We start from the raw sequence: 114621 nt of genomic DNA, 5'->3' as shown, positions 1-114621 counted from the left end.
CTTCGGGGAACGGAGTATCAGCGGTAGGGCCATCAAACGGCTCTACGGGGAGCGGAAGAATGGGCTCTTTCTGTTGATCAGAAGACATAACTCAATAGTGTACAAAGCTTATGCCTCCCGCCCCCTTCATTGGGGCACATTTCCCCCATGTGCGCAGCATAATGCGTCTGAACTGGGGGCAATCGTCCGGTGGAATTGCCCCCACTTCCCTTCGCCAGAAGTTAACAACTAACCCTGCCACCGGTCACGGTTAGCGCCTTCGCGGGTGATCTCTTCCTCATCTCCGTAGTCGAGCTCATCGACCAAGCCACGCCGGGCTTGGGAGGCACGCTTGCGCTCCGCTGCCGACACGCGGTTGGTGCCCTTCAGGCGGGCATCCTCGCCGCGGCTGGCCATAGTTGGATCGCCGCCGGTCATCGGCTCCCATTCGAATGTAATGCCGCCGATGGTCACGGGACAGCCTTCCACCGCGCCCTGCTTGTGCAGCTCGTCTTCCACGCCGGCCTTGGCCAGGCGGTCCGCCAAGTAACCCACGGCCTCATCGTTTTCAAAGTCGGTCTGGGTAATCCAGCGCTCGATCTTTTCGCCTTCCACAATGAATCCGCCCTGCACTTCTGGGTCCGGTCGCACGCTAAAGTCTGCGAAGCTGCCGGTGTTTTTCTTATGCGCTTGGGCCTTGGGGTGAAAAACGGTATGGGAAGGATCCCGCTTCGGCTTAGGCTGTGCCTTGTGATGCTCGGTGACCATTTCCATGAGCTTGAATTTCAGCGGGTCCAAGCCCTTGCGTGCTGCCGCAGAAATGATGAACACCGGCCAGCCAAACTTTTCCTTCAGGTCATCCTTGACGAACTCCGCAAGCTCTTCCGCCTCCGGCACATCGGCCTTATTCAAAATAATGACGCGCGGGCGCTCGCGCAGGTCACCCAAACCGGTATCGCTTTCTAGCGCCTCCTGGTACTTAGCCAGCTCATTTTCCAGCGCCTCAATATCGGATTCCGGATCGCGGCCAGGCTCGATGGATGCGGTATCAACGACGTGGGCCAGCACGGCCGTGCGCTCGATGTGGCGCAGGAAGTCTAGGCCTAGGCCCTTGCCATCGGCGGCGCCAGGGATAAGGCCAGGGACATCGGCAATGGTAAAGGAGCTATCGCCCATATCCACCACACCCAAGTTGGGCTGCAGGGTGGTAAACGGGTAGTCACCAATCTTCGGCTTGGCTGCAGAGAGCACAGAGATCAACGAGGACTTACCCGCCGAAGGAAAGCCCACAAGCCCCACATCCGCCATGGATTTCAGCTCGAGCACCAAATCATGAGCTTGGCCCGGCTCGCCCTGCAGCGCAAAGCCCGGTGCCTTCCGGTTCTTAGACGCAAGCGCCGCGTTGCCCAGGCCACCGAAACCGCCCTCGGCCGCAACAAAACGCGTGCCCGGCACGGTGAGATCAGCCAAGGTCTCACCTTTTTCCGTGCGCACAACCGTACCCGCGGGAACCTCCAGAATCAGGTCCTCACCGCGCGCGCCATTGCGCATATCGCCGGCGCCGTTGCCACCGCGCTCGGCCTTAATATGCGGGCGGTAGTGGAAGTCCATCAAGGTATGGATCTGCTCCGAGACTTCCAAGATGATGTCGCCACCGTGGCCACCATTGCCGCCATCTGGTCCACCCAATGGCTTGAATTTCTCGCGGTGGACAGACACACAGCCATGCCCACCGTCGCCAGCCTGCAAGTGCAAGACGACGCGGTCAATAAATCGTGCCATGATGTGCCACACCCTTCTTATTTAAATCTATTGTCTTAGCCAGTGTAATGCGTAGCCAAGCTCGGACTCCAACCCATGCCCTGCCAGCACAGTGGGAGGTAAAACGAGAAAATCCTCGAGCCGCCCTCACCCGTAGTGAAAGCTGCCCGAGGATTGACCGCTGCGGTCGTGCTTAAGCAGTAGCTTCTGCAGCAACCTCTTCAGCCGGGATGATGTTGACCATCCGGCGGCCGCGCTTGATGCCGAACTTCACGGAGCCAGCAGCAAGTGCGAACAAGGTGTCGTCGCCGCCGCGACCAACGTTCTCACCTGGGTGGAACTTGGTGCCGCGCTGACGCACGATGATCTCGCCGGCGTTAACCTGCTGACCACCGAAGCGCTTGACGCCGAGGCGCTTGGACTCGGAATCGCGACCGTTGCTGGAGCTGGAAGCACCCTTCTTGTGTGCCATGTCGTTTCCCTCCTTCGGGGATGATTTGCAGCCCGGTTAAGGCTTACTTGATACCGGTGATCTTCAAGGTGGTCTGAGGCTGGCGGTGACCCAAACGCCTCTTGTAACCAGTCTTGTTCTTGTACTTCAGGATATCAATCTTTGGACCTTTACCCTGTTCAACGATTTCCGCAGCGACGGAAACCTTCTCCAAGTCGGAAGCCTTGGACTTCACAGCGGCGCCATCGACGAGCAGAACCGGGGTGAGAGCCACGGCAGAGCCTGGCTCACCCTCGATCTTCTCGACCTTGACGAGGTCACCTTCAGCAACCTTGTACTGCTTGCCGCCGGTCTTGACGATCGCGTACATAGAGGGTTACCCCTTATCTAAACTCGCTCGGACACGGCATCCAGGCCGTCATCCGAATGGACACTTACATATTGCGTTCAGACCCCGCGCGAACATATCCGCAATCACCGGGCGGCAATTGTGGGCTGATCCAGCGCCGAGTGTTCTAAACAGCGACTGTCAAAGACTACCCCGCCGCGGGTACAAAATACAAACCACGCACTTCGCACCCGCGTGGCGATGCCCTAGGAAGTAGCCCGCCGTGTTACGCGGCGCCGCCGCCGACCCGCGTCCTTAGCACCAGTTTGCGGGGTCTCAGGCACTTTAGTGGGCACCTTTTCCCCAGCACGTTCCTGTCGCGCAGCTGCTGCCGGCGCCCCGGTCTTTTTCACCGCGCGCTTCTTCCCGCGGCGAATAACCTTCGTTTCGGCCTGCGGAGCACTAGCCTTCTGGGAATCCTTCTCCCCTTGAACAGGTGTAGCTGTAGGCGTACCCGCGTTGTGCGAGGTGGCCTTATCCCTTGGGTTGGTGCGTACCACGCGGCGCTTGCCGCGACGACCTCCCTGTACCGAGGAATTCTTCTTCCCGCCACTGATATTCTCGTGGCGTTGCTCCGCCGTCCGCGAGGTGTCCCCGCGCTTGTTGTTCTGCTTTACATCTTGCACGTTAGCCCGGTGCGAGGCCTGCACATTTGCCCGGCGGGAGTTCGGCTGGGTGCGAACGCTACGACGCCTACCGCGCCCGCGCGACTTGCTACGGGGATTTTGCTGCTCGCCTTCCTGCTGGGTCGCATCGTCACGCCGTGCCTCATCCGAGGACTCCGCAGATTCCGCCTGTTGCTGCTGGGCAAAATCCTCTGGGCGCGGGCGATTATCGGAACGCGAATTCCCGCGCGTGCGGCGCTTGCGGCGCGGAGAAGCCTCATACTCGGCGACTGCCTCCTCGTAAGAAGTCTTCTCCGGGGCATCGGAAGCTTCTGCCTTCTTCTCTTCAGCCTTTTCTTCAGCGGCCTGCTGGCGCTGGTTCGGCTGCTCCTGCGTGCGACGGGACGCGGGCGAGGTCCGCGTTGCCCGGCGCGGCTTCTTGCCCCGCTGGGTGCGCTTTTTCTCCTTCGCCGGTGCTTCTTGGCCATCGGGTACATAGGAATTAAATTCCTGGACCTCATCGCTTTCGGCGGCGTTGTCCGCCGCGGCATAGGCGATGGCCTCGATTTCAGAGACCTCAGACTTCTTCTGCACTCGGCGGCGCTTCTTCTGCTTGTCTTCGCTGCGGCCACGGCTGCGCTCGTCACGGTGTCCGCGCGCGTCGTCGCCGCGCTTCTGTGGGGCCTTCTGCGTGGAGTCGGCGGACTCATCGTCTACGACGACATTGGCCACGAGCTCCTCCAGGGACGGTGACTGCTCATCCTCGTTGCCGTAGAGCGGGGCATCCGTCTTCCGGTACTTTTGCGGCTGGGACGTGGCATTCCTGCGGCCCTTGCGGCCCTTCTGCCCCTTCTTCTCCGCGCGCTCGTCCTCATCGTCGTGTTCGTGCATGGCCACGGCAGCTGGGTGCTGCTGGGGATCGTGCTCAGGCTTCTTGTGCGGCTTAGAGGAACCGTGCGAATGGTGGCCGGAGTGGTTGTCTTCAGCTTCATCGACCGGGTACTCGTGGATGATGATGCCGCGGCCATGGCAGTGCTCACACTCGGTAGAAAAGGTCTCTACCAGGCCGGTGCCTAAACGCTTGCGCGTCATTTGCACCAAGCCCAGGGAAGTGACCTCGGATACTTGGTGGCGCGTGCGATCGCGGCCCAAGGCCTCCTTCAGGCGGCGCAAAACCAGATCCTGGTTTTCCGGCAGGACCATGTCAATAAAGTCCACCACGATCATGCCGCCCAGATCGCGCAGGCGCATCTGGCGCACGATTTCTTCGGCCGCCTCCAGGTTATTGCGGGTCACGGTCTCTTCCAGGTTGCCGCCGGAGCCGGTGAACTTGCCGGTGTTGACGTCGATGACGGTCATGGCCTCGGTGCGGTCGATGACCAAGGTGCCGCCAGAGGGCAGCCACACCTTGCGCGAGAGCGCCTTATGCAGCTGCTCATCAATGCGGTAGGCGGCAAAGGCGTCCTGGCCACCGTGGTCCTTCGGCTTATAGCGCACCACGCGGTCTGCAAGATCCGGGGCCATGGATTCCACGTAGGCATTGACCGTATTAAAGGACCGCTTCCCATCCACGATCAGGCGGTGGAAGTCTTCATTGAAGAGATCGCGGACAACCTTGATGAGCATATTCGGCTCTTCATACAGCGTGACCGGCTTAGCACCCTTGGAGGATTTTTCCTTCTTGGCCTGGGCGGAAATATCTTCCCACCGGTTATGCAGGCGCTGCACATCGGTTGCGATGGCCTCTTCGGGAACGTTTTCGGCAGCGGTGCGAATGATGGCGCCGCCATCGCCTGGCACCACGCGGCCCAGGATGTCCTTTAAGCGCTTGCGCTCTGGTGCCGGCAGCTTGCGCGAAATTCCGGCGCTGCGCCCACCTGGAACGTAGACGAGGTAGCGGCCGGCCAAGGAGATCCGGGTGGTCAGGCGCGCGCCCTTGTGGCCAATCGGGTCCTTTGCCACCTGCACCAAAATTTGGTCGCCGGATTTCAGGGTATTTTCTACCTTCCGGGAGCGCCCATGCAATTTGGTCTTGCGCCAATCAATCTCGCCGGCGTAGAGCACGCCATTGCGGCCCTGGCCGATGTCCACGAACGCCGCCTCCATGGACGGCAAGACGTTTTGCACGCGGCCCAAGTAGATATTGCCGATGAGGGAAGCCTGGGCCTCGGTGGTAACGAAGTGCTCGACCAAGAGGTCATCTTCAAGCACGCCCACCTGCGTGACGATGCCCGCGCCGTCCTCGCGCTGCTTATCGCGCACTACCATGGTGCGTTCCACGGCCTCGCGCCGCGCCAAAAATTCCGCCTGGGACACGATGTGCTGGCGCTCGCGGCCCTTTTCGCGCAATTCTGCGCGGCGGCGCTTCTGCGCCTCGATGCGGGTGGAGCCGCGGATGGCCTTGGGCTCATCGATAAGCTCCGGCTCCTTATCCGCCGCATCCTTCTTGGAATTCTCGTTCCCGCCGCGCCCGCGGGAGGTACCGCGGCGGCCGCGGCGGCGCTTGTCAGAACCCCCGCGCGCTGCCTTATTGCCTGCCTCGGCCTCGTCGGCCTCAGCGGCCTCAGCATCTTCGGCAGGATCCGCGGCATCAGCGGCTTCAGCGATCGCCGCCATGTCCGCGGCATCGTCCTCACCAAGATCTGCGGCGTCCTGCTGCTGCGGTGGCATAAATAGCGGCGCGAAGTCATACGCGGCGGAATCGTCGTCGGTCTCCGCGCGCGGGACTATGCGCGGTGCATAGTAATCATCGTCAAAGTCCTCGCCGGCCTCTGCCAGCACCTCATGCAGCTTCGCTGGATCCACGGTCCCCGTCGTCTCGTCCGCACCAGCAGCGTCAGCGTCGGCAGGGGCATCATCTTCAGCGCGCGCGGGCGCGTTCGCCGGCTCAGGATCCGGCAGACGGTCCGGCGCCTGCTTTATATCCGGCAATGCGCTTTTAACCAGCGATGCATCGACCTTTTCTTCAATCTGGGAGATTTCATTGTCCACATTCTTGCGCACGCGGTAGCGCAGGTTCTTTTCCTCTTCCGCATTGGCTGCGGTGTTGTCAGCCGGGGTGCCAGCTTCTTCCCCGGCATCGGCCTGCGCCGGTTCTTTCTTTGCCGCGGGCGCGGACTTCTTCGTGGCCTTGCGGGTGCGGCGAGCGCGCTTGGTGGCCTTGGCCTTGCCCTCGGGCTTTGCTTCTGCTGGGCTCTCGTCCGCGGTCGCAGGTTGCTCCGCATCCGCGCCCCTAGCATGGCGAGCTAAAGCGGCGAAGAGGTCGCCGGCTTCCGCGCGGGTAATAGAGCTCTGCGCGGTCTTGTTTAGACCCATGTCCTTAAGCTGCGCCACCAGCTGGCGTGATGATAGGCCGAGCTTTTTGGCCATGGCATATACGCGGGTTTTATCTTTTAGCTCGCTCGGGTCTATCCGCTGGGCCAAAGCCGCAGCTGCCTGCAGGTTTTCAGTTGTTTCTTGAGAGTTCTGTGCCGCCATCAGTTGGGCTTACTCCTGTACTTCGATTGTATGGTGCGCCGGCTACTCGGGCGCAGGCACAGCCCATAGAGGAACTGTGCCGCTGCCGCACGAATAGCCACGATAAACGCACTGCGTTAAAGCTTGTGGGGTTATGAAATTATGCGCGCGCTGCGCGTGAGTTCCATTGTGTCACAGAATCTTGGCGGGGCGAGCAGGCTGTGGGCGATGATACGCTTGAACTTATGGCAGAACTGGCACCACGTCCCGCCCGAACATTATCGCAGTACCGGCAGCGCAATGAGATTACGCCGAAAGAGGCGTGCTTATTCGGCGTTCCGGCCGGCTTTGCCCTCGGTTTTGCACAGACGGAGGCCAGCTACATGCTGATGGGTGCCGGCGTTTTTGCGGTCTTTGCGGTCATCGGATTAGTGCCCCTCATCCGCCACTATCCCCGCTCCATTGGGGCTAGCCAGGATGTCTACCTCGAAGGCGATTACCCCACCATTGCTTATTGGGCGCCAGTAATTCCACTTGCTCTACCGCTGGCCATGGCCCCGCTATCCGCGGCTGGCTGGTTGCCGGACATTTCCCTGGCCCCACCCGTGGAAGGTATCTTAACCGGCGCGGTGTCGGCGTTCGCATTTCCACTGGGATTGTGGGCCATGTTTTCCCAGTCCTTTCGCATTGGCCGCCGCCGCATGCAGCGCATCGTGGCTGAAGATCCACTAGAAGGGGTCACAGATAGTGCCATGCAGCTTGCCGATGCCCACCTCGATATCCTCACCGCCCTCGTCACCGCCGGGGCCGTCCAGGGCAATACAACCACCACCAAGGCCTTGTCCCGACTGTTGCAGGTGGAGCTAAATACCCTGTCCGATGCGATCCAGGAACTAAAAAAGCATGGGCTAGTGAAGGTAGAAAATATTGGGCTGCGCTCCAAAGTAGAAAGCTGGCGCATCACCCTCACCCCTACTGGCGTGCGGTGCTTATATCAATTTGGCAGGCGCTAATTCGGCAGAGTCCGGTCTCCAGGAAATAACTTGGGACCAATCCAGAGCATTACGTATACCAGGCCAACCAAAACCGGAATTTCGACAAGGGGTCCGATAGTACCGGCCAATGCTTGAGCAGAGGTAGCTCCAAAGGTACCAATGGAAACCGCGATTGCTAACTCAAAATTATTTCCCGCTGCGGTAAAGGCCACTGAAGCAGATTGTGCATAGTTCATTCCGACAGCCTTAGCTACGCCCAAAGCCAAAAAGAACATCCCGACAAAGTACAGCATCAGAGGCACCGCTACCCTAACTACCGCTATCGGCTGCTCCACGAGCTGTTCTCCCTGCAGGGAGAACAGTAAGACAATTGTGTACAGCAAACCGATCATTGCCAAAGGAGACACGGCAGGAAGGTAACGGCTTTCAAACCACTCACGCCCTTTAGTCTTCTCTGCCCATACTCGGGAGATGATCCCAAGCAAAAGCGGAATACCTAAGAATACGAGCACTGAAGTAACAATGGACCAGAAAGAAAATTCGACAGAGGTGGTATCAAGGCCCAGCCACCCTGGCAGTATCTGCAAATAGAACCAACCCAAGACTCCGAACATCGCAACTTGGAAAACGGAGTTGATTGCTACTAGTACTGCCGTGGCTTCCCGGTCACCGCAGGATAGGTCTGACCATACCAAGACCATAGCGATGCAGCGGGCAAGGCCGACAATAATAAGACCCGTGCGCAACTCAGGTTGATCCGCCAAGAATAGCCAGGCCAGTACGAACATGAATGCTGGCCCCACAAGCCAATTTAAAACGATCGACACGGTCATCAGCCGTCTGTCAGTGGCAATCTCCCGAGTCTTTTCATAGCGCACTTTAGCAAGCGGTGGATACATCATCACCAGCAGCCCTAAAGCGATTGGGAGGGAAATACCTCCAATTTCCAAAGCTGAGAGCGCGTTCCCTATTCCTGGAAGGAAATGACCTATGAGCAGGCCAAGGACCATAGCTAGAATGATCCACAGGGGTAGAAAGCGATCGAGAAAAGCTAAACGCGGCTGCTGTGAGGTAGCCATACTTGTCTCCTTCATTGACCCAAGTCGCACCGTACCGTGCAGCACTGTAGCCATTCATATCGATACCTGTCAATATGAAAGGGTGTGTCAAACGCCCATATACTAAAGGCATGGTTTCTTCGCACGGCATGACCAAAGATCCCCACATCAACGAATGTTGTTCACTCAGCAACGGCCCCCTAGACCAGGCCGATTCCGTGCATCTTGCCCAGCAATTCAAGGTACTTGCAGATCCCGCCCGACTTCGTCTTTTATCCATCTTGTGCGATAAAGGCTGCGGCCCGATGAGCGTTTCCGAACTGACCACATTATCCGGTCTCAGCCAGCCAACGGTATCTCACCATCTTGCAAAATTGCGGGATGCTGGCCTCCTAGCCAAACGACAGACTGGCCGCACCGTCACCCACGAAGTGCAAAAGCAAGCTTTCACCGCACTGTGCAAGCTACTCTCCTTCGACTAAAAAGCCGCCAACCTTAAAATCTTGGCCTAATATGTCTGCAACACTGTGAATCAAGCAAAGTTTTTAGCCCCTCAATAAATCCCCTTATAAATGAAAAGGCCCGAGCTTAATGCTCGGGCCTCCTTGAAATCTAGGTAACGTCAGTACTTAGAGGTTGGGGAACCAAATTCCGATCTCGCGCTCTGCGGACTCTGGGGAGTCGGAGCCGTGCACGATGTTCTCGCCCACGCTGAGTGCAAAGTCACCGCGGATGGAACCGGGCGCGGCCTTGGAGACTGGGTCGGTGCCACCGGCCAGCTGGCGCCATGCCTCGATGGCGCGCTCGCCTTCAACGACGCCGGCAATCAATGGTGCGGAGGTGATGAAGTCCACCAGCTCGCCGAAGAATGGCTTATCCTTGTGCTCTTCGTAGTGCTTTTCTGCGGTCTCGCGGTCAGCTACTCGCAGGTCCAGCTCGGCCAGCTTGAGGCCCTTGCGCTCGATGCGGGCAATAATCTCGCCCACGTGGCCGTTCTTTACGCCGTCCGGCTTAATAAGGATCAATGTACGTTCAGTCATGCCCCATACTGTACCGAATACCCACAATTCTTCCACGACCGAGGGCTATATGCGGGGGCAGCGCAGTGGGCGGCACTAAGTAAGCTGCTGGACTATCTCCGTCGCGCGCTCGTGGGAGGTCCCCCTAAACCAGAGGCGCACTTGGTTAACCGCCGTGCCGAACTGGCCGTTGCCCAGCAAGCGCTTAATCTCTGCGCGCTGCTTTTCATCCAAATCATCAAGGGTGGCTTCTTCCGCCCGTTGAAAATTAGTACGCAGGGCCAAGACCAAAAATACGGCGGCAATGATTAGCGCCACCGCCGGCAGCCACGGCGCTCCCGTGGCCGCGCGGGCAGCTACCGCGGCAATGCAGGCTAGGGCCGCGAGGACGAGATAGACGGTGCGCATGGACACTACTTCTGATTGAGGTGCTGGGTAGTTAAGTAACCGCGCTTCATGCGGGCGATGAGGTTGCTGCGCAAATACACCGCGAGGAGCCACTCCATGCCAAAGATGATGAAGATCGCGGCGATGGACCAGTGCGCCATAAAGCCAAGGATAAGGCCCAATAGCTGCGCCCATACGATGACGGTCAGCGCCCACTTCTTATTCATAAACGCGATCATTCCCAAGTGGAATATCAGGGCACCTATCACCAGGCCGTAGTTAAAGGGCGTCCACAGCGTTCCGTCATACAGCTTGTACAGAAGCGGCAGGGCCAAAACGAGGGTGATCGACTCCATGATGAGCGAGCTGGCGATGACCATGCCATTAAAGCTCTTAAGGGGATCCTTGACGGGGTCTTGCCCCAGACCCAACGGGCCGATTTCATTATCCGCGACTTCGTCGCCGCGGCGAGGCGGGCGGGACCTGGGGTGAGGGCTGGTCATGCGGGCTCCTTTCCAAACATCGCGCGGGCTTCGCCGGCGGTGATCACCGAACCGGTAATCACAATACCGGAGCCGGATTGCACTTCGGATTCCTCGGCCAGCTCCACGGCTTGCGCATAGGCACCGGGCAGATCATCGGCCACATAGACGCGCTCTTCGCCATAAATATCGCGGGCCGTTTCCGCTAGCTCATAGGCATCGATCGCGCGCGGCGAGGAGTTTTGGGTGATGACCACCTCGCTCAAGTACGGCTCCAGCGCGGCGAGGATTCCCTGGGCGTCCTTATCGGCAAAGATGGAGACTACGCCGATAATCCGCGCGAAGTCGAAATCACGGTCAAGCGCTGCGCCGAGCGCCTTGGCCCCGTGGGGGTTATGGGCGGCATCGATAAACGTCGTGGGCGAGGTGCGCACGCGCTCGAGGCGGCCGGGCGAAATCGTCTTCGCAAAACCCGTGCGCACCGAGGCAATATCCAAGGGATGCCCAGAAGAGGCACCGAAAAAAGCTTCCACCGCGGCAAGGGCAACGGCCGCGTTCTTGGCCTGGTGCTCGCCGTGTAGTGGCAAGAAAATGTCCTCATACATGCCGCCAAGGCCCTGAATATTGACCTGCTGGCCACCGACCGCGATGCGGGATTCTAATGCCGCAAACTCCGCGCCGGAACGCGCCACGCCCGCATCCATATCCACCGCGCGCTGCAGGATGACCTGCATGGCCTCGGGGTCTTGCTCGGCGATGATGGCGATGTTCTCGTTCGGGGTCAGCGGATCTTCGGCATCGGCGCGGCGCTTGATGATGCCTGCCTTCTCCCCCGCAATCTCCCGAATATCGCTGCCCAGGTAATCCGTGTGGTCAAGACCCACCGGGGTGATTACGGAGACGTCCGCATTGACCACGTTCGTGGCGTCCCACAGCCCACCGAGGCCAACCTCGACGACGGCGACGTCAACGGGGGCATCGGCAAACGCTGCATAGGACAGGCCCACCAGGACCTCGAACTTGGACATGGGGACATCGGAACGCGCATCCACCATCTCCACATACGGCTTGATTTCGTGCCACAGGCGCACGTAGTCGCGCGGGTGGATGGGCCGGCCATCGATGCCGATGCGCTCGGTGACCCGCTGCAGGTGCGGGCTGGTGACCAGGCCCACGCGGCGGTGGAAGGAACGCAGCAGCGAATCGACCATGCGCGCGGTAGAAGACTTGCCGTTGGTGCCCGCGATGTGGATGACATCAAAGGATTGCTCGGGGTGGCCGAGCAAATCCATGAGCATCTCGATGCGCTCCAGGGTGGGCTCGATCTTGGTCTCCGGCCAGCGCTGGTTGAGCTCGTCTTCCACCTCACCGAGCGCCTGCAGCTCCTCCGGGGATACCTCTTGGGGCGCGGCGTCATTATATTCTTCGTCCTCGCCCATGCCCAGGTTCAGGGTCAGGCCCGATTCCGTGATCTCCACCGGGGTGCCCTCGGTACCCTCCTTGAGGGCGTCGACGATCTCAAAATCGTCCTCTCCCCCGGCGGCCTCGCCATTGCCGTTGGCGTCGTGATTGAAGCGCTGATCTGACACTACTTAAGGCCCTCCAAACGGCTGGTAATGCGCTCGACTTCCTCGCGCGCGATGTCTTGGCGCGCCCGAATCTTATTGACCACGTCTTCCGGCGCCTTGGCCAGGAAGTTCTCATTGCCCAGCTTTTTGCCTGTCTGTTCCAGTTCCTTATTGGCCTTGGCCAGATCCTTTTCCAGGCGCTTGCGCTCGGCTTCAACGTCGACCGCACCGTGGGTATCCAGCGTGACCTCCACGGTGGCCTGGGACAGACGCACCTCAATGGAGGCCGAGGGGTTAAAGTCCTCGTCCGGCGCGGTGGTATTGGCCAGGTTGCGGACCAATTCCTCTTGGCCCTGCAGGTCTGCCGCGGCGAAGTCGAGGCGGCCCGGTACCTTCTGCGATGGCTTGACGCCCTGATCGGAGCGGAAGCGGCGCAGCTCGGTGATGAGCTTATCGGCATCGTCAATGCGGCGGGCGGCCACCGCGTCCTTGGTGGCGCCACCGTTGGTATCGGCCACCGTGGGCCATGGGGCGATGACGATGGATTCCCCGCCGGTCAATGCCTTCCACAGCACCTCGGTCACATACGGCATGGTGGGGTGCAAAAGGCGCAGCACGACGTCGATGACGCGGCCCAAAACGATCTGGGTATTGCGGCCTTCTACCGTTTCGCCATCGCGAGGGATCTGCGTCTTGGCAATCTCCAGGTACCAGTCACAGAGCTCGTCCCAGGTGAAGTGGTAGAGCAGCTCGTTGGCCTTGGCAAATTGATAATCGTCCAAGTAGGCATCGACCTGGGTGCGCACCTCTTCAGCGCGGTCGAGGATCCAGCGGTCGGCATCGGAAAGCTCCGTGCGGCTGGGCAAAGGTGCCACGCCGGCGCCGTTCATCAGCGCAAACTTAGTGGCGTTAAAGAGCTTGGTCGCAAAGTTACGCGATGCCGCGGCGGCATCGGAACCCAGCGGCAAATCCACGCCCGGGTTAGCGCCGCGGGCAAGGGTAAAGCGCAAGGCATCCGCACCGTAATCGCGCACCCAGTCCATGGGGTCAATACCGTTGCCCAGGGACTTGGACATCTTACGGCCCTGCTCATCGCGAACCAGACCGTGCAGGTAGAGGTCCTTGAAAGGAATCTGCGGGCGACCATCGGTGCCCTGACCCAAAAGCTCTGGGGTTTTGGCGCCGGCGAAGGTGCCAAACATCATCATGCGCGCGACCCAGAAGAACAGGATGTCATAGGCGGTGACCAGCACATTCGTGGGATAGAACTTCTCCAGATCTGGAGTCTTATCGGGCCATCCCAGGGTGGAAAATGGCCACAGCGCCGAAGAGAACCAGGTATCAAGGACATCAGGATCCTGCTTGTAGCCTGCCGGCGGCTCCTCATCCGGGCCGACACAAACGATATCCCGTTCCACCTCGCCGGACTCGTTCGTGCGTTCTGGGCCGTACCAAATGGGGATGCGGTGGCCCCACCACAGCTGGCGGGAAATACACCAATCATGCATGTCATCGACCCACTCGAAATAGCGCGGCTCCAGCGACTTCGGGTGCAAGACGGTATCGCCCTCGCGCACGGCATCACCAGAAGCCTTCGCCATCTGCGAAACATCGACGAACCACTGCAGCGACAAGCGCGGCTCGATGGGCTCACCGGAACGCTCCGAGTGGCCCACGGAGTGGACATAGGGGCGAATTTCTTTGACTACGCGCCCCTGTTCCCGCAGCGCCTCGCGGATCTCCACGCGCGCTTCTTCTCGCGTCATGCCATCAAAACGGGTGCCGGTATGCGCGATGTGGCCGGTGGTATCCATGACCGTCGGCATATCCAAGTCATGGCGGGTACCCATGGCGTAGTCATTGGGATCGTGGGCCGGGGTGATCTTTACCGCACCAGTACCAAAATCCATGTCCACGTAATCATCGGCGATGATCTTCAGCTTCAGATCATCGCGGAAAGGGTGATCCAATTCCTGACCCACGAGGTGGGCGTAGCGCTCATCGTCGGGGTGGACGGCAATGGCGACATCGCCAAGCATGGTTTCCACGCGAGTGGTGGCAACAATAAGGTGCGGCTCATCGTCATTGAGCGAGCCATAGCGGATGGAGACCAGCTCGCCCTCGACGTCCTTGTAGACGACCTCGATATCAGAAACGGCGGTCTCCAGCACCGGCGACCAATTGACTAGGCGGTTGGCCCGGTAAATCATGCCCTCATCATAGAGGTTCTTAAAGATGGTCTGCACCGCGCGGGACAGCCCCTCATCCAGGGTGAAGCGCTCGCGGGTCCAGTCCACGGAGTCACCAATGGCGCGCATCTGGTTCTGGATGGTGCCACCGTATTGCTCTTTCCATTCCCAGACCTTGTCGATGAACTCCTCGCGCTCATAGTCCCAGCGCTTCTTTCCCTCCTGCTCACGCAGACGGGCCTCCACCTTGGTCTGGGTGGCGATGCCTGCGTGGTCAGCGCCCGGCAGCCACAGGGTGGCATAGCCCTGCATGCGCTTGCGGCGAATGATGGAGTCGATCAGAGTGTGGTCCAAGGCGTGGCCCATGTGCAGCTGGCCGGTGACGTTCGGCGGCGGCAGCACGATGGAATAGGGCTCCGCCTCCGAGGATGCATCCGGGGTGAAGTAACCGGCGCTTACCCAGCCTTCGTAGAGGTCTTTTTCTACTGCCTGCGGCTCCCAGGACTTGGGAAGCTGGTCCGCGCGGTTGGTGCCAACGAGTTGCTCTTTATTCTGATCAGTCACCTGGCCAACTCTACCCTGTGCGTCAACTGGCACCACCGGCCTGTCTAGAGTAAGGGCATGTCTCACAACCCTGGCCACCGCGCCCGCCTCCGCACCCGTTACTTCACCCAAGCCAAAGACAACTCTCAGGCCTTCGCGTGCCTGACGAGCTACGACTGCTTGACCGCCGAAATCTTCGATGAAGCCGGGGTCGATCTCCTGCTCGTCGGCGATTCCCTGGCCAACGTGGTGCTGGGCCGCGAAACCACGCTCTCGCTCACCCTCGATGAGATGATCCCGCTGGCCCGCGCGGTGGTTGCTTCGACCTCCCGCGCCTTCGTGGTGGTGGACCTTCCCTTCGGCTCCTATGAGGACGGCCCCTCCCAGGCGCTGGAGACCGCGGTGCGCGTCATGAAGGAAACCGGCGCGCAGGCCGTGAAGCTGGAGGGCGGTGCGGAGCGCGCTCCCATTGTTGCCGCGCTTGTCGCCGCCGGCATCCCGGTCTGCGCCCACATTGGCTTTACACCCCAGCAGGTCCACGCCTTGGGCGGCTTCGTGGTCCAAGGCCGGGGTGCCGGTGCGGAGAAGCTTCACGACGACGCCCGCGCCCTCGCCGAGGCCGGCGCCTTCGCCGTGGTGCTGGAGATGGTCCCGGCAGCCCTTGCTGAGCAGGTGACCAAGGAGCTGCCCATCCCCACCATCGGCATCGGCGCCGGCGCGCAGACCGACGGTCAGATTCTGGTGTGGACCGATGCCTTCGGCCTGGGAGGTCCCAAGGCGCCGCGTTTTGTGCGCCGCTACGCGAATCTGCGCGGCGCGCTGCTGGAAGGAGCGAAGGACTATGTCGCAGATGTGGGTGAACGTTCCTTCCCCAACGCCGAGGAGTCTTTCGAGGACTAAGGTCTTAAGCCATGCAGATCCTCACAACTAAATCCGAACTCCGTGCCTTCCGCGCGGCAGCGTCCGGTTCCGTGGGTTTGGTGCCCACGATGGGCGCGCTTCACGACGGCCACGCTTCCCTCATTCGCCGCGCCCGCGAAGACAACGACACCGTGGTGTGCTCGGTCTTTGTCAATCCCCTCCAGTTCACGGACCTGGGCGACTGCGAAGACTACCGCGCCTACCCGCGCACCCTCGACGCGGATGCCGCACTGCTGGACTCGTTGGGAGTCGATGCGGTCTTCGCCCCCAGCGTGGAGGAAATGTACCCGGGTGGCACCCCGCGGGTGTGGGTGCGCACGGGTGAGATGGGCTCGGTCTTGGAAGGTGCCTCGCGCCCCGGCCACTTTGACGGCGTGGCCACCGTGGTGAGCAAGCTGTTTCACCTTGTCACACCAGACCGCGCTTATTTTGGGCAAAAGGATGCGCAGCAAGTAGCGATCATCCGCCGCCTGGTGGCGGACCTCGACCTGCCGCTGGACATCATCAGCGTGCCCATCGTGCGCGCAACGGACGGCGTGGCCGAGTCCAGCCGCAATGCGCGCCTCAGTGCCGCCGAGCGTGAGCAGGCGGTCGCCTTATCCCAGGCACTCTTCGCGCTGCAGGATGGCGCCTCACGTGAAAAAGCTGAGGCCCAGCTCGCTTCCTCCCCCGGCGTGACGGTGGATTACCTCACCGTGGTGGACCCGGCCACGCTCGAGCCCGTAGATGCACAACACCGGCCCGCCTTGGCGCTGGTAGCAGCGCATGTGGGGCCGGTGCGGCTCATCGATAACTTGGTGCTGGAGGCTTAACCTTTCAGCAGGTGGGCTACGGCCTCGCGCTCCTCACGCAGCTCCTGCACGGAGGCTTCGATGCGCTCCTTCTGGAAATCGCTCAACTCTAAGCCTTGGACGATTTCCCACTTGCCGTCGCGGCAGACGGTGGGGAAACCGCAGATGAGGCCTTCATCGACGCCGTAGGAGCCATCCGAAGGCACGGCGGCAGTGCGCCAATCCTCGGTGCCGTGGACCCAATCGTGCATGTGGTCCACAGCGGCGGAAGCTGCCGACGCAGCAGACGAGCTGCCGCGCACCTCAATGATCTCCGCGCCGCGCTTGGCCACCTTGGGGATCATCTCCTCGCGGTACCACTGCTCATCTACCTCGGCGTTGGAGAAGGCAATATCCGGGAACTGGGTCGCGGAGTGATTGCCCCACACCGCGATCTTGGAAAAGTCCTTGGTGGCCTGGCCCGTCTTGGCCGCCAGCTGGCCCAAGGTGCGGTTGTGATCCAGGCGCATGAGCGCATTGAACTGGGAGTTATCCAGATCTGGAGCGCTATGCGCAGCGATGAGCGCGTTGGTATTCGCCGGGTTGCCCACCACCAGCACGCGAATATCGCGCGCCGCATAGTCATTGATGGCCTTGCCTTGCTCGGTAAAGATGGCGCCGTTGGCCTCGAGCAGGTCTGCGCGCTCCATGCCCTTGCTGCGTGGGCGAGAGCCAACGAGGAATGCGGCAGACGCATCGTCGAAGGCTACCTTGAGGTCATCAGTAACTGTGATCGAGTTGACCAGTGGCAGGGCGGAATCGCGCAGCTCCATAGCCACGCCCTCTGCCTTTTCTACTACCGCCGGGATTTCCAAGAGAGCAAGGTCCACTGGGGTGTCCTTGCCAAATACGTCGCCTGCGGCGATCCGCCACAGCAGGGAGTAGGCGATATTTCCAGCGGCGCCGGTGACGGTTACTTTTACTGGTTGGGTCATGCTAATTCCTCCTCGTATGTCGTGGAGTTGTAAGCGCCCCTCATGCGCGCCACCCTCCACGGGATGTATCCACCCCCGAGCTTAGCGCCATCCGGAGGTAATGTGTTGTGAAATTAATCCCCCTCTTTCGGAGGGAAAACGCCGCCAAATTTCCGGATATTACCCCCATTTACCTCCAAATTAACGCCCCCAATGGGCACATTGCTCCCGCGGGGTGGGATTAATCGGGCATGATGGAGGCGGCACAGCCCCACCGGCGGGTGCGCTTGCAGGGATGCATTCACTGCCTTTGGGCGGGCTGCACGTTGGTCAACCGCTACCACATCGGACCCAATAGTACGGCCGCCCAAGCAGCACTCGAGACACTACCGACTATCGCCACATCGGCGCCGCGAAGCAGAGATAGGACACATGCTATGAGCACTGAGCACACCGAACCGCTGCACGCTGCGGAGCAGGCGGAGGACTCCGACGCTCACGCTGCGGATTCCATCAGCACCGATGCCGTGGTGGATATCGCCATTTCCCAGTTTTCCGCGTGGGGGTTTACTGAAACCAAGCTGGACACCATCGCCGCGGAATCCGGCATGTCCAAGCGCATGATCCACTACCACTTTGGCGATAAGCAGGGCCTGTACTTGAGGGCCTTGAGCACCGCCGCCGAGCGCCTCCGCCCCGACGAAGAGGATCTGGAACTCGATTCCGCAGTCCCGGTCGAGGGCGTGCGCAAGCTGGTGGACTGGATTTTTTGGCAATACGTCAACCACCCCGAAGCCATTCGCATGATGACCTGGGAAACCGCGCAGTCCATCGTGGGGTCTTCCACCAATCCCGTGGCGGATTTCAGCGGCGTCGCCCTGCACCTCGATCGCCTGCTCATGCTGGGCCAGGACGCCGGTGCCTTCCGGCCAGGCATTTCCACCAATGATATTTTCACCATCATTGCCTCGCTCACCTCGTACCGCGTGACCAACCGGGCGATGATGGACAACCTGTTGGGCGTGGATATGTCCAGCCAGGCAAATACCGACGGCATGCACCGGCTTACCGTCGATGCCGTGCTGGCATTCCTCACCGCCAATATCCCCGATTCCGGCCACGAGTCTTATTTGGTGCCTTCTGATGCCGACGAGGGCGATGAAGCCTCCCCGCAAGATATCTACGGCGAGGCATAAAAGTAGGGGCACCGGCTGCTTGCCGGTGCCCCCTTCTCACTAAGCCGATTCCTTCGCCTCATCCTTGTAGGTGAATTCGGGCTCTGCGCCCTGGGTGACGCAGTCTGCGGTGATGTGCACGGCGGAAATATCTTCTCTGTCTGGCAGCTCAAACATCACTGGAACGAGCAGCTCTTCCAGGATCGCGCGCAGGCCGCGCGCGCCGGTTTTGCGCTCGAGGGCGAGCTCAGCGATAGCATCCAGCGCCCCGTCCTCCATGTGCAGCTCGCAGTCATCCATCTCAAATAGGCGGCTGTACTGCTTGAGTAGCGAGTTCTTGGGCTCAGTAAGCACCTTGACCAGGGCCTCGCGGTCCAAGTTATCCACCGTCGCCACCACGGGCAGGCGGCCGATAAATTCTGGGATCAAGCCGAACTTCACGAGGTCTTCCGGGCGCACCTGGGAGAATAGGTCCACCTTTTCCCGCTCGTCTTCGGTGCCCAGCTTCGCGCCAAAGCCAACGCCCTTCTTGCCCACGCGATCCGCGATCACCTGGTCGAGGCCCGCAAACGCGCCAGCGACAATGAAGAGGATATTGGAGGTATCTAGCTGGATAAATTCCTGGTTCGGGTGCTTGCGCCCGCCCTGTGGCGGGATGGCGGCCACGGTTCCCTCCAGGATCTTCAGCAGCGCCTGCTGCACGCCCTCGCCGGAGACATCGCGGGTAATGGAGGGGTTTTCAGACTTGCGGGAAATCTTATCCACCTCGTCGACGTAGATGATGCCGCGCTGGGCACGCTCCACGTCAAAGTCCGCTGCCTGCAGCAGCTTCAAGAGGATATTTTCTACGTCTTCGCCCACATAACCGGCCTCGGTCAAGCTGGTGGCATCCGCGATGGCGAAAGGCACATCCAGCAGGCGCGCCAAGGTCTGCGCCAGGTAGGTCTTACCGGAACCGGTAGGCCCCAGCATCAAAATATTGGACTTAGAGATCTCTACCTCTTCGCCCTCGGCCTTCTTCCGGCGCGCATCCAACGCGGCGGATTCTTCGGCCTTAATGCGCTTGTAGTGGTTATACACCGCTACCGACAGCACGCGCTTGGCCTTGTCCTGGCCAATGACGTACTTATCCAAAAAGGAAGAAATCTGCGAAGGCTTGGGCAGGCGCACCTCCGCCTCGGAAGACTCCTCGGCCTGCTCGTGGCCGAGCTCTTCTTCAATAATCTCATTGCAGAGCTCGATGCACTCATCGCAGATGTAGACCCCGCCACCGGCAATGAGCTTTTTCACCTGCTTTTGGCTCTTTCCGCAGAAGGAACACTTCAGGAGATCAGCGCTTTCTTGCATACGTGCCATTCAGTACTTTCACACTCGCTCTTGTTTACCGCTTCTAAAGGTGGGGCGGGAAGGCTCGCTTACTTCCATCCCCGCGGTTCGTTGTTCAAAAATCTACCTTAGTAAATCAACCCGACGCGGCTCCTATTCATTCCCTCCGCGTGGCGAAATTCGCAGATCTTTCTCCGCCCGCACAACTAAACTTGGAAAGTGGATCCTCCACCACCCCACCACCAACGAAGGAGCCATTTTATGTTCGACCTCACGGACCGTACCGCGATTGTCACGGGCGGGGCAGCGGGCATCGGCAAGGGCATCGTTGCCTCCCTGCGCGAAGCCGGCGCTAACGTTGTCATCGCCGATATTGACATCGACAAGGCCGAAGCCACCGCCGCGGAACTCGGCGCCACCGCTTATCCCGTCGATGTCACCGATAGGGCCTCCATTAAAGAAAATGTTTGCGAAGGTCCACGCCACGCACGGTGCAATTGACATTGTCTGTTCCAATGCCGGTGTCTTTCCCAACTGCCCACTGGAAGAGATGACGGATAAGCAGTGGGAAACCATGTTTGATATCAATACCCACGGCACGTTCAAGGTTGTACAGGAAGCCTTGCCGTATATGAAAGAACGCGGCTACGGGCGCATCGTCATCACTACTTCCATTACCGGCTCGCACACCGGCTTTCCCGGCTGGGCGCATTACGGCGCCTCCAAGGCGGCCCAACAGGGCTTTATCCGTTCCGCTGCCTTAGAAATCGCCCGCGATGGCATCACCATCAATGGCGTTTTGCCCGGCAATATCCTCACCGAGGGACTGGAAGCACAGGGCCAAGACTACCTCGATGAGATGACTCGCTCCATCCCGCTGCACCGACTCGGCAGCCCCCGCGATATTGGCAACGCCGCAGCCTTCCTTGCGTCCACCGAGGCCGGATATATCACCGGCCAAACGCTGATCATTGACGGCGGCCAGCTCCTGCCCGAAACCCCTGAGGCCATCCTGCCGCCGCGCTAGCGCTTGCCGATGCCCAGCCCTATAACGCAGATAACCCCGCCGACACCGAGGATGGTGCCTGGCGGGGTTATCTAGTGCGGCTTTTATTGCAGCCAGCCGAATTCGAGCAAGAATGCCTCGACATCGAGCATTTCCAACTCATCTGGCGCGTGGCCGGCAACGAATGCGAAGGACTCAGCGACGTCCTTGGTCGTCGCGGGGGTCAGCCCCGCGTCAACGAGATTTTCCGCTACGCGGGCAGAAACCGGCGTCTGCGACACCGTATCCAAACCCGTACCCGTGGTGGAGTCCTTGAACATATCGCTAATGCCACCAAAGAAGGTCCGCATTGTGTTCATCTCTCACCTCTCAATGTTGCGTTGTTGATAGGCATCAATATACTTGGTACTTACCCACTAAGCAACCCCAAAGCCACTTAAAGTTAACCTTTTGTTAACTTTAAGTGGCTGTGAGGCATATTACATGGTCACGGGCCTGCCCCTGGCCCGCGGGTTATTTTAGAGTTCGCCAAATGGGGTGAAGCCAAAGTAGTGGTCTAGGCTATCGCGCGCGATCCACGCGATTGCTACTACGATGACGGCACCCAATACGGCATAAACGGTCCATCCCAGCACCTTCATCTGCCGGCTAGCGGGAGTATCTCCTACCACCACGCCGTTATCATCACGGATGGGATCTCCCGTCATGGAACGCATGCCCAGAGCGAAGAGCAGGGGAATGCCGGCGCCGAAGACAAGGGCCAAGCCAGCGACTCGGAGTATAGATTCAAAGATTTCTGCAACAGTCATGTTCTAGCGCTCCTCGTGCGGAGTAGATGAGGTGGAGTTAGTGTCCCCGTCGACCGCCGCTACTGGGGTCATGCCCCCTGCGGCTGCGACGGACTCTTTCGCACCAACGCGCGGCTCCAAGGAAGAATCCACGGACTCAGCATTTTCCTCCCAGTCATTATTGACGTTGGAAGCATCGACTGGGTTCATGCGGGAGCGGATGACGATAAGTGCGGCCATGGCCAAGAGCAGGACGAAGTCCACGATGGCGCCGGTAGCTACTGTCGTGGCAGAGGACACGCCGTGGGCCAGCCACCAAGAGGCGAAGCCAACGAAGGCGGCGCAGGGCAGCGTAATAAGCCAAGCCGCCACCATGCGCATCGCTACGCCCCAACGCACTTCCGCGCCGCGGCGTCCCAAACCAGTACCAAGGATGGAACCGGTGGACACGTGGGTCGTAGACAGCGCCATGCCGCCGGAAGCGGAGGTCAAGATGATGGCTGCAGATGTAGCCTCGGCTGCCATACCTTGCGGGGATTCGATCTCCACCAAGCCCTTACCCAGGGTGCGGATAACGCGCCAGCCACCGGACAAGGTACCGGCCGCAATGGCAATCGCACAAGCGACAATGACCCAGGTTGGAATGCGAGCATCGGCAGCCGCGTGGCCCGAAGCCACGAGCGCGAGGAAGATAACGCCCATGGTCTTCTGAGCGTCACCGGCACCGTGTGCCAGCGATACCAAGCAGGCGGTCACAATCTGGCCATGGCGGAAGTGCTCGTTCTTTTCCTTATTTGGAATGGTGTTGGTCACCCAATAAACGAGGAAGGTGGCGCAGGCGGACACCAACGCGGCGATAATCGGGGACGCCACCGCCGGAATGATGATCTTGGCCATAATAGAGGTCCACTCCACTCCCCCAGTGCCCATCGCTGCAAAGCCTGCACCGATAAGGCCGCCGAAAAGGGCGTGGGAAGAGCTGGACGGCAGCCCGAGCAACCAGGTGAAAAGGTTCCACAGAATACCGCCGATAAGGCCAGTAAAGACCACCATCAACAGGGCCTGGCCGTCCGAGTCAGCGGCTGCACCCGAAAGGTCATAGGAATCGAGGTTGACGATTCCTTTGGCCACCGTTGCCGCGACATTCACGGACAAGAATGCGCCAACGAGGTTAAGTACGGCAGAAATCGCCACCGCAGTAAATGGCTTCAACGCGCCAGTAGCAATGGAGGTTGCCATCGCATTGGCGGTGTCGTGAAAACCATTGGTGAAGTCGAAGGCTAAGGCGGTAAACACCACAATGCCCAAGATAATCAGAGTCGCTGTCACAGCATTGGCCCCTTGTAAGCAATTAACAAATGAGAAGAAAGTGCAATTACGGCGCCGTCACGCGTCGCGTACGAAGTGCAGCGTACTCCGCAATAATAAGCTGAGCCAATAGTGTTTCTAAGAAGTAAACTGCACTTTGCCTAGTGTTAACTTTCCGCACCTACCTCCGCGTTAGTCGCTTGTCGAAAATATACGGTTTACCAGCAATTTTTAGGAAACCTAATCTATTTTCTGCCTTTAATACCGTGGCAGAAAACACTAAGAGAGGTGCGCCGGCTTAACACCAACGCACCTCTCGAAATACAGGCTTTAGTTTCCCTTTTTAGCGGAAGGTAGCAAACTTCTTGACCACCCAGCGGCTCAGCACGAGCAGAACGATGCCCAGTGCGATGGAGACGACACCCAAGGAAATAAAGAAGGTGTTTTCTGCACCCGCATCCTCTGGGTTGTAGAAGCTAGCCAGCGAACCGGCAAGCGCGGTACCCATGGCCACGGCCATCATCCACACGGCCATCATGCGCGACGGGAACGCCTCTGGCGCCACCTTGGTGGCCAGGGAGTTACCCACTGGTGACAGCATCAGCTCACCCATGGTGAACAGGAAGAGGATCCAGATAATGACATACATTGGCGTGGAGTTTGCGCCCGAGCCAGAGAACGGCAGGAAGAAAAAGAGCGAAATACCGATGATGATATTGGCCACGCCGAACTTCACCGGCGTGGACCACTGACGGTCACCAAGCTTCGTCCACATAGCTGCGAAGATTGCAGAGAAGATAACGATGAAAATCGGGTTAATGGACTGCACCAATGACGGCGGGATCTCGATACCAAAGATGTGGCGGTCTAGGCGCACATCGGCGTAAATGGTCATCACGGTGAATTGCTGCTGGAAGATACCGAAGAACAGCACACCGGAGATGAACATCGGAATAAAGCCCAAGAGGCGGTTCTTTTCTTTCCGGCTCACCAAATCAGAGGTGTACATCTGAATCCAGAAGTAGACGGCGGCGATCAGGGCAACAGCAGTGACGATATTGGACAGCCACTCCACCTTGATGATTCCGGTACCCAGGCCGATGACCATGACGAGGATGGCGACGACAATCGCACCAAGGCCCATCAGGCGCTGCTTGGAGTCCGCCGGGTTCGGAATGTCATGGCCGGCATCCTTAATGGTGGTCTTACGCATGGCGGTGTACTGGATAAGGCCTAGCGCCATACCGACGGCAGCGATGCCGAAGCCCCAGTGGAAGCCCTTCCAGCCCCACATTGCGGTGGTAAGAAGCGGACCAAAGAGGGCACCAATATTAACGCCCATATAAAAGACGGAAAAGCCGCCGTCACGGCGAGGATCGTCGCGACTATACAGCGAGCCCAGCACCACCGAAGCGGTGGTCTTCACACCACCGGAACCAACGGCGATGAGGATCAGGCCGATAGCCAGGCCTGTTACGGCAGGGATGAAGGCCAAGACGAGGTGTCCAGCCATCACCATGACTGCAGAGTAGAACAGGGTGCGTTCCGCACCGAGGATGCGGTCAGCTACCAACGATGCCAGCAGGCACGCCATGTACACCAAACCGCCGTAGGCACCGACGATCGACGTCGCATCGCCGCGGTCGAGGCCCAAGCCGCCATCGGTAGTTGCGTAGTACATGTACAGCAGCACGATGGACTGCATGCCGTAGAAGCTGAATCGCTCCCACATTTCCACACCGAACAGGTTAGCCAGCCCCCACGGGTGGCCGAAAAATGTACGCTCCCCGCTCGAAGCAGCGGGTGCGGAGGTTCGATCCTCCGCCTCTGGTTCCTTATTTGTCATAACATAATACGACCACTCAGAGGCCTAATTCACAAATCGGCCATTATACGTGAAACATCGCACTATATTAATCTGCCTAACGACCTGCAGATATTTCTCTGAAAGATTCACCCCGTTTGGGGTAGATGTTCGCCCTCCGTTGCTCCCCTGACATACCCCTCATAGGAATATACTGCAGTCACTTATGCGCAAATAATAAAAGCCCTGCGAGCGCTCCTCTCGAAGCGGCCTCGCAGGGCCTCCACTGATGGATTCAGTCCATCAGGACCGTATTAAGAATTGAGCTTGCGGTACTCAAAGACGGTATCGATGATTCCGTATTCCACGGCATCTTCCGCGGTCAGGATCTTATCGCGGTCGGTGTCGATGCGGATTTGCTCGGCCGTACGGCCGGTGTGCTCCGCCAGGGTGTTTTCCATCAAGGTGCGCATACGCTCAATCTCTGCGGCCTGGATTTCCAAGTCCGAGACCTGACCCTGGGTGCCCTGGGTTGCAGGCTGGTGGATCAATACGCGGGAGTTCGGCAGCGCCGCACGCTTGCCCGGAGCACCAGCAGCCAACAGCACTGCGGCAGCAGAAGCCGCCTGGCCCAGGCACACGGTCTGCACGTCTGGGCGCACGTAGCGCATAGTGTCATAAATTGCCATCAAGGCAGTAAAGGAACCACCAGGCGAGTTGATGTACATGGTGATGTCACGGTCCGGATCTTGGCTTTCAAGAACCAACAACTGGGCCATGATGTCATTGGCGGAGGTGTCATCGACCTGTGTACCCAGGAAGATGATGCGCTCTTCAAAGAGCTTGGAGTACGGGTTGGTTTCCTTCGTCCCCTGAGCGGACTGCTCAATAAAGGAAGGCAGTACGTAACGGGAACTTGGCATCTGCGACTTATTCATAATGATTTTCTCCTTATTCCCTAGTTGCTCAGTGGGCCGTTCACGGACTCGATAACGTGGTCAACAATGCCGTAGTCCTTGGCTTGCTGCGCAGTCATCCAGCGGTCGCGGTCAGAGTCCTTGGTGATCTGCTCGAAGGTTTGGCCGGTGTGCTCTGCAATGAGCTCAGCCATCTCGCGCTTGGTCTGGGCGAATTGCTCCGCTTGGATGGCGATATCGGCAGCGGTACCGCCCACACCAGCGGAAGGCTGGTGCATCATGATGCGAGCGTGCGGCAGCGCATAGCGCTTGCCCTTCGTACCACCGGAAAGCAGGAACTGACCCATGGAAGCAGCCAAGCCCATGCCGTAGGTGGAGATATCGCAGGGCGAGTACTTCATCGTGTCATAAATGGCCATGCCCGCGGTCACGGAGCCACCCGGGGAGTTGATGTAGAGCGAAATATCGCGCGTGGGATCCTCTGCGGAAAGCAGCAGGATCTGTGCGCACAACTTATTGGCAATTTCATCGTCTACCTGGGTGCCCAAAAAGATAATGCGCTCGTGCAACAGGCGCTCGTAGACGCTGTCACCCAAGTTCAGGCCGGAGCCTGCCGGGGTGGTCATCTGAAGCTGGTCAGATTTCTTAGACATTCGAAAAGTCTCCTTGAGGACGGTTAATCTCTAATGCCACCACACTACTTAATGTGGCGATAATTGTGGGGTCTGTTCGCTATCAGCGTTTGCACCGATCTTTGTCTGCGTTTTCGACCCGGCGATGAGAAAAGCCCAGCCAGACTTCCTCGTGTATGCGAGGAGTCAAGCTGGGCTTTAAGAAGAGGATTTACTCCGCGTCGGTAGCTTCGTTTTCGTCTTCTTCTACTTCACCGAAGTACTGCTCAACGTCAACGTCGTTGCCCTCTTCATCCTTGACGGTGGTGCGGCAAATGGCGGCAGCCAGTGCCTTGCCGCGGCGTACGTCAGAGAACAGGTTGGCAATCTGGCCGTTGGACTGCAGCTGCTGGATGAACTGGTTCGGGTCCATGCCGTAGGACTGAGCGGTAAACAGGATGTGATCCGAGAGTTCCTGCTGGGAAACTTCCGGCTCTTCCTTTTCTGCCACAGCATCCAAGAAGATCTGCGTGCGCACGGACTCTTCAGCCTGCTCGCGGGTCTGCTTATCAAACTCTTCGCGGGAGGTGCCCTGTGCCTCGAGCAGCTGTGCCAGTGCCTTCTCATCGTGTGCCAGCTGGCCCAAGATCTGGTGCAGCTGGGCGTGAGCCTGCTCGTCGACGACGGACTGGGGCAGTTCAAAGTCGACATCGGCAAGCGCAGCCTTCAGAACCTCATCGCGGATCTGGCCGGCCTGCTCAGCCTTCTTGGACTCCTCGACCTCGGTCTTGGTAGCTTCACGCAGCTCCTCGATGGTGTCGTACTCGGAGGCCATCTGGGCGAACTCATCGTCCATGTCCGGCAGCTTGCGCTCCTTGGTCTGCTGCACGTGAACCTTGAAGGTAGCTTCTTCGTCCTTGTGCTCACCAGACTGGATGGTGGAGGTGAACTCGTTATCCTCGCCAGTCTTCATGCCGCGCAGTGCGGTGTCTAGACCCTTGATGAGGTTGTCATCACCAATGGAGTAGGACAGGCCTTCGGTGGAAGCATCCTCGATCTTCTCACCGTCTACCTCGGCAGTGATGTCGATGATGGCGTAGTCACCGGTCTTCATCTTGCGCTTGGTGTCCTTCAGCTCACCGAAGCGCTCTGCGAGATCCTCGAGGGCTTTGTCCACGTCTTCTTCGCCAGCTTTGATGGCGGGGACGGTGACGGAGATTTCGGAGAAGTCCGGAACCTCGAACTCAGGGCGAACATCAACCTCGGCGGTGAACTCGACGAAGTCCTTGTCCTCGATCTTGGAAATGTCCACGTCCGGCTGGCCGATGACCTTCAGGTCCTCGGACTGAACGGCCTGCTCGTAGCGGGAAGGCAGCATGTCATTGACGACCTGCTCCAGAATCGGTCCACGGCCGAAGCGAGCGTCGATCAACTGGCGCGGGGCCTTGCCCTTACGGAAACCTGGAATAGAAACCTGCTGCGCGATTGCCGCGTAAGCTTGATCGATTTCCTGGTCTAGCTCCGCAAACGGAACGTTGACGGTGAGCTTAACGCGGGTATCGCTCAGCTTGTCTACGGTGGTCTTCACGAGTGAATCTCCCTGGCTTCATTGTTTTCTACGTACATAAAAATTAAAGGGGGTCTGAAAAACCTTATTAGGGCATTTTCAGACCCCCATACGTCGGGGCGACAGGATTTGAACCTGCGACCCCCTGCTCCCAAAGCAGGTGCGCTACCAAACTGCGCCACGCCCCGTATGTAGGCCACCAAGTTGCCTTGGCTGCGTTGCATACCTGAGCCAGTTTAGCGTGTTGGTTTTAAATCTCCTAAATCAGCCCCTTGTTAATGGCGTATACGCAGGTTAGCGGCATAATTTCTGGCAGCTTGACTTAGAAATCGAAATCAAACATGCCGTCAAAGAATCCGCCGCCATCACCGTCAGATAATCCGTCGAAGAAGCCGCCACCGTCACCGGCGTCTCCCCCTCCGGCATCGCCGCCCATATCGCCGGCGTCCCCGGCGTCTCCGGCATCTCCGCCGCCGTCGGCTCCGTCCATTCCTTCGCCACCCTCGGCGCCGCCCCAGTCGCCGTTTTCTGCGGCGGCTGCGGAATAGCCCACGCCGGACATGCCGGCAAACATGGCGTTAAACATCATGGAATAACCCATCATCCACACGCCCGTTTGCAGGGCATCCGCCCACCAAGGGCAGGAGTACCAACCGGCCGGGACAGGGCGGCCGGCCACGGTTCCGCCTGGGTAATAGTTCGGGGTTTCCTCGGAGGCGTACGGTGAGGCAGTCAGCTGCTCGCCATTGGCATCCACCGTGCGTTTTTCGGTGACCTTACCGGCGGCGCGCTGCCCCTCCAGCGGCGGCAATTCCGGCCCCGGGTTCATGTCCATAATCTCGCGGGCAGCATTGACGTAATGCATACCCTCAAGCGCCGATTCGCGGGCCAAGTTGGCCTGCTTGACCGTGGTGGCCTGCGAAATTGCGGAATTGGCCGCGGTAAAGCGCTCCGATGCATCCGCCATTGCCTGCTGCGAGGCGGTATCCGTGCCGGAGATCTGCATGACCTGACCGCCCAGGCGCTCAATCCAGCGACGCGCATCCGCTTGGGCATCCGCTAACTGCTGCGCCTCTCGCTCCTCCCGATTCTTTTTTGAGCTGCGCGAGGATAGATACCACGCGCCACCACCGAGTACGACTACAAGAAGTAGGAGTTCCACAACAATCATCGCTTTCTTTGCCGGAATTGGTTCTATCTATTTTAACGGCCTATCCACTGCGTGTGTTCCCTATTTTCGTTTTGGGGCGCTCATGCGCTAAAGTAGCCGACAGCGTTCAAGGTAACGCTGTGGGAATGTCGTATAGTGGCTAATACCTCAGCCTTCCAAGCTGAAGACGCGGGTTCGATTCCCGTCATTCCCTCGCTTTAACCCACCTTGCGGTGGGTTTTTCCATATCTACAGCTTGGAATTCCTCTGCCCTAACGAGGCACTGCTTGCCGATGCCCCTCCTCCATCCCGCTCCCCGGCTCCCCGCTAAGTGCGGTCATAAATACATCACATTGGGGCGGTGGCCAGATAAGCGTAATCTGGTGTGCATGACCGTACCTAATATTACTTTGAACGATGGAAATACTATCCCTCAACTGGGCTTTGGTGTCTTCCAGATGGACCCGGAAAAGACCGAGGAATACGTAGCTGAGGCTCTGCGCGTGGGCTACCGCCACATCGATACCGCAGCCATTTACGGCAATGAAGAAGGCGTAGGCAAGGCCATCGCCAACTCCGGCATCCCGCGCGAGGAGCTTTTCATTACCACCAAGCTGTGGAATGACCGCCACACCGATGCCGCTGCGGCGCTGGATGAATCCCTGCAGAAGCTGGGCCTTGACTACGTTGATCTGTACCTCATCCACTGGCCTACCCCGGCTAAGGGCACGTACGTTGAAGCTTGGAAGCAGCTCATTGAACTGCGCAAAGAGGGCAAGGCGAAGTCCATCGGCGTGTCCAACTTTGAGCCGGAGCACTTAGATCAGCTGGAGGCACACACAGACGTCGTCCCCGCGATTAACCAGGTGGAGCTGCACCCTTACCTGCAGCGCTGGCGCGAACTGGACGCTGGCCGCGCCCACGGCATTGCCATCGAGGCATGGGGCCCGCTGGGTCAGGGCAAGAGCGATATCTTGGAGGCACCAGAGGTTACTGAAGCCGCCGAGGCGCACGGTGTTTCTCCAGCCCAGGCCATTATTCGCTGGCACCTGCAAAATGGGGTCATCCTCTTCCCTAAGTCTTCGACGCCATCGCGCATTGCAGAAAACTTCGACGTCTTCGGCTTCGAGCTCACGGATGCGGAAATGGCCGCCATTACCTCTTTGGAGGAAGGCGAAGACGGCCGCGGTGGGCATCACCCCAATGACATGAACGACGCCTAATGCGTTTGGTGTAACCACCACATAGAAACGCCGCGTGGCCCAAAGGCCCGCGGCGTTCATTTATGTCTATTCAAGGAACCTGGCGGTTTTAGCGCGGGTCCTTAGGCAGCTCGGGTGGGATATTGGTGCGCTCGTATTCTGCGAGGATATCGATGCGACGCTGGTGGCGCTCGGCGCGGGACCATTCTTGATCCAAGAAGGCATCCACGATTTCTAGGGCCTCTTCTTGCGAGTGCATGCGCCCGCCGATGCCGATGAGCTGCGCATTATTGTGCTCGCGGGCCAGGCGCGCGGTTTCTGGCGACCATGCCAGCGCGCAACGTGCGCCCTTGACCTTATTGGCGGCAATCTGCTCGCCATTTCCGGATCCGCCCAGCACGATTCCCAGGGAACCTGGATCGTTGACGGTGCACAGGGCCGCTTCAATGCAGAATGCGGGGTAGTCATCCTCGGCGTCATAGGTATGAGCGCCGCAGTCGATAACGTCATGGCCTTGTTTGGTGAGGTGTTCAGAAATCAGGTTTTTGGTCTCAAAACCTGCGTGGTCAGCTCCAAGATATACGCGCATAACCCCCACAATACCGGCACCGCCGCCTTCTAGGCACCACTTTGCATAACCTATTTCGCTCATAGCCCGGCGCTGTTAAGCTAAAGCGCAGACTACGTGCTGCAACGAAAGGCGATAAAAATGAGCCCTCGCGTCCTCGCCCTCTACGGCAGCATCCTTGCTATCGCGGTGCTGTTATTTGCGGCGAATATTTTCTTAATCAATAAAAACTACCTCGTGCCGCTTATTCATTCCGTACTTTTCACACTCGCCCACCTTGTTCTGGGGCTGTGGTGGCTGAATCAGCGGGTAATAAAGAAAAATCGCCTCGGCGGTTTGGCCGCGGTGATTGGGATTTTATCCCTGCTCACCGCGGCCTCATGGGCTACGTGGGTGGCCGCCGCTTGGTCAGAATTCCAAGCGCAAACGGCCCTGCCCATTATTAATATCGCCGGGGTACCGGCGTTTTTACTCACGCCGGTCATCGCGGTGTGCTGCCTAGCCGCCGCGGTGCGCCGCAAGCAAGACCAGCAGCGCTTATAACTAGTCCTCTTCCACCTGCGGCATCTCCGTGCGGGAGCGCTTGAGCTCGAAGAAGTAAGGGAACTGGGCTAGGCGCACGGAGGCATCGAAAAGCTCACCAGCTTCCTCACCCTTGGGAACGCGGGTAATAACCGGGCCAAAGAAGGCGGTATCGCCCAGCTTAATAACCGGGGTGCCTACCTCATCGCCCACGGAAGAAATGCCGTTGTGGTGGTATTCGCGCAGCTTCTCATCGTATTCCTCGGTGTGGGCCACCTCCGCAAAGTCTGCGGGGAGGCCAACCTGCTCTAATGCCTGGGCGATGAACTCGTCATAGCCGCCATCGCCCTTCTTACCGCCGTTGCCCTTGGCATGAATCAGGGTGCCCATGGCGGTATAGAGCTCATCTACCTTTTCTGGCTGCTCGGTCTTAACCTTGGCGAATACGCGGGCAGGGCCCCAGTTGGCCTCCATCATTTCCATGTATTCGGGATCAAGATCGCGGCCATCGTTAAGCACCGACAGGGACATCGGCTCGAATTCCACCGTAATATCGCGGACCTTTTCTACCTCTTTGATCCAGCGGGACGTTGCCCATGCGAAGGGGCAAGAAGCATCGAACCAAAACTTAACTGGGGTAGTCATTATTCCTCCTTGAAATAAGTGCAGTTTGCCCCACCACTGTAAACGCGCTGCTAACCTTGATGCATCACTATTTTCGTTAGCAAAGGAGAATCTAGGCAATGACCTCTGTAAACCTCACGTGGGAGGAAGCAAAAAATCGCTCCCAGATGCTCAAGGTTGACCACTACGATGTCGCTTTAGACCTTAAGCATTCTGATACCCACTTCCTGTCCACCACCACGGTGCGCTTTAGCACCCAGGATGCCGGTTCTACCTTCATCGATCTGCGCGCGGACAAGCTGCACGAGGTACGCCTGAATGGAAACCCGCTGCCCACGCAGTCCTATGACCCCACCTACGGCATTCCCCTCTCCGGGCTGCAGGTAGCGGACTACACGCTCGAGGTCACCGCGGAAATCCCCTTCTCCCGTACCGGCGAGGGCCTGCACCGCTTCGTGGATCCCGCCGATAACGAGGTCTACCTCTACACCCAGTTTGAAACTGCCGATGCCAAGCGCGTCTTTGCCTGCTTCGACCAGCCGGATCTGAAGGCCACCTACTCCCTGCACTTTAAGGCCCCAGAGGAGTGGACCATTATCACCAATGGCCCGGTCACCCGCGAGGGAGATACCTCCCATTCTGAGATCGACTACCCGCTATCGACATACCTGGTCGCCCTGTGCGCAGGCCCGTACCACGAGGTCACCGATACCTGGCACGGCGAGCTGACCGAGCACCCCGAGGGCAAGCCGGCCCAGCAGCTCGAGGTTCCACTCGGTATCTATTGCCGCGCCTCGCTGGCAGATTCCCTCGATGCCGAGCGCCTCTTTACTGAGACCAAGCAGGGCTTCGACTTCTACCACCGCAACTTCGGCTTCCCCTACCCCTTTGGCAAGTACGACCAGATTTTCGTCCCCGAGTTCAACGCAGGTGCGATGGAAAACGCCGGTTGCGTGACCCTCCGCGATGAATACGTCTTTACCTCGCAGGCCACGCACTACAAGTACGAGCGCCGCGCCGATACCATTCTGCACGAGCTCGCCCACATGTGGTTCGGTGACCTCGTGACCATGCAGTGGTGGAATGACCTGTGGCTCAACGAGTCCTTCGCCACCTGGTCCGCTGCCATCTCGCAGGCGGAAGAAACCGAATACGATACCGCCTGGGTCACCTTCGCCAACGTGGAAAAGTCCTGGGCCTACCAGCAGGATCAGCTGCCTACCACCCACCCCATTTCCACCGATGCCAGCGATATCGAAACCGTGGAGCAAAACTTCGACGGCATCACCTATGCCAAGGGCGCCTCGGTGCTCAAGCAGCTGCAGGCCTACGTTGGCCGCGAGAACTTCCTCGCTGGCGTGCGCCGCCACTTCGCCGCCCATGCGTGGGGCAATGCCACCTTCGACGATCTGCTCCGCCACCTCGAGGAGGCATCCGGGCGCGATCTCTCCTTCTGGGCACAGCAATGGCTGAAGACCACTGGTATTAATACCCTGGCGGTTGCAACGGCGGCCGACGATGACGGCACCATCACCCAGGCGCACCTTACCCAGCGCGGCGATACCCTGCGCACCCACCGCGTTGCAGTGGGCCTGTATGGTACGCAGGACGGCAAGGTCGTGCGCACCGAGCGCCTCGAGATGGACGTGGAGGGCGAGGCCACCGAGATCCCAGAGTTGGTCGGGCGCAACCTCAATGACATCGATTTCATCCTGCCCAACGATGACGATCTGACCTACTGCCTCATCGATTTGGATGCAGGATCCCTGCAATTCCTGCTGGATAATATCGAGAAATTCGATGACCCTATGGCGCGCACCCTCTGCTGGTCCACCGCCTGGGAGATGACCCGCGCCGGCACCATGCGCGCCCGCGACTTCATCCGCTTGGTGGCCCGCGGCATGAAGGCGGAAACCGAGCTCGCCGTCCTCGAGCGCATCGTCTCGCAGGCGTCTACCGCGCTGAAAAACTACGCGGATCCGGCGTGGGCGAAAGACAGCACGGTTTTGGCGCAGGCGCTTGTCGATGGCGCCCGGAGCACCGATGCGCAGCGTTCCATCATCTGCACGCAGGCGCTGTCTAGGATTCGGCTGCATCAGCCGGCCCGCGACTACCTGCACGATCTCCTCGCGGATTCCGATGATGCCGGGCTGCGCTGGTTCGCCGTCGCAGCGCTTGCTGCCGCGGGTGCGCTTGCCGATGCCGAGGCCGCCATCGCCGCCCAGCTCAAGCGCGATAATTCCGCTACCGGCTACTACTCTTCCCTGCGCGCCCGCGCCGCGATTGCCACTGCGGATAATAAGCGCGCGGTATGGGAAGAAATCGTCGCCGGGGACCTCACCAACCGCGAGCTCACTTCCAAGCTGGAAGGGCTAAACTACCCGCACTCCGATGATCTCTTGCCCACCGCAGAGTTCTTCGAGGTAGCCGAAAAGATCTGGGATTCCCAGTCCTCCGAGGTGGGCCTGACCACCGTTACGGGGCTATTCCCGTCCTGGGATATCACTCAGGACGGCCTCGATCGCGCCGATGCCTTCCTGCAGAAGGATCTGGCGGGTGGCCTGCGCCGCGCGATTACCGAGCAGCGCGACCGCGTGGCCCGCGCCCTGCGCAACCGCGAGGTCGACGCCAACTAGGTGCCTAGTTCTTGCGGAGATTCAGTTCAATGCGCGGGCGCACCTGGATCTCCGTGAGCTGGGTCGTGGGCCCAGCCTCCACGACGGTGCGGATGGCGCGCGCCACCTCTACGGGTGCAATAACCTCGTTCGGGTTGTAGTCCTGCAGGCCCTCCAGCATCGGGGTATCGGTGGGGCCTGGCGCCACGGAGGAGACGCGGATGCCGGGCTCGGAGATACGCAGGGCATCGGCAAGCGCATACAGCGCGTGCTTCGTTGCTGCATAGACCACGTTATCGCCGTAGCTCTTGCGCCCCGCCCCCGAGTTGATGAAGACGACGGTGCCCTCTGCCTTGCGCAGCTGCGGCAAGAGCGCGCGGGTGACCTCCGCCGGCGCGTGGACGTTGAGGTCCATGTGTGCGCGCCAATCTTGCGGGGTGGCCTCTTCCACCGAGAACTTCTTGGCGCGCGCCGCGCCGTGCACGAGGACATCGACCCGCTCTAGCTCGGGCAGCTGCATGCCCTCGTCTAAGCCGGCGACCAAGTCGCTGGCAACCGGCGTGATATTCGCGGCCTCTGGCAGCTCATCGGCGCTGCGGCCCAGCGCATATACGTGGTAGTCACGGGCGAGGTCCTTGATGATCTCGCGCCCCATGCCACCGGTGGCACCGGTAACGACGGCGATTTTCTCTGGCACATTCGTGGTATCAGTCATGCCACCCCATCATAGGCAAAATGCTGCATCCCCGACGCGACACCGCAGTGTCCTCTACCTACCGATAACGCTCCGGAACATTGGCCTGGCCCAAGGTGAGCATAAGGCGATTAGCCCAGTTGAAAAAGGAGGATGCATAAATGATATCCACGATGGACTGATCGTCGAATCCGGAATCGCGCAGCTCAGCGCAGAGTTTAGCGTCAAAGCTTATCGGCGATGACGTCAGCGCCAGAGCAGCGCGGCGAATAAGATCCCATTCTAGAGAACCGAGATCCGCCGTGATGCCCTCTGCAAGTAGGCGATCCACGATTTCCCTCTCCCCGCCTTCTTTCACGCACCGCGCCTGGTGCACGGATGCGCAGTAAACGCACCCATTGAAACGCGAAACAACGGTAGCGGCTAGTTCCCTATCCGCGCGTGATAGTCCTCCCTCAGTGTTGTAGAAAATATCCAAGTCCGTCAGGGTACGCGCCTTCAGGGCGGCGGGATCTCGGGCGAGAACGCGGAAGTACTCGGAGTCAATGCGCTCGGGCTTAATGAGCGCATCCATATGCGCCGGGGTGAAGTCCTCTTTGGGAAGTGGCGCCACCCACGGCAGCCAACCGAGTGAGTGATTAACAAAATGATCTGGGATAACCCCGTCGGGCTGAAGAGTATTCTCGGTCGCCTCCCAGTCAGGCTGGACTCCGCCGGTAGCACGGCGCGCTTCCGAGACAGTGGGAACCTGCCCCGAAAGCACGCTCAACCCGTGAGCTACGCGGAGTTGAAATGCGAGGAAAGATACGAGCTGGGAAAGGCTCACGATATCGGTGGCAGACCACCCAGCGGCATCGAGATGACCAAGTGCCTGAGGGGACGCGTCCTTGGGGTGGAAAGTCAAGAGATGCGCCCAGTCACACGCAGCGGATAAGCGCTTCCCTAATGCTCCTTCGGAGTCTTTGGCTTCCCCAGCAGCGTTTTCGCCAAAGACGAGAAAATCCGCGTCTTGGTACGGCCCCGTCGATGCCCCGCGTCGGGCCGCGGCGCGAACTGCGGCTACAAGGGGCTCGCTTGCTTCATCGCTGAGTAGGTCGAAATAGAATTCCGCCGCGGGCGCATGATTGATGGCCGCGGTAAAGGCAGCAATCGCGTAGCGTTCGGCATAAGAAAAGGTGCCAGGGTCTTCCGGTTCGAGCAACGCAGTAAAACTTAACTGGGCATTGTCTTGGGCTTGCGGGCGTGCTGTGCGCAGGCGCTGTACTTCTTGGGAAGCACCGGAGAATTCGTTGATAATATCTACCATCGGTGTCACCTTTCTATCGATATGATTAAAGCGAATGGAGGGGCTTAGTTGGACTTGGACTACAGCCCTAAGTTTAGGTCGCCCGCGCGGTAGCGTGAGCCGGGAATGGCCGCGATAAGTTCACGGGTATAGGCCGTTTCCGGATGCGCAAAGACCTCTGCGGTGCGGCCCGATTCCACCTGCTGCCCATGGGACAAGACAGATACCGTATCCGAAATCTGATTGACCACGGCCAAATCGTGCGAAATAAAGATATACGTCAAATCTAGTTCTTGTTGCAGTTCATCCAGCAGACGAAGGATCTGCGCTTGCACGGTAACGTCAAGCGCCGAGACGGCCTCATCGAGCACTACCAGCTCCGGCTCGACGATCATCGCACGGGCGATAGCTACGCGTTGTCGCTGCCCGCCGGATAGTTCCTTCGGCTTGCGGCCTGCCATCGCCGAATCAAGAGCAACCAAATCCAAGAACTTCTGTGCCTTTTTATTAGCATCGCGCCGCGAAGCTCGCGTGAAGTTCCGGACCGGCTCAGCGATCGTTTCCCCAATACTCAGACGCGGATCGAGCGAACTAAATGGGTTTTGGTACACCAGTTGAATCTTTTGCCGCAGTTCCCGCAGGCGCTTTCCCTTCACATCCGTCAATTCCTCACCCGAGAGCCGAATGGTTCCTTCGGTGGGCCGAGAAAAAAGGGAAATGGCACGACCGGTGGTGGTTTTACCTGAACCTGACTCGCCTACAAGGGCGTGGGTAGTGCCTCGCGCAACCGTAAAACTTATATCGCGCACGGCATTAAAATCCCCGAACCGTTTGCTCACCCCTTCCACTTCCAATAAAGGCGTGGCCCCTTCGGTTGCGGTGCGGCGAGTAAGGGTGGGAGTGGACAATGAGGGGGCATCGGCAAGCAGGCGCTTTGAGTACTCATGCTGGGGCGCGGTTAACACATTGGCGGCCACTCCAGACTCGCGCACATGGCCCTTTTCCATCACCACGATGGAGTTAGCGCGATCCCCGGCCACGGCAAGATCGTGGGTAATAAACAATATGCCCATAGTTAGTTCATCGCGCATATCATCTAGCAAATCCAGAATGATCTTCTGCACGGTGACATCGAGCGCCGAGGTGGGCTCGTCTGCAATGATAAGTTCCGGTTCCAATGCTACGGCCGCGGCAATCAACGCGCGCTGCTTCATGCCTCCGGAAAGTTCATGGGGGTACTGGCCGTAGCGGCGCTCAGGATCATCAATGCCGACGCGTTCCAAGAGCTCCGCCGCGCGCTGCCGGCGAGAGTGCTTAGAGCCCTGCGAACGCACGGCCATGCCTTCTTCCACCGCGGCACCGATGGTTTTTAGGGGATTCAGGGAATTATTGGGATCCTGCGGGATCAAAGCGATGCGTCGACCACGCAATTCACGCCATTGTTTCTGCGAATATTGCGTGACATCGCGGCCATCGAAAAAAATAGAACCGGATACGATGGAGGCATTTTCCGGCAACAGACCGATGGCTGCCATTGCGGAGGTGGACTTACCGGAACCAGATTCACCGACAATGGCGGTCATTTCACCAGCGTTTACTTCAAGGTTAATGCCGCTAGCGGCCTGAAACTCGCCTTTGTCTGTGCGATAAGTAATGGACAGATCTTTTACGCTTAGAAGAGACATTAGGCAGCCTTTCGCAGTGTCTGGCTTAAGTGATTAGCCGCAAGTACAACGGCAACAATGACGGCGCCGGGGGCCAAGGTTAGCCAGCCGGCGGTGGCAATATAGTCACGTGATTCCGAAATCAATAGCCCCCATTCCGGCGTAGGTGGCGGAGTGCCATAACCCAAAAATCCCAGGGTCGCCAGCTGCAAAATAGCCAGGCCAAATTGCAATGCAGCGACTGCAAAAACTGCGGTGAGGGAGTTAGGCAAAATATGACGGGTAAGCACGTGGAAAGGCGTGCCACCCGAGCCGTAGGCCGCCTCCACAAAGTCCGATTCGGCCACGCTTAATACCTGCGAGCGCGCCAAACGGGCAAAAGTGGCAACAGAAGTAATACCGACAGCAATCGCGGCGTTAAAGGTGCCATGCCCCAAGACAATGATGACAGATAGTGATAGCAGCAGGCCCGGAATGGATAGGAGCACATCCACAACGCGCATAATGACCGCATCCACCCAGCCTTTCTGTACGCCGGCGATAATGCCAAGCACCGTGCCTACGGTAAGACCGAAGAGCACCGCAATGAGGGCACCGAGCAAGGATTGGCGCGCGCCGTAGATGACGCGAGTATAGAGATCGCGTCCTACGGCATCCGTCCCAAACCAGTGCTGCGAGCTGGGAGCTAATAATGCCTGTGTATCGCCGCCCTGATTAGGATCTTGGGAGGCAAAAAGGTGCGGGAATAGCGCGCATACCACGGCGAAAGCCAATACCACCACGGAAATTACGGAGCCGGGAGAGGTCAGGAGTTTCTTCGTCTTCAGATTCATGCTTGAGCCTTCTTTTCATCCGCTTTACGGGCCGCGTGTTGCACCCCGACGTGGTGAGTGGCATGCGACGTTGCGACGGAAGTGGCACTACCCTTATCCCGGTCACGCAGGCGAACGTCGAGAACTGGGTAAAGCAAGTCCACCACAAGGTTGATGAGGACAAATATGGTAGCCGCCAGCACCACGATGGCGAGTAGCACCGAGGTATCGCGGTTTGCTACGGCATCCACGGTCAGCGCACCGATACCGTGGCGCGCGAAGACGGCCTCCGTCACCACAGAACCGCCCACTAGCTCGCCGAAGGTTAGTCCCGCCATGGTAAGCGCCGGCAGGATGGCGTTGCGCAGGACGTTGCGCCATAACAGCCAAGCTTCGCTTGCCCCCTTTGCGCGTACTACCTGTACAAATGACATATCCATCACCTCATCGATAGACCGCATGAGCACCTGGGCCAGCGGCGCGGAGACGAAAAGCCCCAAGGTAATCACCGGTAGGACCAGCCCCTGCGCTGTAGAAGCACCGATGACTGGGACCCACCCCAGCGCGAAGGAGAATACTTGGATCAAGATGATGCCTACCCAAAACGTTGGGGCCGAAACCAATACGGAAGGCAGGCCGCGAAAGAATCCGCGCAACCACGCGAGCGGGCCAAAGGTAGCGGCGATGGCAATGACAAAGGCCAGAACCACCCCAAATAGGAAGGCAAGCAGCGCAAGGGCGAGGGTAGACGGCAGGGCATCAGCAAGCATGTCTGCCACGGGCGTACCGGTGGCCACGGAAAAGCCGAAATCACCGGTGATAAACCCGCCTAGAGCATTCATATAACGGTTAACTAGCGGCTCATCGGCCCCGTAAACCTCTCGAATGGTGGCTAGCTGCTCAGGGGTAAGACCCAAGTTGGGATTGTCGTAGCGGGAGGCAACGGCATCTCCGGGAAGCGCGGTAAGCAGGATAAATGCCACGGTAAACGTGGCCCAGATGACCACAATGGCTTGGCCTATTCGCAACACAATCGATGTTGGACTCATGTCTTATTCCTGCCTTTCTTCCGCATTGATCTTCACCGCATAAAAGGAAGGGCGACCGATGGCTTCGGTGGTAAAGCCCTCCACATAGGGCTGGAAGCCATAAACTTGTGGTTCCTCAAAGAGCGGCAGAATATAGGCCTGCTCCGAAAGGTAATCCTGCATCCGGCCGCTCATTTCGAGGCGTTCTTTTTCGCTCTTTAAAGAGAAATACTCCTCCACCATGTCCTGCAACTTGGGATCACCGAAGGAATCGGTTCCTTCGTCATAATTGAGGAAGGAATTGCGGCCCTTGCCGTTGATCCAGGTAGCCAAGGTATCCACGTTGGCGCGCCCAACCATGGAGTGGCGGACTTGTACGGAATCCTGGTCCTTCATGGCTTTGTCCTGTGCAGTCCGGTCTCCCGGATAGAGGTTGGCTTCAACCCCGATGTTTTTCAGCATCTCTTGGACCTTGGTAAACATCTCACGCGAACGAGGCTGCGGGACGGATTCATTGAATGTCAGAGAAAGCCGCTCTCCATCTTTCACGCGAATGCCATCCTCGCCTGGAATCCAGCCGGCTTCATCGAGTAAGCGTCGGGATTTATCTGGGTCAAAGGCATAATTGTCGGATTGATCCTTAAAGCCTACGGCGGTGCGAGCCAGGATGGATGAACCCTTGGGATAAGAATCCGAATACAAGGTGCTCAGGATATTATCGCGGTCGATGGCGTGAATAAGTGCTTGGCGTACTCGCTTATCCGCCAGCAGCGGGTGCCGGAAGTGGAAGTGGTAGCTATTATTCACACCCCGGGTTGGGGCGGCCAAGACCTGAAGGTTCTTATCTTTCAAGTGCTTTTCATCGGGGGCTTCGATCTGGCGGGCGATATCGGATTGATGAGCCACGAGGGACCCCACGCGCACGGAGTCTTCTGCTGCCAGCACCACATTGATCCCCTCAATTTCTGCAGGGCCTTGGTGGTCTTTCCGGGCGGGCGGCGCCCAGTCATAGTCCTTGCGCGCCTTTAGCACCAGCTTGGTGCCCATATCCTCTTGCTCAATGACAAAGGGTCCCGAACCAGAAATATCGGTAGCGTGGCCAGGTGAAAAGCCCGTGTCATCCAAGTCCAACGTGTCATTAGACAACAGGGCCTGGTTCATTACGGACGTGGATTGCGGGAAGCCTGGGGACGGCTCGCTGAAGTAAAACTTCACCATGTAGTCATCAATGACCTCGGATTTCACGTAATTGGGAAGCTGCTCCGACGGGGTCAGCATGCGGGAATCATCACCCTTGGCATACAGGTCATAATTCTTTTTCACGTTTGCTGCATCCAGCACGGAACCATCGGAATAGGTCACGCCTTTACGAATATGGAACGTAAATTCCGTGTCATCCGCATTGGTGTCAGGCAGGTCCTCCGCAATCCATGGGTGAAGCTCCAAGGTTTCTGGGTCCTGCCAGAGCAGGCGGTCCGCGATGTTATTGAGCACGCCGCCGTTGGGATAATAGCCGCCCGCCGGTGGATAGAGGTTATTGAACATATTCGGCTCGGCATAGGTCACCATGCCATCTTCAGCCGCGTGGGTAGTATTCGCGCAAGAACTGAGCGTTACAACAAGCGCGGTGCTAGCAACCACCGCGGCGAGAGGCTTAAAAAGCCGATGTAGATACTTCATAAGGGAGGTCAATTCCTTAAAGGTTGAAGTTGGACCAGCCCATTAGAACACACCGTCACCATAAACACAAGACCGCACGGTCTACCCTCTATCCAGCACTCATTATGGTTTACTAATTTTAAGGTAGACATCTTAGTCTATTTATCTAAAACCGGAGAGTCCAATAAAACCACCCAGGGCGCTGTGTGGCACGATAGGGGTTATGGCTACTCCTGCAATCGCGATCGTCGGCATGGGCCCGCGCGGCATTTCCATCTTGGAACGCCTCACCGCCCGCATGGATGATTCCAGCTCCCCCGTTACCGTTCACCTCATCGACGAAGCCCAGCACGGCGCCGGCCGCGTCTGGGAAACCGACCAAACCAAGACCCTGTGCATGAATACACGCGCGGGCGCCGTCACGCTTTTTACAGAGCCCGGCGCGACGGTGGACGCCCCCGTGCTCGAGGGGCCGACGCAATACGAGTGGATCCAGCTGCTGCGCGGCGAGGGCGAAAAGATCGCTACTGCCAAGCGCGAGCTTTTTGCCCAGCACCCTCCGGCCCCGCGTATTGCCACTGAGTACAGCGCGGAGCTGGCCGCTACCCGCCCGGAGTCCAACCCCACGCGCGCTTTATACGGCGAGTACCTGCGCTGGGTCTATGACGTGGTACTGGCGCGCCTGCCGGAGAGCATTTCTACGGTCACCCACCACCACCGCGTGGAGACCATTACCGCAGAGGGCGCGGCCGATATCCTGCACCTAGACGATGGCTCGCAGGTACGCGCCGATGCCACGGTCCTAGCCTATGGCTGGATGGCGCCGCGCTTTAATGATGAGGAGCAGCGCTTGGCGGAGTCCGGGCTGCGGTGGATCGCACCGGGCAACCCCGTGGAGCAAGATTACCAAGCCATTCCCGCCGGCGAAGACGTGCTGGTACGAGGGCTGGGCATGGGCTTTTATGACATCATGGCGCTGACCACCATCGAGCGCGGCGGCAGGTTCATCGAGGATTCCACCACTCGCTCTGGCCTGCGCTACGAAGCGAGCGGGAAGGAACCACGTTTCATCGTCTCATCCGGCCGCGGTTATCCCTTCCATCCTAAGTCCGAGTACAACGAACTGCCGCCCACGATGCCGCGGCGGCGGTTGCATGAGGTCATCGACAGGCTCCGGGGCACTGAGGACATTGACTTTGACGCCCAGGTTTGGCCCGCCATCGCCCGCGATAGCTACGAGGCGTATATCACCACGCTGGAACGGGTGAATCCGGAAGCGCTGCTCCGCCCGCGCGAAGAGATCCTCGCGGTCATCGATTCCACCGCGCCGGATGATCTCAGCACCGCCCTCGCTCCCTTGGTCACCCTGCCGTGGGATATGACAGATCTTATGTACCAGGTCGCTGGTTTTACCGGCGATATTTCGGCGCTCACCGCCCACATTGCGGATAGCCTGGCGGGTGATATCCAGGAGGCGGCCGCCGGCCATGATTCGCCCATGAAGGCCGCGCTGTGGTCGCTGTCCCAGTCGCGCAAGCCCGCCTCCATTCTGGGCGCGGAAGGCCGCTATACCCGCGAGTCCCGCACGGGCCGCTACGCGCAGTTCATGTCCTTTGGGCAGATGGTGGGCTCGGGACCTCCGCTTTTCCGCGTGCGCCAGTTGCTCGCGCTTGTCGATGCCCACCTGGTCCGCTTCCTCGGCGATCACCCCACCCTCGCCATCGAGTCAGACCATTACACCCTGACTTCTGGCCCGCGCTCGGCATCGGCGCCCACGCTTGTCGATGCCTTTATGCACAAGCCCGATATCCGCGTCGCCGGCGATCCGCTCACCCGCGGATTAGTCGAGGGTGGACGGGTGCGCCCGTTTGCTGATCACGGGCAGGACACCGGTTCCCCCGAAACCGATGGTGCCACGCGGCGCACCGTCCACCCAGATGGCAGCCTAGATGAACGCCTGCATATCGTGGGTATTCCCACCTATGCGCAGTGGCCAGATACAACAATTTCCCCCATGCCGGGAACGGATCCGCTCATGTTGCAAGAAACCGATAAGACCGCTGGTTCCCTCTTAAAGGTTGCCGGCGGCCACTAAGTACGCGTTTTAGAGCGCGTTTTAAAGGGCGTCGAGGGCCTGCTGCAGATCCGCCAACAGGTCATCGATGTCCTCGATGCCGATGGAGATGCGCACCATGTCCTCCGGCGGCACCAATTCGGAGCCTTTGGCCGATACGTGGGTCATGTTCTGCGGGTGCTCGATGAGCGATTCCACCCCACCCAGCGATTCCGCCAGGCAGATAAGGCGCGTATTCAAGCAAATCTGCTTGGCATGCTCTGGGTCATGGAAGCGCACGGACATCATGCCGCCGAACCCGCGCATCTGTTGCGCCGCCAGCTCGTGGCCCGGGTGCTCCGCCAATCCCGGGTAGCGCACCTGCTTAACCTCTGGGCGGGACTGTAAGAATTCCGCCACCTTTTGCGCATTGGCGCAGTGGCGGTCCATGCGCACACCTAGGGTCTTGATGCCGCGGGCGGTCAGGTAGGCATCGAAAGGCGAGGCGACCGCGCCCACGTTGCCCTGGAAGTACAGCAGCTGCTCATCCACCTCGGGGTCATTGGTAACTACGGCGCCACCGAGGACATCGGAATGCCCGCCCAAGTACTTCGTGGTGGAGTGCAGGACGTGGTCTGCACCGAGCGCGAGAGGGTTCTGGAGGTACGGCGTGGCGAAGGTATTATCCACCAGCACCTGCGCATTGCCCTTGACCTTGGCCACCGCCGCAATATCGGTGATATTCAGCGCTGGGTTGGTCGGGGTTTCTAGCCAGATGAGCTTGGTATTGTCCTTTACCGCAGCGGCGACAGCATCGACATCACAGGTATTGATAATGGACATCTCCACGCCCCACTCCGTGAAATCATTAAGCAGGCGGTAAGAACCGCCGTATGAGTCGTTGCCCAAGATAACGTGGTCGCCGGGGCGCACCAAGATGCGCACCATCGTATCGGCGGCTGCCATGCCAGTGGCAAAGACACGGGCGTAGTCTGCGCTCTCCAACGCAGCCAGTGTCTTTTCAAGGGATCGAACCGTCGGGTTGGCCACGCGCCCGTATTCGAAGCCGCCGCGCAGCTGCGCGAGGCCATCTTGGGCAAACGTGGTCGAGGCGTAGATCGGCACGTTAATGGATCCCATGTGCGGATCCGGGTGATATCCAGCGTGAATGGATCGGGATGAAAATCCTTTTGCCAAGTTATGCGCGCTGTGTTCAGTCATGCCTCCCAATCGTAGACTAAGCGGTTCATCCACACCGGTCATTCGGCAATTTATATTCGACCTCAACCACCCGCTGCTGGTTGGGCGTCGTCAGTGAGATTTCAGGATTCTTCTCTAGAATGGGTGCGGTTAGCTTGTGTCCACGATCAAGAAAGAATGATGAGTACGAACTTATTTATCACGGCTCAGGGCGCTGCAGAGAAAAAAGACGATGCAGTCGAGTCCGTATCGAGCTTCTGGAACGACGAGAACGTTCAGCTTTGGCTTATCGAGCGGCCCATCCGCATCGGCCTCATTATCATTTTGGCCGTCATTGCGCACTGGGCGCTGCGCCACCTCATCAACCGACTGGCGAAAAACAGCATTAAAGCCTCCACCCTCAAAAAGCCCAGCCGCAGCCGCAGCAGGTCTGGACAGGACGGTCAACCGGATGAGACCCTACGAGAAACCCGGGAGGCGCGCCGCGCCTCGCGCATTAAGACTCTCGCCGGCGTGGGGCGCTCGGCGGTTGCCATCGTGGTCTGGGTTTCGGCCGGCATTGCCATCTTGGATGAATTGGAAGTCAACGTTGCCCCGCTGATCGCTTCTGCCGGTGTTATCGGTGTTGCCCTCGGTTTTGGTGCGCAAGAACTGGTCCGAGACTTCCTCTCCGGTATCTTCATACTGATTGAAGATCAATACGGCATTGGCGATGTCATTGACTTAGGCAACGGCGTCTTCGGTGACGTCGAGTCCATTTCCCTGCGCATTACCACCGTCCGCGATATCGACGGTGCCCTGTGGTACGTCCGCAATGGCGAAATCCTGCAGGTGGCTAACCACTCCGACGAGTACTCCGTTGCCCGCATCCAAATCCCTGTCGGGCTATCCAATGACCCAGAGGCTGCCGGCGAGGTCATCGACAAGGCTGTCAAGGATGCCGTCAAGGACGAAAAGATCCGCAAGATGGTGCTTAGTACCCCGCGCATCGACGGCATGTCCAAGTTCGAGCCTGACTACGTCTCCTTCCGCGTTTCCACCAAGACGCTGCCGGGCCGCCAGTGGGATGTCCAGCGCTTTGTCCAGTCCCGCGTCCTCAACATCATGCACGCAGAGGGCATCAGCACCCCGTACCCACACGGCATCGGCATTGCCAATCCGCACAAGGGAGACGATGCTTAAATGAATTCCGTCTATGAAGCCATCGGTGGCACCCCTACCTTTGAGCGCCTAGTGCATGGCTTTTATACCCAGGTCAAAGAAGACGACGTGATTGGCCCCATGTATCCGGATCAAGATTGGGAAGGCGCGGAACAGCGCCTTACCTGGTTCCTGATTCAGTACTGGGGCGGTCCCCAACACTTCTCAGAAAACCGCGGGCACCCTCGCCTGCGCATGCGGCATGCAACCTTCCCCATCGACATGGAAGCCCACGATCGCTGGCTCGAGCTAATGGGAAAATCCCTCGATAGCATCGAGGAAGACACCATCCCGCCGGCGTATCGCACCATGATTTGGGACCACATGCAGCGCGTCGCCGCCATGCTCATCAATAGAGCACCATAATTTTTTCAACTTCTTGTAGCGCGTGCATAAGCAGCGCTACAAGCAGCACAAAGGGGGCCCGCACACTTCCACATTTGGTAAGTGCGCGGGCCCCCTTTACTGTGTGCTAGTGCTAGCGTCGGCTAGCGCTGCCAGTTCTTTAGTCCTGCCAATCGAAAGCCTGGCGCACCGGCTCGGATACCAACTTGCCGCCGCGGGTCATCACACCGGAGCGCAAACCTGGGAAGCGCTCGATCGCGGCATCCAGGTTGTCGTTGGCCACCGCGCGGATATACGGCAGCGTCGCAGAGGCCAAGGCGCGGGCCGAGGTATTAGCCACCGCACCGGGCATATTTGCTACGCAGTAGAAGAGGGTGTCGTGCACCTTGAAGGTCGGCTCATCGTGGGAGGTCTTGCGCGAGTTCTCGAAGCATCCGCCTTGGTCGATGGCGACATCGACAAGCACGGCACCCTCCTTCATCTTCTTCACGGTCTCCTCGCGCACCAGCTTCGGCGCCGCAGCGCCTGGAATCAGGACAGCACCAATGACGAGATCGGCCTCTTCCAACTCCTTATCCAGCGTGGACGGATCAGAGATCAGGGTTCGCACGCCACCGGCGTACTGGTCATCAAAGCGCTGCAGGACGTGGGGATCCACGTCCAAGACCGTGACCTCTGCGCGGAGACCGTGCGCCATGGCCACGGCGGACGCGCCTACCTGGCCACCGCCGATGACCACCACGCGCGCAGGCTGGGTGCCCGGGATGCCGGAAACCAAGAGGCCGCGGCCGCCCTGGGTGGACAAAAGGTGGTGCGAGCCCTCGATAACGGCCAAGCGCCCGGCAACCTGAGACATGGGGGTCAAAAGCGGCAGGGTGCCGCGGCGGTCCGTAACGGTTTCATAGGCAATCGAGGTCGTCTTCGATTCCGTCAGCGCCTCCGTCAGCGGGCGATCCGCCGCTAAGTGCAGGTAGGTAAAGACGGTGAGATCTGAGCGCAGGTACTGGTACTCGGATTCCAGCGGCTCCTTTACCTTCAGCAGTAGCTCGGCCTTCGCCCACGTCTCGTCAGCAGAATCGACGATGGTGGCGCCAGCCTCTACGTACTCCTCATCGGGAAAGGACGCGCCTACGCCTGCGCCCGATTCGACGAAAAGCTCGTGCCCATCAGTAACCAAGGTCCGCACCTCGGTTGGGGTGAGGGCGACGCGGCTTTCATTATTCATGATTTCTTTGGGTACAGAAATGCGCACGGAGTTTCTCCTTCATGTGTTGGTTACAGAGGCGAAAATTTATTTCTCGCTGTCAGGTTAACGCAGAATGCGAAGGAGAATATAAGTTTGTGCGTATTTCACGAACGGGGGTGACAGTAATAATCGCGATTTACTCGATGCCGCAGTGTATGGGGTCAAAAATACACACTCGGAAAATACCCACTACCCCCGACTATTGGGTTATAGGTATTACTCACTGTCTGTTTTAGGCGGTGAGATCCCAGATTTGGGGAGTAATTACAGAACCGATAGCCGCGTGGAACGGTAGATGCTGCCAAACGGCGCATCAAGGCGCACCCACCGACCTAGGCTCGATACTCGCAGATGCCGCGGAATATCCATGGAGGCAGAAAACCCCGGAATAAGGCCCAGGTTGGTGCAGGCGAAGATCATCCGCATCGGGATTTCCACCGTCTGCCCATTGCCTTCAACCGTTACCACGGTTTGATTAAGCAGGCTGGGTGGCGGGCCCATGGGCCCGGAAAACTCCCGGGTCAGCTTCTGGCCTTGATCCGAAAGCTCGCGAACCACCGTCACCGGCAGGGTGTCCACCACGCTAAAGCCGGTTGCCGGGGGCAATGCGCCCGGCCACGACGCATCACGGGACGGGCCGAGTTCCATAATGCCGGTGCCATCGTGTTCCGCGAGCTGTTGCTCCAGCGTCCCAGCGGACACAACTGCCCCATCGCGGGAGACAGTCCCTTGCACCCGCCGGGAGGCGACAACCTCGAAGGGGGTGGTAACAAAGGCGTCGACGACGTCATCGGCAAGCTGGCGCAGACGCACCGACGCATTCGCGTCTACCCCGACTGCGCGCGCAAGAAGGGCCCGTAAGCCAGGTCCTCCGCTGCGAACTTCAAGCGACTCGGTGACCATGGCTAACGGGCCCTACCTTTCTTTATGTGCCTAGTGCGCCATTTAGGAGGCGCTCATCTGCAGAATATCCTTTTCCTCATCCGTAAGCGGGCGCGGGGTGTGCTTCTTCTTGTCAATGACTACCTGCACACAGTTCACCGTGGCCGCTACTTCCCCAGCGGCAGTCTTGACCTGCTGGGACGTGGTAAAGGATGACGAACCGATCTGGGAAACGGAGGTTTCCACGATGACGTGGGCGTTGCCCTCAAAAGGAATGGGCCGCATATAGTCCACGTCCAGATGGCGCACCAAGGCCATAAAATCGATGCCCTTGGCATAGATATTCTCCTTGGCAAAAGCCAAGCGTGCCTCCTGGGCAACTTCGATATAGTTGGCGTTCATCATGTGGCCATACATATCGAAATCGCCCCAGCGGGTGGGCACTTGGTGGGTATGCGCGTTATCGGTCGCCATCATTCTCCTCAGGATTATCGGGTGAGCTTGCGGTGAGTTACGCGAGAAGGACGGGCGGCGTCTTCTCCCAGACGCTCCACCTTGTTCTTCTCGTAGTCCCCAAAGTTACCTTCAAACCAGAACCATTGCCCCTCGGCAACGTTGCCTTCCCACGCCAGAATGTGGGTACAGGTGCGGTCCAAGAACCAGCGGTCGTGGGAAATAACAACGGCGCAGCCAGGGAATTTCTCCAAAGCGTTTTCTAGCGAACCCAGGGTTTCGACGTCCAAGTCGTTGGTTGGCTCGTCAAGAAGGATAAGATTGCCGCCCTCTTTCAAGGTCAGCGCCAAGTTCAAGCGGTTGCGCTCACCACCGGAGAGGACCTTCGATGGTTTTTGCTGATCCGGGCCCTTGAAACCGAAGGCGGAAAGGTACGCGCGCGATGGCATCTCATTTTGGCCAACGTGAATATAATCCAGGCCACCGGAGACAACTTCCCACACGGTAGCTTCTGGGTCGATATTCTCGCGATTCTGGTCCACGTAGGACAGCTTGACGGTCTCGCCGACTTCAACGGAGCCATCATCCGGCTCTTCCAAACCGACGATGGTCTTAAACAGCGTGGTCTTACCCACACCGTTCGGGCCGATAACACCCACGATGCCGTTGCGCGGCAGGGTGAAGGACAAATCCTTGATCAGAGTGCGATCGTCGAAACCCTTGACCAGGTTCTTCGCCTCGACCACCTTGTTGCCCAAGCGCGGCGGCGTAGGAATCTGGATTTCCTCGAAGTCCAGCTTCTTGTACTTCTCCGCTTCTGCAGCCATCTCTTCGTAGCGCTCCAAACGCGCTTTGTTCTTGGCCTGACGAGCCTTGGCACCGGAGCGTACCCATTCCAGTTCGTCCTTCAAGCGCTTGCGCAGCTTGGCATCCTTCTTGCCAGCAACCTGGAGGCGCTCTTGCTTCTTATCCAGGTAGGTGGAGTAGTTACCCTCATATGGGTACAGCTTGCCGCGGTCCACCTCGCAGATCCAGCCCGCCACGTGGTCCAAGAAGTAACGGTCGTGGGTGACGGCCAAGACGGCACCGGGGTAATCAGCCAAGTGCTTTTCCAGCCACTCCACAGACTCGGCGTCCAGGTGGTTGGTGGGCTCATCCAAAAGCAGCAGGTCAGGCTCCGTCAACAGGAGCTTGGCCAGGGCCACGCGGCGGCGCTCACCACCGGAGAGGTTGGTCACTGGGGCATCGGAAGGCGGGCAGCGCAATGCCTCCATTGCCTGCTCGATCTTGGAATCAACCTCCCATGCATCGGCGGCATCCAAGTCCTCTTGCAGCTTGCCCATTTCTGCCATGAGCTCATCACTGTAATTGGTCGCCATTTCTTCGGCGATTTCCTCAAAGCGCTGCTTCTTTTCAAAGATATCGCCGAGGCCCTCCTCGACGTTGCCGCGCACGGTCTTTTCTTCATTCAGCGGCGGCTCCTGCTGCAGGATGCCCACGGTAGCGCCCGGGTCGAGGAATGCCTCACCATTAGAAGGCTGATCCAAGCCGGCCATGATCTTCAGAATGGAGGACTTACCGGCACCATTGGGGCCGACCACACCAATCTTGGCGCCCGGGTAGAACGCCATCGTGACATCATCAAGGATGACCTTATCGCCAATTGCCTTGCGCACGTTTTTCATCGTGTAGATGAATTCGCCCACTTTTACCCCTTTGCAAAATTTGGGAGACGTATTTATCTACACAAACACTACATCAGAATGCGTGCCTAGGTGCCTCGGGCTGGGCTAACCCGAGGCGGATGGCTGGCCCTATGCATGCACGGTTTCGGCGGTTTCCCCCTCTTGCGTTGCTACTTCCTCGCTGTCTTGGGATGCCACGCTATTTCCCGCTTGGATGCGGTCTGCAGCGGTATCGGCGGCGGTATCTCCCGGCGCGGAGTTATCCACGTCTGGCTCTACCTCATTATCGCCAAGCTCCGGGATGGCGATGTTTTCCTGGTTATACTGCGGTGCCAAGCGTTTTGCGCCGATGACGTGGCGGTTCAGATCTAGGCCCACATACTGTGCCTTGATAAAGGTGCGGTAATGATCCTTGCCCTCATCATCGCGCCACTGATCGGAGACAATCGAACCGCAGACGAGCAGCGGCATGCCCTTGGCCAAGGATTTCTTGACGTTGATGGCAAATTGGTTCCACATTTCCACGTCAATAAAGAGGTGGTCTACATCGCGCCATTGCTGCTGGCCGCGCTGGTTTTCCGCGTCGGTGCCGGTATCGGCGGGGCGGTCAGGAACGCGCCGTGAGGATGCGATGCGCAGTTTGGTTTTATATGCGCCGGTCGAGGTCTTGGTCAAGATCGGGTCTTGGGTAAGGCGGCCGGTGAGCATCACTGGGTATTGAGACATGGTGCTGAGATTCCTTTACTGGGTTGTGAGTTCGCGAGTGGTATGTCCCTCGCTCGCCTTCACATCCTGCTGCCGCAGCGCAACCCACACCATGCTGTAACCACCGGCACTGTGGATAACTCGTTGTCCCCTTCAACAAAGTGGGGCCAAGATGGTCACCTTCGGGTGGGTTATCCACAAGTGGGCGACTATTTAGTGCCCGCGGAACCCGCTTTCATCGCCGTGGCTCATATCCTCCAGCATCGCGTTATAGCGGGCGAGCTCAGCGTCATCGTCCGCCTCCGCCTGCACGTCGTGGCGCCGCGCGGTCGCGCGGTCATCGCGAAGCCAATCCAAGAAGAGCTTGCCAAAGACAATGACCAAGGGGAATTGGCCAAAGCCCCAGGCAATGCCCCCGCCCACGCGCTGATCCTGCAACAAATCATGATCCCAAGGCAGCTCGAGGTACTGATAGAAGTCGAGGCCAAGCACCGTTTGCAGCTGCATCAGGTAGACGCCGGCGAAGAGGTGGAAGGGCATCGACAAGAAAAGCATGCCAAGCCGGAAGGGCGTGGAATGGCGCTTAGGCAAGGGATCTGGGCCAATGACCTCCCAGAAGTAGAAGTAGCCGGAAATGAGGAACACGTAGTTCATGATGAGGTGGCCGGCGTGCTCCGAAATGGCGAATTCGTACAGGCTCGGGAAAAGATAGAGCACGTAGAGGAAAAAGAGGTACTGCGCCAAGTTCACGAAGGGATTGGTAATGACCCGCACGAACTTAGATTGGGTCAGAGCCAAGGCATAATCGTGCGGGCTCGGCTGCCCCTTTGGACCCGGCTCGTAGGCCTCCATGACCAAGGTGACGGGCGCGCCTAGCACCATGAGCAGCGGAATGGTCATGGACAAAATCATGTGCACCAGCATGTGGATGGAATACATTGCGGGCATGTACAGGCCGAGGCCGGTGGACATGACAAGCGTAAGGCCCAGCGAGCCGACCATAAACCACGCAGTGCGCCCCTTGTCCCAGCTCAACCCACGCTTGTGCACGCGGTAAACGCAGTAGCCATATGCCGCGGCCAAGAGCAGGCCAATCGTGCCAAACATGATGTCAAAGCGGAACATCGTCCAGATATTGAATACCGTGGGTGCCTCATGCAGGTTATAGCCCATGAGGATCTGCATCGAGCTCAAGTTCGGATCCCGCGGTGGCGGCGGCACGGTGCGCCCCAGGGTGATGGCTACGCCAATCGTGCCCGCCATGACCGCGAGCTCCACGATGGCGATGCGGATAAAGAGCCGCGGGGTTTTATCTAACTGCGGGATGGTGAGTTCGCGATGGATAAGCCCCAAAATGCCCAGCAGGATGGTGAGCACGAACTTGGTGATCAGGATAATGCCGTAAGGCGATTGCGGCAGGTCCGAAATATCCATCCGGATGAGCGTATTGATTAGGCCGGATACCGCCAGCACGACGATGGCCATGAAAGCGATGGCGGAATAACGTTTGACCGCGAAGGTGAGGTTCGGGCCCAAGCGCCGGCCGTGCGCGATGAGCGCCATGAGACCGCCCACCCACAGCATCACAAATACCAGGTGCCACAGCAGCGAGTTCGTGCCGTAATCGTGATCGCCGCCGGTCGCAGAGTGGCCCTCAAGGCCGATGGGAACTACTTGCAGGATGGACAGCAAAAGCAGGACCGGCTGCATGGCCCAGGTGCGGCTGAGGCTGCCAATAATTCCCACAGTAAGGGCGATGAGCACCGCAATCCCCCACACGATGGTGGAGGAAATCTCCGTAAATGCCATTTTCAGAATGGTCAGGTTGAAGACCTTAAAAAACGGCGTGCCGGTCAGGTCCGACATGATCATCGGGATTTCTACCAGCCCCACGGCCGCAACGCCGAAGGCCGACCACGTACCGGTGCGGGCGGCGATATGGCCATCAACCGATAATGGTGCCCCAATGAGGGAATCGTTGTCCCCGCGCGGGGCGATGAGAAACGACGAGGCCAAAAAGGACCCCACAGAAAGCGCCATCAATAGCCACGCCAACCCACGGAACAGCGGCAGGCCAAAGGTGGTAATTCTCCCGGGGTCCGGAATACCCAAGGCCGCCAAGGAATCCGCCAATAAGAACAAGGAAATGAACCCGGCGAGCAAGCCAGCAAAAAGCATTGCTGCAATAAAAATCCCCCAGGAAGGACGGGGTTTTTGCGTTCCAGACTGCGTGCCTTTGACCAGCTTATTGACCATAGCTCGCATTCTATAGGGCCACCCTAATGCAAAGCGAACGCATATTTTCTCCCTGGATGTGCCATGATAGGACTTATGGACACCCGTCAACTTCTTTATTTCCGTGCCGTTGTAGACAATGGGTCCTTTACCCATGCCGCCGCAGCCCTCGAAATGACCCAGCCCTCCCTGAGCCTTTCCATCCGCAAATTGGAAAAGGAGCTCAATACCCAGTTGCTGTCCCGGGGTCGTTCGGGCGTAACCACCACGGAGGCAGGTGATTATGTCTATGACACCGCCCTTAAGGTCGATGCCCTGCTGGCCGATGCCCAGCGCCACATCAGCGAAATCACCGGCGATAACGCCAATACCGTCTCCCTGACGTCGTGCCCCATTTTGAACTGGGAATTTACCCCTTCCATCCTCTCCGAGCTCACCGAAATCCACCCCTCAGCTCGCATTAGCCTGGATGATTCCACCGCGGCTACCGCCATCAAGCGGCTCTTAGAGGGCCAGGTGGACCTCGCGCTCTTGCCGACGTCCGACCCCAAAGCCTTCATTCGCCGCTACTCTCCCGAGCTGACTATCCACGACGTCGCCGAGTTCGACTACTCCCTCGCGGTACCAGAGGCCATGGCGGATCTTCCTTCCCCCGTCTCCCTGCAGGACTTGCGCGAGGAAACCTGGCTGGTGCCTCCCCACTGCCGCGAGCTTCCCGGCATGGCGGAGCTTTACGATGAACTGTGGGAGAACCACCCCTCCTACAAACCGAATCACATTCAAGACGTGGCATCGCTGCATGCCGCCATCCCGATGATTTCCAGTGGCTTTGGCATCAGCTTCATGCCGCGGTGCGCCCCCGCGCTGCACCCGCAGGGCATCGCTAAACTAACGGTCAAAGAGGATCTTCCGCGCTTCCATGCCATCTTGGCGTATCGCTCCGACCGCGAACTGACCCCAGCCGCCCAAGAATTGGTCGGAATTCTGCGCGCGCACAATTCCGTCCGCCCCCTGGCTTAGAAATCACCGTGGCCGTGGGCTAATATGAGTGTGCTGTCCAGCCCCCATAGCTCAGCGGATTAGAGCAGTGGGTTTCTACCCCATGTGTCGCGGGTTCGAATCCTGCTGGGGGCACCGTGTGAAGTCTCGAGACATCGTTCCTTTAAGCTACGATGCCTCGAGACTTTTTCGCAGCGTGCCGGCTTTTTGTCTACGCTAGGGTCTTTAGCAACTGGCTCCTTCGAAAGGCTCGACAATGTCACTTCCGGCACCATCTCGTACCTCCTACGCCCTGGTTACGGGCGCTAGTCAGGGCATCGGCAAGGCGATGGCCCACGATTTCGCGGCGATGGGCTATAACGTCATCCTCGTTGCCCGGCGCGGCGAAATCCTGAAAGACATCGCCACAGAACTTGAGCGCCGCCACCACATTGAGGCCATTGCCTTGCCCGCGGATTTGGCCACTGATGAGGGGGTCGAGGCGGTCATTGATGCCATCTCCTCCAAGGAAGTCTCCATCCTGGTCAATTCCGCCGGCATCGCCAGCTTCGGGCCCTTCATGGACCAGGACTGGGGCTACGAGACCTCCCAGTTCGCCTTAAACGGCACCGTCGTGCACCGCCTGACCCGTGCCGCGCTGGAACACATGCTCCCGCGGCGTACGGGCGCCATTTGCAATGTGGGCTCAACGGCCGGCAATATCCCCATCCCCAATAACGCGACCTACGTCTTTACCAAGGCCGGGGTGAATGCGTTTACGGAGGCGCTGCACTATGAGCTCAAGGGCTCTGGGATCAGCTGCACCCTGCTAGCTCCTGGGCCGGTGCGCGAGGCCACCATCGCCGAGGAAGACCAGACCATCGTGGATAAGGTCGTGCCCGATGCGCTGTGGACCACCTACGAGTCCTGCTCCCAAGAGACCATCGCGGCCATGCAAAAAGGCCAACGCCGCGTGGTCCCTGGCCCCTTGTCAAAGGCGATGAACGTGGTCAGCAAGGTGTTGCCAACCCCAGTCATCGCGCCGCTTATCGGGCGTTTTTATTCCCAGATGGGTTAACTTTCAGCATTCTTGCCGGCTGCTTGGCTCCCGGCTGCTTGTGCCGCCGCGCGGGCGTTTTTGCGGTCCACCCAGAAGTCCGCATTCTTGATGCCCACCGCTTCTGGGTCGAATTCCGGATCCTTGCCCGCCTTCTTTTGCTTCTCGTAGTCCTTCAGGACCTTAAGCGCCGGAACCTGCAGGAAGAGGATGGCGATAATATTTAGCCATGCGGTGGTACCCACGCCGATATCGCCCAGTGCCCAGGCAGAACCCGGCGTCGTGGTGGCACCCACGATGACCGAAACGATGATGAGGATGCGCAGCGCCCACACCAGGCCGCGGCGAATCGGGCGAGACTTAACCCAACGGTTGAAGTAGGTCAGGTTGACCTCGGACATGTAGTAGTACGCCAGCACGGTGGTAAAGGCGAAGAAGGCAATGGACACGGCGATAAACGTCGGGCCCCAACCGGCAAAGACGCTATCGAGGCCGGATTGGACGAAGCCGGGGCCGACCGCGACGTCATCGGGAAGCGAGCCTTGGTAGACAACCTCGCCATCCTCGGATTCGCCACGGAAGACCGTGTACATATCCGTGGAAATGATCATGAACGCCGTAGCGGAGCAGACGAAGAGGGTGTCGATGTACACGGCGAAGGACTGCACGAAACCCTGCTTGGCCGGGTGGGAGACCTCAGCGGCGGCAGCGGACTGCGGGCCGGTACCCTGACCGGCCTCGTTGGAGTAAATACCGCGCTTAACGCCCCACATGATGGCCACGCCCAGCATGCCGGAGAACCCGGCCTCGAGGTTGAACGCAGACTTAAAGATAAGGCCAAAGACCTCTGGAATCTGCGAGTAGTTGATGAGCATCACGACGATGGATATGCCGATGTAGATGACGGCCATAAACGGCACGACAAGGGTGGCGAAGTTAGCGATGCGCTTGACACCACCGATAATGATGACGGCCAAAATGCCGGCCAGGACAACCGCGGCCCAGGTGGAGTTAATGCCCCACGCGGTATCGGCCGCAGCGGCAACGGCGTTCGCCTGGATGCCGGGCAGGAAGTAGCTGGTCGCCAGAATCATGGCGATGGCAAAGAGGATGCCGTAGACCATCATGAATGGCGCGGCCTTGGTGTGCTTATATGCCTTTTCGATGTAGTAGGCCGGGCCACCGCGGTACTCGCCGGTGTCCTGGTCCTTTTCTTTATAAATCTGCGCCAGGGTGCACTCGATGAAAGAGGTGGACGAACCCAAAAGCGCCACCGCCCACATCCAGAACACCGCACCAGGGCCACCGAAGGCAATGGCCGTGGACACGCCGGCGATATTACCCACGCCCACGCGGCCGGATAGCGAGACCATCAGCGATTGGAAGGAAGAAACACCGTCATCGGATTTTTCGCCTTTGGAAATTTGTCGCAGCATATCCGGGAGGCACCGGACCTGCAGGCCCCGCGTTACCACGGTGAAATAAACACCCGCACCCAAGCACAAAAACACGAGGGCGGGCGACCAAATTATGGAATTGAGGGCATCGAGAAAGTTTGCCATCGAGAAACTCCTTAGTCATTCGCACCTTCCTTGTGAAGCACGATATAGAAAGTATGCCGCAAATCACTTCCCCATGTCGGTAAAACGATAGGTAAATTTTTCTTTCTGCTTTGCGAGGCGTGGATCGGCCGTGCGAAGCGACCGGCCAGCCGGGGTTAGAATGGAACGCATGTCTTCCCCTGAAATCGCCGCAAAATATGATCGCCTCGTGTGGATCGACCTGGAAATGACCGGCCTCGACCCCGAGCGCCACGTCATCGTCGAGGTGGCCGCCATCATCACGGATGGCAACCTCAACATCCTTGGCAAAGGCATCGATCTTGTCGTCCACGCTACCGAAGAGGAACTATCCCAAATGGATTCCTTCGTCACCGAGATGCACGCAAACTCCGGCCTCGATAAGGAAATCCGCCAGTCCACCACGACCATCCGCGAGGCCGAGGACGCGGTGCTGGCGCTTATCACCGAGCACTGCGAGCACCCCGCGCCCCTGGCCGGCAATTCCATCGCCACCGACCGCACCTTCATCCGCACCTATATGCCGCGGCTGGACGAGGCGCTGCACTACCGCATGATCGACGTCTCCACCATCAAGGAGCTCGCCCGGCGCTGGCACCCGCGCGCCTACTACAACCAGCCCGATAAGGGCATGGCTCACCGCGCGCTGCAGGACATCATCGAGTCCATTCGCGAGCTGGATTTTTATCGCCGCAGCGTCTTTCGCACCGACGAAGGCCCAACCTCCGCCGAAGCCGAGGAACTCAAGGCCGAAACAACCGCCGATTACCAGGCGTTTTTGTAATTTGCGCGGCGTGAGTTAACCTATATCTCGTTGCTTTCGCGCAACGATGGTGGCTGTAGTTCAGCTGGTAGAGCACCAGGTTGTGATCCTGGTTGTCGCGGGTTCGAGTCCCGTCAGCCACCCCAAACTCCCGAGCCTCGCGCTCGGGAGTTTTTATATCTCCACCACCATTCCCTCCGAGCGGGCCCTCCCGGCGAGATCCGGCATATCCCCTGTAATCAGGAACTCCTCGACGCCCAGCCGCTTGCCGATGCCCCTCAGTTCCTCCCCCACTTCCTCCACCGTCCCCCAAATATCGTGGCTCAGGGTCTCGTCGATGCGGCGCTGCTGTTGGCTCGTCAGCCCCTCCAGGTCCAATTCGCGGGCCGGGCGAAGCGGCGCGAATTCCCCGGTGGACTGGGCCATGACCTTTGCATAGGACTCTGGCAGCAAAAGGTCGCGCGCTTGGTCCGCGGTATCGGCTACGGCGATATTGAGGGAGGAGATGATAGGTGGGGCATCGGCAAGCGCATGCTCGCGGTAGAGCCGCGCCGCCTTTTCCTGCATCTTTACAGGCCCGCCCAGGATGACGCCCAAGCCCAGCCGCGCGGCCACCGCAACCGACCGGAAGCCCGCAAGGATATAGATGGGCGTGCCCGCATACTCGGGCCGCACCGTCACCGCCTCCTCGCCGCGCAGGTACCGCAATAGGGTCTCGACCTCGTTCTCGAACTGTGGCTTGAGCTCCAACGGATCACCCTGGCGCAGCGCCTTGCGCACCGGCTCCGTAAAGCCCACCGAGGAGCCCAGCCCAATATCAATCCTGCCTGGGTATAGAGCTTCCAAGAGGTTGATTTGTTCCGCAATCAGAAACGGTGGATGGTTGAGCACCATGATGCCTGCGGTACCCACGCGAATGCACTGCGTGCGCGCCGCCACGTGCGCAGCCAACATGCCCGGCTGGCCCGCGGGGATGCCCGGCACCCCGTGGTGCTCGGCAAGGAAGAACCTTTTAAACCCCAGCCGCTCCACATGCTGCGCATGCTCGGCTACCCCATCGAGTGTGCCTGCCGCCCCGCGGTCCAAAATAGAAAAGCGCATGGCCACCACTGTAGCCATGCGCCTAAAAATTGTGCGGATTATTGATTAGCGTCCGCGTTGCCCTTGGACCATTCCTCCCAGGACATATTCCAGTCGCCCAAACCGTCCATGGGGCTGAGCGTCTCGCCGTAGGTATTGAATACGCGGACGACATCGCCGCGCTTGACAGTGTTCTGGAACCACTGCGCGGCCTCCGGCGTCACGTTGATGCAGCCGTGGGAGGTATTGGAATTACCCTGAGCCCACACGGACCACGGTGCGGAGTGCACGTAGATACCGGAATAAGACATCTGGGTAGCCCAGTCCACCTCGGTGCTGTACCCGCCCGCTTCGTGCGGCAACCCGAAGGTCTCAGAGTCCATTAGCAGCGACTGGTGCTGATCGCCGATGACGTAGCGCCCATTCGGGGTGTCATATTGGTAATCGCGACCCAGCGATACCGGGATGGTGCGAAGGAGCTCCTTATTCTTGTAGACCTTCATGGTCTTGGTGGCATTATCCACCAGCGCAATGGTGCGATCCCCGATGGTGAAATCCGTCGAGGTATTTTCCCCGCCGTAGATTCCGCCACCGAGATCCTTGCCGTACTGATCGACCTTGACCTCAACCTTGGTACCCGGCTCCCAATACTCCTTGGGGCGCCACCGCACTTCCTGGTTATTCACCCAGTAGAACGCGCCTTCCACCTCTGGGTTGGTCTTGACTGTAATCGTGTCCTCTGCCGCCTTGCGGTCGGTGATATAGGTACCGAAATTGACGCCGATTACCTGGCCCACGCCCACCTCGGATCCTGGGATAGGAGTCATCGCCACTTGGGCGACGCCCGCCGCCTGGGAGGTGGAAAAGCTCAGGTTCTTCTTATTGCCATCCTTATCAGTGGCCACGATGGAATAGGTGTGGTTATAGCCAAGATCCTCAGCCGTAGTCCACTTCTTGCCGTCCTCAGAGAGCTTTTCTTCTACTTCCACGTCCAGCTCATTGGTCATGGTCACGCTCTTGAGCTCGGTGGTCGATTCCACGGTGACGGGCTTGGATGGATCGACATCCTGCGCCCCATCCTTCACGGAGGTGGAAAGCTTGGACTTTTCTTTCTGCTCCGATTGTTCTGCGGAGCTCGAGGTAGATTCCTGTTCTCCCGAGCGGTTTTCAGCGGTGGAATTAACGGAGCACGAAGCTACTACCAGGGAAACGCACGCAATGCTCGCAGCGGCAATGCGGCGGGAATTAGGGAGGGAAATAATCACTAAGTAGACCTTAGAAACACAGTAGTTCTTTCAAGACCAATCCAGACTATCGTCTTGCCACCCCAAATACCAGAAACAAGCTCACCGTTATCCAAACTGTTATACTCCCCAGAAATACGCTATGAGCAGGCGATTTTACAGTTTTTCAACCGGGGTGCTAAAGTTTCTACTCGTTGCACAGAGAGCCACACGGCCGGACGTCAACACTGCGCCATTAGCTCAATTGGCAGAGCAACTGACTCTTAATCAGTGGGTTCGGGGTTCGATTCCCTGATGGCGCACAAAAGCGAAATCGCGAGGCAAATACCTCGCGATTTTTTGTTTCCAAAGCTTGCAATTCAAGGCTAGCAAAAAGGCCGAGCATTTCGCTCGGCCTTTGCTTATTTCACGCGTTGGGGCGCGACGACGGGAACACCGCGGTGCTCCACGATGTCCGCCTCTACCCCATAGACGCTTTCCACCAACTCGCACGTGAGCACGTCTCCAGGCGTGCCTTGGGCGCGAATGCGGCCCGATTTGAGCACCACCAGCTGGTCGCACATGCGCGCGGCTAAATTGATGTCGTGGATGGCCACCAGCCCCAGGCTGCCCTCGCGCTTGGCCTTTTCGCGCACCTCCTCGAGGACGAAGAACTGGCGATGTAGGTCGAGCGCGGACGTCGGCTCATCCAAGAGCATCAGCCCCGGATTGCCCACCAGCATCTGCGCCACGGCCACGAGCTGACGCTGGCCGCCAGATAGCTCGTTGAGGTAGCGCGAGGCAATGTCATCCAGCCCCATCGCATGCAGCACCTCGCCGGTGCGGGTAATCGGGTCTTCGCACGCTTCCCGACGCGCCGCGATTAACACCGTTTCAAACGCCCGCAGCGCCGCGGTACTGGGCAGATCCTGCGGAACGTAGCCAATCAGCTGGCGGCGACGCTTGCCCCGCGGGCTCTCGCCGCCCACCAGGAAATCCACCTCGCCCTTGTACCCGCGGTGCACGCCGGCAAGGGACTTGATCAGCGTGGTTTTACCGGACGCGTTGGGACCTAAGAGGCCGACCAGTTGACCGCCTTGCAGCGTATCCACGTCTACCGCTTCGAGCACGGTGTGCTTGCCGTAGGCTGCGCTTATACCGCGCAGGGTAAGTTCTACGTCCACAGCGCCCTCCTTCGAGTCATCACGATGGCGATAAAGAACGGCACGCCCAAAAGCGAGGTCACGATGCCAATCGGAATGGCCAGACCCGGCTTAATCATCAGGCTTGCCGCGTGCGCCGCACACATCACGGCCGCGCCGGCGGCCATGGAGGCGGGCACGAAATAGCGCTGGTCCTCGCCCACCAGCATACGAGCGATGTGCGGGCCCACGAGGCCGATAAAGCCGATGATGCCGGCGAAGGCCACCGTCGTTGCCGCCACGAGGGAGACCACGATGAGCACCACCACGCGTAGCCGCGCGGTATTAATGCCCATGGCGGCAGCGCGGGCATCGCCAAGCCGCAAGGCCGTAAGCCGCCACGACAGCGCCCACAAAATGGGCAGGGCGACCAGCAGCACGCCCGCGAGCACGCCATTGGCGGCCCAGTTGGCACGGGTGAGCGAACCCATGGACCAAAAGACGATCTGCTGGAGCGCCTCGGCCGAAGACTGGTACTGGATAAGCGCGAGCATGGCCTGGAAGAAAAAGACCAAACCAATGCCCAGCAGCACCATGGTCTCCGCTTTCGCACCCCGGATAATGGCCGCCACGACGATGATCGTCGTCGCCACCGCCGCAGACAACCACGCCACCAGCGCCAGGTTGAACTGCGGCTGGGTTAGCAGCTGCCACTTGAGCACGATGGAACTAGCGCCGCCGAAGGCCGCCGCGGCGGAAATACCGAGGGTAAACGGCTCCGCCAGCGGGTTATTCAAGATGGTCTGCATCTCCGCGCCGGCCAGCGAGAGGCTGACGCCGATGAGCAGGGCCATAACGGCCATCGGCAAGCGCAGCTTCCACAGCACCGTATGCGTCTGGTCATCCAGGCTCGAGGGATTTACGATGCCCCTGATGACCTCGCCGGGGCTGATGTCGATGGCGCCAACGAAGTTGCTGACCACAAACGCCACCGCCGCAATGAGGCACAGGCCCGCGACGATGCTGATGCGCTGCCAGGTGAGCTTCTTGTGTTGCTGCGTAAGGGCAGCTACCTCCGCGCTCACCATTAATTCGTGCTAAAGAAGGTTCCCTCGCCAGCAACCGGCGAGTACTTTTCTTGCGCTTGCATCCACTGCTTGTCGATGTCCATATCCTCATACGCCTCCGGGTTGATCCATTCCGCGATCTGCAGCAGCGCCAGGTAGTTGAACGGCGAGTTGTAGAACTGGTGCCACATGCTGTGCAGTTTGTGTTCCTTGACCGCGCGCAGGTTCTCAAAACCGGGCTGGTGGCTCGGCAGCTTGGTAACGCTCGACTCCGCCTCATCTTCACCGATGCCATAGCCCACCGCGGCGTAGCCCACGGGGTTGCCCTCATCGTCTTTCATTTCGGACCAATCGCCGCCGGTGGCAATCACCATGTCTGGGTCAGTCTCGAGGACCTTTTCTGGGGTCAGGGCACCGGATTCGCCTGGGATGATGCCGTCGGCCACGTTTTCGCCGCCGGCGACGTTGACCAGCTGCGAGATATTGGAGTCATTCCACGAGCCACAGCAGTCCGAGACACCGGCCGCGCGCCAAACGAAGGTCTTGGGCTTGTCCTTTACCTTGTCCGCACGCTCCTTGACCAGGTCCACGGTTTCTTGCCACTCTTTGTTGAATTCCTTGGCGCGCTCTTCTTTACCGAAGATCTCACCGAAAATATCCATGGACTTGGTGGTGTTTTCCAGCGGCTTGGCGCGGAAATCGGTCACGGCGTACTTGAGGCCTGCCTGATCCATCTTCTCTGTCAGGCCTGCCTCTTGCGAGGCGTCGTACTGGTCCTTGGACAACACGATGAGGTCTGGATCCAAGCTCACCAGGTTTTCCACGGTGACATCGCCCTTGGTGAACCCGCCGATTTCCGGCAATTCATTGACCTTGGGCAACTTTTCTTCCAAGACGTTGTAGTAGTCCGGCACGTTCTTCTTCAGATCGGATCCGATGCCTACGACCTTATCCAGCGGATCCTCGGTATTGAGGATGCCGGTGGCGAAAATGGAGCGGCCCTCGCCTAACAGGACACGCTCGGGGGCCTTGTCGAGTTCTACGTCGCGGCCCGCGAGGTCGGTGAAGGACAGGGCAGCATCGTCGCTGCCGCCGCCGTTGTTGGTTGTTTCTTCGGCGGTGCTGCAGCCTACAAGTGCGGTGGCGGAGGCCGCCACCACGGCCATTACCTTGGGGAATCTATATGCCATCTTGAGTCCTTGGTTAGTCGGATTCCTCGAATTGAGGATAAGTGCGAGCTTATCCTAGCTTAACCAAGTAAGGTGAACCAAACCTAAACTACCTCCTCGGCGATTGCGTAATCTTCCGGCTCACCCTTGGGTACCTCAGTGCCGTCCGCCATGGTACGGTCCTCCAATTCGCCGTCCGGATCCACGATGGCGATATCGAAACCAGCCTCGCGGATGCGCCGGAGGCCTTCCTTCAGCATGCGCCGGCCCATCCGGTTGGATCCGGTGATATGGGATAGCTCCAGCACCACCGTGCCCTCACCAAATTCGCATTCGGTGAGCTGATGCAAGATGGTCTCCGCCGCGTTGAAGTTGATGAGCCCCTGCAGGAAGATCACCGTGAGATCATCCTCGGTCTCCATCCTGCGCACGGGGTGCACGCCGTAGCGCTCATCTGTGGACATCAAGTGCAGCCCCATATCCTTCGAGAGCAAGGTCAAGGCATCCACCCCACGGACGGAATTGCCCTCCTTGTTAAGCCGCGGCGAAAACGTCGCTACCCCCAATTGGCCAGGCAGGGTTCCCAGCAGGCCGCCCGAAACACCGGATTTCGCCGGGATACCAACCTCGGCCATCCAGCGCCCAGCGCCGTCGTACATGCCCGCAGAGCTCATGACAGAAAGCGTCAGGCGGCAGACATCGGCATCAAGAATCTTCTCCCCCGTCACCGGCTGCGTGCCACCATTGGCCAAGGTGGCAGACATCACGGCGAGGTCGCGCACCGTGACCTTAATCGAGCACTGCTCCACGTAGGTCGAAACCGCATCGTGGGCCTCGTCCTGGATGATGTCGTAATTGCGCAGCATGTGCGCCAAAGACAGGTTCCTATCAGAGACCTGCAGCTCGGAATCGCGCACCTTTTCATCGAGTTTCAGCTCGCGGCCCGCCAGCCGCGAAAAGTAGGTGCGCAGCTGTTCCACGCGCTCGGCCGGATCCGAATCCACGCCATTAATTAGCTGCGTTACCGCGATCGCGCCCGCATTAATCATCGGATTCACCGGCCGGTGATCATCGCGGTTGAGCGAAAGCTCATTGAAGGCCTCGCCGGACGGTTCCATGCCGACGATCTCGCGCACCGCATCCAAACCGAGCTCCTGCAGCGCTAGGGCATACGCAAAAGGCTTCGACACGGACTGCAGGGTGAATTCCACCTCAGCATCGCCGGCGGAATACACATGCCCCGTCGTGGTGCAGATGGCCACGCCGAGGTAGTCCGGTTCCGCCTTCGCGAGCTCGGGAATATAGTCCGCCACCGCGCCGCTGCGATTTCCTCGCACCCGAGTCAAAATTTCCTGCAAATAAAAAGGAATTGGAGTTTTCATCGCGACCTAGCATACGAAAAAAGCCCCCACGGCGCGCGTGGGGGGTAAGGCGGGGAAAATTAGTGGCGCTCAGACAGCAGGCGCTGCAATTCCTTCAGGTCGCTCTTGCGGCGACGCGAGCGGAACACGGAAAAGGCAATCAGCCCAACGACGGCGGCGCCGACGCCACCGAGTACCAGCTGCACGTTGCGGTCCTGCAACTTTTCGGTGGCGGCATCCTTGGCGTCATCGACGAGGTTTTGCGGCTTGCTGCGATCCGCAATTTCATCCAGGGTGCTAGCCAGCTGGCGCCGGGTGCGTTCGATATCGCGTTGAATATCTTCAATATTGCGTGCCACGGAATTCTCCTCTTAGCTTAAGTTTCGCTCTTAACGAGCTTATCTTACCGTGCAGGGTCTCCACCGCGCAGGCTGGGGAGCACGTAAAGTGGGGTCCATGACTGAAACTCGTTTGAACGTAGGAGATACCGCCCCCGCTTTTTCGCTTGCCGATGCCACCGGCAACACCGTTTCCCTTTCCGATTACGCAGGCCAGCGCGTGCTGGTGTACTTCTACCCGCGCGCCAATACTCCAGGCTGCACCAAGGAAGCCTGCGATTTTCGCGATTCCCTAGAAGAGCTCAATGATCTCAATATCGCGGTGGTAGGCATCTCCCCCGATAAACCCGAGGCGCTGGCGAAGTTCCGCGATGACCACGATCTCAATTTCCCGTTGCTTTCTGATCCAGATAAGTCCGTCATGACCGCATACGGCGCCTTTGGGGAGAAGAAGAACTACGGCAAGGTAGTCCAGGGCGTTATCCGTTCCACCTTCCTCGTGGAGCCGGATGGCACCATCGGCCAGACCCACTACAATGTGAAGGCCACCGGGCACGTCGCACGCGTGATGAAGGGCCTCGAGTAAGCCGGTGGAGGAGATCCTCGTCCCGCGGCGTCGGCCAGCGCAGGCGCGCAGCCGGGAGCGCTTTGAGCGCATTGTGCAGGCGGCGCGCGCTGTGCTTGTCGATGTCGGCTTCGAATCCTTCACCTTCGATGAGGTCGCCCACCGCGCCGAGGTTCCCATCGGCACGCTGTATCAGTTCTTTGCCAATAAATACGTGCTCATTTGCGAGCTCGACCGGCAAGATACCGCTACCAGCCTGGCCGAAATCGAGCGCTTTTCACACCTCGTGCCAGCCCCGCAGTGGCCGGATGTCTTGGATGAATTCATCGACCACCTCGCGCGAATGTGGCGCGAGGACCCCTCCCGACGCGCCGTCTGGCACGCCATCCAATCCACCCCAGCGACGCGGGCCACGGCGGCCGATACCGAGCTGCAGCTCTTGGAGCCGCTCGCCGAGATCCTCCGCCCGCTGGCCACCGAGCACAGCGATGCGCAACGCATTGAGCTGGCGCGCTTCCTTATCCACACCGTGGTTTCGCTGCTCAATTACGCTATTTCGGGCGAACCAGACAAGTTCGATTCCGTGGTCATGGAGCTAAAGCGCATGCTGATTTCGTATCTCTTTGCGGTGGCCGCGGGATAAGTTTGTAGACGTTTATACAAGTTATCCACAGGCGGGCGCTGGGCGCGATTGGCGCCGCGGTAGCGGGCGCCTAAATTTGCAGGCATGAACGCACTGCAGGCCTATGCCACCCAGATTTCCTCGGCGATGGATATCCTCGCCGAGGCCCACGGCATGCCTGAAAGCGCCCTCGTTGAGCTCGGCCTGCCGGATGTCGAGGCCCGCGAACTGCTCAGCCTAGCGGAGGTTTATTTCGGCACCACTTCCTTTAGCCGCAAGCAGCGCCTCGCCACCGCGGGGGCGCGCCACCATGACTTGGTGACGCTCAAGCTCATCGAGAAGTACGCCACCCGCGCGGCCACCAAACGTGCCGCATGGAACCTGCGCGTGGAGCTGTGCCGACAGCACGGGCCGGCCTCTGAGATTATTCGGCTCGCAAAGAAGCGCCTGCGCGAATGGCGCCCGCGCCGCAAGCCACCGCGCGAGGGCATACAGCTCCTGCGCCGCCCGGAAGGCCCGTGGACGATGCGCATTACCGCGCCCTCATCCTTCCTCGCGGATATTGATTCCGCCCTCGACCCCGATAACCCACTCGCATCCTTCCGCGATCTCATCCGCGGCGAGGGTGCTGCCACGGTACAGACCACGACGAACGTGATTATCCCGCTCAACGCGCTGGATCAGATTTTAGATGGCGATGGCGATGAGGTCACGCTTCGGCTAACCAACGGCTCGACCATTACCGGCGCGCAGCTCGTAGAGCGCACCTTCAGCGAACACGGGCTAGCTACGCTCATCCACCCGGTGAAGGGCCCGGTCAACCTGTATCGGACCTCGCGCTTTGCCTCGGAAAAGCAGCGACTAATGGCCGCCGCCGAAAACCCCACCTGCCCGTGGCCGCCGTGCAATCACCCGGCGGATAAGTCTCAGATTCACCACCTGCAGGCGTGGAAGCACGGTGGGATGACCAACGCGGACAACCTCACGGTGTGCTGCCCGTACCACAACGGGGTAAACCAAGACGATCCCAATGCCCCTCCCCTGCGCGGCCACCTTGCCCGGGTAAACGGCAAGGTTCGCTGGGTCCGCTAGCGCTGCCTCATCGAGGTAGCGCTACTCGGCGTGTGCAAGCAGCTGCGCGCACAAATCAGCGGGAAAGTGCGCCCTGGCCATCCGGGCGAAGTCCTCCCGGCCGAGCGCACCCGCACCCTCTGGCACGCTGCCCCACAACCGGCAGCCCGTGACCGCCGGAAGCTCGTCCACGTTCAACCGCGTCGCCAGATCCGGCCTCGCGGGCAAACTGCCGCCGATAAGCCCCATCACGTTAATCCTGCGCCGCTGCGCCTCGCGGACGGTGAGCTCGGCAGCGTTGAGGCTGCCAAGACCGAGGGAGGTGACAATGAGGAGGTTGGTGGCGACATCGGCAAGCGTGTAGTCGTCTGCCAAACGCACCAGCAGGCCGCCGGCACCTTCCACCAGCACCACCCGGCCTGGTGCGTCCAACCCTGCGATCCAGTCCCAGAGTTCCTCTTTGCTCGGCGGAGTCATGCGGGCCCGGCGCGCCGAAAGGTTCGGTGCCAGCGGCTCGGGAAAACGCACCATCTCCGTGACCTCGACCCCGGCCAGGGCCCGCACCGTCGCCGCATCGCCGCTATTGCCCGGCTCGCCGGTCTGCAGGGGCTTGGCATAGACGACCTCGCGCCCACTCTGGGCAAGGGCGCTGGCGAGCACCGCCGTGGCCACCGTCTTTCCCACGTCGGTATTGGTGCCGGTGACAAAGATAATCATCGCTTTCCTCCTCCTACCGCAGCGCGCACACCGCGGCAAATCTGCGCGACCTCGTCTTCGGTACTGATAAAAGGCGGCATGGTGTAGATAAGGCGGCCGAACGGGCGCAGCCACACGCCTTGGTCCACCGCCGCGTCCGTAGCACCTGACATATCGACGTCGCGCTCCATCTCCACCACGCCGATAGCCCCCAGCACCCGCACGTCCGCCACGCCCGGCTCGTCCTCTAGCCCGGAAAGCCCGGCGCGCAGCTGCTTCTCGATGCCCGCAACCTGCCCCCGCCACCTTCCCTCCAGGATCATGGAGGTCGCCTCGGCAGATACCGCGCAGGCCAGCGGGTTGGCCATAAAGGTCGGGCCGTGCATCAGCGCGCGTGGGTGCATACCCTCGGCAACCCGGGCGGTGGCGAGCGTGGCGGCCATCGTCATGAAACCGCCGGTCATCGCCTTACCCACGCACATGATATCCGGCACCACTCCCGCCGCCTGGGTGGTAAAGAGGTCCCCGGTGCGCCCAAAACCCGTGGCTATTTCATCCGCGATCAGCACGATTCCGTGGCGGTCGCAGATTTCGCGCGCCCCGCGCACCAGCTCGTGGTCGTGGAAGCGCATGCCGCCGGCGCCTTGGACGACGGGCTCGATGATCAAGGCTGCGACTTCGTTCGTAATGCAGCCTTCCAGCTCGCGTAGGTAATCCGCGCGCGCCTTCTCGCTCGCCCCGCGCGTGGGCGGTGCTGGGGCGAAAACCTGCTGCGCCAGGGTGCCGGTCCACATCGAGTGCATGCCGCCATCGGGATCGCACACGCTCATCGCGGCAAAGGTATCGCCGTGATAACCCGAGCGCCAGGTCAGCATCTTGGTGCGCTCCGGGTGGCCGATCCCCTGCTGGTATTGCAGAGCCATCTTGATGGCGACCTCTACCGAGACCGATCCCGAATCCGCATAAAAGACCTGCGCGAAGTCGTGGCGCGTGAGCTCCATGAGATTGGACGTTAGCCGCGCTGCCGGCTCGTGCGTGAGCCCGCCGAACATCACGTGGCTCATGCGGTCGATCTGTTCCTTAGCGGCGGCGGTAAGCCGCGGGTGGCTGTGGCCGTGGGCGGCGGCCCACCAGGAGGACATGGCGTCGATGAGCTGGGTGCCATCGGCAAGCGTGAGGTGGACACCTGCGGCCGACTCGACGACGCGCGTGGGCGCGCCGGGCTCGGCATAGGGGTGCCAGATGTGGTGGGCATCGATTGTCGCTATGTCGCTAGTAGAAATATTCACCAAATTAGATCTAGCACACACTTTCAGCCGCTATAGTGCTTTTCATGAAAGTTCTTGAACAGCGTTCAATTCGCCGCGTACCCCTAGTTTTGCCGGCAGTTGCGGGCATCGAAATGTGGGAGCGCTTCAGTTTTTATGGCATGCAAGCCATCCTCGCGTACTACCTCTACTCCACCTCTGATGGGCTCGGCATGGAGCAAACGCAAGCCACCGCGCTCGTCGGCGCGTACGGCAGTCTGCTTTACCTCTTTACGTTTGTGGGCGGCTGGGTCAGCGACCGCCTCTTGGGTGCCGAGCGCACCCTGCTTACCGGTGCTGGGCTGTTGGTGTGCGGACACTTTTCCCTTTCGCTAATTCCCGGCACCGCAGGGCTCATCATCGGGCTCTTGCCGCTCGCGCTTGGCTCGGGGCTGCTCAAGACCGCCGCGATAACGATTCTGGGCGCCGCTTTCCCCGCCGAGGCCGGCGCGCGCGACGGGGTCTTTCAGATTTTCTACCTCGGCATCAATATCGGCGCGCTTTTTGGCCCCATGCTCACGGGCTGGCTGGCGGAGGAATACGGCTACCACGCCGGATTCTTCGCCGCAGCGGTGCTCATGTGCTGCGGCTGCGCCACCTACGGCGCACTGCGGAAAAAGATAGACGCGCCAACTCGTCCGCCTCATCCCACCCAGGCCCCAGGCAAGGCGGGCTTGGTCGCGCTGGCGGCGCTACTGGCCGGCGTGCTGATCATTATCACCGTTTCTCCGGCAACGCTGACGATGCTGCTTCTTATCGCCACGGTAGCGGCCGCGGCGGGGCTTTTTGCCAGTATGCTGCGATCCTCGCGGGTCACCGCGGATGAACGGCGCCGCATCCTGGATTTCATTCCGCTTTTCGCCTGCTCAACGGCCTACTGGACCCTGCAACCGCAAATCTACGGCGTGCTTGCGGTCTATTCGGATCAGCGCCTCAACCGATCCATCGGCGGATTCGAGATCCCGCGGGCGTGGACGCAATCGCTCAACCCGCTATTCATCCTCCTGCTCTCGCTACCCTTGGCCGCGGGCATGACGCGCTGGGCCAACTCGCGGCGCGCGCGCATGGGCTGCGGCATCATCTTCGCCGGTGCGGGCATGTTCCTTCTGTTGCCCCTTTGTGGGAGGCGGGAAAATTCCACGCCGTTCCTGGTATTAGCGGGCACCATCTTTTTGATGTCGCTCGGCGAGCTCTTCATCGGCCCAGTGGGCATGGCAGCATCTGCCGCCCACGCGCCGCGGGCCTATGCCACTCGCTTTTCCGCGCTGTACTTCCTCACCATGGCCATCGGCACCTCGCTGGCCGGATCAATGTCGCAGCTGTACGATCCCACCTCGGCATCCGCGGAAACAACCTACCTCCTCATCATGGGCGGCGTCCCCATCATCTTGGGGCTGATACTCCTCCTGCGGCGCAGGTAGGCCTTTAACGCCCGGCGGACTCATCCAGCGCGCGGTCCGCCATCAGCACGTCGCGCATGCCGCTGAATAGATCGCCCATTCCCTGCGGGTTGGACGGCATATAGAGCACGGAGGCTTGGCCGTTATCCGAGACATCGACCATCGCGTCGAGGTACTGCGAGACCAGCATGAGGACCTCGGGAGATTCCTGCACACCGGCATCGCGCAGTAGCTCGTACTGCTGGGCGATGCCCTCCACAATCTCCTTGCGCTGCTCGGCAACACCCCTACCCTGCAGCTTCTTTGCCTCCGCGGCACCCTCGGCTTCTTTGACCACGCGGATCTTTTCCGCCTCCGCCTGGGCGATGGCCGCCTCGCGCTCGCGCTGCGCCGCGTTAATGGAGTTCATGGACTCGCGCACGCGGGAATCCGGGCGAATATCGGTTACCAGCGTATTGACGAAGTTCCAGCCGTATTCGGCCATATTATCCCGGAGAGAGGCCGCCACGTTCTGCGCGATGGTGTCCTTGGAGGAAAAAGACTCGTCCAAGCCCATATTCGCCACCGACGAGCGCACATTATCTTGCACATAGGCCACGATCTGTTGCTCGTGGTTGGAGAGCATATAAAAGGCCTCGCGCTCGCGGCCTTCTACCACCTCGTACTGCACCGCAACCGGGATTTGGACGAAGACATTATCCTTCGTCTTGGTTTCCACCATTACGTCCAGTTGGCGCACCTGCAGCGAAATCTTATCGCGCACGCGGTCGATCCAGGGCATCTTGAAGTGCAACCCCGCGTGGGCGACTGTCTGGAATTTACCCAACCGTTCCAAGATGGCCGCCTCGCGGGTACGCACGATGTAAAAGCCATCAAATACGGTGGCGAGAATCAGCAAGATGATGATACCGATGATGATTAAGCTCAACATTTCCTCTCCCTAACTACGTATGTGAAATTAATTTTCGCACAGGCGGAAAGCGTTCGCTAGTGGTCATCGATAAGCGCAAAGAGCTTGCCCATCACCTCCGCGCCGTTCTCGCCGATGCCATTGTGCTGGTACTCATTCGTCACCCACGGCCGCAGATCGCCCAAGTGCGCGGCGGTGGACAAAGATTCCTCCAGGGGAACGAAAATATCGTCGAGGTAGATGGCGGCGGCGGTGGTGGGGGCATCGGCAAGCGCATAAGGCGCAGTAAATTCCCGCTCCGCCAAGCCGTGCGCGCCCTCCTTGAAGGCCTGCAGCGCCGGGTCCTCGTCGAACTGCCACGGGAAAATATGCTCGCCGGTCAGCCAAGTGCCGGACTCGGCAAACTCTGGGAACTCCTCCCGCACGCGATGCGCCGCCCACTGCGTCGCCGCCTGCCCGCCGCTGCCGGCATAAATGGACTCGTGGATCGCCGCATAAAGCGGGGCCTCCGCAAAGCTCACGCGCTCGCCGATGCCCCACAGGAAATCATCCCGCAGCACCTTCTCTCCCCGCACGGTGCGGAAGGGCTCTTCCAGGAGGTAGGCCAGGCCGTCGAAGCCGGTGCCCCGCCCCAAATCGGTGCCAATGGTGCGAAAACGCAGCGAGGACAGCCGCTCGCCGGTGTGCAGGCGTTCATCGGAATTATCGAGGTGCGCGATGATTTCCTCGATGCGGCGCTGCACCCAGGGGAATTCGCGGTAGAAGCGCTCCTGGCGGGCCTTGAGCTTGCTAAAGGTCGCGCGGTAGAGGTGATCCGCGCCCTGCAGCGTGGGGATACCGCCGGTGAAAAACGCGTGCTTGACCGACTCTGGTGCTTGGGACAGGTACGCGGTGATGCAAAAGCCGCCGAAGGACTGGCCGAACAGGGACCAAGTCTCCAGCCCCAGATGCTCGCGCAGGCGCTCGGCATCGCGCACGATATTGTCCTGGCGCAATAAGGCTAGGTGGTCGGCGCTGCGCTCTTCTGCGGGGCTTAGCCTATCGATGCGGTGCGAGCGCCCCGTGCCGCGCTGATCGAGGAGGATGACGCGGTAGCGCTCGAGCGCCTTGCCGATAAGCCCCGTCGGCTTGACCGGCCGCGGCGCCGGAAATCCCGGGCCTCCTTGCAGGTACAGCAGCGCCGGCAAGTCCTCGCCGCCTGGCGGGATGATTTCGCGGGCATAGAGAGCAAAAGTCCCGCGCGGATTGTCATAATCCCACGGGACTTCCAGGGTGTGTTCAATAATATCGTGGCCGAAGCGGCGGTAGTGAGTCATGCCCACCCAGGTTAGTAGACCTCCAGGCCCTTTGCGCGGAAAACGTCGCGGACTTTTTCCACGTCCTCCGGTTTCGGCGGCTTGGTATCTGCCAAGTGGTAGGTCATATCGAGCCCCTCCCACTTGTCCTTGCCCATATTGTGGAAGGGCAAGACCTCGACGCGTTCTACATTGGACTTCCACCGCGCCACAATGGAGGCGACGTTTTCGACGTTCTCGGCCGAATCCGTCAGGCCCGGCACGACGACGAAGCGAATCCACACCGGCTTGCCTATCGCGTTGAGGCGGTCACCAAAATCGAGCGTGGGCTGCAGCTGGCGCCTCGTTACGCGCTGATAGGTTTCCTCGTCGCCCGACTTCACGTCCAGCAGCACAAGATCGATATTGTCCAGGTCCTCATCGCGCAGGCGCGAGCCTAAGAAGCCTGAGGTATCGATGGTGGTGTGGATGCCGGCGTCGTGGACCTCCTTAAGCACGCGGCGGGTAAACGCAATCTGGAAGAAGGGCTCACCACCGGAGATGGTCAGGCCACCACCGGAGGCCTGGAAGATGGGCTTGTAGCGCTTGATGCGTTTGACCACATCGTCTACCCGCTCCAAGGTGCCGGTCTTCATCTCCATGGTGTCCGGGTTATGGCAATACTGGCAGCGCAGGGGGCAGCCGGACATGAACATGGTCATGCGGGTGCCCGGGCCGTCGACGGCGGTTACCAGCTCCCAAGAGTGCACGAGGGCGATATCGCCGGTGCGGCGCGCCTCCATGAGCTCGGGGCGGGTAATCTCATCGAGTTCGTGGTCGGTTCCCAGGCCCGCGGCAACACCGCGAACGCGCTCGCCGGATTCCGGCGACAGGGTGACCACACCAGTAATGCCATCAGCCATGATTATGAACCCTGGTGGAAGGTGCGGGAGATGACGTCAAGCTGCTGCTCCTTGGTGAGCTTGACGAAGTTGACCGCATAGCCAGAGACGCGAACGGTGAGGTTCGGGTATTTCTCTGGGTGCTCGACGGCATCTTCCAGCGTGGACTTGTCCAGCACGTTGATGTTGGCGTGGTACAGGCCAGAGTTCATCTTGTGCTCGTCGCGGCTGGCCTTCATGTCTGAAAGGCGTTCTGCAAAGGTTGGGGTTGCCATGATGGTTCTCCTTGTCGTGATTCTTATTGTTCCATGATGAAGCCGGCATCCAGCACGCCCACCAGGTTGGTGATGCGCTCTTCTGGGGTGCGGCCCAATCCGGTCGGGGTGATGGTATTGGTCAGCGAGATGCCGTCCAGGGCATCCTTGTAATCCAGCTTGCCCACTGACAGCATGGAGGCGACCATGCCGTGGTTATCCGCGCCGTTTTCGGGGTTAGCACCCGGGGAGAAGGGGGTGCCGGCCTTGTGGCCCGACGGGAAGGATCCTGTTGCCTTGCCGTAGACCACGTTGGAGGTAATGGTCAGCACGGACTGGGTGGGGATGGCATTGCGGTACATCGGGATGGCCTTAATTTTCTCCATCACGGTGTGCACGATGGTGGCGGCGATGTCATCGGCGCGGTCGTCGTCGTTGCCGTAGAACGGGAATTCGCCTTCGGTGATGTAATCCGTAATCAGGCCGGTCTCATCCCGGACCGGGGTGACCTTGGCGTATTTGATGGCAGAAAGCGAATCGGCGACGATGGAAAGCCCCGCGATGCCGCAGCCCATGGAGCGGATGATATTGGAATCATGCAGCGCCATTTCCACGGCCTCGTAAGCGTACTTATCGTGCGAGTAGTGGATGATGTTTAGCGCCTCGACGTAAGTGCCAACCACCCAGTCCAGCATCTCCTCGTACTTTTGCCAGACCTCGTCGAAGTCCAACGGGCCATCGCCTTGAATCGGCTCGTAGCCTTCAACGACTTGCTTGCCGGAGACCTCATCCCGGCCGCCGTTCATGGCGTAGAGCAGGGCCTTGGCGGCATTGACGCGGGCGCCGAAGAACTGCATCTGCTTGCCCACTTCCATCGGGGACACGCAGCAGGCAATCGCAGCGTCATCGCCCCACTCGTCGCGAATCTGGCGATCAGACTCGTACTGGATGGAGGAGGTTTCAATGGAGATGTGCGCGCAGAATTCCTTGTAGCCTGCGGGCAGCTCCGGATCCCAGAAAATGGTGATATTCGGCTCCGGTGATGGCCCCAGGTTGATCAGGGTCTGCAGGAGGCGGAAGGAGGTCTTGGTGACCATGTGGCGGCCGTCGCTGCCGAAGCCGGCATCGGACCAGGTGGCCCAGTACGGATCGCCGGAGAAAATCTGGTCATAGTCGATGGTGCGCAGGAAGCGGACGATGCGCAGCTTCAGCACGAGCGCGTCGATGATTTCCTGTGCCTGTTCCTCGGTGATGATGCCAGCGGCCAAATCGCGCTCGAAGTAGCAGTCGAAGAATGCGGACAGGCGGCCGATGGACATGGCGGCACCATCCTGGGACTTGATGGAGGCGAGGTAGCCAAAGTAGGTCCACTGCACGGCCTCGTGGGCGGTGCGCGCCGGCTCGGAGATATCGAAGCCGTAGGACTCGGCCATCGCCTTGAGCTTCTTCAGGGCCTTGATCTGCTCGGAGTGCTCCTCGCGGTAGCGGGCCCAGTGCTCGGAAAAGCCGGCATCGGCAATGGCATCGCGGGCCTCAATCTTTTCCTGGATGAGATAGTCCACGCCGTACAGCGCCACGCGGCGGTAATCGCCGATGATGCGGCCACGGCCATAGGCATCGGGCAGGCCGGTGATGATGTGTGATGAACGGGCGGCGCGGATGCGCGGGGTGTAGATATCGAAGACCGCATCGTTGTGGGTCTTGCGGTAGCGGGTGAAGATCTTCTCCACCTCGGGATCTACCTCTTTGCCCGCCTCGCCGATGGCCTGCTTCACCATGCGCCAGCCGCCGAACGGCATCATGGCGCGCTTGAGCGGCGTATCGGTTTGCAGGCCGACGATGACGTCATCGTCTTCTGAGATATAACCGGCCGGGAAGGCATCGATATCGGTCGGGGTGTGCGTATCGACATCGTAAATGCGCTTTTCGCGCTCGACTGACAGGTAGTCCTTTTCCAGGGTGTCCCACACGCGCAGCGTCTTATCGGTGGGGCCAGCAAGGAAGCTGGAATCGCCGTTATAAGGCGTGTAGTTGCGCTGGATGAAATCGCGGACGTTGATGCCCTCGGTCCAAGGGCCGGGAGCAAAACCTTCCCACCCTTGATACTGCTGGGGCTTAGTTGCGGTAGTCATAATTCCCTTCTTCTGGGTCAAATTTCCCGGGGCACATGCCGCCTTTTCATCCCGCAGCATCAAGCCCCGTCACTTCTTCATTGTCGGCTCGATTCGCGAAATTAACAACCGTAAACATTGCCGTGAGCACCAGTTATAAACCGGTCATCATGCTTTGCTGGTAGCCCGATTCATATAAACCACCCGTACGTTTTTGTTCGGGGGCAATCCAGCCCCGATCGTGGCTTTGCTCACGTACGCTTTGGCGCCGACCTGCGTGTACCTCTACTGTTAAGGCGGTCAGCTTCGCTTCCGTAACAAGGAGGACTTCGTGGCGTCCCAGCCCAAGCACCCCGTAGACATCGTTCCCCCCGCGCCGAAACTCGCCGCCCTTGGGCTGCAGCACGTCCTCGCGTTTTATGCCGGGGCGGTCATCGTCCCGCTGCTCATCGCCAGCTCGTTAAACCTGGACGCGGAAACTACCATCCACCTCATCAATGCCGACCTTTTAACCTGCGGTATTGCGACGATCATTCAGTCGGTGGGCATCGGCAAGCATATTGGCGTGCGCCTGCCCATCGTGCAGGGCGTGACCACGACGGCGGTATCGCCCATCATCGCGATTGGCCTGGGCGCTACCGATGGCGAGGGCGGGGTGGCATCGCTGCCCACGATTTACGGCGCCATCATCGTCGCGGGCCTTTTTACTTTCTTCGCCGCGCCGGTCTTTGGCAAGGTGCTGCGCTTCTTCCCGCCGGTGGTTACCGGTTCGGTGCTGCTGGTGATGGGCACCTCGCTGCTGGCGGTATCGGCCAATGACTTTGTCAATTATGCCGAGGGCGTGCCGGCCACGCGCGATTTGCTCTACGGCTTTGGCACGCTGGCGGTCATCATTATGGTGCAGCGGTTTTCCACCGGCTTCGTGGGCACGTTGGCGGTGCTCATCGGCCTGGTCCTGGGCACGGGCGTGGCGCTCGCGCTTGGCGATGCCTCCTTTAGCGAAGTCTCCTCCTCCCCCGCCCTCGGCATTACGACGCCGTTTTATTTCGGCATGCCGCAATTCGACCTCGTGGCGATTTTCTCGCTGATTATCGTCATGATCATCACGATGGTGGAAACAACCGGCGATGTGTTTGCCACCGGTGAAATCGTCAAAAAGCGCATCCGCCGCGATGACGTGGTGCGCGCCATCCGCGCCGATGGTGTCTCCACCCTGGTAGGCGGCGTGATGAATTCCTTCCCCTATACCTGCTTTGCGCAAAACGTTGGCTTGGTGCGCTTGACCAACGTGAAATCGCGCTGGGTGGCCGTGGCAGCTGCGGGGTTCATGATTGTGCTGGGCCTTTTGCCGAAGGCCGGCGCAGTCGTTGCCGCGATTCCGTCGCCGGTGCTCGGCGGCGCATCTCTCGCGCTTTTTGCCAACGTGGCGTGGGTGGGCCTGCAGACCATTGCAAAGTCGGATCTCAGTGATGGCCGCAACTCCGTCATCGTCACCTCCGCGCTGGGCCTGGCCATGCTGGTGACCTTCAAGCCGGAGGTAGCCAGTGCCTTCCCGGAGTGGGCGCAGACCTTCGTTTCTTCTGGCATGTCCATCGGCGCGATTACCGCCATCCTGCTCAACTTGTTGTTCTTCCACACCGGCAGCGCGAGCGCGCAGGTCTCGCGCGCCGATGGCAAGGGCGTGAGCCTGAACGAGCTGAACGAGGCCTCGCGCGAGGAGTTCACCGCCGCGCTGCGCCCGCTCTTTAATAATGAGACCTGGCCGCTGGAGCTGGCCTGGCAGTCCCGGCCGTTTAGCGATGTCAATGAGCTGCGCGCCGCCATCCAGGTTGCCGTGCTGACCGCGGATGCTGAACGCCGCGATGCGCTCATCCACGACTACCCCGCGATGGACGAGCTGCTTTTGGCCTCGGCCGATGAGGCGGCGAATATTTCCGCTGACCGCGGCTCGCTGGGACTCAGCGAGCTCGACGACGTGCAAACCGAGCGCATTACCGAGCTGTCCGCCGCCTACCGCGAGCGCTTTGGCATGCCATTTGTCGCATACCTCGATACCAATGACACGGTAGAGCGTGTGATCGATGCCGGCGTGCGGCGCCTCGCCAATTCCGATGCGCAGGAATACCGCATTGCGCTGAGCGAAATCGTTGAGATCGCCAATGACCGCTTCGATATCCTGCTTGCCGATGCCAACCCCGTCCGCTCCTCCTGGGACCGCAAGTTCACCGAGGTGGACTAAGATCCGCAAAAGCACCGCAGTTCTTCAAGCAAGTACTGCGGTGCCTTTCTTGTGCGCCCGGTGAGACTTGAACTCACACGTCATAAGACACTAGAACCTAAATCTAGCGCGTCTGCCAATTCCGCCACGGGCGCGAGCAACGTTGAATAGTGTACACGGCGCGCGGATAAACGAGAAACCAGGGGCATTCCGTATTGCGGCGGTGGATAGGTAGGCTGGGTGAGGTGAGTATGCACGAGGATCAGAAGAAACGGCGCGTGAAGGTGCGGTGGTGGCACATCGCCCTCGTCATATTTTTCGTGATGCTTTTCCTCTTCCTCGCCTATTGGCAGTGGACGCGCTTCCGCTCCGGCTCGGGCACCTTCCAAAACTTGGGCTATGCCTTTCAGTGGCCGCTTTTTGCGGTATTCGTGGTCTATGCTTATCGCACCACGCTGCGCTATGAAAATGAGCGCCTCGCCGCGGAAAACGAAGCCCGCGAGATGGATTCACTGCAGGCCTCTGAAAATGTCGGCGAAACCGCCGACGGAATATCTGGCTCGGCCGATGGTTCTGAGGAGAGGGACTCGGCGGAGAAAACCGCCATCGATGAGGATTTCTTGCCGCAGCGCCCGCAGTTGAATGTGGAAGAGTTTAATGCGTTGAATCAGCCTCGGCGCCGCCGCGGTTCCCCCGCAGAGGGACGCGACGAAGGCCCAACAGATAAAAGGAGAAAGTAAATCATGACAAACCAGGTACACCCAGACCGCAAGGCGCGCATCCGCGGCCCGCTGAAGTTCTTTTCCATCGCGGCCACGGTGACCGGTATCTTCCTGATCATCCTGGTCATCCGCATGTTCTTCCAGTATGTCTTAGGCGCGGAGATTCCGGAATGGGCGACCTATATCGCCATCGTGCACGGCATCGCGTACATGACCTACCTGCTCTCCATCCTGATTCTGGGCCCGCGCGCGCTGTGGCCAGCGAGCAAGCTGATTACCACCGCGCTCGCCGGCGTGGTGCCCTTCCTGTCCTTCTGGATGGAGCACAAGCGCCGCAAGGAAATCGAGGAGCAATTCCAGCTCAACGCATAATTAGCCAGCCAGCTCCGCGATAAGCGGGACCAGCTGGGAAAGGGCGCGGCCGCGGTGCGAGACCGCGTTCTTATCCGCAGGCGACATTTCCGCCGCGGAACGCGACTCGCCCTCTGGCTGGAAGAGTGGGTCATAACCGAAGCCGTTTTCCCCGCGCGGCTCGCGCAATAGCTGGCCTTCCCAGCGGCCCTCTGCCACGCGCTCTGTGCCTTCCGGAGTCACGAGGGCACACACGGAGACGAAGGCGGCGGCACGCCGCTCGTCCGGCACATCGGCCATCTGAGCCAAGACCAGGTCATTATTGGCCTGGTCATTGCCATGTTCGCCGGACCAGCGGGCCGAAAGCGCGCCGGGCATGCCGTTGAGCTCCTCGATGGCCAGCCCGGAATCATCCGCAATGGTCACCAGGCCCGTGGCGGCGGCGCCGGCGCGGGCCTTAATCAGCGCGTTATCGGCAAAGGTGCGGCCATCTTCGACGGGCTCGGGGTAGGGATCGACCTCGGAAAGCAGGCGTAAATCCACGCACTCAATGCCCGCCTCGGACAGGATGCGATCGAGCTCGGCCAGCTTCTTCGGGTTACCGGAGGCGACGAGAATTACCATCCCAGCGCCGCTTTCTGCGCCGCGATGAGCTCGCTGCAGCCCTTCTGGGCCACATCCAGCATGCCGTTGAGCTGGTCGCGGCCGAAGAGGCCGTGCTCACCGGTGCCCTGGATTTCTACGAAGTCGCCGGATTCCTGCATCACCACGTTAAGATCCACCTCGGCGCGGGAATCTTCCTCATAGGGCAAATCCAGGCAGATTTCGCCGTCGATGATGCCCACGGAAACCGCGGCGATGGGATCGAGCAGCGGTTCGCCGGGGACAACGCCTTCGGACTTGAGGTGGGCGATGGCATCGGCAAGCGCGACATAGGCGCCGGTGATGGAGGCGGTGCGGGTGCCGCCATCGGCCTGCAGCACGTCGCAGTCGAGCTGGATGGTGTTTTCTCCCAGCTGCTCCAGGTCCACGGCGGCGCGCAGGGAGCGGCCGACCAGGCGGGAAATCTCGTGGGTGCGGCCCTTGACCTTGCCGCGCATGGACTCGCGCGGCATGCGGTCGTGGGTGGCGGACGGCAGCATGGCGTACTCGGCGGTCAGCCAGCCCTCGCCGGAATCGCGCTTGAAACGCGGCACCCCGAGTTCGACGGAGGCGGTGCACATCACGCGGGTATTGCCAAATTCCACCAAGACGGATCCAGCCGGGTTGGTGGTGAAATTGCGGGTAATGCGGACGCTGCGCATTTGGTCAAGCGCGCGCCCATCGGCACGAGTAAATTCAGTCATGCCCTCCAGCGTAACTTAGAACTGCATGCCCGCAGTACCCAGCACGATCTCGCCGTCGAATTCCTCCCGCGCCGCCGCCACGGTGGCCTCAGCATCGCCCCAGGGCTGGATATGGATTAACACCAGCGTGCCAACGCCCGCTTCCCGCGCCGCGCGCCCCGCCTCCGCGCCCGACATGTGCATGCCGGGTGCCATGCCCTCGGAGGAAGCACCCCAGGTGGCCTCGCAGAGGAAGAGATCGGCGCCCCGGGCGGCATCGACAAGCGCGGGCGTATAGGACGTATCGCCGGAATAGGTAATGGTCTTGCCGGTCTTGGTGTGCTCGATGCGCAGCGCATACGCCTCTACCGGGTGATTAACGGGGAAGGGGGTGATAAAGACGTCATCGACAAGCTGGTGCTCCCCCGCCACCCACTGGCTAAACGCCAAGGTATCGGACATATCGTCGATCCCATTTACCTCGTCGGAAGACAGTCGTCCCAGGTGCGTCGGGGTGGCAGACGGGCCGAAGCAGAAGTTGCGCGAGGCTGCCGGGGCCGTGGGATGGAAGCGGCGCCACACCATGAGGGAGGGAAAATCCGCGCAGTGATCCGCGTGCAGGTGGCTAAAGGCTACGTGGGCATCGCACGGATCCTGCAGTTTAGCTAGCTGGCCCAGCGTGCCCGAGCCCATATCCAGGATGATGGACGGTGCATTATCGAAAGACACGACATAGCCGGAGGCAGGATTGTCTGCGGTGGGGACGCTACCGGAGCAGCCTAGGATGGTCAGCTTCATGGAACCAATAGTTCCATGAATCCGGACCGAATGCTGGTACCGCGCGCAAAAAGGGGGAGGAAATTCGGCTGTCTTAGCCGATCTGCGGGCCCAAAAAGCGCGTGGCCAGCTGGGCGAAGACCTCAGGATCGCCGGTGGATTCGAAGGAATGGACCGGCTGGTTGCCCTCGGGGGCGAGCATGTCCGTTTCCGTAAGAAGGCGCATGACGTCCTTCGTGGTCTCCTCTGAGGAGGCCACCAGGGACACGTTTTCGCCCATGGCGAGCTGGATGATACCGGTAAGCAGCGGGTAGTGCGTGCATCCCAGCACCAAGGTGTCCACGCCCTGGGCCTGCAGGGGCGCAAGGTACCCCTCGGCGACGCCGAGGATTTGGCGGCCTGCCGTAATCCCGCGCTCGACAAAGGGCACGAAGTCCGGACAGGCGGCGGCTACCGCCTCAACATTGGGGTTAACCGCGAAAAGGTCCTGGTACGCGCCGGAGTTGATGGTGCCCTCAGTGCCGATAACGCCAATCTTGCCATTGCGCGTGGTGGACATGGCGCGGCGCACGGCCGGGTGGATGACCTCCACGATGGGGATATCGTAGCGCTCGCGGGCATCATGCAGGAAGGCCGCGGTGGCGGTATTGCAGGCGATGACCAGCATCTTGCAGCCGCGTTCCACCAGCTCATCGGCAATATCCTGAGAAAAGGCCCGCACCTGCGAGATGGGCCGCGGCCCGTAGGGTTCGTGGGCGGTATCACCCTTATAGATAACGGATTCTTGCGGCAGCTGCTCCATTACCGCGCGGGCCACGGTCAGCCCGCCAACGCCCGAGTCAAAGATGCCGATAGGAGACGACGCGTTGGGCATTATTTCCTCCCTGCCTTTGCGGGGTTATCGGAAGTGATGAACATGCCGGCCGCTACACCGCCCAGGGCGCCGAAGAGGTGGCCTTGCCAGCTAATGCCCTCGGCGACGGGCAGCACGCCCCAAATCAGCCCGGAATAGGAAAAGCCCAGGATGATGCCCAAAATGATTTGCAGCAGGGAGCGATTGAAGACGCCGCGCACCACGAGGTAGGCCAGCCAGCCATAGACCAGCCCGGACGCGCCGATGTGCGAGGTACCGGCCCCGCCCAAAAGCCACGTGCCAAGGCCCGCCACCACGGTGGTGATCAGGGTGACCTCCCACCACACCCGGCGTCCGGACAAGCCGATGAGGAAGCAGAACAGGGCGCCCGGCAGCGAGTTGGACATCAAGTGCTCCAGGCTGCCGTGCAAGAGCGGCGCCGTGATAATGCCCCACAGGCCGTCCACGTCGAGCGGGCGGATGCCGTAATTGGGCAGCCCGCCGCCGAAGACGACGGCGTTGATGAGGTGGATCGACCACTCCACCGCAAGGAAACCCAATGCCAGGGATAGGCCGGTGCTGATTCGGCCGCGGCCGCGATTGTTCGTGCTGGTCGGCACCGGCTGATTACGCGAAGTTCCACCCATAGTCATAATGGGCAATATCTTAGCCGAGCAAGTCGCGATACGCGCGAAGCCCCAGGCCAGGGCGTGCGGCGGTGACCGCGGTGACGATGGCCTCCTCCACCACGTCGGCTGCCGCAGCGCACAGCTGGATCATGTCCACCTCGGCGGGTTCCTGCGCTGTGGACAGTGCGAAAATGGTATCTCCGTCCAGCGGCGAATGCGCGGGCCGAACGGCGCGGGCAATCCCGTCGTGGGCCGTCATGGCGAGGCGTTGGGCTTGGGCGGTGGTGACGGGGGCATCGGTAAGCACCGCGCCAATCGTCGTATTCAGCTTCGCGGCAGCGTGCGGCAGGTCGCGGTAGGCGTCCGCGTTGACCGGCGTGCGGCCCGGCGCGCCGTAGAGGCGGCCGGAGTGCGGGTCGATGACCTCGCCCACGGGATTGGCCACCATCGCGGCGCTGACCTCGTAGTTTCCCACCTTGCGGGTGGCCAGGCCGAAGCCGCCGCGCAGCTTGCCCGCCGTAGCGCCCACGCCCGCGCCGACCGTGCCCACCGTGTCGTCGTGGCCGGCCATTGCCGCCCGCAGCGCCGCCGCGCCATCCTCCGGCCCAGGGCGAGAGGGGCCCGCCAGCAGATCGAAAATCACCGCCGCCGGCACAATGGGCACGCGCGGGCCGGGCTTGTCCTCGCCAAAGACGGGGAAACCCATCCCGTGCGCTTCCAATTCACGCATGACGCCATCCGCGGCGGCCAAGCCAAAGGCGGACCCGCCCGCGAGCACGATCGCATGGACGCGCTCGACGGTATTGTGCGGCTGTAACAGATCGGTCTCGCGCGTACCGGGCCCGCCGCCGCGCACATCCACGCTGGCTAGCGCGCCCTTCGGGCCGCAGTAGAGCACGGTGGCACCAGTGTCCTCGCCGGAAAAATGGCCAATGCTAATGCCGTCAATCATTAATCCATCAACACTTCCAGCAGGGAATCCTGGCAATAGGCCAGCCATTCCACCAAGGTATCGCGGTCCGTCATGAGGTTTTCGTCGGTCGCGTCCCCAGCCGCGACGTATAAGCGCAGATCATTGAGCCCCGCCACGAAGGCTTGGGCTTCCTGCTCCGAAATGGAGACCTCTACCCCGCCGGTGGGGCCGAGTGCATTGCCGATGACCTGCAGGTTCTGCAGCTTCGCCCGCGCGATGTCATTTTCGTGCAGCGAGCGCAAAAGGGAGGCATCGCCGTCGTATTCTTCATCCCCGGGTTTCTGGAAGTCCGGGAACAACCGCGCCAGGGAGGGATCCTCTGGGGCTTCGGTATGGCCGGTGGGCATGTCTAGCATTTCCGCGAGTTCGTCCTTTGGCGCGGACTGGGCGCGACCGATGATCGCTTCAGAGACAGTGGCGGTGAGGTTGCCGATGACCTCGCGCTCCATGGGCTCGAATACCGCCGTGATTTTGGGCCCGCGCATGAGCGATTTCTTCTTTTTCCACGGTTGCATCTATCTACCCTGCCTGTTGCATCGTCGCCCACAGACCCGCGATCTGGAGCTTTTTTACGTCCGCCTCAACCTTGTCCTTCTCGCCGCTGGACACGGCGGCCTTGCCTTCTGTGTGGACCTGCATCATCAGCTCGTTGGCCCGCTTTTTGTCGTAGCCCAAAACGGTTTGGAATACGTAGGACACGTAGCTCATCAGGTTGACGGGATCGTCCCAGACGATGCACATCCACGGCAGGTTCTCGCTCGCGGCCACATCAACTTCGATTCCTTCATCCAAGTCGGGCGTGGCCATGGGAGAGCTCATACGGACTTCGGGGTGTTGCGGCTTCATGCCTTATAGCCTAATCATTTTTCGCTGGCATTTTGGGCATAGGGTCGCCCCGCAGCTCACCAGGGTGACGGCTGGGTATGCTGAAAGCTTCTTAAGCTGTGAGTAGTATCAGGCTCATGAATGACATAGCACGCCCTATCGATCGCTCCACCGCCTTGCTCACGGATAAATACGAGCTCACCATGCTGCAAGCCGCGCTTCGCGATGGCTCCGCTCACCGCAACGTGTCCTGCGAGGTCTTTTCTCGCCGCCTACCCAATGAGCGCCGCTACGGCGTCGTCGCCGGCATCGACCGCGTGCTGCGCGCGGTAGAGGACTTCCGCTTCTCACCCGAACAGCTAGAACAGATGGATTTCCTGGATGAAGAAACCCGCCAGTACCTGCGCGATTGGCGCTTTTCCGGGCAGATCGATGGCTACCGCGAGGGCGAACTCTACTTTCCCAACTCACCCATTTTGACGGTGCGCGGCACCTTTGGTGAGTGCGTGGTGCTAGAAACCATCGTGCTGTCCATCTTGAATGCCGATTCCGCCGTCGCCTCTGCAGCATCCCGCATGGTCACCGCCGCCGATGGCCGCCCCATTTTGGAGATGGGCAGCCGCCGCACCCACGAATACGCGGCAGTAACCGCCGCCCGCGCCGCGTACCTCGCCGGTTTTACCGCCACCTCCAACCTGGAGGCAGGCTTCCGCTACGGCATCCCGGTATCTGGCACCGCCGCTCACGCCTGGACCTTGGCGCACACGAACCCGGATGGCACGAGCAATGAGGAGGCGGCCTTCCGCGCGCAAATCGATACCCTGGGCATCGATACCACCCTGCTGGTGGATACCTATGACATCACCAAGGGCGTCGAAACCGCGGTCAAGGTCGGCGGCCCGGAGCTTGGCGGGGTGCGCATCGATTCCGGTGACTTAGGTGCGGTGACCCGCCGCGTGCGCAAGCAGCTCGATGAGCTGGGCAATCACAATACCAATATCGTTGTCTCGTCCGATTTGGATGAGTTTGCCATCGCGGGCTTGCGCGGTGATCCCGTCGATGTATACGGCGTGGGCACCTCCGTGGTCACCGGCTCTGGTGCCCCCACCGCGGGCATGGTCTACAAGGTCGTCGAGGTTGACGGCGTGCCGGTGGCCAAGCGCTCGTCGTCCAAGCAATCGGTGGGCGGGGCCAAGCGCGCGCTGCGCACCTACCGGTCTTCCGGCGTGGCGGTCGAGGAAGTTGTCTACCCCTTTGCCGCGGACGCACCGGATACGGGCCAGCTCACCACCCGCGAGTTGACCATTCCTTTGATGCGCGATGGGCATATCGTAGAGGACCTGCCGGATTTAGAGGCCTCCCGCACCTACTTGGACGAGGCCCGCAAGACCCTGCCGTGGGAGGGACTTGCGCTTTCGCGCGATGACGCCGCCGTGCCCACGCGAATGGTGGGCTTTAAGGAGTAGGTCGCTAGACTGTGTGGGGTGAGTGACCCCGCAGATGAGCCCCTAAACCACGACACGGAAACGCTGCTAGGCGCGGCAGTGGACGCGCTCGGCGGCTCCCGCCGCGCGGGCCAGGTCCGCATGGCCAACGCGGTATCCAAGGCCTTAGAAAAGGAGCGCCACCTTGCCGTCCAGGCGGGCACGGGTACGGGTAAATCCTTGGCCTACCTGGTTCCGGCCATCCGGCATGCGATGAACTCGGGTTCCACCGTCGTCGTCTCCACGGCCACGCTGGCGCTGCAGCGCCAGTTGGTGGAGCGCGACCTCCCGCGGCTGACGGAGGCGCTAGCCGATGTCATGGAGCGCACCCCCACCTTCGCCATCATGAAGGGCCGCAATAATTACGTGTGCCTGAATAAGATCGCGGCCACCCCGGATGACCCGGAGGCTCTTATCGATGAATCCGATGTCTCCTACCGCGGCAAGGCCGTGCGCCGCATCCACGACTGGGCGCAGGAGACCGAGACCGGCGACCGGGACGATTTAGAGCCCGGCGTGCCGGATCTGGTGTGGCGGGCGGTATCGGTCACATCCAACGAATGCTTGGGCGCCGGGCGCTGCCCGCACGGTGCGGATTGCTTCGCCGAAGAGGCCCGCAGGGCGGCTGCCGATGTCGATATCATCGTCACCAACCACGCCATGCTCGCCATCGATGCCATCTCTGAGGCCAATATCCTGCCCGAACACGATGTGGCGATCATCGATGAGGCACACGAGCTCGATGGGCGCATTACCTCCGTGTCCACCGCGGAGATTACCTCCCGCGCTATTAAGATGGCAGCAAACCGGGCAAAGTCACTGAGCAATGCCGGAAACCTGGCGGAGTTGGCCGATGAATTCGATGATCTGCTGCGCGTCCAGGAGCCCGGCCGGTGGACGGATTTGGATGAGACCTCCCAGGCGCACTTGCGCGCGCTTGCCGATGAGTTCTTGCGCGTTAAATCCCTCATCTCCCGCGCCCCAGAAGGCGAGGCCAACGATGACCCCGAAAAGAACGCCGAGCGCCAAAACTTAAGCAATCACCTCACGGACTTGGCCGAAGCGATTGGACGAATCCTGGAAGTCTTTGCCACCGATGACCCCGCTGCGCAAGACGATGTGGTGTGGTTGGAAGGCACCGATACCCTCGCCGTCGCGCCGCTGTCTATCGCGCATATGCTGCGCGAGAACCTATTTGGGGAGCAAACGGTGGTGCTTACCTCGGCCACGTTGGCGCTGGGCGGACGGTTCGACGCCATGGCGGCACAATGGGGCCTGCCCTCTGGCACTTTTGACACGCTCGATGCAGGAACGCCCTTTGACCCGGCGAAATCCGGCATCCTCTATACCGCCAAGCACCTCCCGGCGCCGGGGCGGGATGGGCTGTCCTCCGAGACCTTGGAGGAAATTTACGAGCTCATCATGGCCGCCGGCGGGCGCACGCTGGGGCTATTTTCCTCGCGCCGGGCGGCAGAAGAGGCCGCGGAGGCCTTGGCGCCGCGTTTGCCGTTTGATCTTTATGTGCAGGGCGAAGATGCCATCGGCACACTGGTGGACAAGTTCTCCAAGAAGGAAAACTCCTGTCTCTTTGGCACCTTGACCCTCTGGCAGGGCGTGGACGTGCCGGGGCCATCGTGTTCGCTGGTCCTCATTGACCGCATCCCCTTCCCGCGGCCCGATAACCCACTCTTGCAGGCCCGCTCCCAGGCGGCCGACGCCGCCGGGCGCTCCGGGTTCATGGAGGTCTCTGCCAATCACGCGGCGCTACTCATGGCGCAGGGATCCGGGCGGCTTTTGCGCCACGTGACGGACCGCGGGGTGGTCGCCGTGCTGGATAACCGGCTGGAATACAAACGCTATGGCGCATTCCTCAAGGCATCCATGCCACGGTTCTGGCAAACCACAAACCCGGAGACGGTGCGCGGGGCGCTTAAGCGATTGGTCGCCGCAGCGCACACACGGTAGCCGAGTCGGGGGCGATCTCGGTAAACCCGGCATCGATGATGACCACCGCCTCTTCCTGCGCGCAGGCGGTGCCAAATAACTCCGCGTCCACCTCGCGGACGGAAAGCGGGAAACCTTCTGCCGCCCAGGCGGCGGCTTCCTCTTGGCTCATAGCCGCGGCGAGCATCATCGAACCGTGGCCCACTTGAGCGGCGGCCTTGCCCGCGGTCATGGCGAGGCTGCGGTCGACGTAGATAATGGGGGCATCGGCAAGCGGAGGCCCTGGCTCGTCCATTGCGAGATCCGTATGACCGATCTGCAGCTTGCTAATCAACGGGTCCACCTCCCCCACTGCCGAGGGCGCAAACGCACGCGCGCGGTCATCAACGGTAACACCAGGCAGTAGCTGCACATCGCGCCACGCCTTATTGCGCGCGCGGCGGGCGATCTTGCGGATGCGGTGGCCGTACCACTGCGCGAGCGCCGCGGCGAAGGCGCCGTCCTCGCCGGCGCGGTCATCTAGGCAGGCGGCCACCACGGCGCGGGCTGCCGCAGTAAGCACCTCGCTGCGCGCTGGAGGATCCTGCTTGGGGAGGTGGAGGGCTATCTGCATCGCTTGCACGGTGGACGGGTCCGCTGGGTCCTCGTGGGAATCGCGGGCCGTGCAGGCGGCGACGAGGCGCTGGTGGGCTATCTCAAACTTAGTCATCGGCAATCCCCAGCATCGGTAGGACGGCGTCGAGGCGGCGCGGGGTGATGCAAGCATCGGCGGTCTCGCGCAACGCTGGCTTCGCGTCAAAGGCAACACCCAACCCGGCAGCGGTGACCATGGCGATGTCATTAGCGCCATCACCCACCGCGACGGTGGACTCCATGCCGATTCCGGAATCGGCGGCGAATTCGCGCAAGAAATCCTCCTTCGCCTGGCGGTCGACCACCTGCCCAATCACCTTGCCGGTCAACTTCCCATCGCGGATTTCCAGGGTATTGGCCCGTACGTAGTCGAGCTGGAGGTCTGTGGCCAAGCCCTCGAGAACTTGAATAAAGCCACCCGAGACCACGGCGGTGCGGTGGCCCAGACGGTGGAGGGTACCGATCGCTTCCTTAGCGCCAGGTGTCAGCTCGATATCGCGGGCAACCTCATCGATGATGGAGGCATCTAGGCCCTCCAGCACCGCGACGCGCTCGCGTAGGGACTCTTCGAAGTCCAATTCGCCGCGCATGGCGCGCTCGGTCACCGCGGCCACTTCTGCTTCCTTGCCCGCGTGGGCGGCGAGCATCTCGATGACCTCGCCTTCAATCAGCGTCGAATCGCAGTCGAAGCACACCAAGCGCTTGCCGCGATTGCCCAAGCTCTCGAGGGAGATATCGATACCACGTTCAACGGCGACTTGCCGCAGCTCCCGCCGCGCCGCGGTGGCATCTTCGAGTGCCACGGTAAGTTCCACCGCGAAAAGGGAATCCAGCGCTATCCGGCGCATGCGAAACGTCTCCCCTTTCACGGTCTCCTGCACCGCGCTAATGTCCTCGGCGGTAATATCCGCGCCGATGAGCGCGACGGCATAGCTTGGCGCAACGGACACCTCGTGCCCGAAGGGTGTCATGGCCTCGCGCACTCGTTCTTCTAGGCCAGCGTTACCGCACTGCGCGGTGAGGGCGAGGTGGTTGGAGACGGTGGCGAGGTGGACATCGGCAAGCGGGTCAGGAAAATCAGCCAACGCGGTAAGGAAAGCGGCGGCCGCCCCCGGAACATCTGGTCCGAGGCTAGTAATGATCGTGGTATCAGCTTGAATATTCACAACGACCATTATCCCACACACGCCAAAGCCGCCCTCCCTACCTCTGAGAAGCTGGGGAAGGCGGCTGTAGTCAGGAGTTAAAGTGCGGGCTTAGTGCTTGCCCACGTGAGCTTCCTCGCGCATGCGCTCAACCATGTGCGGGTAGTGCAGCTCGAATGCCGGACGCTCGGAGCGGATGCGTGGCAGGGAGACGAAGTTGTGGCTTGGAGGCGGGCAGGAGGTTGCCCACTCCAAGGAGTTGCCGTAGCCCCATGGGTCGTCCACGGTAACGACCTCACCGTAGCGCCAAGACTTGAATACGTTCCAGACCAGCGGGATAACGGAGGCGCCGAGAACGAAGGAGAAGATGGTGGAAATCTGATTGAAGACCGTGAAGCCATCGGACTCCAGGTAGTCGGCGTAGCGACGTGGCATACCCATGTTGCCGACCCAGTGCTGAATCAGGAAGGTGCCGTGGAAGCCGATGAAGGTCAGCCAGAAGTGAATCTTGCCTAGGCGCTCGTCCAGCATGCGGCCGGTCATCTTCGGGAACCAGAAGTACAGGCCACCGAATGCGGAGAACACAACCGTACCGAACAGGGTGTAGTGGAAGTGCGCAATCAGGAAGTAGGACTCAGCCAAGTGGAAGTCCAGCGCCGGAGAAGCGAGCATAACACCGGTCATACCACCGAAGAGGAAGGTAGCCATGAAGCCCATGACCCAAATCATCGGGGTATCCCAGGTGATGTGGCCCTTCCACATGGTGCCGACCCAGTTGAAGAACTTCACACCGGTAGGCACCGCAATCAGGAACGTCATGAACGAGAAGAACGGCAGCAGGATGGCGCCGGTGACGAACAAGTGGTGTGCCCACACGGCCATGGACAGCGAGCCGATAGCCAGGATGGCGAAGACTAGGCCGATGTAGCCGAAGACCGGCTTGCGGGAGAAGACCGGGACAATCTCGGAGACAACGCCGAAGAACGGCAGCGCGAGGACGTAGACCTCGGGGTGGCCGAAGAACCAGAACAGGTGCTGCCACAGGATGGCACCGCCGTTAGCGGAATCGTAGATGTGGCCGCCCAGCTTGCGGTCATACAGCACGCCCAAGGCGGCTGCGGTCAGCAGCGGGAAGATCATCAGCACGATGGCGGAGGCGGTGAAGACGCCCCAGCAGAAGACCGGCATGCGGAACATAGTCATGCCCGGTGCGCGCAGGGTCAAGATGGTGGTGATCATGTTGATGGCGGAGGCAATGGTACCGACACCGGTAGCGCCCACACCGACGATCCACATATCGGCGCCGATGCCGGGGGTGTGTACGCCATCGGCAAGCGGCATGTACATGGTCCAGCCGAAGTCAGCCGCACCACCAGGGGTGATAAAGCCAAGCAGCATGACGATACCGCCGAGCAGGGTCACCCAGAAACCAAAGGCGTTCAGACGCGGGAAGGCCACGTCCGGCGCGCCAATCTGGAGGGGCAGGATGTAGTTACCAAAGCCCCAGACAACTGGCGTAGCAAACAGCAGCAGCATCACGGTGCCGTGCATGGTGAACAGCTGGTTGAACTGCTCATTGGACAGGAACTGCAGACCCGGGGTGAAAAGCTCCGCACGGATCAGCAATGCCATAAAGCCACCGAGGAAGAAGAAGCTGAAGGCCATGATCAAGTACATGATGCCCAGCTGCTTGTGGTCGGTGGTGGTTAAAAATACCCAAGCCTTTGAACCGGTCTTTTCCCTACCGGTCGGCTCTGGACGTGTGGGAGCGACGTAATCGTCGACCCGTGGCGCCACAGCGGTCATAGAATCCTCCTGAATAACAAAGTGTCAGCGGACCGGGTCCACCTACACCTAGGTTTACTTCGATTATATTAGGACATTTTCCCCTGTTCTTGCCAGCTTCTCTTAAAGGTCTTTCAGCTTGGGGGTATCCCCCCAATAACCTCAACCGTCACATACCCCCAGCACGTGGGGCGGGCATCATTTAAGGTTTACATTCTTTGGGCTAGGTATGGGTGTCGCATGTCACAGCGGTTGCGGGATATGCAGGTCAAAAACCGGAAAACGCACCCCCGCTCGTTATCAACCTTTCGGTTGAGTGTGAAGCGAAGGTGCGCGGGGACTAGGAACGGCTAGAAGTCCCAGTCATCGTCCGTGGTGTCCTCGGCCTTGCCGATGACATAGGACGAACCCGAGCCGGAGAAGAAGTCGTGATTCTCGTCGGCGTTGGGCGAAAGAGAGGACAGGATAGCCGGCGAGACGCGGGTCTCATCGGCCGGGAAGAGGCCCTCAAAGCCCAGGTTATTCAGGGCCTTGTTGGCGTTATAGCGCAAGAAGCGCTTGACGTCTTCGGTCCAGCCCAGCTCGTCGTAGAGGTCCTCGGTGTAGTCGATCTCGTTGTCATAGAGCTCGAAGGCCAGATCGAAGGTGTAGTCCTTCAATTCTTCCTGGCGCTTTTCATCCAACTTCTTGTATTCCTGCTGGAACTTATAGCCAATGTAGTAGCCGTGCACGGCTTCGTCGCGGATGATCAGCCGGATGATATCGGCAGTATTGGTCAGCTTCGCGCGGGAAGAGAAGTACATCGGCAGATAGAAGCCGGAGTAGAACAAGAAGGACTCGAGCAGCGTGGAGGCCACCTTCTTCTTCAACGGGTCATCACCGTTGTAGTAGGCTAGGATGATCTTGGCCTTCTTCTGCAGGTTCTCGTTTTCCTCGGACCAGCGGAAGGCATCATTGATCATCGGGGTGGAAGCCAAGGTCATAAAGATATTGGAATAGGACTTGGCGTGCACCGACTCCATGAAGGCGATATTGGTATATACCGCCTCCTCGTGCAGGGTCTGCGAATCCGGAAGCAAGGAGATCGCACCGACTGTGCCCTGGATGGTATCCAGCAGCGTCAGGCCGGTAAAGACCCGCATGGTGGTTTCTTTTTCTTTTTCCGTCAGCGTCTTCCAGCTGGGGAGATCATTAGAGACTGGGACCTTTTCCGGGAGCCAGAAGTTACCGGTCAACCGCTCCCATACCTCGAGGTCTTTGTCATCGGGGATGGTATTCCAGTTGATAGCTTTTACCGGGCTGTCATGACTAGCAACGTAGTCATCGTATTCGTGCGACACGCGATGTCACTCCAATGCTTCACTGTGTAGAATTTCGAGTCCCAGCATACCCAATGCCGCCCTACCTCATCCCGCCGCACCGCGCCTATAATAAAAGCGCATTACACAGCCAGGAAAGGACGCCCGCGCCATGGCAGAAACCACTCCCCTTTTAGGCCCTGTAGTAGACCAGCTGGGCACGGATATCGTCAGCGGGGACATGGCGGAGGGCACGCCGTTTCGCCTTGGGGACATCGAAAAGCGCTTTGGCATCTCCCGCACCGTGGCGCGCGAGGCCATGCGCACGCTCGAGCATCTAGGAATGGTCTCCTCTGGGCGCCGAGTAGGCCTCAAGGTGCTGCCGCGCAGCAGCTGGGCGGTCTATGATCCCGCCATTATTTCGTGGCGGCTGGCGCACGATAAAACGCGCGCCGAACAGGTCGCGCGCCTCAACGAGCTGCGCCTTGGCATCGAGCCGGTGGCGGCGCAGCTTGCCGCGCGCAATGCTAGCCCGCAGCAGCGCCGCGAATTGCTGCGGCTAGCGGGCCGGCTCAGCGAGCTCGAGACCACCCCTTCCCCACGGGTGGGCGAAGAACTCGAAACGGATTTGCAATTTCATACGCTCATCTTGGAAGCCTCCGGCAACGAGATGATCGCCGCGCTCGCGCCGGCGTTGCTGGCCATCTTGAAGGGTAAATCCGTCTTTGGTTCCCGCAAGCGGGATCCGATTCGCGGCACGACGCAGCTACATATGAAATTAGCGCGGGAGATTGACGCCGGCGAGGCCGAAGCCGCCGAGCGCACCTCCCGCGCTATCCTGGACCGCGCCCGCGCCTAGAGCATGCAGGAAACGCAGCCCTCGATCTCGGTGCCTTCCAGGGCCATCTGGCGCACGCGGATGTAGTACAAGGTCTTAATGCCCTTGCGCCAAGCGTAAATCTGGGCCTTATTCACATCGCGGGTGGTGGCGGTGTCCTTGAAGAACAGCGTCAGCGATAGACCTTGGTCCACGTACTTGGTGGCCTCTGCATAGGTATCAACGATCTTCTCGTAACCAATCTCGTACGAGTCCTTGAAGTACTCCAAGTTGTCGTTGTCCATGTGTGATGCCGGGTAGTACACGCGGCCGATCTTACCTTCCTTGCGGATTTCAATCTTGGAGGCAATCGGGTGGATGGACGAGGTGGAATTGTTGATATAGGAAATCGAGCCCGTCGGCGGCACCGCCTGCAGGTTGCGGTTGTAGAGGCCGTGCTTGGCGACGTCCTCCTTCAGCTCCGCCCAGTCCTCTGCGGTGGGGGTGTAGATGGAGGAGGCATCGAAAAGAGCCTTGACCTTCTCCGTGCGCGGCTGGAACTCCGCCGGATCGTAGGAATCGAAGAACTCGCCGCTGGCGTAGTCGGATTCGGGGAACTCGGTAAAGGTCGTGCCGCGCTCGCGGGCGATCTTATTGGAGGCGCGCAGGGCGGCGTACATGATGGCCGCGAAGTAAGCGTTAGTGAAGTCCAAGCCCTCCTCGGAGCCGTACTCGATGTGCTCGCGGCCCAGGTAACCGTGCAGGTTCATCTGGCCCAAGCCGATGGCGTGGGAGTCATCGTTGCCCTTGCGCACGGACGGAACGGAATCGATGGAGGTCTTATCCGCCACGGAGGTCAGCCCGCGAATCGCGGTCTCCACCGTTTGGGAGAAGTCCGGCGAATCCATGGTCATGGCGATATTCAGCGAACCCAGGTTGCAGGAAATATCGTTGCCCACCTGGTCATAGGAAAGATCCGCGTTGAGCTCAGAGGCGGAGTTGACCTGCAAAATCTCCGAGCACAGGTTGGACATGTTGATCCGGGAGGTTTTAACCGGGTTGGCGCGGTTTACCGTATCCTCAAACATCATGTACGGGTAGCCGGACTCGAACTGCAGCTCTGCCACAGTTTGGAAGAAGTGGCGAGCATTGATCTTCTTCTTCCGGATGCGCGGATCCTCGACCATTTCTTCGTAATGCTCGGTAATGGAGATATCGCCGAAGGCCTTACCGTAGACGCGCTCGACGTCATACGGCGAGAACAGGTACATATCGTCGTTCTTCTTGGCCAGCTCGAAAGTGATATCGGGGATCACCACGCCCAAGGACAAGGTCTTAATGCGGATCTTTTCATCCGCGTTCTCGCGCTTGGTGTCGAGGAAGTTCATGATGTCCGGGTGGTGAGCGTTGAGGTACACCGCGCCCGCACCCTGGCGTGCACCCAGCTGATTGGCATAAGAGAACGCATCCTCCAGCATCTTCATAACCGGAATGACGCCGGAAGACTGGTTCTCGATGTGCTTAATCGGCGCGCCGGATTCGCGGATATTAGACAGCAGCAGGGCCACGCCACCGCCGCGCTTGGAAAGCTGCAGTGCGGAGTTGATGGAACGGCCGATGGATTCCATGTTGTCTTCGATGCGGAGCAAGAAGCAGGAAACCAATTCGCCGCGCTGCTGCTTGCCGGCGTTCAGGAAGGTTGGGGTGGCCGGCTGGAAGCGGCCGGTCATGATTTCATCGACGAGGCGCTCTGCCAGCTCACCATCGCCATCACCAAGGAAAAGCGCCGTCATGGAAACGCGGTCCTCAAAGCGCTCCAAGTAGCGGCGGCCGTCGAAGGTCTTCAGCGTGTAGCTGGTGTAGTACTTGTAGGCGCCAAGGAAGGACTTGAAGCGGAACTTATAAGAGTAGGCGCGCTTGAATAGGGACTTGATGAAATCGAAGTCATAAGCCTCAATGACAGCGGGGTCGTAGTACTTATTGCGCACCAAGTAATCGATCTTTTCTTCCAGGTCGTGGAAGTAGACCGTGTTCTGATTAACGTGCTGCAAGAAGAACTGATTGGCAGCCTCGCGGTCCTTATCAAATTGAATCTTGCCGTCTCCGTCGTAGAGATTCAGCATGGCGTTGAGCGCGTGGTAATCCAGCTGCTCTTCCTGCGATACTGGCTCTGCTACGGTCTTTCCCAATTGCGTACTCACAGCTGACGCGGCCTTTCTTAAAGTCAGGATCTATAGGTGTGTCGCACCGCGGCTAGGCTGCCTCATCCAGCCCCAACTGGGAAGCATTAGCCAGCAGGCCTTCGCGACAAATTTTTATATCTTCATCGTTGCCGAGCAATTCGAAACGATATACATAGGGCACCTTACATTTGGCGCTGATGACGTCACCAGCTTTGCCAAAGTCGGCGCCAAAGTTGCTATTTCCTCCAGCGATAACCGCCCGAATAAAACTGCGGTTGTGCTCATTATTTAAGAATCTAATTACCTGCACCGGTACGGGCCGGGAGTTTTGGTGGCTAATGGAGGCTCCCCCGCCGTAGGTGGGACACACCAAGACGTAAGGTTCATTGACCACTAGCGGCTCATCGGTGCGGCGCAGGGGGATTCGTGCGCTAGGAAAACCTAGCTTCTGCACGAACCTGTGCGTATTTTCCGTAGTAGAGGAAAAATACACGACCAACATGACGGCACCTCCCTCCTCGGCTATTTACGCAGAGGCGGCTAGTGCTGCAAGGTTCTTAATGCGGTCAGGGCGGAAGCCGGACCAGTGCTCGCCGTTTGCTTCCACGACGGGTGCTTGGACGTAGCCCAGAGCCATAATGTAGTCACGGGCCTCATCGTCCACGGTGACATCTACCACGTTGTAATCCAGGCCCGCACGGTCAAGGGCCTTCTTGGTGGCGTTGCACTGAACGCAGGCAGGCTTGGTGTAGACGGTGATAGACATAATAACTCCCTAAAATCCTTTTCCGAGATAGCTTTTGCTCTTAAAAAGCGGAGGTTCTAGCCCTTTCAGGCCACTTCCTGCACCGCTCTGAGCGACACCAACGACACTATACTTTGGGGGAATTGACCGCAACTGACACAACATATAGTAGTTACACCCATGATATTCCCAGGAGGGCCTGGGGTAAGACCCCACATGTTGACCACCCCGACACCCAACCGTGAAACTACACGCCTGCTATTCCTGCGGGTTTACCTTCTGTTCACCTAAACATGTGGCAAAGTTCACATTTTCGCCACAGAACTGTAAAACCAGAAAATCCGCCTCGCTCCGAATCATCGGAGGAGGCGGACTTCCTTAAGTTTCAATTAGCCCTGACGAGCCTTGAAACGGGGATCCTTCTTGTTGATCACGAAGACCTTACCGTGGCGGCGAATAACCTGGGCGCCCGGCTTCTTCTTCAGCGACCGAAGGGACTTACGGACCTTCATCGGGCGCTCCTTTCGTTATGCGCAATCTACATGCGGTTGAGTAAATAAAGCACGGACTGGGAATCCCCAGCCATGACACGAGGAATAATTTTACCTCACGCGGCCATTAAGACCAAAACACTAGGGCTTAATGGGGTGCGGATTCCCGTGAGTAACGGGTTTTCATCTCCTCGCCTACCTCATCCAGGCTACGTCCCATAGTCTCTGGCACCAAAATGCGGGTGTAGCCGATGGCTATGAGCCCCAGTACGCCGAAGACGCCAAAGGCCACCGGGCCGGTGAGCCACTCCACCAGCGGCAGGAAGTACTGGGCCACGGCCCAGTTGGTGGCCCACAGCGAGAGCCCGGCGATGCCCATGCCCAAGCCGCGTACCTGCAGGGGCACGAGCTCCGAGATGAGCAACCAGGTCGTCGGCGAGACCGCCGCTTGCTGGAAGGCAATGAACGAGGCCATAAATACCAGCGAGACCATCGCCATCGTGGTGGAATCGGCGGCGTGCGAGTACGCCACGGACAAGATGAATAGCGAAATCACGTTGCCGGTCAGGCCGATGAGCAGCAGGCGCTTGCGGCCGATGCGGTCGACCACCTTGAGGCCCACCCAACAGGCGATAACGGATACCACGCCAATGACAATCGAGGTATAGACCGAGTTGGTGGTAGAAATGCCCACCTGGCTCATCATGGTGGGAGCGAAGTAGACGATGGCATTAACGCCGGTGATCTGCTGGGTCAGGCCCATCAGCATGGCGAGCAATACCGTCACCTGCATCCAGCGATTGGCCTTCAGCGCCTTCCACTCGGAGCCGCTGGAGCGGCGCGCCGTTTCCTGGGAGGTAAGCTCTCCCAGATCCATCCCGGCGCGGCCTGCGACCTCACGGGCCCGAGCCATTTTGTCATGCGTGGCGAGCCAAACTGGGGTCTCTGGCAAGAAGAGCATGCCCACGGCGAGGGCCGCACCCGGTACGGCCGCAAGCCCCAGCATCCATTCCCAGCTTTCCGTGGGCGCAAGTGCCGAGTTCACCAGGTAGGCCAGCAACTGGCCTACCACGATCAACAGGGTATTCAGGGAAACCATGCGTCCGCGGATCTTGGCCGGCACCATCTCTGAGATATACATGGGCGAGACAATGGATACCGCACCAACGGCAAAGCCTAGGAAGGTACGGGCCGTGGCCAGCATGGTCACCGAGCCTGCCAGCGCGCACCAGATGGAGCCCAAAACAAAGATGATGCCGCCGGCGATCAGCGTAAAGCGGCGGCCAAACCGGTCCGCAATGCGGCCTGCGGTCAGGGCACCCACCGCGGCGCCTACCAGCAGCATGGAGGTTACCCACCCCTCTTGGTGGGCTGTCATATTAAATTCCGGGGTGATATACAGCAAGGCACCGGACATCACGCCGGTGTCATAACCAAATAATAAACCGCCAAGGGCGGCAATTGCTGCAACTACCTTGACATAACTTTCTTTATTCACAGCACGCAATTGTGTCAGGAGACTACGATGAACGTCATGTCACCCGATGCCGAAAACTTACAGCAATCCATCATAAAACAGCTGGATGTACGCCCCTTTATCGATCCAGAAGAGGAAATTTCCCGCCGCGTGGATTTCCTCGTGGAATACTTGGAAATGACCCATGCCAAAGGCTATGTGCTAGGCATTTCCGGCGGTCAGGATTCCACCTTGGCGGGAAAACTCACCCAGCTTGCGGTAGAGCGGGTAGAAGGCGCCGAATTTTGGGCCGTGCGCCTGCCCCACGGCGCGCAGGCGGATGAGGACGATGCCCAGATCGCCCTTGATTTCATTCGCCCGGACCACCGGCTCACCGTTGATATTCAACCGGCCACCGCGGCGCTGAGCCACGAAGTGGCGCGTGCGGTGAACCAGGATTCCTTGAACGATTTCAATCGCGGCAATGCCAAGGCGCGCCTGCGTATGACCGCGCAATATGCCATCGCGGGCGAGGTAGGAGCGCTGGTTGTGGGCACGGATCACGCCGCCGAAAATGTCACCGCGTTCTATACCAAGTGGGGCGATGGCGCGGCAGACCTACTCCCCCTGGCCGGGCTAAATAAGCGCCAAGGCGCGGCATTGCTCAAGCACTTAGGTGCGCCAGAGTCCACGTGGTCCAAGGTCCCCACCGCGGATTTGGAAGACGATAAGCCGCAGCTTCCCGATGAAGAGGCGCTCGGCGTCACCTACGCCCACATCGATGACTACTTAGAGGGCAAGGCGGTTCCCGATGCCGCCCGCGAGCGCATCGAGACCCTGTGGCACCGCGGCATCCACAAGCGCCAGATGCCACAGGGGCCAACCGCCTAAGCTAGCGCCTCTAGCGTGGCGAGTGCCGCCCGCTCCAGCGGCCGGTTATAGGCCGAGCCGTGGGTCAGTGCGTGCACGGCTAGTGGGTGCAGTTGATGCATGGGAATCCAGGTTTCAATATCTTTCGGCGCCCCATAGCCGCGGAAGATTTCCTCTATATAGGGCGCGCCGAATAGCGCCAACATGCCCAAATCAGTGTGCGGATGCCCGCCGTGAGCTGCGGGATCGATCATGATGCCACCCTGGGCATCGAAAAGCAGGTTGCCCGCCCACAGGTCACCGTGGATGCGCGCAGGCGCCACATCCCAGCTGCGGGCGGCAATCGCATCGCAAGCCCGCTTAACCAAGTCCCTTTGCGCAGTACTGATTCCGGCCGGCTCCGCAAACGGCAGCACGCGCTGCTGGGCATAGAATTCACCCCAGTTATCGGTGGGCGTGCACTCCTGTTCAATGGTGCCGATGAAGTTTCTTCCTTCCCACCCCTCCGGCGCGCTGCCAAAAGCCGGTGCCCCAGCACGGTGCACGCGCGCGAGCTCCGCACCAAATTTTCGCGCGGCCTCTGCAGTGGGCGCTACCTCGTTGATGCGTTCTGTAACGATTTCCTTGTCGTCGGCGCTAATTACTGTGGCTACCGCATCCGTGGCTTCACCCAACCACCGGAGGCCGGCAGCCTCAGCACCAGCTTGGTCTTTATCGCGTACTTGCTTAGCAAAGGTCTGCATATTGACCAGCATAACTACTTCGGTAGCACACCAGGTTGGGCCGGAAAACTTAGAATTACATGCCTCGCACTTTAATTGACAAAGTTTTTCAGTTAGTTAATTGGCCCACTGCGAATTAAGATGCTGTACATAAATAATTTACCGAATGGTAAATTCTCTCTCGAATTGAAAAGGATAACTATGGTCGGAATTAACGGCATTAAGAGAAAGTTCGTCGGTGGTCTCCTCGCGCTTGGTGCTGCCTTGACGATGGCCCAGTCTGCCAACGCAGCAGAACCCCACGGCAAGGAAATGGTCACTTTCGGCGACTCTTTCTCCGCTAACGGCGGCGCCCCTGGGGATCGCGCAGCGGTCAGCCCTTTCTCCGCCTCTACTCCCCTACCGAACACGTGCAGTAACGACAAGCACAACTGGGCACACCAAACTGCCCGGAATCTCGGTCACAGCCTTGCGGACTACACGTGCAACGGAACCAGCTATTGGGTAGCTGCCTTCGTCGAACACGCAGTCCGCTCTGGGAATATTGGCCCCGATACGAAGGAAGTCACCTTCATGTATGGCGGCCTGCAGCCTGGCACCTATGTCGATGCACTGGCTAACGCCGCCGCCCCAAATATCCCTAAGGGCTCGAGCTACCGCGGATTGCTGAACGCACAATTCAATAAAATTCGATCCGTGGCCCCGAATGCACGCATCACGATGGTCAACTACGTTCCAATGACGGTTAATGACACCCTCTGTGTGGTCAATGACGACCGGATGCAGCTGCCACTGTCCATCCCAGGTGTTACTCGCGCAGAAGAAGAGTTCAACCGCGAAATCGGACGTGCCGCAGGCTCCCTTGGCGTGAACTTCATCGATCTTCACAACCAAGCAAAAACGCACGATCCTTGCCAGCCGGACACCAACCACCGGTGGGCAGTCATTGCTCAGACCCCGACGGCCCCTTCCGTGATGCCAATGCACCCGACTGATGTTGGACACACAGGAATGGCAGGTATTATTACGAATGGCCTAAGGAGCTAGGCCCCCATTTCCCCTATTCCAAGGAACTAAATCTCGGAGGAAACGTGAAGCGTATTAATAAGCTCGCCGCGGCTACTGCTTTCATCACAGCGCTTGTGGGCACGAGCACCGTTGCCACAGCTGCAGTCCCAGGAAACACCGTTCTCGTTGGTGACAGTATTGTAGCCAACCCAACCGTCGCTGACCATGCGCTGAACAAGGCGCATAAAACGGCCAATACCGGAGTGGGCTGCGTTACCGATAATGCCATTGCCACTGAGATGAGCAATGTTTCCGGTGCACACGTTGACCAGTACCAATGCGCAGGTGCTTCTTTAGCCACTGGAGGCGTTCACGTCGATAACTCTCTCCGCAAGGCAGCAGAAGACGGCAACCTTAACCACGAGACCAAAAATGTCGTTATCGTTGCCGGCGCTAATGACACCTACCCCCACAAAACGGATATCGCAGCCTCCGACCGCGCGATTCGCGGTGGTCTCCGCAGCGCACTCGATGTAGCCCACCAGCACGCACCGAATGCCAAGGTGACTGTCGTAGGTTACCCGCACGTGACCCGCGGCAACTCCACTTGCCTGACCTCTTCGATCATTCCCCTACCCATCACAGCCGTCTCTGACACAGAACAGCGCCTCCAAAACACCCTGCGCGAAGTGTCCGAGCAAAACGGCGCAACCTTCTTAGATGCACAGCCCATGTCTGAAGGACATGACATGTGCTCGCCAGACCGCTGGTGGGTTAACCTCGTTGACCCAGTACCACCAGCTCCCGGCAACCTACCACTGCACCTTAATGCCCACGGCACCGCAGCTTATGGCCAGTTTATCGGCCACGCTCTGCAGTAAGTAGAAAGAAAATATCCCGCATAGTTTTAAACTATGCGGGATATTTTTATGAGTTTTTCTGGTTAGTGGTTATTGATCCAATCGATACCTGCCTGAAATTCCGCCCCACCGTACTGCATATGGGCAAGTTGTCCGCGTAGCAGGTTTATATTATCCATTGCGCCATGGTGAGAGGCCTCACCTACGATCTGCTGCAAAGGCAGCTTGCCGTGTGCTGCGTCCACCTCCATGGACGGGGATACCAATCCCAGGTAATCCTCTGGGTAGTTACAAATAATATCCTGCGGGTTGCAAACCTCGAACACGTCAGACCCCAGTTCGCCGTACCCACCGTCGAGGTGGCCTAGAGCGCCGGTCGCATTGGACATGTCATCGTGATATTGCGCAGCACCATTGCCACCCTGGTACGGGTTGGCATAGAGGGCTGCAGATGCAAACCTTTCTTTATCAAGTGGTCCGCGCCCGTGCGCCGCATCGTTAATGATGCGTGCGGAAATATCTGCTCCCTCGGAATAGCCGACCAAGGAAATCTTGCTATTTGGGCAGTCATTCTGGATTTGCTGAATCTTAGCTGCAGTGCGGTTATATCCTTCGTTAGAAGAGTCAGAATATTTCGACACGGCAAATGGGAAGGCCTGGTAGCCCACAAAGGTGGCATTCGTATCCGGCTGGAGTCCGAGCTTAACGCCCATCTGTCCGGTAATTAGACCGTGCGGAACATCCGAAGGTGCTGACGGAATAGTATTCGCTCCGCCAGGAACAAAAACAACCTGCTGGTTAGCACACGTCGGAGCGGACATTGGGTTCCCAGGAATCGCCGCAGTGGCGGCGGGAGCAGAAAGTGCAAGTGCGGCTGCAGAGATTACGCCAGCAGCCGCAGCTTTCACAGTAAAATTCATATAATTTCCCATTTTCAAAAGGTTCCGGCGGTTTGCACGGGTTACATTACATGAGTCTTAGTTAACAGGCGACACCCCAACGCACTGTAACCAGACACATTTTCATATGAAAAATCCCGAGACACCGTTCTTACACGATGCCTCGGGACACTATATTGTGGAGCTAACGGGATTCGAACCCGTGACCCCCACACTGCCAGTGTGGTGCGCTACCAGCTGCGCCATAGCCCCATATACGAGGTGCAACCCTGTGGGCCGCAACTCGTATGAATATACATGGCGAGTATTTAACTCACCAAATCGCCTGCTACTTGGTGGCGACGTCTACCCAGTCATTCAAAGACTGACCAGAATCCTTATCCGGAATATCCTTGCCGTTTTGGACAACGCGCGGCGAGGAAACGGAGTCGGTTTCCTTTTTCAGCTTGTCTGAGTTTGCCTTGCCAACCTTATTACCTTGCTCGATATCCACGTTCTTGATGGAATCAACCACGGCATCCTCGGCGCCGAGCTCCTTCGCTTGGTCAGCGATGTCTTCGATTTCCCACTGGCTGGCAACGCTCTGCTGGTTTTGCATCATGTAGTCGCGCAAATTCCAGTAGGTCTTCACATCGCCGGACTTAGCTAGTTCCGACAAGGCTGCCGCAGCCTTAGTGGAGTAGCCATCATTGTTTTCATCACGCACCTTGTCCAAGAAATTCAGTGTGCGCACGTGGACGACCAGCTTGCCATCCTCAATCGCCTGCTTCATCTCCTCATCGGTGCTTTCCGCCAACTCCGCGCAGTGGGGGCAGGAGAAGTCTTCGTAGAGGTCTACTTCTGGAGTATCGTCATTGGCCGCATCGGACTTCAGGGTAATCGCGTTGTCCTTATAGTCCATGGACATATTGACGTCTTGCACCTCGTTTTCATTGGCTTGCTTGCCATTCCACACGATGTAGCCAATGACCACGGCGATAATAACGAGGAGGACGCCGACGCCCCAGATGAAACCATTGCCAGACTTGGCATTTGGGTCACTTACTTTGCTCATTTAAACCTTGCCTGTAGATACTTTCGGACTCTTGCAACCTACTGTGCCCACCACTACGGGTGGAGCGCAAATTTCGTGAACGGGCGTTTGATGGTCCATGCGGTAAGGGCGAGGAAGGCGGCATCGCGAAGCAGCGTCAGCCCATAGTTCATGCCCGGCTCCGCAGTAGCGTCACCAGCACCAAAGCACCCGCAATCGATATCCAGCCCACGCAGCCATGCCTGCAGGATGCCGACCATGAAAAGCACCATGACCACGGCCGCTACCTTGGAAGACTCGCGAAGGAAAATCCCCAGCAAGAGCAGCATTCCACCCACTAGCTCCAGCGGCCCAATGAGCTGGGCCAGATACCCAGACCATTCCGGCGTGAAAATCTCATAGGCCTTGATGGATTGCATGGTATCCAGCGGGTGCGCCATCTTTTCTACACCGGCGATGATCCACACCACGGCCATGCCAAAGCGGGCGATAAAGCTCACCACATCAAACGCGTTATTCACGCCGATTAGTTTAGCGTTTAACCTCCCCTTTTCGGATACAAACCCCTGTGCTTTTTCCTGAGACTTCGCCCACTATGATGTACCCCATGCCGCACTTCCTCATCGTCGGTTCCGGTGCCGCACTCGGCGCCGGTGCCCGCTACCTCTTAACCATCGCTCTCGGCGGCGGAATGCTCCCGCTCCTCATCCTTAATATCGTCGGCAGCGCGCTGATGGGATATACCCGCCCCGGCCCCTTCTGGGGAACCGGATTCTTGGGTGGGTTTACCAGCTTCGCCAGCTTTGCTTTCTTCACCGCGGAGTCCCACTGGAGCATCGCCCTGGCCTATGTCGCGGCCACGCTCGTGGGCTGCACCGCCGCCTACCTTGCTGGGGATAAGCTGCGATGAACCTGCTCTTCGTCCTTATCGGCGGCTTTTTCGGCGGCGCGGCGCGCTACGGCTTTACCCGCCTGCTGCCCTCGCCGTATTGCACCTTCGCATCCAATATCCTGGGTTCCTTGGTCTTCGGCCTGGCGGTGGGCTTTGCGCAGCTTGCCGATGCCCCCTTCGCCCATCCCCTCTTCGCCCTCGGCCTCGCCGGTGGCCTGTCCACCTGGTCCACCATGGCAAAAGAGCTAGGAGAAATGGTCAAGCAACGGCGCTGGTGGACCCTCTGCAAATACCTCTTCTGGACCATCGGGATCGGAGTGGTCCTAGCATGGCGCGGGGTGATGTGGGCCGGGCTTATCTATCACGGGATTTAGGTACGCAATTCCCAACTCGCCCCTAGCTACAGTGCCCCTACGACTTCTCTGTGTGAACTTCTTTCTGGACCTGCCGTTGGCCGAAGTTATGGAACGAACGCAGAGGGCTGTACCTGGATCCGGTGGCAAGCAAAAAGAAGTTCCAGCCCGAAAAGCACCCATGGTTCCCGTGCTATGACGACGAGCTGAAACTTCCTAATATCGGTCAAGGCCTGGATGTCCAAGCATTAATCCGCAATCGCCTCCAGCGGCGGGGTCTTTGCCGCGCGTTGCGATGGCCATACCGCTGCGATGACGCCCACAACCGCGGATCCCAGCAGCATGATCACCAGCATGCCCCACGGAACCTCGGCACCGCCAAGGCCTTGGTCATTCAGGATCTCGATGAAGGACCAGCCCAAGCCGAGGCCGATGAGGATGCCCATGATTGCGCCAAAGAGCGAAATCTGCACCGACTCCAGCGTGATCATCCGGCGGATTTGGCGGCGCTGCGTACCCACCGCACGCAACATGCCAATCTCCTGGCGGCGCTCGATAACACCCAAGGTCAAGGTATTGACAATGCCCAGCACGGCAATGATCACGGCGAGTGCGAGAAGACCGTAGAGAATGGCCAGCATCTGGTCGATGAAGCCAGCGGCCTGACCCGCATATTCCTTACCGGTGTTGACCTGCACCACCACGAGATCCTTGACGGCATCCTCGAGGTTCTGGCGTAGCTCTTCCTTGTCGTAGCCTTCTTTACCTAATACGCCCACCATCTGCACAGAGAATTCTCCGTCAGCGGCGACTTCTTCTGCCACGTCCTGCGAAACCACCATATTTTGAATGGTCTCGATGGGCTCAAAGGTACCGACCAGTTTGGCTTCCGCAGTTTTGCCCGGCTTGCTTCCGGTGACCTCGTAGGTCTCTCCTACCTTCCAGCCATTTTCTTTGGCAAAGTCTTCCGTGGCGGCAAAGCCACCTTCAATATTGGCATCGCCTTCCACCATGTTCATCGCCAGCATCGAGGTGGGGTCAGCATCCACCGTCACGGTAAACAAACCACGGGCGCCAAAGTCCAAGGAGGCCTGACCATCCACTGTGACCGGTGCCGACCCGACGGTAATGACCTTATCCACACCTTCTGCCTCTGCGGCACGCTCACCGGTTTCCTTCGGCGTAGGGAAGTTTCCAGAGCTAGGACCGGACAAAATATAGTCCGACGTAATAGTTTGGTCCACCGTATCCGAGATGGAAGCCTTCATCGTCTGCCCCAGCATGCCAATGCTCGTTACCAGCGCCACACCCAAGGTCAGGGCAAAGGCTGTGGCGGCGGTGCGGCGCGGGTTACGCCGCGAGTTGGTAGCAGCCAGCTTGCCGATGGACCCGAAGGGCGCCCCAATAGCCTTGCCCAGCGTTGGCACTAGCGGCAAAGAGAGCGCCGGCCCTGCCAGGAAGAAACCGATAATCACCCCGACGGCTCCGAGGCCGACGAGGATGGCGCGGACGTTCGTTTCGGCATCGCTAAGCACGCCCGCAAAAGCCGCAATAATGCCGCCAATCATGAGGATCGCACCGAAAATCGTGCGGACCTTCAGCGAAGAACCGGAGGCCGATTCCGTCGTGCGCATCGCTTCAACCGGCTCCACGGCACCCGCGCGCCGCGCCGGGGCCCACGCAGAGACCACGGTGACAATCGTGCCCAAAATGATCGGAACTACCACGGCGGAAACGCTCAGTCCCAGACCGCCGCCAATGTCCATACCGTTGGCACCCATCACCGCCTTGATTACGGCGACCAATCCCACGCCGGCAACAACGCCGACGATGGATCCCAGAACGCCCACGATGACGGATTCCACCACAACGGAATTGGTGATCTGGCGACGCGACGCACCCAATGCACGCAAGAGCGCGAACTCCTTAATGCGCTGGGCCACGATCATGGAGAAGGTATTGGCAATAATAAAGGTGCCCACCAACAAGGCGATTAGACCAAAGGCAACGAGGAAGTAGTTCACAAACTTCAACGCCTCGGTCATTGCCTCACTGGTCTGCTCTGCAAGGCGTTCGCCGGACTCTGCTTTGATGTCGAATTTGTCATTCAGGTCATCGACAAGCGCATTCGCATCCACGCCATCGGCGGCAGAGACCTTCAGCTGGGAAGGATCACCAAAGCGCTCCAGGTAATCCGACTCGTCCATGCGCAGCTCGATGCTATCGCCCTGCTCCACCGGCGGCTCCACGATGCCCGTGACCTTAACCTCATCCTGGCTATCCGGATGGACTACCAGAAGCTTCTGGCCAACGGAGATATCGTATTTCTCCGCTGCAGAAGAATTGATCGTCACCTCATCTTTGGCCTTTGGCTCATCGCCTTCAGTGAGTTCGCTCGCGCCACCGACCGTTTTATCCGCGGAATAGTACGGCACGAGGCTCGCAGTACCGCTTTGGGTTTGGAAAGCCTCCGAGTTTTCATCGGCAACAACCACAGTCTGCGAGTCAGCGACGTTGATGTTTTTAACGTCGTCATCATCAAGCAGCTGCTTGCGCAGCCCGTCATCCAGCTTCTGGTCACTGTCATCGTCCTCACTGACCACCGCGTCTACCCCGCGGAATTGGTTATCCACCGCAGAATCAAAAGTGGCCTTCAATGAGTTAGTGAACATGAAAGAGCCAGCAATAAAGGCGGTGCCCAAAACCACCGCCAAAATTGTCAGGCCAAGGCGCAATTTATGCGCCAAAATATTGCGCACGGATACCCTGCGCATTGCGTTTCCGCGTGCCATTTAACCCTCAATCTCTGCCATTACATTGTGAATGGCCTCCATCGTCGGATCCTGCAGTTCGTTAACGAGCTTGCCATCAGCAAGGAAAACAACACGATCGGCGTACGACGCCGCCTTAGCATCGTGCGTCACAATGACCACAGTCTGGTTATCCTGGTCCACCGCAGTGCGCAGAATATCCAATACCTCGGCCGAAGAATTGGAATCCAAGTTACCCGTAGGCTCATCGCCAAAAATAATCTCCGGTCGCGACACTAAGGCGCGAGCACAGGCCACACGCTGCTGCTGACCACCAGACAGCTCCGCCGGACGGTGCTCCAAGCGCTCCGCCAGCCCCAGGCGACGCGTGACTTCTTCGAACCACTGCTTATCGACGTCCTTGCCCGCAATATCGGTCGGCAGCGTGATGTTTTCCGCAGCCGTCAAGGTGGGAACCAAGTTGAAGGACTGGAAGATGAATCCCAGACGGTCTCGGCGCAGCGCCGTAATTTCCTTGTCATTGAGGTGGGACATATCGGTATCTCCGATAAACGCCGAGCCAGAGGTAGCAGAGTCCAACCCTGCCATCGTGTGCATCAACGTGGACTTGCCCGAACCCGAAGGGCCCATAATGGCCGTGAATTGGTTCTTTCCAAACTCAATGGAAACGTGATCAAGGGCGATAACGGCCGTGTCATCGCTTCCGTATTGCTTAAACAATTCAACGGCGCGTGCCGCGGCATCAGTCATAAAGCGTGTTCTCCTTGTAAATGGGAAATTACCTTTCTACATAGTAACCCGCCTGGTCGCAGTGTCCCATCATCCCATGGGCTGATTTGGGGGCACTGGTGTGGTGGTGTTTGAACTGCTCCCCATTAGTTGGACTGAGAAATCAGTTACCGACTAGTAGGGAGTAGTTTTCTTTGAGAGCACGAAGTTCGTTGAGCGAATATCAGCGCGAGCAGTTGGTGGAGTGTTTCGAGCAGGGCATGGGGTGTAAAGCAGCTGCCAATGCTCTCGGGGTCTCCAGACACGCCGTGCGGAGTCTCTACCGTCGGTTTGTGCTGCGTGGCAGGCTATGTCTTGTGGAGAAACCGACTAAGCAGCATTACCCCTTCGAGGTGAAGAAGGAAGTTGTCGAGCGCTACCTTGCCGGCGAGACAAGAATGGATCTTGGAGCGTGTCAAGTTGTTTGTGTGTGGGGCTAGGTTTATAGGTATTTGTCGAAGCGGTCGGGAAAGGCCACGGCCATCTGGTTGATGGCTTGTTTCCAGCCAGAAACTCGGGCTCCTTCCACGAGTCTGCCGGCTGTCGCTGAGACTCGTTTGCCTTGTTTCGCCCTCTTTGCGGCTCGTTTGTCTTCAATGTTGCAGATCATCAACCACAGCGTCTTGAGCGCGGATTCATCGTTAGTGAACTGCACCCTGTTGCGAGTAGCTTTACGCAGCTGGTTGTTAAACGACTCAATGGAATTCGTCGTATAGATGACCTTCCTGGCTGCTGGCGGGAACTGCAAAAATGGCACGAATCTATCCCATGCATCCTGCCAGACCTTGACCGACTGAGGATACTTCACACCCAGTTCAGAATCGGAAAATTCCTTCAACGCTGCTTCTGCCGTGGATTCATCAGTAGCCGTATAAACCTTCTTCAACGCGGCTGATACAGCCCGGCGATCCCCGTAGGCCACCCATCGATTCGCGGCACGAATCAGGTGCACGATACAGGTTTGTACCATAGAATTCGGCCAGGTTGCCTCCACTGCTTCTGGTAGGCCTTTCAGCCCGTCACAGCAGACAATAAAGACGTCTTTGACCCCACGGTTAGATAAGTTGGCGCACACGTGTGCCCAAAAGGAAGCACCTTCTTCTTTGGCAATCCACAACCCCAGGATGTGTTTAATACCATCAAGGTCTACACCGATTGCCATGTACGCGGACTTGTTAACTACCCGGCCGCCGTCGCGGACTTTAATGCGCAACGCATCCAGGAATATCACGGGGTAGAACTCTTCTAACTGGCGGTTTTGCCACACCATGACCTCATCGAGGACGGCATCAGTTACTGCAGAGATTGTTTCATGGGAGATATCAACCCGCATCGCAGTAGCCATATGGTGCTGGATATCCCTAATCGTCATCCCGCCGTGGGGTTGCCCGCAAATCGTGGACACGTAGTGGAGCTACCTAGTGGTTAGGCAGCTATTTCTTTTCTGCTGGTGGTTAGGCTGGTGTGGTTCTCGAAATCGACGGGGCTGACCATCCCGAGGGCGGAGTGCCGGCGTCGACGGTTGTAGACGGCTTCAATCCAGTAGGCAACGGCCTTGCGGGCAGCATCGCGGGTTGGCCAGCGCTTCCGGTCGTAGAACTCGGTTTTCAGCGTCGACCAGAACGACTCGGCCATCGCGTTATCGAAGCACACCCCGGTACGCCCCACAGACTGAGCAACACCTAGGTTGCGGCACACCTCCCAGAGCTGCTCGCTGGTAAATTGTGTTCCCCGGTCGGCGTGAAACACCAGCCCGTCAGGAACGTCACCACGGAAGTGTATGTGCCATCCGCAGTGCTCGTTCGACCAGAAATGTATCTTGCACGCTATCCATAGCCCAGCCCAGTACCCTGCGGGAATGACCATCGCGAACTGCGCATAAGTACAACCAACCCTCGCCGGTTCGCAGGTAGGTAATGTCTGACATCCATACTCGATTGAGCTCGCCGGTATCAAACATGCGCTTTACCAGGTCAGGAAGACTCGACTTACGTTTAGATTGAATCGTTGTCGCTGGGACGAAGGCACGCGGTGAAATCCCTTCAATTCCCATCAGGCGCATCCGCTTAGCCACAGTCTTACGATTCACACTGATCTGGTAGCGATCGGCGAGTTCTGCGGTAATCCGCGGAGCACCATAGACCTCATCGGAGTCTTTCCAGATCTGATGAATCTTGCGATCAACATCATCGTAAAATGCTGCACGATCATCCTTACCGGATAAGCGTTGCTGCTGCATATGGGCCCATTTGTAGTATCCAGACCGAGATACCTTCAAAAGGCGTGCCATGCGCTTGATACTGAAATTCGCCTTCTCCTGCTGCATTAATTCGAACTTTTCTGATCGCGTTGCTTTGCGGCGAAGAAGGCTGTCGCTTTTGACAAAAACTCGTTATCCATCTTGGCTTCTGCCAGCTCACGACGCAGACGAGCGTTCTCAGCACGAAGATCAGCCTCGCTTAGCCCATCAGAGGATCCTCGGCGTTGACGCTCATTTTTCACCCACCGGCCTAAAAGGCCAGGTGCGACACCAATTTCTTTGGCTACATGAGCAATCGGGCGTTCTGACTCGATTACTAGGTTTGCGGCTTCACGCCGGTACTCCGGCGTGTATTTCTGGCGTTGTTGACTCACAATGAACATCCTCTCTTACGGACACAAGATCCGCACTAATCGGGTGTCCACTAAACGAGGGTAACCTCACTTCAACGACAAACAGTCTTGAAGGCGGCATAAACGCCCAGCTCAAACGCATCGCCGATGCGCACCGAGGCAGGTCAGGGGAACGCCAACGAAAAATGCTCGAGTGGTACCTCCACACCAAAAAGCAACTGCCTGACGATCCGCTAAATATCGCCAGGCAGTGCAATTATGGCCAAGATCAACTCGCCAAAGTCAACGATCTTGCCGAAGAAAACCACAACAAAGCCGACCAAGAAACAGGCCGACCAGCCTTCTACGACAACGCTATCCCAACCGAGTACGAACACTCGATAGGAATCAGAAAAGACCCCATGAAGTAACTAACCGTGTACCCGCGCCGCAACACGCCGAACGGACACACATTCTGCTACTTAACCCTACTTTTTGGTTGTTCATGTTTCAGCTTCTCTACACATTCAAAGGACAACTGCACAATGACCTAAAGCAGGCCGACTTGGCCTCAGTGGCTGCGCTTACCGCCATCCATTTGCATTTAATTGTCAATAAGCGTCGACGGGGATAGGCTGAGTGCATGGCACACGAGCACCACGACCACGATCACTCCAGCACGCCGCTGCGCGCACTCTTGATTGCGCTAGGCATTACCGGCACCGTCTTCTTCGCGGAGCTGATCGGCGGCTGGTTGGCGGGTTCGATGGCGCTGATGGCGGATGCGATGCACATGCTTTCCGACGCTGCGGGGTTGATCATCGCGGTGTTAGCGGTGTTGGTTGGGCGCCGACAAGCATCGGCTCAGGCCACGTACGGCTACCGACGAGTGGAGGTGCTTGCTGCACTGGCGAACGCAGTGATGGTGCTGGCGATCTCGGTGTGGATTGTCGTCGAGGCGGTGCGCCGCCTGCAGAGCCCGGCCGAAGTGCAGGGAAAAACGATGCTGATCATCGCGGTGATCGGCCTGGTGGCGAATGCGCTATCGGCGTGGGTTCTGCACCGGCACCGCAAATCCTCGATCAACGTGGAGGGCGCGTTCTTGCACGTGTTAGTGGATATGCTCGGCTCTGTCGCAGTAATCGTGGCCGGCATCGTGGTACTGACCACGGGGTTTGTGGCGGCGGACGTGATCGCCTCCCTAGCGATCGCGGTGATGGTGCTGCCGCGCGCCTGGCAGCTCATGCGCCTTTCGACGAGCGTGCTGCTCGAGCAAGTCCCGGCGGACTTCGACGCCAGTGCGATCGAGCCCGCGCTGCGGCAGGTCGAGGGCGTTGCTGACATCCACGACCTGCACCTGTGGAGCCTGGACGGCGTGAACGTGCTCACGACCGTGCATATCGTGCGCGACGGCACCGTCGGCACCGGCCCGCTGTTGGATGCCGCCCAGCAGGCCCTGCGCGAACACGGTATCGAGCACTCCACCATCCAGATTGAGCACCCAGAGCACGAATCCCACGAGACGGTGTGCTGATTCCCTTCTAACCTGACTTAGGCCAATTTTGTGCGGAAGTTCGCGGCCGGTGATTACTTGGATGGTGGCAGTGAGGTCGGGCGGGAATGGTACGGCGGCGTGAATGGTTTCGCCGCCAACGACGAGTTGAAAGCTGCGGTATTTCTTGAGTGTTCTCACGAGGCGTTTGATGAAGTGACCACTGCGGGTCTCCATCAGGTGGGTCACGGCTAGTGCTGCCATCACAATATTGAGATGTGCTGTGATCGAGTTTTGTTTCCTCGCATAGATTGGGCGTGCTTTCAGGTCTGATTTCGACATCCGATACGACATTTTCAATGTGGAATAGCCTGCGGTAATGCCCGATAACCTCCTGGGCGGGAAGAGCGGTCAGGTCGGTTTCATAGCCTTTAATTCCGGCTAGGGCTCGGTGTTTGGCAGCGAGAGCGTAGTTGACCTTCTTGTTCGGGGTGGAAAGATCGAAATAGCGGTTGCGCTTAATGGCGATTTCGCCGTCAACAGCGCGTTTGGCCTTTGCGACTTGCTCTTTGATTCCGCGCAGGCCGCGTCTGGCCCGATCATAGGAGTACTGGAAGTGGGTCACCGTATTCGGGGTTGTGTGTTTGCGCGCATCGCTTGCCGAGGCTTGTGTCCAGATCTGGCCGTGGGCGTAGGCTTCACCAGGGATTTCCCGCCGCCAGGTTTCAATCACCTCAGGCACGGTGGGGTTTCACCGACAAAATGTAGTGCAGACCTGCATCTATCAATGCTTGCTTGTTCGGAGGGTGTCAAGTTGTTTGTGTGTGGGGCTAGGTTTATAGGTATTTGTCGAAGCGGTCGGGAAAGGCTACGGCCATTTGGTTAATGGCTTGTTTCCAGCCGGAAACTCGGGCTCCTTCCACGAGCCTGCTGGCGGTAGCCGAGGCTCGTTTGCCTTGTTT

Annotated in this window: 104 protein-coding genes, 7 tRNA genes and 6 pseudogenes (1 of these 117 only partly in view); 37 read left to right on the top strand and 80 right to left on the bottom strand. The window is 59.4% G+C overall.

Annotated features, from left to right (window positions below; genetic code table 11):
- The 5 genes from proB to ABRP84_RS04485 form a co-directional block, all read right to left on the bottom strand.
- Positions 1–88: the beginning of a glutamate 5-kinase gene (proB, locus tag ABRP84_RS04505; RefSeq protein ID WP_023023537.1), read on the bottom strand. Its footprint begins 1145 nt before the window's first position; the window shows 88 of its 1233 coding nt (coding positions 1–88); it begins with the start codon at positions 86–88; its stop codon lies off the left edge, out of view.
- A gap of 140 nt (positions 89–228) precedes the next feature.
- Positions 229–1761, bottom strand: coding sequence for a GTPase ObgE (obgE, locus tag ABRP84_RS04500; RefSeq protein WP_349852852.1), 1533 nt, complete (start codon positions 1759–1761; stop codon positions 229–231).
- Positions 1762–1933: 172 nt separating this feature from the next.
- Positions 1934–2212 carry a 50S ribosomal protein L27 gene (gene rpmA / locus ABRP84_RS04495; protein WP_005277951.1) on the bottom strand — a complete coding sequence of 93 codons (279 nt, stop codon included), beginning with the start codon at positions 2210–2212 and terminating at the stop codon, positions 1934–1936.
- Positions 2213–2255: 43 nt separating this feature from the next.
- On the bottom strand, positions 2256–2561 hold the full coding sequence (rplU, locus tag ABRP84_RS04490) for a 50S ribosomal protein L21 (protein WP_023023542.1): 306 nt from the start codon (positions 2559–2561) through the stop codon (positions 2256–2258).
- A gap of 224 nt (positions 2562–2785) precedes the next feature.
- Positions 2786–6661: a translation initiation factor IF-2 N-terminal domain-containing protein gene (locus tag ABRP84_RS04485; protein ID WP_349852851.1), complete on the bottom strand. Its 3876-nt coding sequence runs from the start codon at positions 6659–6661 to the stop codon at positions 2786–2788.
- Between the two features lie 224 nt (positions 6662–6885).
- On the opposite strand from ABRP84_RS04485, the gene ABRP84_RS04480 reads away from it, so the two are divergent.
- Positions 6886–7653: a hypothetical protein gene (locus ABRP84_RS04480; RefSeq protein ID WP_349852850.1), complete on the top strand. Its 768-nt coding sequence runs from the start codon at positions 6886–6888 to the stop codon at positions 7651–7653.
- On the opposite strand, the gene arsB is transcribed toward ABRP84_RS04480, so the two are convergent.
- Positions 7650–8714 (bottom strand): ACR3 family arsenite efflux transporter, encoded by a 1065-nt coding sequence (gene arsB / locus ABRP84_RS04475; protein ID WP_349852849.1) that lies wholly within the window; start codon positions 8712–8714, stop codon positions 7650–7652. The two genes, ABRP84_RS04480 and arsB, sit on opposite strands and share 4 nt — an antisense overlap.
- Positions 8715–8824: 110 nt before the next feature.
- Here arsB and ABRP84_RS04470 point away from each other — a divergent pair, with 110 nt between their 5' ends.
- Positions 8825–9175 carry an ArsR/SmtB family transcription factor gene (locus ABRP84_RS04470; protein WP_284771605.1) on the top strand — a complete coding sequence of 117 codons (351 nt, stop codon included), beginning with the start codon at positions 8825–8827 and terminating at the stop codon, positions 9173–9175.
- Positions 9176–9322: 147 nt separating this feature from the next.
- Here ABRP84_RS04470 and ndk read toward each other — a convergent pair whose 3' ends face one another.
- The 5 genes from ndk to ABRP84_RS04445 form a co-directional block, all read right to left on the bottom strand.
- Positions 9323–9733, bottom strand: a complete 411-nt coding sequence (gene ndk / locus ABRP84_RS04465; RefSeq protein ID WP_005277934.1) for a nucleoside-diphosphate kinase — start codon at positions 9731–9733, stop codon at positions 9323–9325.
- Between the two features lie 75 nt (positions 9734–9808).
- The gene (locus ABRP84_RS04460; protein WP_349852848.1) at positions 9809–10120 is read right to left on the bottom strand and encodes a hypothetical protein; all 312 of its coding nucleotides are present in this window, start codon (positions 10118–10120) and stop codon (positions 9809–9811) included.
- A gap of 5 nt (positions 10121–10125) precedes the next feature.
- Positions 10126–10602, bottom strand: a complete 477-nt coding sequence (locus ABRP84_RS04455; RefSeq protein WP_278722345.1) for a DUF4233 domain-containing protein — start codon at positions 10600–10602, stop codon at positions 10126–10128.
- Positions 10599–12170: a bifunctional tetrahydrofolate synthase/dihydrofolate synthase gene (gene folC / locus ABRP84_RS04450; protein ID WP_502879785.1), complete on the bottom strand. Its 1572-nt coding sequence runs from the start codon at positions 12168–12170 to the stop codon at positions 10599–10601. Before folC ends, ABRP84_RS04455 begins: the two co-directional genes overlap by 4 nt.
- Entirely contained in the window at positions 12170–14902 is a 2733-nt protein-coding gene (locus ABRP84_RS04445) for a valine--tRNA ligase (RefSeq protein ID WP_349852847.1), read from the bottom strand. The genes folC and ABRP84_RS04445 overlap by 1 nt, the downstream gene beginning before the upstream one ends.
- 57 nt (positions 14903–14959) lie before the next feature.
- Here ABRP84_RS04445 and panB point away from each other — a divergent pair, with 57 nt between their 5' ends.
- Entirely contained in the window at positions 14960–15781 is an 822-nt protein-coding gene (gene panB, locus ABRP84_RS04440; RefSeq protein WP_005277923.1) for a 3-methyl-2-oxobutanoate hydroxymethyltransferase, read from the top strand.
- 11 nt (positions 15782–15792) lie between these two features.
- Positions 15793–16614, top strand: a complete 822-nt coding sequence (panC, locus tag ABRP84_RS04435) for a pantoate--beta-alanine ligase (RefSeq protein WP_349852846.1) — start codon at positions 15793–15795, stop codon at positions 16612–16614.
- Here the strand turns inward: panC and ABRP84_RS04430 are convergent.
- Positions 16611–17567 carry a malate dehydrogenase gene (locus ABRP84_RS04430; RefSeq protein ID WP_349852845.1) on the bottom strand — a complete coding sequence of 319 codons (957 nt, stop codon included), beginning with the start codon at positions 17565–17567 and terminating at the stop codon, positions 16611–16613. The genes panC and ABRP84_RS04430 overlap by 4 nt on opposite strands.
- Positions 17568–17983: 416 nt before the next feature.
- On the opposite strand from ABRP84_RS04430, the gene ABRP84_RS04425 reads away from it, so the two are divergent.
- The gene (locus ABRP84_RS04425; RefSeq protein WP_349852844.1) at positions 17984–18742 is read left to right on the top strand and encodes a TetR/AcrR family transcriptional regulator; all 759 of its coding nucleotides are present in this window, start codon (positions 17984–17986) and stop codon (positions 18740–18742) included.
- 39 nt (positions 18743–18781) lie between these two features.
- Here the strand turns inward: ABRP84_RS04425 and clpX are convergent, their stop codons facing one another.
- Positions 18782–20077 (bottom strand): ATP-dependent Clp protease ATP-binding subunit ClpX, encoded by a 1296-nt coding sequence (clpX, locus tag ABRP84_RS04420; RefSeq protein ID WP_023017073.1) that lies wholly within the window; start codon positions 20075–20077, stop codon positions 18782–18784.
- 231 nt (positions 20078–20308) lie between these two features.
- On the opposite strand from clpX, the pseudogene fabG reads away from it, so the two are divergent.
- A pseudogene (gene fabG / locus ABRP84_RS04415) lies at positions 20309–21074 on the top strand (3-oxoacyl-ACP reductase FabG).
- An 83-nt stretch (positions 21075–21157) separates the two neighbouring features.
- On the opposite strand, the gene ABRP84_RS04410 reads toward fabG, so the two are convergent.
- The 9 genes from ABRP84_RS04410 to ABRP84_RS04370 all read right to left on the bottom strand — a co-directional run bounded on the left by ABRP84_RS04410 (position 21158) and on the right by ABRP84_RS04370 (position 29219).
- Positions 21158–21412 (bottom strand): hypothetical protein, encoded by a 255-nt coding sequence (locus ABRP84_RS04410; protein ID WP_005277906.1) that lies wholly within the window; start codon positions 21410–21412, stop codon positions 21158–21160.
- Positions 21413–21571: 159 nt separating this feature from the next.
- Complete coding sequence (locus ABRP84_RS04405) at positions 21572–21862, bottom strand: hypothetical protein (protein ID WP_349852843.1); 291 nt, start codon at positions 21860–21862, stop codon at positions 21572–21574.
- A 3-nt stretch (positions 21863–21865) separates the two neighbouring features.
- Positions 21866–23170 carry an inorganic phosphate transporter gene (locus tag ABRP84_RS04400; RefSeq protein ID WP_349852842.1) on the bottom strand — a complete coding sequence of 435 codons (1305 nt, stop codon included), beginning with the start codon at positions 23168–23170 and terminating at the stop codon, positions 21866–21868.
- Between the two features lie 322 nt (positions 23171–23492).
- Complete coding sequence (locus ABRP84_RS04395) at positions 23493–24995, bottom strand: peptide MFS transporter (protein WP_349852841.1); 1503 nt, start codon at positions 24993–24995, stop codon at positions 23493–23495.
- A 272-nt stretch (positions 24996–25267) separates the two neighbouring features.
- The gene (locus ABRP84_RS04390) at positions 25268–25894 is read right to left on the bottom strand and encodes an ATP-dependent Clp protease proteolytic subunit (RefSeq protein ID WP_198010484.1); all 627 of its coding nucleotides are present in this window, start codon (positions 25892–25894) and stop codon (positions 25268–25270) included.
- A 17-nt stretch (positions 25895–25911) separates the two neighbouring features.
- Positions 25912–26523 carry an ATP-dependent Clp protease proteolytic subunit gene (locus ABRP84_RS04385; protein WP_023023580.1) on the bottom strand — a complete coding sequence of 204 codons (612 nt, stop codon included), beginning with the start codon at positions 26521–26523 and terminating at the stop codon, positions 25912–25914.
- 190 nt (positions 26524–26713) lie between these two features.
- Positions 26714–28069 (bottom strand): trigger factor, encoded by a 1356-nt coding sequence (gene tig / locus ABRP84_RS04380; RefSeq protein ID WP_349852840.1) that lies wholly within the window; start codon positions 28067–28069, stop codon positions 26714–26716.
- A gap of 93 nt (positions 28070–28162) precedes the next feature.
- Positions 28163–28236 (bottom strand) — tRNA-Pro (locus tag ABRP84_RS04375).
- A gap of 134 nt (positions 28237–28370) precedes the next feature.
- Positions 28371–29219, bottom strand: a complete 849-nt coding sequence (locus ABRP84_RS04370) for a DUF1542 domain-containing protein (protein WP_349852839.1) — start codon at positions 29217–29219, stop codon at positions 28371–28373.
- A 121-nt stretch (positions 29220–29340) separates the two neighbouring features.
- On the opposite strand from ABRP84_RS04370, the gene ABRP84_RS04365 reads away from it, so the two are divergent.
- Positions 29341–29412: transfer RNA gene (locus tag ABRP84_RS04365), tRNA-Gly, on the top strand.
- 175 nt (positions 29413–29587) lie between these two features.
- Positions 29588–30421: an aldo/keto reductase gene (locus ABRP84_RS04360; protein ID WP_349852838.1), complete on the top strand. Its 834-nt coding sequence runs from the start codon at positions 29588–29590 to the stop codon at positions 30419–30421.
- 88 nt (positions 30422–30509) lie between these two features.
- Here the strand turns inward: ABRP84_RS04360 and ABRP84_RS04355 are convergent, their stop codons facing one another.
- Complete coding sequence (locus ABRP84_RS04355) at positions 30510–30989, bottom strand: ribose-5-phosphate isomerase (protein WP_005277878.1); 480 nt, start codon at positions 30987–30989, stop codon at positions 30510–30512.
- Between the two features lie 120 nt (positions 30990–31109).
- Here ABRP84_RS04355 and ABRP84_RS04350 point away from each other — a divergent pair, with 120 nt between their 5' ends.
- Positions 31110–31511, top strand: a complete 402-nt coding sequence (locus ABRP84_RS04350) for a hypothetical protein (RefSeq protein WP_284610603.1) — start codon at positions 31110–31112, stop codon at positions 31509–31511.
- Here ABRP84_RS04350 and ABRP84_RS04345 read toward each other — a convergent pair whose 3' ends face one another.
- Entirely contained in the window at positions 31512–32135 is a 624-nt protein-coding gene (locus ABRP84_RS04345; RefSeq protein ID WP_302526668.1) for a mycothiol-dependent nitroreductase Rv2466c family protein, read from the bottom strand. It lies immediately after the preceding gene.
- A 98-nt stretch (positions 32136–32233) separates the two neighbouring features.
- On the opposite strand from ABRP84_RS04345, the gene pepN reads away from it, so the two are divergent.
- Positions 32234–34750 carry an aminopeptidase N gene (gene pepN / locus ABRP84_RS04340; protein ID WP_349852837.1) on the top strand — a complete coding sequence of 839 codons (2517 nt, stop codon included), beginning with the start codon at positions 32234–32236 and terminating at the stop codon, positions 34748–34750.
- A 4-nt stretch (positions 34751–34754) separates the two neighbouring features.
- On the opposite strand, the gene ABRP84_RS04335 is transcribed toward pepN, so the two are convergent.
- From ABRP84_RS04335 to ABRP84_RS04310, 6 genes are read right to left on the bottom strand one after another with little or no spacing between them, the layout of a single operon-like run.
- Positions 34755–35444: an SDR family oxidoreductase gene (locus ABRP84_RS04335; protein WP_023023597.1), complete on the bottom strand. Its 690-nt coding sequence runs from the start codon at positions 35442–35444 to the stop codon at positions 34755–34757.
- Between the two features lie 58 nt (positions 35445–35502).
- A complete protein-coding gene (locus ABRP84_RS04330) occupies positions 35503–36729 on the bottom strand; it encodes an alkylhydroperoxidase domain protein (protein WP_349852836.1) in 1227 nt (408 codons plus the stop codon).
- A 59-nt stretch (positions 36730–36788) separates the two neighbouring features.
- Positions 36789–38393, bottom strand: a complete 1605-nt coding sequence (locus tag ABRP84_RS04325; RefSeq protein WP_349852835.1) for a dipeptide ABC transporter ATP-binding protein — start codon at positions 38391–38393, stop codon at positions 36789–36791.
- Positions 38393–39205 carry an ABC transporter permease gene (locus ABRP84_RS04320; protein ID WP_349852834.1) on the bottom strand — a complete coding sequence of 271 codons (813 nt, stop codon included), beginning with the start codon at positions 39203–39205 and terminating at the stop codon, positions 38393–38395. Before ABRP84_RS04320 ends, ABRP84_RS04325 begins: the two co-directional genes overlap by 1 nt.
- On the bottom strand, positions 39202–40233 hold the full coding sequence (locus ABRP84_RS04315) for an ABC transporter permease (RefSeq protein ID WP_349852833.1): 1032 nt from the start codon (positions 40231–40233) through the stop codon (positions 39202–39204). The genes ABRP84_RS04320 and ABRP84_RS04315 overlap by 4 nt, the downstream gene beginning before the upstream one ends.
- Positions 40234–40236: 3 nt before the next feature.
- A complete protein-coding gene (locus ABRP84_RS04310) occupies positions 40237–41892 on the bottom strand; it encodes a TIGR04028 family ABC transporter substrate-binding protein (protein WP_349852832.1) in 1656 nt (551 codons plus the stop codon).
- Positions 41893–42094: 202 nt separating this feature from the next.
- On the opposite strand from ABRP84_RS04310, the gene ABRP84_RS04305 reads away from it, so the two are divergent.
- Positions 42095–43966 (top strand): FAD/NAD(P)-binding protein, encoded by a 1872-nt coding sequence (locus tag ABRP84_RS04305; RefSeq protein ID WP_349852831.1) that lies wholly within the window; start codon positions 42095–42097, stop codon positions 43964–43966.
- Positions 43967–43987: 21 nt separating this feature from the next.
- Here the strand turns inward: ABRP84_RS04305 and ABRP84_RS04300 are convergent, their stop codons facing one another.
- Positions 43988–45145 (bottom strand): cystathionine gamma-synthase, encoded by a 1158-nt coding sequence (locus tag ABRP84_RS04300; RefSeq protein WP_349852830.1) that lies wholly within the window; start codon positions 45143–45145, stop codon positions 43988–43990.
- A 156-nt stretch (positions 45146–45301) separates the two neighbouring features.
- Here ABRP84_RS04300 and ABRP84_RS04295 point away from each other — a divergent pair, with 156 nt between their 5' ends.
- Both ABRP84_RS04295 and ABRP84_RS04290 read left to right on the top strand, forming a co-directional pair.
- A complete protein-coding gene (locus ABRP84_RS04295; protein WP_349852829.1) occupies positions 45302–46306 on the top strand; it encodes a mechanosensitive ion channel family protein in 1005 nt (334 codons plus the stop codon).
- Entirely contained in the window at positions 46307–46690 is a 384-nt protein-coding gene (locus tag ABRP84_RS04290) for a globin (protein WP_349852828.1), read from the top strand.
- Between the two features lie 139 nt (positions 46691–46829).
- Here the strand turns inward: ABRP84_RS04290 and ald are convergent, their stop codons facing one another.
- From ald to ABRP84_RS04260, 6 genes are all read right to left on the bottom strand, one after another.
- Positions 46830–47921, bottom strand: a complete 1092-nt coding sequence (gene ald, locus ABRP84_RS04285; RefSeq protein WP_349852827.1) for an alanine dehydrogenase — start codon at positions 47919–47921, stop codon at positions 46830–46832.
- Positions 47922–48179: 258 nt separating this feature from the next.
- Positions 48180–48818, bottom strand: coding sequence for a DUF8185 domain-containing protein (locus ABRP84_RS04280; RefSeq protein ID WP_349852826.1), 639 nt, complete (start codon positions 48816–48818; stop codon positions 48180–48182).
- A 42-nt stretch (positions 48819–48860) separates the two neighbouring features.
- A complete protein-coding gene (locus tag ABRP84_RS04275; protein ID WP_034659036.1) occupies positions 48861–49274 on the bottom strand; it encodes an acyl-CoA thioesterase in 414 nt (137 codons plus the stop codon).
- An 11-nt stretch (positions 49275–49285) separates the two neighbouring features.
- Entirely contained in the window at positions 49286–50956 is a 1671-nt protein-coding gene (gene ettA, locus ABRP84_RS04270) for an energy-dependent translational throttle protein EttA (RefSeq protein ID WP_005277855.1), read from the bottom strand.
- Positions 50957–51064: 108 nt separating this feature from the next.
- Positions 51065–51661: a single-stranded DNA-binding protein gene (locus tag ABRP84_RS04265; protein WP_349852825.1), complete on the bottom strand. Its 597-nt coding sequence runs from the start codon at positions 51659–51661 to the stop codon at positions 51065–51067.
- A gap of 192 nt (positions 51662–51853) precedes the next feature.
- The gene (locus ABRP84_RS04260) at positions 51854–53905 is read right to left on the bottom strand and encodes a bifunctional copper resistance protein CopD/cytochrome c oxidase assembly protein (RefSeq protein WP_502879784.1); all 2052 of its coding nucleotides are present in this window, start codon (positions 53903–53905) and stop codon (positions 51854–51856) included.
- A gap of 66 nt (positions 53906–53971) precedes the next feature.
- Here ABRP84_RS04260 and ABRP84_RS04255 point away from each other — a divergent pair, with 66 nt between their 5' ends.
- The 3 genes from ABRP84_RS04255 (at position 53972) to cmrA (ending at position 55931) form a co-directional block, all read left to right on the top strand.
- Complete coding sequence (locus ABRP84_RS04255) at positions 53972–54895, top strand: LysR family transcriptional regulator (RefSeq protein ID WP_349852823.1); 924 nt, start codon at positions 53972–53974, stop codon at positions 54893–54895.
- A gap of 40 nt (positions 54896–54935) precedes the next feature.
- Positions 54936–55009, top strand: a tRNA-Arg gene (locus ABRP84_RS04250).
- 121 nt (positions 55010–55130) lie between these two features.
- Entirely contained in the window at positions 55131–55931 is an 801-nt protein-coding gene (gene cmrA, locus ABRP84_RS04245; protein WP_349852822.1) for a mycolate reductase, read from the top strand.
- Here cmrA and ABRP84_RS04240 read toward each other — a convergent pair.
- Positions 55928–57472, bottom strand: coding sequence for an alanine/glycine:cation symporter family protein (locus tag ABRP84_RS04240; RefSeq protein ID WP_349852821.1), 1545 nt, complete (start codon positions 57470–57472; stop codon positions 55928–55930). The genes cmrA and ABRP84_RS04240 overlap by 4 nt on opposite strands.
- A 160-nt stretch (positions 57473–57632) precedes the next feature.
- Here ABRP84_RS04240 and orn point away from each other — a divergent pair, with 160 nt between their 5' ends.
- Positions 57633–58274 (top strand): oligoribonuclease, encoded by a 642-nt coding sequence (gene orn / locus ABRP84_RS04235; protein WP_349852820.1) that lies wholly within the window; start codon positions 57633–57635, stop codon positions 58272–58274.
- Positions 58275–58323: 49 nt separating this feature from the next.
- Positions 58324–58399, top strand: a tRNA-His gene (locus ABRP84_RS04230).
- Between the two features lie 28 nt (positions 58400–58427).
- Here the strand turns inward: ABRP84_RS04230 and ABRP84_RS04225 are convergent.
- Positions 58428–59372 (bottom strand): MsnO8 family LLM class oxidoreductase, encoded by a 945-nt coding sequence (locus ABRP84_RS04225; protein ID WP_502879783.1) that lies wholly within the window; start codon positions 59370–59372, stop codon positions 58428–58430.
- Positions 59373–59392: 20 nt separating this feature from the next.
- The gene (locus tag ABRP84_RS04220) at positions 59393–60598 is read right to left on the bottom strand and encodes a L,D-transpeptidase (RefSeq protein ID WP_349852818.1); all 1206 of its coding nucleotides are present in this window, start codon (positions 60596–60598) and stop codon (positions 59393–59395) included.
- 208 nt (positions 60599–60806) lie between these two features.
- Between ABRP84_RS04220 and ABRP84_RS04215 the strand changes: the two genes are divergently transcribed.
- A tRNA-Lys gene (locus ABRP84_RS04215) sits at positions 60807–60879 on the top strand.
- Between the two features lie 99 nt (positions 60880–60978).
- On the opposite strand, the gene ABRP84_RS04210 is transcribed toward ABRP84_RS04215, so the two are convergent.
- The 5 genes from ABRP84_RS04210 to ABRP84_RS04190 form a co-directional block, all read right to left on the bottom strand.
- Positions 60979–61740: an ABC transporter ATP-binding protein gene (locus ABRP84_RS04210; RefSeq protein ID WP_349852817.1), complete on the bottom strand. Its 762-nt coding sequence runs from the start codon at positions 61738–61740 to the stop codon at positions 60979–60981.
- Positions 61731–62786 carry a FecCD family ABC transporter permease gene (locus ABRP84_RS04205; protein ID WP_349852816.1) on the bottom strand — a complete coding sequence of 352 codons (1056 nt, stop codon included), beginning with the start codon at positions 62784–62786 and terminating at the stop codon, positions 61731–61733. Before ABRP84_RS04205 ends, ABRP84_RS04210 begins: the two co-directional genes overlap by 10 nt.
- Complete coding sequence (locus ABRP84_RS04200) at positions 62786–63955, bottom strand: ABC transporter substrate-binding protein (RefSeq protein ID WP_349852815.1); 1170 nt, start codon at positions 63953–63955, stop codon at positions 62786–62788. Before ABRP84_RS04200 ends, ABRP84_RS04205 begins: the two co-directional genes overlap by 1 nt.
- Before the next feature lie 83 nt (positions 63956–64038).
- A complete protein-coding gene (locus ABRP84_RS04195; RefSeq protein ID WP_239269888.1) occupies positions 64039–65316 on the bottom strand; it encodes a glutaminase in 1278 nt (425 codons plus the stop codon).
- A gap of 59 nt (positions 65317–65375) precedes the next feature.
- Positions 65376–65654 carry a DUF3618 domain-containing protein gene (locus ABRP84_RS04190; protein ID WP_239269889.1) on the bottom strand — a complete coding sequence of 93 codons (279 nt, stop codon included), beginning with the start codon at positions 65652–65654 and terminating at the stop codon, positions 65376–65378.
- Between the two features lie 97 nt (positions 65655–65751).
- Here ABRP84_RS04190 and bcp point away from each other — a divergent pair, with 97 nt between their 5' ends.
- The 3 genes from bcp (at position 65752) to ABRP84_RS04175 (ending at position 67912) form a co-directional block, all read left to right on the top strand.
- Positions 65752–66219 (top strand): thioredoxin-dependent thiol peroxidase, encoded by a 468-nt coding sequence (gene bcp / locus ABRP84_RS04185; RefSeq protein ID WP_284640178.1) that lies wholly within the window; start codon positions 65752–65754, stop codon positions 66217–66219.
- Positions 66220–66223: 4 nt separating this feature from the next.
- Positions 66224–66841, top strand: coding sequence for a TetR/AcrR family transcriptional regulator (locus ABRP84_RS04180; RefSeq protein WP_349852814.1), 618 nt, complete (start codon positions 66224–66226; stop codon positions 66839–66841).
- Positions 66842–66925: 84 nt separating this feature from the next.
- The gene (locus ABRP84_RS04175; protein ID WP_349852813.1) at positions 66926–67912 is read left to right on the top strand and encodes an HNH endonuclease signature motif containing protein; all 987 of its coding nucleotides are present in this window, start codon (positions 66926–66928) and stop codon (positions 67910–67912) included.
- Positions 67913–67933: 21 nt separating this feature from the next.
- Here the strand turns inward: ABRP84_RS04175 and bioD are convergent, their stop codons facing one another.
- The gene (bioD, locus tag ABRP84_RS04170) at positions 67934–68608 is read right to left on the bottom strand and encodes a dethiobiotin synthase (RefSeq protein WP_349852812.1); all 675 of its coding nucleotides are present in this window, start codon (positions 68606–68608) and stop codon (positions 67934–67936) included.
- Positions 68605–69879, bottom strand: a complete 1275-nt coding sequence (locus ABRP84_RS04165; RefSeq protein WP_349852811.1) for an adenosylmethionine--8-amino-7-oxononanoate transaminase — start codon at positions 69877–69879, stop codon at positions 68605–68607. The genes bioD and ABRP84_RS04165 overlap by 4 nt, the downstream gene beginning before the upstream one ends.
- Before the next feature lie 41 nt (positions 69880–69920).
- Here ABRP84_RS04165 and ABRP84_RS04160 point away from each other — a divergent pair, with 41 nt between their 5' ends.
- A complete protein-coding gene (locus ABRP84_RS04160; RefSeq protein ID WP_349852810.1) occupies positions 69921–71315 on the top strand; it encodes a peptide MFS transporter in 1395 nt (464 codons plus the stop codon).
- Positions 71316–71319: 4 nt separating this feature from the next.
- On the opposite strand, the gene ABRP84_RS04155 is transcribed toward ABRP84_RS04160, so the two are convergent.
- Genes ABRP84_RS04155 through pflB form a run of 5 tightly spaced genes read right to left on the bottom strand, consistent with a single transcriptional unit; the run spans position 71320 to position 76766 of the window.
- A complete protein-coding gene (locus ABRP84_RS04155; RefSeq protein WP_349852809.1) occupies positions 71320–72225 on the bottom strand; it encodes an SPFH domain-containing protein in 906 nt (301 codons plus the stop codon).
- Between the two features lie 56 nt (positions 72226–72281).
- Positions 72282–73520 carry an alpha/beta fold hydrolase gene (locus tag ABRP84_RS04150; RefSeq protein ID WP_349852808.1) on the bottom strand — a complete coding sequence of 413 codons (1239 nt, stop codon included), beginning with the start codon at positions 73518–73520 and terminating at the stop codon, positions 72282–72284.
- 11 nt (positions 73521–73531) lie between these two features.
- On the bottom strand, positions 73532–74401 hold the full coding sequence (gene pflA / locus ABRP84_RS04145; RefSeq protein WP_349852807.1) for a pyruvate formate-lyase-activating protein: 870 nt from the start codon (positions 74399–74401) through the stop codon (positions 73532–73534).
- Between the two features lie 2 nt (positions 74402–74403).
- Positions 74404–74655 carry an autonomous glycyl radical cofactor GrcA2 gene (grcA2, locus tag ABRP84_RS04140; protein WP_255716700.1) on the bottom strand — a complete coding sequence of 84 codons (252 nt, stop codon included), beginning with the start codon at positions 74653–74655 and terminating at the stop codon, positions 74404–74406.
- 23 nt (positions 74656–74678) lie between these two features.
- Positions 74679–76766: a formate C-acetyltransferase gene (gene pflB / locus ABRP84_RS04135; protein WP_284869601.1), complete on the bottom strand. Its 2088-nt coding sequence runs from the start codon at positions 76764–76766 to the stop codon at positions 74679–74681.
- 310 nt (positions 76767–77076) lie between these two features.
- On the opposite strand from pflB, the gene ABRP84_RS04130 reads away from it, so the two are divergent.
- Positions 77077–78984: a solute carrier family 23 protein gene (locus ABRP84_RS04130; RefSeq protein ID WP_349852806.1), complete on the top strand. Its 1908-nt coding sequence runs from the start codon at positions 77077–77079 to the stop codon at positions 78982–78984.
- Between the two features lie 52 nt (positions 78985–79036).
- Here ABRP84_RS04130 and ABRP84_RS04125 read toward each other — a convergent pair.
- Positions 79037–79118: transfer RNA gene (locus ABRP84_RS04125), tRNA-Leu, on the bottom strand.
- A 96-nt stretch (positions 79119–79214) separates the two neighbouring features.
- Between ABRP84_RS04125 and ABRP84_RS04120 the strand changes: the two genes are divergently transcribed.
- Both ABRP84_RS04120 and ABRP84_RS04115 read left to right on the top strand, forming a co-directional pair.
- Positions 79215–79703, top strand: a complete 489-nt coding sequence (locus ABRP84_RS04120; RefSeq protein ID WP_349852805.1) for an MreC domain-containing protein — start codon at positions 79215–79217, stop codon at positions 79701–79703.
- A gap of 3 nt (positions 79704–79706) precedes the next feature.
- Entirely contained in the window at positions 79707–80057 is a 351-nt protein-coding gene (locus tag ABRP84_RS04115; protein WP_023023696.1) for a DUF3817 domain-containing protein, read from the top strand.
- Here the strand turns inward: ABRP84_RS04115 and rdgB are convergent, their stop codons facing one another.
- The 8 genes from rdgB to clpS all read right to left on the bottom strand — a co-directional run bounded on the left by rdgB (position 80058) and on the right by clpS (position 85439).
- Complete coding sequence (rdgB, locus tag ABRP84_RS04110) at positions 80058–80660, bottom strand: RdgB/HAM1 family non-canonical purine NTP pyrophosphatase (RefSeq protein ID WP_349852804.1); 603 nt, start codon at positions 80658–80660, stop codon at positions 80058–80060.
- Positions 80654–81382: a ribonuclease PH gene (rph, locus tag ABRP84_RS04105; protein WP_349852803.1), complete on the bottom strand. Its 729-nt coding sequence runs from the start codon at positions 81380–81382 to the stop codon at positions 80654–80656. Before rph ends, rdgB begins: the two co-directional genes overlap by 7 nt.
- A 15-nt stretch (positions 81383–81397) precedes the next feature.
- Positions 81398–82159, bottom strand: coding sequence for an MBL fold metallo-hydrolase (locus ABRP84_RS04100; RefSeq protein ID WP_349852802.1), 762 nt, complete (start codon positions 82157–82159; stop codon positions 81398–81400).
- 73 nt (positions 82160–82232) lie between these two features.
- Positions 82233–83012 carry a glutamate racemase gene (murI, locus tag ABRP84_RS04095; RefSeq protein WP_349852801.1) on the bottom strand — a complete coding sequence of 260 codons (780 nt, stop codon included), beginning with the start codon at positions 83010–83012 and terminating at the stop codon, positions 82233–82235.
- Complete coding sequence (locus ABRP84_RS04090) at positions 83012–83644, bottom strand: rhomboid family intramembrane serine protease (RefSeq protein WP_349852800.1); 633 nt, start codon at positions 83642–83644, stop codon at positions 83012–83014. Before ABRP84_RS04090 ends, murI begins: the two co-directional genes overlap by 1 nt.
- Before the next feature lie 13 nt (positions 83645–83657).
- On the bottom strand, positions 83658–84572 hold the full coding sequence (locus ABRP84_RS04085) for a P1 family peptidase (RefSeq protein ID WP_349852799.1): 915 nt from the start codon (positions 84570–84572) through the stop codon (positions 83658–83660).
- Positions 84572–85108 carry a DUF2017 domain-containing protein gene (locus tag ABRP84_RS04080; RefSeq protein ID WP_005277760.1) on the bottom strand — a complete coding sequence of 179 codons (537 nt, stop codon included), beginning with the start codon at positions 85106–85108 and terminating at the stop codon, positions 84572–84574. The genes ABRP84_RS04085 and ABRP84_RS04080 overlap by 1 nt, the downstream gene beginning before the upstream one ends.
- Before the next feature lie 4 nt (positions 85109–85112).
- The gene (clpS, locus tag ABRP84_RS04075; RefSeq protein WP_005277757.1) at positions 85113–85439 is read right to left on the bottom strand and encodes an ATP-dependent Clp protease adapter ClpS; all 327 of its coding nucleotides are present in this window, start codon (positions 85437–85439) and stop codon (positions 85113–85115) included.
- A gap of 116 nt (positions 85440–85555) precedes the next feature.
- Between clpS and ABRP84_RS04070 the strand changes: the two genes are divergently transcribed.
- Both ABRP84_RS04070 and ABRP84_RS04065 read left to right on the top strand, forming a co-directional pair.
- Positions 85556–86884, top strand: a complete 1329-nt coding sequence (locus tag ABRP84_RS04070; protein ID WP_349852798.1) for a nicotinate phosphoribosyltransferase — start codon at positions 85556–85558, stop codon at positions 86882–86884.
- 18 nt (positions 86885–86902) lie between these two features.
- A complete protein-coding gene (locus ABRP84_RS04065; RefSeq protein ID WP_349852797.1) occupies positions 86903–88867 on the top strand; it encodes an ATP-dependent DNA helicase in 1965 nt (654 codons plus the stop codon).
- Here ABRP84_RS04065 and ABRP84_RS04060 read toward each other — a convergent pair.
- The 4 genes from ABRP84_RS04060 to nrdF form a co-directional block, all read right to left on the bottom strand.
- On the bottom strand, positions 88833–89555 hold the full coding sequence (locus tag ABRP84_RS04060; protein ID WP_284869622.1) for a peptidyl-tRNA hydrolase: 723 nt from the start codon (positions 89553–89555) through the stop codon (positions 88833–88835). The two genes, ABRP84_RS04065 and ABRP84_RS04060, sit on opposite strands and share 35 nt — an antisense overlap.
- Positions 89548–90654 (bottom strand): phosphoserine phosphatase SerB, encoded by a 1107-nt coding sequence (serB, locus tag ABRP84_RS04055; RefSeq protein WP_349837922.1) that lies wholly within the window; start codon positions 90652–90654, stop codon positions 89548–89550. Before serB ends, ABRP84_RS04060 begins: the two co-directional genes overlap by 8 nt.
- 81 nt (positions 90655–90735) lie before the next feature.
- Positions 90736–92430: an aa3-type cytochrome oxidase subunit I gene (gene ctaD / locus ABRP84_RS04050; protein ID WP_239269909.1), complete on the bottom strand. Its 1695-nt coding sequence runs from the start codon at positions 92428–92430 to the stop codon at positions 90736–90738.
- A 329-nt stretch (positions 92431–92759) separates the two neighbouring features.
- Positions 92760–93749, bottom strand: coding sequence for a class 1b ribonucleoside-diphosphate reductase subunit beta (gene nrdF / locus ABRP84_RS04045; protein WP_239269910.1), 990 nt, complete (start codon positions 93747–93749; stop codon positions 92760–92762).
- A gap of 130 nt (positions 93750–93879) precedes the next feature.
- Between nrdF and ABRP84_RS04040 the strand changes: the two genes are divergently transcribed.
- Complete coding sequence (locus ABRP84_RS04040; RefSeq protein WP_284869627.1) at positions 93880–94566, top strand: FadR/GntR family transcriptional regulator; 687 nt, start codon at positions 93880–93882, stop codon at positions 94564–94566.
- Here ABRP84_RS04040 and nrdE read toward each other — a convergent pair.
- From nrdE to ABRP84_RS04015, 5 genes are all read right to left on the bottom strand, one after another.
- On the bottom strand, positions 94563–96725 hold the full coding sequence (gene nrdE, locus ABRP84_RS04035) for a class 1b ribonucleoside-diphosphate reductase subunit alpha (RefSeq protein WP_284869629.1): 2163 nt from the start codon (positions 96723–96725) through the stop codon (positions 94563–94565). The genes ABRP84_RS04040 and nrdE overlap by 4 nt on opposite strands.
- Before the next feature lie 52 nt (positions 96726–96777).
- Positions 96778–97209: a class Ib ribonucleoside-diphosphate reductase assembly flavoprotein NrdI gene (nrdI, locus tag ABRP84_RS04030; RefSeq protein WP_239269913.1), complete on the bottom strand. Its 432-nt coding sequence runs from the start codon at positions 97207–97209 to the stop codon at positions 96778–96780.
- A gap of 24 nt (positions 97210–97233) precedes the next feature.
- Positions 97234–97473, bottom strand: coding sequence for a glutaredoxin-like protein NrdH (gene nrdH / locus ABRP84_RS04025; protein ID WP_005284554.1), 240 nt, complete (start codon positions 97471–97473; stop codon positions 97234–97236).
- 368 nt (positions 97474–97841) lie between these two features.
- Positions 97842–97964: a type B 50S ribosomal protein L36 gene (gene ykgO, locus ABRP84_RS04020; protein ID WP_003847162.1), complete on the bottom strand. Its 123-nt coding sequence runs from the start codon at positions 97962–97964 to the stop codon at positions 97842–97844.
- Positions 97965–98091: 127 nt separating this feature from the next.
- Entirely contained in the window at positions 98092–99441 is a 1350-nt protein-coding gene (locus ABRP84_RS04015) for a sugar porter family MFS transporter (RefSeq protein ID WP_284771636.1), read from the bottom strand.
- 27 nt (positions 99442–99468) lie between these two features.
- On the opposite strand from ABRP84_RS04015, the gene nadE reads away from it, so the two are divergent.
- On the top strand, positions 99469–100290 hold the full coding sequence (gene nadE / locus ABRP84_RS04010; RefSeq protein WP_284869630.1) for an NAD(+) synthase: 822 nt from the start codon (positions 99469–99471) through the stop codon (positions 100288–100290).
- Here nadE and ABRP84_RS04005 read toward each other — a convergent pair.
- Positions 100287–101024 (bottom strand): fructosamine kinase family protein, encoded by a 738-nt coding sequence (locus ABRP84_RS04005; protein WP_239269915.1) that lies wholly within the window; start codon positions 101022–101024, stop codon positions 100287–100289. The genes nadE and ABRP84_RS04005 overlap by 4 nt on opposite strands.
- Positions 101025–101192: 168 nt before the next feature.
- Here ABRP84_RS04005 and ABRP84_RS04000 point away from each other — a divergent pair, with 168 nt between their 5' ends.
- Positions 101193–102038, top strand: a complete 846-nt coding sequence (locus ABRP84_RS04000; RefSeq protein ID WP_349852796.1) for a GDSL-type esterase/lipase family protein — start codon at positions 101193–101195, stop codon at positions 102036–102038.
- Between the two features lie 44 nt (positions 102039–102082).
- The gene (locus tag ABRP84_RS03995; protein WP_349852795.1) at positions 102083–102880 is read left to right on the top strand and encodes a GDSL-type esterase/lipase family protein; all 798 of its coding nucleotides are present in this window, start codon (positions 102083–102085) and stop codon (positions 102878–102880) included.
- Positions 102881–102942: 62 nt separating this feature from the next.
- Here ABRP84_RS03995 and ABRP84_RS03990 read toward each other — a convergent pair whose 3' ends face one another.
- From ABRP84_RS03990 to ABRP84_RS03975, 4 genes are all read right to left on the bottom strand, one after another.
- Complete coding sequence (locus tag ABRP84_RS03990) at positions 102943–103572, bottom strand: cutinase family protein (protein ID WP_349852794.1); 630 nt, start codon at positions 103570–103572, stop codon at positions 102943–102945.
- A 365-nt stretch (positions 103573–103937) separates the two neighbouring features.
- Positions 103938–104010, bottom strand: a tRNA-Ala gene (locus ABRP84_RS03985).
- 76 nt (positions 104011–104086) lie between these two features.
- Entirely contained in the window at positions 104087–104812 is a 726-nt protein-coding gene (locus ABRP84_RS03980) for a DsbA family protein (RefSeq protein ID WP_349852793.1), read from the bottom strand.
- A 53-nt stretch (positions 104813–104865) separates the two neighbouring features.
- Positions 104866–105312: a MauE/DoxX family redox-associated membrane protein gene (locus tag ABRP84_RS03975; RefSeq protein ID WP_023023739.1), complete on the bottom strand. Its 447-nt coding sequence runs from the start codon at positions 105310–105312 to the stop codon at positions 104866–104868.
- 86 nt (positions 105313–105398) lie between these two features.
- Here ABRP84_RS03975 and ABRP84_RS03970 point away from each other — a divergent pair, with 86 nt between their 5' ends.
- Both ABRP84_RS03970 and ABRP84_RS03965 read left to right on the top strand, forming a co-directional pair.
- Entirely contained in the window at positions 105399–105701 is a 303-nt protein-coding gene (locus ABRP84_RS03970) for a fluoride efflux transporter family protein (protein ID WP_349852792.1), read from the top strand.
- Positions 105698–106057 carry a fluoride efflux transporter FluC gene (locus ABRP84_RS03965; protein ID WP_349852791.1) on the top strand — a complete coding sequence of 120 codons (360 nt, stop codon included), beginning with the start codon at positions 105698–105700 and terminating at the stop codon, positions 106055–106057. The genes ABRP84_RS03970 and ABRP84_RS03965 overlap by 4 nt, the downstream gene beginning before the upstream one ends.
- Positions 106058–106284: 227 nt before the next feature.
- Here ABRP84_RS03965 and ABRP84_RS03960 read toward each other — a convergent pair whose 3' ends face one another.
- Both ABRP84_RS03960 and ABRP84_RS03955 read right to left on the bottom strand, forming a co-directional pair.
- On the bottom strand, positions 106285–108828 hold the full coding sequence (locus ABRP84_RS03960; protein ID WP_349852790.1) for an ABC transporter permease: 2544 nt from the start codon (positions 108826–108828) through the stop codon (positions 106285–106287).
- On the bottom strand, positions 108829–109557 hold the full coding sequence (locus tag ABRP84_RS03955) for an ABC transporter ATP-binding protein (RefSeq protein ID WP_005277682.1): 729 nt from the start codon (positions 109555–109557) through the stop codon (positions 108829–108831). It lies immediately after the preceding gene.
- A 173-nt stretch (positions 109558–109730) separates the two neighbouring features.
- On the opposite strand from ABRP84_RS03955, the pseudogene ABRP84_RS11270 reads away from it, so the two are divergent.
- Positions 109731–109982: pseudogene (locus tag ABRP84_RS11270) on the top strand (helix-turn-helix domain-containing protein); the annotation flags it as partial.
- Positions 109983–110017: 35 nt separating this feature from the next.
- Here ABRP84_RS11270 and ABRP84_RS03950 read toward each other — a convergent pair.
- A pseudogene (locus ABRP84_RS03950) lies at positions 110018–110953 on the bottom strand (IS256 family transposase); the annotation flags it as partial.
- Positions 110954–111000: 47 nt separating this feature from the next.
- A pseudogene (locus ABRP84_RS03945) lies at positions 111001–112218 on the bottom strand (IS3 family transposase).
- A gap of 59 nt (positions 112219–112277) precedes the next feature.
- Here ABRP84_RS03945 and ABRP84_RS03940 point away from each other — a divergent pair.
- Positions 112278–112598: pseudogene (locus ABRP84_RS03940) on the top strand (IS1249 family transposase); the annotation flags it as partial.
- A 212-nt stretch (positions 112599–112810) separates the two neighbouring features.
- Positions 112811–113701, top strand: coding sequence for a cation diffusion facilitator family transporter (locus tag ABRP84_RS03935; RefSeq protein WP_284852650.1), 891 nt, complete (start codon positions 112811–112813; stop codon positions 113699–113701).
- A 30-nt stretch (positions 113702–113731) separates the two neighbouring features.
- Here the strand turns inward: ABRP84_RS03935 and ABRP84_RS03930 are convergent.
- Positions 113732–114459: pseudogene (locus ABRP84_RS03930) on the bottom strand (IS1634 family transposase); the annotation flags it as partial.
- Between the last annotated feature and the right edge of the window lie 162 nt (positions 114460–114621).

This window comes from Corynebacterium sp. KPL2861, assembly GCF_040225475.1.
In the GTDB taxonomy this organism is placed as follows: Bacteria; Actinomycetota; Actinomycetes; order Mycobacteriales; family Mycobacteriaceae; genus Corynebacterium.
This window is presented reverse-complemented; position numbering and strand designations above follow the sequence as displayed.

What these genes read in the sequence shown, in the direction of transcription:
- ABRP84_RS04370 (WP_349852839.1), bottom strand. Translation starts at nt 29,219, where the DNA reads ATGATTGTTGTGGAACTCCTACTTCTTGTAGTCGTACTCGGTGGTGGC.
- ABRP84_RS04085 (WP_349852799.1), bottom strand. Translation starts at nt 84,572, where the DNA reads ATGATTGACGGCATTAGCATTGGCCATTTTTCCGGCGAGGACACTGGT.
- rplU (WP_023023542.1), bottom strand. Translation starts at nt 2,561, where the DNA reads ATGTACGCGATCGTCAAGACCGGCGGCAAGCAGTACAAGGTTGCTGAA.
- ykgO (WP_003847162.1), bottom strand. Translation starts at nt 97,964, where the DNA reads ATGAAGGTCCGTAAGTCCCTTCGGTCGCTGAAGAAGAAGCCGGGCGCC.
- ABRP84_RS04395 (WP_349852841.1), bottom strand. Translation starts at nt 24,995, where the DNA reads ATGACAAATAAGGAACCAGAGGCGGAGGATCGAACCTCCGCACCCGCT.
- ABRP84_RS04480 (WP_349852850.1), top strand. Translation starts at nt 6,886, where the DNA reads ATGGCAGAACTGGCACCACGTCCCGCCCGAACATTATCGCAGTACCGG.
- ABRP84_RS04325 (WP_349852835.1), bottom strand. Translation starts at nt 38,393, where the DNA reads ATGTCTCTTCTAAGCGTAAAAGATCTGTCCATTACTTATCGCACAGAC.
- ABRP84_RS04240 (WP_349852821.1), bottom strand. Translation starts at nt 57,472, where the DNA reads ATGGCAAACTTTCTCGATGCCCTCAATTCCATAATTTGGTCGCCCGCC.
- clpS (WP_005277757.1), bottom strand. Translation starts at nt 85,439, where the DNA reads ATGAAGCCGCAACACCCCGAAGTCCGTATGAGCTCTCCCATGGCCACG.
- obgE (WP_349852852.1), bottom strand. Translation starts at nt 1,761, where the DNA reads ATGGCACGATTTATTGACCGCGTCGTCTTGCACTTGCAGGCTGGCGAC.
- pepN (WP_349852837.1), top strand. Translation starts at nt 32,234, where the DNA reads ATGACCTCTGTAAACCTCACGTGGGAGGAAGCAAAAAATCGCTCCCAG.
- ABRP84_RS04255 (WP_349852823.1), top strand. Translation starts at nt 53,972, where the DNA reads ATGGACACCCGTCAACTTCTTTATTTCCGTGCCGTTGTAGACAATGGG.
- ABRP84_RS03965 (WP_349852791.1), top strand. Translation starts at nt 105,698, where the DNA reads ATGAACCTGCTCTTCGTCCTTATCGGCGGCTTTTTCGGCGGCGCGGCG.
- ABRP84_RS04080 (WP_005277760.1), bottom strand. Translation starts at nt 85,108, where the DNA reads ATGCAACCGTGGAAAAAGAAGAAATCGCTCATGCGCGGGCCCAAAATC.
- ABRP84_RS04425 (WP_349852844.1), top strand. Translation starts at nt 17,984, where the DNA reads ATGAGCACTGAGCACACCGAACCGCTGCACGCTGCGGAGCAGGCGGAG.
- ABRP84_RS04280 (WP_349852826.1), bottom strand. Translation starts at nt 48,818, where the DNA reads ATGGTCACCGAGTCGCTTGAAGTTCGCAGCGGAGGACCTGGCTTACGG.
- ABRP84_RS04305 (WP_349852831.1), top strand. Translation starts at nt 42,095, where the DNA reads ATGGCTACTCCTGCAATCGCGATCGTCGGCATGGGCCCGCGCGGCATT.
- ABRP84_RS04330 (WP_349852836.1), bottom strand. Translation starts at nt 36,729, where the DNA reads ATGGTAGATATTATCAACGAATTCTCCGGTGCTTCCCAAGAAGTACAG.
- ABRP84_RS04150 (WP_349852808.1), bottom strand. Translation starts at nt 73,520, where the DNA reads ATGACTCACTACCGCCGCTTCGGCCACGATATTATTGAACACACCCTG.
- murI (WP_349852801.1), bottom strand. Translation starts at nt 83,012, where the DNA reads ATGCCCAACGCGTCGTCTCCTATCGGCATCTTTGACTCGGGCGTTGGC.
- ABRP84_RS04070 (WP_349852798.1), top strand. Translation starts at nt 85,556, where the DNA reads ATGAATGACATAGCACGCCCTATCGATCGCTCCACCGCCTTGCTCACG.
- ABRP84_RS04385 (WP_023023580.1), bottom strand. Translation starts at nt 26,523, where the DNA reads ATGTCTAAGAAATCTGACCAGCTTCAGATGACCACCCCGGCAGGCTCC.
- ABRP84_RS03955 (WP_005277682.1), bottom strand. Translation starts at nt 109,557, where the DNA reads ATGACTGATGCCGCGGCACGCGCCGTTGAATTGTTTAAGCAATACGGA.
- ABRP84_RS04000 (WP_349852796.1), top strand. Translation starts at nt 101,193, where the DNA reads ATGGTCGGAATTAACGGCATTAAGAGAAAGTTCGTCGGTGGTCTCCTC.
- ABRP84_RS04300 (WP_349852830.1), bottom strand. Translation starts at nt 45,145, where the DNA reads ATGACTGAACACAGCGCGCATAACTTGGCAAAAGGATTTTCATCCCGA.
- ctaD (WP_239269909.1), bottom strand. Translation starts at nt 92,430, where the DNA reads ATGACCGCTGTGGCGCCACGGGTCGACGATTACGTCGCTCCCACACGT.
- ABRP84_RS04350 (WP_284610603.1), top strand. Translation starts at nt 31,110, where the DNA reads ATGAGCCCTCGCGTCCTCGCCCTCTACGGCAGCATCCTTGCTATCGCG.
- ABRP84_RS03960 (WP_349852790.1), bottom strand. Translation starts at nt 108,828, where the DNA reads ATGGCACGCGGAAACGCAATGCGCAGGGTATCCGTGCGCAATATTTTG.
- ABRP84_RS04485 (WP_349852851.1), bottom strand. Translation starts at nt 6,661, where the DNA reads ATGGCGGCACAGAACTCTCAAGAAACAACTGAAAACCTGCAGGCAGCT.
- rpmA (WP_005277951.1), bottom strand. Translation starts at nt 2,212, where the DNA reads ATGGCACACAAGAAGGGTGCTTCCAGCTCCAGCAACGGTCGCGATTCC.
- rph (WP_349852803.1), bottom strand. Translation starts at nt 81,382, where the DNA reads ATGACTGAATTTACTCGTGCCGATGGGCGCGCGCTTGACCAAATGCGC.
- nrdH (WP_005284554.1), bottom strand. Translation starts at nt 97,473, where the DNA reads ATGTCTATCACCGTCTACACCAAGCCTGCCTGCGTTCAGTGCAACGCC.
- bioD (WP_349852812.1), bottom strand. Translation starts at nt 68,608, where the DNA reads ATGATTATCTTTGTCACCGGCACCAATACCGACGTGGGAAAGACGGTG.
- panB (WP_005277923.1), top strand. Translation starts at nt 14,960, where the DNA reads ATGTCTCACAACCCTGGCCACCGCGCCCGCCTCCGCACCCGTTACTTC.
- pflA (WP_349852807.1), bottom strand. Translation starts at nt 74,401, where the DNA reads ATGGCTGATGGCATTACTGGTGTGGTCACCCTGTCGCCGGAATCCGGC.
- ABRP84_RS03980 (WP_349852793.1), bottom strand. Translation starts at nt 104,812, where the DNA reads ATGAGCAAAGTAAGTGACCCAAATGCCAAGTCTGGCAATGGTTTCATC.
- ABRP84_RS04295 (WP_349852829.1), top strand. Translation starts at nt 45,302, where the DNA reads ATGATGAGTACGAACTTATTTATCACGGCTCAGGGCGCTGCAGAGAAA.
- bcp (WP_284640178.1), top strand. Translation starts at nt 65,752, where the DNA reads ATGACTGAAACTCGTTTGAACGTAGGAGATACCGCCCCCGCTTTTTCG.
- ABRP84_RS04195 (WP_239269888.1), bottom strand. Translation starts at nt 65,316, where the DNA reads ATGAAAACTCCAATTCCTTTTTATTTGCAGGAAATTTTGACTCGGGTG.
- ABRP84_RS04175 (WP_349852813.1), top strand. Translation starts at nt 66,926, where the DNA reads ATGAACGCACTGCAGGCCTATGCCACCCAGATTTCCTCGGCGATGGAT.
- ABRP84_RS03970 (WP_349852792.1), top strand. Translation starts at nt 105,399, where the DNA reads ATGCCGCACTTCCTCATCGTCGGTTCCGGTGCCGCACTCGGCGCCGGT.
- ABRP84_RS04265 (WP_349852825.1), bottom strand. Translation starts at nt 51,661, where the DNA reads ATGTCTCAATACCCAGTGATGCTCACCGGCCGCCTTACCCAAGACCCG.
- ABRP84_RS04225 (WP_502879783.1), bottom strand. Translation starts at nt 59,372, where the DNA reads ATGGCTACAGTGGTGGCCATGCGCTTTTCTATTTTGGACCGCGGGGCG.
- ABRP84_RS04060 (WP_284869622.1), bottom strand. Translation starts at nt 89,555, where the DNA reads ATGACTAAGTTTGAGATAGCCCACCAGCGCCTCGTCGCCGCCTGCACG.
- ABRP84_RS04455 (WP_278722345.1), bottom strand. Translation starts at nt 10,602, where the DNA reads ATGACCAGCCCTCACCCCAGGTCCCGCCCGCCTCGCCGCGGCGACGAA.
- pflB (WP_284869601.1), bottom strand. Translation starts at nt 76,766, where the DNA reads ATGACTACCGCAACTAAGCCCCAGCAGTATCAAGGGTGGGAAGGTTTT.
- ABRP84_RS04320 (WP_349852834.1), bottom strand. Translation starts at nt 39,205, where the DNA reads ATGAATCTGAAGACGAAGAAACTCCTGACCTCTCCCGGCTCCGTAATT.
- nrdI (WP_239269913.1), bottom strand. Translation starts at nt 97,209, where the DNA reads ATGTTGGTCGTGTATTTTTCCTCTACTACGGAAAATACGCACAGGTTC.
- cmrA (WP_349852822.1), top strand. Translation starts at nt 55,131, where the DNA reads ATGTCACTTCCGGCACCATCTCGTACCTCCTACGCCCTGGTTACGGGC.
- clpX (WP_023017073.1), bottom strand. Translation starts at nt 20,077, where the DNA reads ATGGCACGTATGCAAGAAAGCGCTGATCTCCTGAAGTGTTCCTTCTGC.
- ABRP84_RS04090 (WP_349852800.1), bottom strand. Translation starts at nt 83,644, where the DNA reads ATGACTATGGGTGGAACTTCGCGTAATCAGCCGGTGCCGACCAGCACG.
- ABRP84_RS04260 (WP_502879784.1), bottom strand. Translation starts at nt 53,905, where the DNA reads ATGCGAGCTATGGTCAATAAGCTGGTCAAAGGCACGCAGTCTGGAACG.
- ABRP84_RS04430 (WP_349852845.1), bottom strand. Translation starts at nt 17,567, where the DNA reads ATGACCCAACCAGTAAAAGTAACCGTCACCGGCGCCGCTGGAAATATC.
- nadE (WP_284869630.1), top strand. Translation starts at nt 99,469, where the DNA reads ATGAACGTCATGTCACCCGATGCCGAAAACTTACAGCAATCCATCATA.
- ABRP84_RS04205 (WP_349852816.1), bottom strand. Translation starts at nt 62,786, where the DNA reads ATGGTGAGCGCGGAGGTAGCTGCCCTTACGCAGCAACACAAGAAGCTC.
- ABRP84_RS03990 (WP_349852794.1), bottom strand. Translation starts at nt 103,572, where the DNA reads ATGGGCGTTAAGCTCGGACTCCAGCCGGATACGAATGCCACCTTTGTG.
- ABRP84_RS04335 (WP_023023597.1), bottom strand. Translation starts at nt 35,444, where the DNA reads ATGACTGATACCACGAATGTGCCAGAGAAAATCGCCGTCGTTACCGGT.
- serB (WP_349837922.1), bottom strand. Translation starts at nt 90,654, where the DNA reads ATGGTCGTTGTGAATATTCAAGCTGATACCACGATCATTACTAGCCTC.
- ABRP84_RS04290 (WP_349852828.1), top strand. Translation starts at nt 46,307, where the DNA reads ATGAATTCCGTCTATGAAGCCATCGGTGGCACCCCTACCTTTGAGCGC.
- arsB (WP_349852849.1), bottom strand. Translation starts at nt 8,714, where the DNA reads ATGGCTACCTCACAGCAGCCGCGTTTAGCTTTTCTCGATCGCTTTCTA.
- ABRP84_RS04160 (WP_349852810.1), top strand. Translation starts at nt 69,921, where the DNA reads ATGAAAGTTCTTGAACAGCGTTCAATTCGCCGCGTACCCCTAGTTTTG.
- ABRP84_RS04005 (WP_239269915.1), bottom strand. Translation starts at nt 101,024, where the DNA reads ATGCTGGTCAATATGCAGACCTTTGCTAAGCAAGTACGCGATAAAGAC.
- ABRP84_RS04040 (WP_284869627.1), top strand. Translation starts at nt 93,880, where the DNA reads ATGGCAGAAACCACTCCCCTTTTAGGCCCTGTAGTAGACCAGCTGGGC.
- ABRP84_RS03935 (WP_284852650.1), top strand. Translation starts at nt 112,811, where the DNA reads ATGGCACACGAGCACCACGACCACGATCACTCCAGCACGCCGCTGCGC.
- ABRP84_RS04410 (WP_005277906.1), bottom strand. Translation starts at nt 21,412, where the DNA reads ATGAACACAATGCGGACCTTCTTTGGTGGCATTAGCGATATGTTCAAG.
- grcA2 (WP_255716700.1), bottom strand. Translation starts at nt 74,655, where the DNA reads ATGGCAACCCCAACCTTTGCAGAACGCCTTTCAGACATGAAGGCCAGC.
- ABRP84_RS04275 (WP_034659036.1), bottom strand. Translation starts at nt 49,274, where the DNA reads ATGATGGCGACCGATAACGCGCATACCCACCAAGTGCCCACCCGCTGG.
- panC (WP_349852846.1), top strand. Translation starts at nt 15,793, where the DNA reads ATGCAGATCCTCACAACTAAATCCGAACTCCGTGCCTTCCGCGCGGCA.
- ABRP84_RS04200 (WP_349852815.1), bottom strand. Translation starts at nt 63,955, where the DNA reads ATGGCATATAGATTCCCCAAGGTAATGGCCGTGGTGGCGGCCTCCGCC.
- ABRP84_RS04155 (WP_349852809.1), bottom strand. Translation starts at nt 72,225, where the DNA reads ATGTTGAGCTTAATCATCATCGGTATCATCATCTTGCTGATTCTCGCC.
- ABRP84_RS04120 (WP_349852805.1), top strand. Translation starts at nt 79,215, where the DNA reads ATGCACGAGGATCAGAAGAAACGGCGCGTGAAGGTGCGGTGGTGGCAC.
- ndk (WP_005277934.1), bottom strand. Translation starts at nt 9,733, where the DNA reads ATGACTGAACGTACATTGATCCTTATTAAGCCGGACGGCGTAAAGAAC.
- rdgB (WP_349852804.1), bottom strand. Translation starts at nt 80,660, where the DNA reads ATGGTAATTCTCGTCGCCTCCGGTAACCCGAAGAAGCTGGCCGAGCTC.
- ABRP84_RS04470 (WP_284771605.1), top strand. Translation starts at nt 8,825, where the DNA reads ATGGTTTCTTCGCACGGCATGACCAAAGATCCCCACATCAACGAATGT.
- ABRP84_RS04405 (WP_349852843.1), bottom strand. Translation starts at nt 21,862, where the DNA reads ATGACTGTTGCAGAAATCTTTGAATCTATACTCCGAGTCGCTGGCTTG.
- ABRP84_RS04315 (WP_349852833.1), bottom strand. Translation starts at nt 40,233, where the DNA reads ATGAGTCCAACATCGATTGTGTTGCGAATAGGCCAAGCCATTGTGGTC.
- ABRP84_RS04355 (WP_005277878.1), bottom strand. Translation starts at nt 30,989, where the DNA reads ATGCGCGTATATCTTGGAGCTGACCACGCAGGTTTTGAGACCAAAAAC.
- ABRP84_RS04100 (WP_349852802.1), bottom strand. Translation starts at nt 82,159, where the DNA reads ATGAAGCTGACCATCCTAGGCTGCTCCGGTAGCGTCCCCACCGCAGAC.
- ABRP84_RS04460 (WP_349852848.1), bottom strand. Translation starts at nt 10,120, where the DNA reads ATGCGCACCGTCTATCTCGTCCTCGCGGCCCTAGCCTGCATTGCCGCG.
- orn (WP_349852820.1), top strand. Translation starts at nt 57,633, where the DNA reads ATGGAACGCATGTCTTCCCCTGAAATCGCCGCAAAATATGATCGCCTC.
- ABRP84_RS04310 (WP_349852832.1), bottom strand. Translation starts at nt 41,892, where the DNA reads ATGAAGTATCTACATCGGCTTTTTAAGCCTCTCGCCGCGGTGGTTGCT.
- ABRP84_RS04115 (WP_023023696.1), top strand. Translation starts at nt 79,707, where the DNA reads ATGACAAACCAGGTACACCCAGACCGCAAGGCGCGCATCCGCGGCCCG.
- ABRP84_RS04360 (WP_349852838.1), top strand. Translation starts at nt 29,588, where the DNA reads ATGACCGTACCTAATATTACTTTGAACGATGGAAATACTATCCCTCAA.
- ABRP84_RS04345 (WP_302526668.1), bottom strand. Translation starts at nt 32,135, where the DNA reads ATGACTACCCCAGTTAAGTTTTGGTTCGATGCTTCTTGCCCCTTCGCA.